We start from the raw sequence: 115,343 nt of genomic DNA, 5'->3' as shown, positions 1-115,343 counted from the left end.
CATCACTAAAGATGGTGTGTCTGTAGCCAAAGAAATCGAGTTAGAAGATCGCCTAGAGAACATGGGCGCGCAAATGGTTAAAGAAGTGGCGTCACGCGCTTCTGACGATGCCGGTGACGGTACTACCACCGCTACTGTATTGGCTCAGGCAATCGTAAACGAAGGCCTGAAATCAGTTGCAGCGGGCATGAACCCGATGGACATTAAGCGCGGTATCGACAAAGCTATTGCCGCTGCGGTTGAAGAAGTTAAGAAGCTGTCTAGCCCCTGCGCAGACACTAAAGCGATTGCTCAAGTTGGTACTATCTCTGCAAACAGCGATTCAAACATCGGCGACATCATTGCTGAAGCAATGGACAAAGTCGGTAAAGAAGGCGTTATCACCGTTGAAGAAGGCCAGGGCCTGCACAACGAACTAGACGTTGTTGAAGGTATGCAGTTTGACCGTGGTTACCTGTCTCCTTACTTCGTTAACAACACTGAGAACATGAGTGTTGAGCACGACAGTCCCTATATTCTGTTGGCTGACAAGAAAATCTCCAATATCCGTGAAATGCTGCCTTTGCTTGAGCAAGTCGCTAAGTCTAGCCGTCCGTTGATTATTGTTGCTGAAGACGTTGAAGGCGAAGCACTGGCTACGCTGGTCGTTAACACCATGCGCGGTATTGTTAAAGTTGCCGCTTGTAAGGCACCTGGCTTTGGCGATCGTCGCAAAGCAATGTTGCAAGACCTTGCGATTCTGACTGGCGGTACTGTGATTTCAGAAGAAGTTGGTCTGGATCTTGAACAAGCCACATTGGAGCACCTTGGTACTGCTAAGCGCGTAACCATGGACAAAGAGAACACCGTGATCGTTGACGGCGCTGGCGATGCTGCTGCTATTCAATCTCGCGTTGCTGAGATCCGCACGCAAATCGAAAACACCAGTTCAGATTACGACCGTGAGAAACTGCAAGAGCGCGTAGCGAAATTGGCTGGCGGTGTAGCGGTTATCAAGGTTGGTGCTGCCACTGAAATGGAAATGAAAGAGAAGAAAGCCCGCGTTGAAGATGCGCTGCACGCAACTCGCGCTGCGGTAGAAGAAGGCGTGGTTCCTGGTGGTGGTGTTGCGCTGGTTCGTGCAATTACTAATATTGGCACTATCGAAGGTGACAACGAAGACCAGACTGCTGGTATCAATGCTGCGCTGCGCGCACTGGAAGCACCTCTGCGTCAAATCGTGACCAACGCAGGTGATGAAGCGTCAGTGGTACTGGATAAAGTTCGCAATGGCACCGGTAACTTCGGTTACAACGCCGGTACTGGCGAATACGGCGATATGATGGAAATGGGTATTCTCGACCCTGCCAAAGTAACCCGTACTGCACTGCAGGCTGCTGGTTCGGTCGCTGGTCTGATCATCACTACCGAGTGCATGATTGCCGACGCACCAAAAGCTGAGTCTGGCGCTGGCGGCATGCCAGACATGGGCGGCATGGGTGGAATGGGCGGTATGGGTGGAATGGGCGGCATGATGTAAGCAGTCCCCTGCTCTAAAGTCCCACTTTGGTGGGGCTTTATCGCTTTTCAAACCCCGGCCTTGGTCGGGGTTTGTCGTTTTTGGGCCTTAGTCTTGTTGATTCGGCTTGAATAAAACCCGCAGCCAATTGCGCCAGCTATTATTCTCCATCGCCATCTTGGCGAGTCCGTCCTGAATTTCGTAGTAATGCTCAGAGTCCTGAAATAAGACTTCGCGTTTCAACATTCGTCGTTTGGGATTTATGGTCTTGATTACTCGGGCGGGATTGCCCGCCGCAATCACATTCGCAGGGATGTCTTTGGTGACAATGCTGCCAGCACCAATCACGCTGTTCTCGCCAATACGCACACCTTTATTGACGATGACGCGCTCGCCGAGCCAGACGTTGTCTTCTAATACCACTGGCTTTTCGCTGCGGAAGGGGCGGATGCGGTTGTAAATGCCGTGCCAGTCGCTGTCGCTGATATAAACATTGGCGGCAAACATGCAGTTGTCACCAATGCGGATGGATTTGGCTGCGGAAATTCGTACGCCAGGTGATATTAGGCAGTAATTGCCGATGCGAATTTCCGATTCGCCGAGTCGACTCGGCCAGCTGGTCAAACGAATAATATTGTCTGGCGAAGCGATAATGTGCGCGTGTTTACCCAAATGAATGTTGTCGCCAAAAATGGCCACGCTGCGCGGGTTCACTACGTCGGGTAGGCTGCCCAAGCTGTCGAACTGGGGTGCAATGTAGCGTCGGACATACCAGGTATTTATTGTTTTGCTCAGGCGGTGAAGCGCAAGAGGTGTGCTGCTGCGTCGCAATGTGGAATTCCTGAAGAGGGCGCTCAGTGGCGGGAATGGGTTTGGCGGGGGATTATTTCACGTTGCGTTGGCATATGCATGGGGGATTTTATCTAACGCTTTTGCTATGTTACATCTTGAGAATTCTGGGTAAAAATGTTTTAGTTGGGCCCTCGCGAATCTAAAACAGATATCTTGCGTAAGTATTAGCAATAATAAATTCAGGACACCATCATGTTAAATAGCCGCCTACTAATCATTTTAGTTACTCTCGTCGCCCTCTCTGCCTGCGGCGGCAGCTCTAGTTCGAGCTCTTCACGCAACCCAGGTTCTGGTGAGGTTAGTCAGCCCGCTGACAGTGATGGCGACGGAGTGGCTGATAGCAGTGATAATTGCCCCGCAGTAGCCAATAGCGACCAAGCCGATGCCGACAGCGATGGTGTTGGCGACGTTTGCGATGATGATGCCGACAATGATGGGGTTAGCGACGACCAAGATAATTGCCCCGCCGTGGCCAATGCCAATCAGCAAGACCTTGATGCCGATAGTATCGGTGATGCTTGTGACCCTGAAGACAACCGCGACAGTGACGGCGACGGCGTAGGTAATGAAGACGATCTTTGCGCGAATTCTGCTGCCCAGTCGACCGTCGATGCCCAGGGCTGTTCGGCGGCGCAAACTAATGCCTCCTGCGGCGACAGCTTTGCAACGGTTACGGCGAACCGCCATTACCAGGTAATTTTACCCTCAGCCAGTGGTGAAAATATCAGTTTTGAAGTATTTGAGCCTGCTGTTCTAGATTGCGGCAAGCGCGCTGCGGGTGCCCACCCCTTGGTGTTGCACGGCCACGGTTTTGGCGGCTCACGGGTTAGCGATCCGGCGGCCGGTGATTACAGTGGTAATGCCCTAGATCTGCTCGTTGCGGGCGGCTATCCGGTGATTAGTATCGATCAGCGCGGTTTTGGCGACAGCAGCGGCACCGTGCGGGTAATGGACCCAGACGTAGAAGGCTTGGATTTATTGCAAATACTGGATTGGGCTGAAGCCAACTTAGATTATTTGGCCTGGCGCGATGAGGCTACGGGCGAATTGGCCCGACGACCAGATCCGGCGGTAAGTGTTGCGGGCGGCGTAAACTTGCTGAGTGGCGCCGTGGGCTCTAGCTACGGTGGTGGCTACCAGTTGCTGATTCACGGCGTGGATGAAAAACAGCGTATGGACGCGATGGTGCCGGATATTACGTGGCATTACCTGCCCTTTAGTTTAAATCCGGGTGATGTGGTGAAATCAGGCTGGAGTTTGTTGCTGGTTGGCGGTGGTGAAGCGGGCAGCTATCAGCCCGGATTTGAGAATCAAGAGTCACCCTTGGCGCGAGGCCTCGACCCCTTTGTTAAAGAAACCTTATTGCGGGGTATTGCGACTAATGAGTTTCCGCGCGATGCCTTGGACTGGTTTGCCTACCACAGCCCGCAGTATTGGTGTGAACTGAATGGCCAAGCGACCATGCCCTACAGTTTTGCTGCTAGTCCGCTAAACAATAATATCAGTAGTGAGTTTAATGAAGCGCCGGGCAGCAATAGCTACACCGGGCAGCCGGGGGTGGATATCCTGTTAACTCAGGGTATTCGTGACACCCTGTTTAACTTTAATGACGCGTGGTGGAATTTTCAGTGCCTAAGTGAACGCGCCACCGGTAGCGGTCATGAGGTTCGCCTGTTGACCCATGAAAGCGGCCATATCATTCCTAATTTTGTGGGTGAAACGCCAGAGCCGATTTATTTTCAAGCCTTGGGCGGTAAGTTCGCCTGCGGCGAAAGGACTCAGCGCAGCGCGACAATTGATTGGTTTAATGCCAAATTGCGGGGCCAGACTGCCGCGGCGGATCTCAGTGGCGAGAATAAAATTTGCGTTTCTCTGGCAGATGACGATGCGGTGAATATTCCGGTCAGCAAGTTTAAGGCTCGCCGCTCGGCCAATGATACGACGGCGATTAGCTTCAGTGAGTTTAGTGATTTGGCAGTCGCCAATGTGCCCAACGGCGTTGCTGCGCAGACGGCCCATGTTCTCGCGCAAGATGTGAGTATTGCCCCGCTACTAACCGTTAGTGATAGCAAAGGTCTGATTATTGCCGGTATCCCGCAGCTCGATATTACGGTGTCTACCCCGCAAATGGTGAATGACGAAGCTTGTGCGCTGGGCGGGGTGCCTACTATTCGCACCGGCTGCGATAGCATCCTGTTTGTTGGTATCGCGATTCGGAATGTCGGGGGCGAGTGGCGTTTACTCGACGACCAGATCATGCCGGTGCGCGGCCTTGGTGATCATACTGATATCGACTTGGTGGGTATTGCTGAGCGTTTAGCGTCGGGTGATGAGTTGGGCTTGTGGGTCAGCGGTTACCACCCCCAGTATATTGAGTCATTTTCTCGGGACCTGACGATCCCCGTCGTGAATATTGCGGCCAGTGTGCGACTACCCTTGTTTGCCTTGGATGCCGCTGGTGAGCCGGATTTTGCTGTAGACCCGAGTACTGCGATTGCGGTGGCGGCGCCTTAGTTATACTTGTTGAGCCAGTAATGTGTGCTGGCTCAATTCTCCTTCTTTAGTTACTGACTCCAGAGCGTAATTTACGCGCCGTCGCTCGATAAGAATTTGTGTCGAAGCGCCTGTCGTCTCTATACTTAAACCCATTCTTTTATGAGGCGAGTGCGCCGTTTATTGGGTGAGGGTAATTTGGAGCTGTCGTCAATTGTTCCGTGGGGGCGTTCATACGCAGAGTATTGCCGTATGTTTGCCCTTAGCGAAAGGGATTTAGAGGGACATATTCTCGGCTGTGGCGATGGTCCGGCCAGCTTTAATGCTGAGCTGAGCCAAACTGGTGGGCGGGTTATGTCTGTTGATCCGATTTACCAATTCAGTAAAGCGGAAATCAATAGCCGTATTCAGCGCGTCTACCCGGGTATGATCGCTGAGCTTGCTCGCAACGCCGACAGCTATTATTGGAGTAGTTTCAAAGACCCTGGCCACCTTGGCTCGGTGCGGATGTCGGCGATGAACCGGTTTTTGGACGATTTTGATGCAGGCATCGAGGCAGGCCGCTATGTTGATGCCAGCTTACCTGAACTTCCTTTTTTTGATAATGAATTTGACCTTGGTCTGTGTTCGCATTTGTTGTTTTTATACAGCGAACAGATTGATGCCGCGCAGCATATAGAGGCGCTCACCGAAATGTGTCGGGTGGCCAAAGAGGTTCGTGTCTATCCCTTATTGAGTCTTGATGGTCGCTTGTCGCAGCATCTTCCCGGTGTGTTGCGGTATTTTAATGAGCGTGAATATCGAGCTGAGTTAAAGCCGGTGCCATATCAATTTCAAAAAGGCGCGAGTGAAATGCTCACTTTGCGGAAAATTATTTGCTAGATGCTAGATGCTAGATGCAACCAAGCTAGGATAAATCATGGTTTTAGACGCTCTCGAATTAGTCAGTGCTAAGGTTAATTTGCTTTCCGCCAGCTCGCTATTTGCGGGTGTTGGGGATTTGCCCATACTGGAATGCACTACCGCAAAATGTCGGGCATTGATTGCCCTACAGGGTGCTCAGGTTTTGTCTTTTTGCCCAGTCGGCGAAGATGACCTATTGTGGCTGAGCCCGCTTGAATCTTTTGAGCCGGGCAAAGCGATTCGCGGTGGAATTCCGCTGTGTTTGCCGTGGTTTGGTGTCAATCGTCGTGAACCTGAGTTGCCTAAGCACGGTTTTGCGCGGAATCAATCCTGGGCCTTAGATAATATTGCTGAGTCCGCTGACGGGGATCTGGAAATTAGTTTTCTGTTCCAGCCTAGCGAGGCTGATTTGCGCATTTTTCCTTGTTTTTTTTCTGCTCAACTTACTATTTTATTAGCTAATGACTTAACCCTGAGTTTGTCCGTGCGCAATAACAGTGACGACACTATGCCCCTCAGTTTTGCAATGCACAGCTATTTCGCGGTATCGGGCTTGTCTGCACTTGGACTAAATGGTGTCGAGGGTGCCGAATACCTCGATAACTGCCAGCAACTAGCCCGTTTTAAACAGGACGAAGCACTGCATTTTGCGGGCGAGATTGATCGGGTTTATGAGGGGCTCAGCGGTCGGCAGTGCATAAATGATACTCAGCGAAATATTGTGATTAATGGCCGGGGTTGTGACACCGTGGTGGTGTGGAATCCCGGTGAGGCCCTCGCTAAAGACATGGCGGATGTTGGGCCGCATTTTTCAGAGTATGTCTGTGTAGAGCGGGGCATGGCTTTTGCCGATGAGCTGCAATTGGCGCCGGGGCAGCAACATCTTGCGGTAATGACGGTGGCGCAAGCGTGTTGATGCTATTCTCGTGTGGTGTTTTCTAGCTGAGCTCCACTGCTGACGAAATCGCTTAATTTGGTGTCTTTCGGTATATTGGAATTCACCGTGGCGGACTCGCTCATGCACATAAAAATAATTCTGTTCAGTTTCAGTTAATCTCAATTAGGTATTATTACGTACACAAGTTAAACGTTACCGCTAATATTTCGGTGTTGGCGGTTAGTGGTAAATCAAGAGGGGAATAATATGCGTTTACATTTAGTATTAGTTGCATTGTTATCGACAGCGGTAGTGGCCTGTAGCAGTAGTGGCACCGTATATAAGCCGGCAGAAGAGCGCGGGGCTTATGGATACACCGAAACCGAGCTTGGCGCTGACCGTTACCGGGTAACGTTTACCGGTAATAGCCGGACTGATAAAGAGACTGTGAATGATTATGCAATGTTGCGGGCGGCAGAGCTGACCCTGCAGAATGGCTATAATTGGTTCCGTTTGGTCAATCGTGACACCGAAGGCAAGACCCGCACGACTGGCGGAGTTTCAGCCATTAATGACTTTGGTGGTCATACGGCGGTATATCAGCGCTGCGGCCTAGTAAGTTGCGATACTGTTGTCACGCAGACGCCGTCACGTATTAGCGGTGGTGTGTCGACTTCAACTACGCGTACTAACTACCAGGCTTCATTGGAAATTAAAATGGGTAAAAATCCTATGCCCGATGATGCTGAAGCCTATAACGCGCAAGAGTTAGCATCTACCTTGCGTCGCTGGATAGGCCAGAACGCGAAGTAAAACATTAGGTTTAGCTCCAACCGGGCGCTGGTCGCCCGGTTTTTTACGTTTGGGGTAATGTTTATGACCTTGTCAAAGACAGGCGAGACCGCGCTTGAAACTGTGGTGGTATTGGGCGCGAGCCCAAAGCCAGAGCGTTATTCTTATAAAGCGGTAAAGTTGCTTGCGGAGTATGGTCACCGGGTTTTACCAGTAAACCCTTACCACCGCGATGTGGCTGGGATCTCTTGTGTAGCAGATGTTGCGCAGCTGAAGGAAAAAGTAGATACCGTCAGTCTGTACGTTCGGCCTGAGCTCTTAGTAAAGGATCTTGCTCAACTTGTCGAATTAGCGCCGCGCAGAGTGATATTTAATCCTGGTACGGAGTCAGATGAGATGGCTGAGGTCTTTAGTGCGGCGGGGATCGCCACGGAAGAGGCCTGTACTTTGGTACTGTTGAGAACCGGTCAATTTTAGTTTTCGAGTATTAAAAAAGGGGAGCCACTGGCTCCCCTTTTTTAATCGTTCTGCTGCTATTTAAACAAACTGCAGCAGTGAAACCATGGCCACGGCAAGGGCGATACTGCAATGCACCACGCCTTTTACGGTAGTCATTGGGCCGGTTTTACCAAATATGGCGTTGAGCTGAATCAGCGCAATTAAGCCGATGCAAATCCATAGGCCCAAGCTAATAGACGTGCCTGCTTTGCTTATGGCGGTGGCACTTGCGGCGCCAGCGCCGTGGAAGGAGCCCATCATGCCGATTAGCATAGGGGCCGAGAACAGGGTGTTAGTCCGCGAGGCGAGGCCAGCTTTTGGCGCTGCTTTGGCCGCGTCACCAGGTACGATGCCACACACAATTTTTTGATTTGGCCAAATAATCAACCACACGTTGAGGAACATCAGGGTGCCCATAAGGGCGCCAATAATGATGTAGCCGTTTAAACCGCGAGCCATGGTGAAGTGCAGTAAGCCTAAGCCGGTGATGAAGGTGAACATGGCGCCCCAGCGGAACCACCATAGCGCGCGCGGTGCGAGCTTTTTAACCGCATCGGCCTTGGCAGCGGGTTCAGCTTCTTTAAAGTATTCTGTTTGCACAAAATTAAAATAATACAGCAAGCCAATCCAGGTAATACCAAATAAAACGTGCAGCCAGCGTAGTAGTAAGTCTGGGGAGATAAATGCGTCCATTAAAGAATCCTCGTTCGCGTTTTGTCGTTGTCTAATTTTTTTTGTGTGCACTGCAGCGTCGAGTCAATGTACAACCATCTGCCGCGCTGTGTTAGCGTAAAACCGTTGAAGTATAGCAAAGCCGCGGAACTTGGGTAGTAATTGCTGCTCAAATGCCGAATGTGGTGCTTTAAGCCCCGTTAGGTCAGTGTCATAATGGGTTTTTTTCTGCCCCTAATTAGAGTGAGTTATTAAGCGTGAGCACGGAAAGACAGGAACCAAAAATTTCACTCTCGATTGACGAGGACGATATTGTCCAGGCCCCGCCGCAGCGCAAGACTCCATCTGCGCCGCCGCCGCCACCGCCGAATAGTGGTGGCGGCAGTGGCTTCGTGACGTTTATGTTAGCGGTGCTGATATTGGCGCTGGCTGGCGCATCGTATTATTTATATGAGCAGCTGAGCAGTGCGCAAAAGCAATTGCAGTCTGGGCAGGGGCGGATCGATCTCTTGGAGCAGCGCTTGTCGGTTGCCGATGAAAGTATTAGTGAGACCAGCGCTTCAACTCAGGTAAGACTCCAAGAAATGGATTCGGAGGTGCGCAAGCTGTGGGACAATGTTTGGAAAAAGCAGAAAGAGGAACTCGCTCAGCATGACGCTAGTTTGACTACCCAAAAAGCCAATTTAGAAAAAGCTGAAAAGCGTATAGCCGCGCTTGAAGCGAAATTGCGGACCAGCGACGAGCAAGTTGCCAAAATTGTAAAGTCTTACAATGCTGAACGTGAATCGCTTACCTCAATGGCGAGCAAGCTAGATCGAGTTATTGCCCAAGCTGAAGTAAATCGCAAGCAGTTATTAGATATGGGTAAACAAGTCGCCTCTGGTGGCGCATTGGATGCGCGTGTTAAAGATCTTGAGCGCCGGGTTAGTCAAAATGACGATTGGCTGGATTCAATCAATGCCTTCCGCAAGCAGGTGAATCGCGATATCGAGTCTATGCGTCAGACAATGTCGCAATACCACTCGGGCAGTCCGTCCCCGAGATAAGCAAATAGCGGGAGCAGGGCGCTGGGTGATAAGGGTCATGGTGTACTACACCACGGCCCTTTAGCTAGTGTATACTCTGCCGCCATTCCGGCCGCTGTCGCCATCATTTCAGGAGTCCTCCGATGACCGTAATTCGTCAAGACGATCTCATTCAGAGTGTGGCCGACGCGCTGCAATACATTTCATACTACCACCCCGTCGATTTTATCCGCGCTATGGATGAAGCCTATCAGCGTGAAGAAAACCCCGCCGCCAAAGACGCCATGGCGCAAATTCTGATCAACTCGCGGATGTGCGCCGAGGGCAAGCGCCCGATTTGCCAAGATACCGGTATTGTTACTGTGTTCTTGACCGTGGGCATGGATGTGCAGTGGGAAGGCACCATGGGTGTCAGCGATATGGTCAACGAAGGTGTTCGCCGCGCCTATAATCTGCCAGATAATGTGTTGCGCGCCTCTATTCTGGATGACCCCGATGGCGCTCGCAGCAATACCAAAGACAATACCCCGGCAGTTATCCACTACCAGATCGTGCCCGGCAACACTGTAGACGTGCATGTTGCGGCCAAAGGCGGCGGCTCTGAAGCAAAATCCAAATTTGCCATGCTCAATCCGTCTGACTCAGTCGTCGATTGGGTGTTAAAAATGGTACCTACCATGGGTGCGGGCTGGTGCCCGCCGGGCATGCTGGGCATTGGTATTGGCGGCACTGCTGAAAAAGCGATGATTATCGCCAAAGAAGCGCTGCTCGACCCAATTGATATTCACGATCTGCAGAAGCGCGGTGCCAGCAACCGCGCTGAAGAACTGCGTTTAGAGCTATTCGATAAAGTGAATAAGCTCGGTATTGGCGCTCAGGGCCTGGGTGGTTTAACCACGGTTCTGGATGTGAAGGTAAAAGACTTCCCGACTCACGCCGCCAATAAAGCCGTTGCTATGATTCCTAACTGCGCGGCGACTCGCCACGCCCACTTCACGCTAGATGGCAGTGGCCCAGCGGCACTGACACCCCCGTCGTTGGATGAGTGGCCAGAAGTAACCCGCGAAGCAGGCGATGCCAAGCGTGTTAATTTAGACACCGTTACCCAGGAAGAAATGGCCGCTTGGAAGCCAGGCGACACCATTTTGCTGAGCGGTAAAATGCTGACTGGTCGCGATGCTGCCCACAAGAAAATGGTCGATATGCTGGCCAAGGGTGAAGAGCTTCCCGTAGACCTGAAAGGTCGCTTTATCTATTACGTTGGCCCCGTTGACCCAGTGCGCGACGAAGTTGTTGGCCCCGCAGGCCCAACCACCGCTACCCGTATGGATAAATTCACCCGCACCATGCTCGCCGAAACCGGCTTAATGGGCATGATCGGTAAATCCGAGCGCGGCGATGTGGCCATCGATGCCATCAAGGAATTTGGTGCTACCTATCTAATGGCCGTTGGCGGCGCGGCGTATTTGGTTGCCCAAGCGATCAAAAAATCCGAAGTTGTCGGCTTCCCCGAATTGGGTATGGAAGCGATCTACGAATTCACTATTGAAGACATGCCCGTTACCGTGGCGGTGGATGTTCGCGGTGAATCGGTGCACAAGATCGGGCCACAGATTTGGAAGGCGAAGATTGAAGAGCAGGCGATAGAAGTAGTCTGAGGTCGGGGGTCGGGCGCCTGACGCAGAGCGAGAGATGCCTGCTTGGACGTCCGACGCCAGACATCCGACGTCCGACGAGTAAGCGCTTTTCGCGTATAGGAGCACACCTTGGCAAATCAAACCTTCTACTGGCACGATTACGAAACCTGGGGCGCTAATCCCGCTCGTGATCGGCCGGTGCAGTTTGCCGGGGTGCGCACCGACGCAGATTTGAATATTATCGATGAGCCCCTAATGGTGTTCAGTCGGCCCAGTCCAGATTATCTTCCCCATCCCGAAGCCTGTTTAATTACCGGTATTACGCCCCAGCAAGCCCTGCAAGACGGTGTGTCTGAGGCAGAATTTATTGCTATTGTTCACGCCGAGCTGTCCCAGCCGGGTACCTGTGGTGTTGGCTATAACAGTATTCGTTTCGACGATGAAGTCACTCGCTATACTTTATACCGCAACTTTTTTGACCCCTATGCCCGAGAGTGGCAAAACGGCAATTCTCGCTGGGATCTTATCGATGTCGCGCGCTTGTGTCGGGCCCTGCGGCCAGAGGGTATTGAATGGCCGGTGCGGGAAGATGGCACCCCAAGCTTCCGCCTTGAGGAGCTGTCAGCAGCCAATGGCTTAAGCCACGAGTCGGCGCACGACGCCTTATCCGATGTCTACGCTACCATTGATCTGGCAAAATTACTTAAAGCCCGACAGCCTAAATTATTTGATTACGCACTGAGCTTGCGGGACAAACGCACTGTGGCAGCGATGCTGGATACAGTCACGCAAGTGCCGGTACTGCATGTCTCCGGTCGCCTGCCTGCGTCGAAGTTTTGCTCGGCATTGATGATGCCGCTGGCCCTGCACCCCGACAACAAAAACAGTGTGATTGTGTATGATCTCAGTGTTGATCCTCAGCCCTTAATTGATTTGTCGGTAGAAGAAATTTCGGCGCGGGTATTCAGTGCCACCGCCGATTTGCCCGAGGGCGCAGAGCGTATCCCCCTCAAAGAAATTCATATCAATCGCGCTCCTATTGTCGCGACAGCGAAATTGCTGGATGACGCCGTATGCGAGCGTTTACAGCTCGACATGGCCCAGTGTCGGCGCAATTGGCAGCGCATTCGTAAAAGCGGTGATCTTACGGCCAAGCTGCAAAAACTATTTGGTGGCCGCAAGTTCGCCGAAAGCAGTGATCCCGATGTGATGCTCTATGGCGGCGGTTTTTTCAGTGGCGAAGATCGTCATTTGATGGATTCGGTGCGCAGCAGTGACCCAGAGTCCTTGGCGGGGCAGTCTTTTCCCTTTCGGGATCAGCGTCTGCCTGAATTACTCTGGCGTTACCGCGCGCGTAATTACCCTGCGACCTTGACTGGGGCTGAGCGCCAGCAGTGGCTGGAGTTTTGCCGCCGACGCCTGCGTCAGCCCGAGCCGGGTCAGCTGGGTTTCGCTGAGTTTCGCCAGCGCTTAGGTGAATTGGCGCTGGAGCGCAATTCTTCTACAGACGCCATGATACTCAATGAATTAAGCGAATATGCCGATGCCCTGGAGCAGGAAGGTTTGTGAGCTCCCCGTGGTGGGTGTATATGGTGCGCAGCCGCAGCGGCAAACTGTATACCGGTATTAGCACCGACCCGGAACGTCGATTTCGAGAACATTGTGGCGAGGGTGGGCGAGGTGCACGGTTTTTTCGCGGTGATCCCGCCCAGGCAATCGTCTACCGTGAGACCGCACAAAATCGCTCTGAGGCATCTCAGCGTGAGGCGGCAATCAAAAAAATGACGCGTAGCGCCAAAGATGCTCTTGTTACTTCGCAGGCCTAAAAAAACGCTGAAAAACGCCGCTTTCCCGCAGGCTTGATACAGGCGATAATGCCCGCCGATAAACAGGGGAAGGTAATGTCAGATAGCGGTCCAGAGCGAGCAAAAAGCACAAACGTCGGCGTACTAAAGGCCATGATGCAGTTTTTGCGGCCTTATTACTGGCAAATGATTGGCGCCAGTATAGCCCTTGTGTGTACTGCGGCCATTACCCTTTCCATCGGGCAGGGGCTGCGGATGCTGGTTGATCAGGGCTTCTCTAGCAACGCGACTGAAGCCGCTTTGAATCAAGCCTTGTTGCTCTTTACCGCGATGATCCTGTTGCTGGCGGTGGGCACCTTTACTCGCTTTTATTTGGTGTCGTGGATAGGTGAACGCGTTAGTGCCGATTTGCGCAAGGCGGTATTTGCTCATGTGGTGCATCTGCATCCTGGCTATTTTGAAACCAATCTCAGCGGTGAAATTCAATCCCGTATCACCACCGACACCACCTTATTGCAAACTGTCATTGGTTCTTCAGTATCGATTGCGCTGCGCAATTTGCTGATGTTTATCGGCGGGGTGATATTGCTCTTTATCACCAATCCGAAATTAACGGCGCTGGTGATGCTCAGCGTGCCCTTGGTTGTGGTGCCGATTATTGTGTTTGGTCGCCGGGTCCGCAGCTTGTCGCGAACCAGCCAAGATAAGATCGCTGGTGTCGGTACCTTTGTCGGTGAATCGGTTAAAAATATTAAAATGGTGCAGGCCTTTAACCATCAAGAACTGGATCGCAATGCCTTTGATGGCCATGTTGAGTCGGCATTTCGGGTAGCGATTAGTCGTATTAATCAGCGTGCGTGGTTAACCACCATTGTCATAACCCTCGTGCTGGGCGCGGTGACCGCCATGTTATGGGTCGGTGGGTTGGATGTCTTGGCCGGAAAAATTAGCGGCGGTGAGTTGACGGCATTTATCTTTTACGCGGTGATGGTTGCCGCATCAGTAGGTGCTATCTCTGAGGTCTATGGCGATTTGCAGCGCGCTGCCGGTGCTACCGAGCGCTTATTGGAGTTACTCGCGGCCGAGAATTTAGTGCCTTCGTCAACCGCGCCGGTACCATTGCCAGCAAAGCCCAAAGGGCATTTGGAATTTGATCAGGTTTGCTTTAGTTATCCCTCGCGACCAGAGCAGCAGGCGATTGATAAACTTTGCCTCGATATCAAACCGGGCAGCAGCTTAGCACTGGTGGGGAGTTCGGGTGCAGGTAAGTCGACCTTGGTTGATTTAATATTGCGGTTTTACGATGTACAGGGCGGCGCAATTCGTTTTGACGGCATTGATATACGCGACCTGAGCCTAGATGATTTGCGCTCGCAAATTGCCATCGTACCCCAGCAGCCGGTTTTGTTTACCGGCAGTGTGGCCGACAATATTCGCTACGGTAAGCCCGGCGCGACAATGGCCGAGATTGAAGCGGCTGCCCGCAAAGCCTATGCTCACGAGTTTATTGAGCGCTTGAGCGACGGCTACGACAGCTTTGTGGGCGAGGGCGGTATTCGTCTGTCTGGCGGTCAACGTCAGCGGGTTGCCATTGCGCGGGCGATTCTGGCTGACCCAACCTTGCTGCTTCTCGATGAGGCCACCAGCGCGCTCGACGCCGAGAGCGAGTATCAGGTTCAGCAGGCCCTGGAATTGCTCATGAAAGGGCGCACTACCATTGTGATAGCCCATCGCCTAGCGACCGTGGTCGACGTGGATATTATTGCCGTGCTGGATCACGGTAAGTTAGTGGATGCCGGTAATCATGCCGAACTTTTACAAAGCTCGCCGCTCTATTCGCGCTGGGCGAGTTTGCAGTTTGATGAAGGCAGTAGCAGTGCCGAACAAATGGTAACAATGTAATTAACGCGGAGAGACCCTTTGAAATTTTCAGGTAGCCATATCCTCTCTATTAGTCAGTTCGACCGCGGCGATATCGAGCGGGTGTTTGAAGTTGCCGACCGCATGGAGCCCTATGCTCATCGCCAGCGGGTGACCAAGGTGCTCGACGGTGCCATTCTCGGCAATATGTTTTTTGAGCCTTCTACGCGAACTCGCGTGAGTTTTGGTTGCGCCTTTAATTTACTGGGCGGCGAAGTACGGGAAACTACCGGCTTTGAGACGTCGGCGATTGCTAAGGGTGAATCACTGTACGATACAGCGCGGGTTCTTAGTGGCTATAGCGATGTTATCGTTATGCGCCATCCGGTTTCCGGTTCGGTGGCGGAGTTTGCCGCTGCGAGTCGAGTGCCGGTAATGAACGGTGGTGACGGCGCTAACGAGCACCCCAGCCAGGCGCTATTAGACCTCTATACCATCCGCAAAGAACTACAGCATCAGGGTCGCAGTGATCTCGATGGCCTGCGTATTGCCATGATCGGTGATTTAAAATACGGCCGCACCGTGCACTCCCTGTGTAAATTGCTGTGTTTATACCGCAATGTCACCGTAGTGTTAATTTCGCCCACAGAGTTACAAATGCCGGGCGCCATTGTTGAGCAGCTGCGTAGTGCTGGTCATACCGTGCTTGAGTCCGATGTCATGGAGGGCAGTATCTCTAAAGTTGATATTGCCTATTCCACTCGAATTCAGGAAGAGCGCTTTGCCGATCGCGCTGAGGCCGATTTGTATCGTGGCCGCTACCGCCTGAATCAGGCAATTTACACCCGCAATTGCGAACCCAATACGGTCATAATGCATCCGCTGCCCCGGGACTCTCGCTCAGAGGCCAATGAGCTCGACAACGACCTCAATGACAATCCGAATTTGGCGATATTCCGGCAGGCGGATAACGGTGTCTTAGTGCGCATGGCGCTGTTTGCGCTGATTTTAGACGTGGTCGATCAAGTCGATAAAAATGCCCGCGATGTTAACTGGTATACCGAGCGGCGTTTCTGAGGTGGTGCAAATAGCGAATGGCTGATTTCAAGCGCAGTGATGTAGAAATAGATGAAGACCGCGCTGCTTGGCGCGGTTTTTTTCAAGTGCGGGCATACCGTTTGCGTCACCGTCTGTATAAAGGCGGCTGGGGGCGCTGGTTGAGCCGAGAGCTATTTGTGCGTGGCCCGGCGGTGGGCGTACTACCCTATGATCCCGCGCTGGATTGCATTTTGCAGGTTGAACAGTTTCGGGTTGGGGCAATGAACCGCTCGGCCAGTCCTTGGATTTCAGAGTTGGTGGCGGGCATTATCGATAAGCCTGACGAGAACCCCGAAGACGTAGCCCGTCGCGAAGCTTTAGAAGAAGCCGGTTTAGATATCACCGACATGGAATCTATTGCTGAATACTATTCCTCGCCGGGGGGCAGTGACGAGTATTTTTATCTGTTTTGCGGCCGCGCAGATTTAAGCGCCGCCGGTGGCTTTTACGGTTTGGCTGAGGAGGGCGAGGATATCCACGCCAAAGTGATTTCCTTTGCCGATGCCATGGCCATGTTAGATGCCGGTCAGATCGACAATGCTCATAGCTTAATTGCCCTGCAGTGGCTGCGCATACATCGCGATACATTGCGCCAACGGTGGCTGGCATGAGTGGTGCCGCTGGGGTGAAAGGCCCTGCCAAACAGCGCGGTTTGCTGCGCTCGAGCTTGTTGGTCAGTGTGATGACCTTGCTGTCGAGAGTCTTAGGCTTGATTCGCGATGTAGTAATTGCCAATTTTTTAGGCGCGAGTAGCAACGCTGACTGTTTTTTTGTCGCCTTTAAAATCCCCAATTTTCTGCGGCGTCTGTTTGCCGAAGGCGCGTTTTCACAGGCCTTTGTGCCGGTGCTATCTGAGTACCGTGAGAATGGCAGCAAGGAGTCGATCAAGCTATTAGTTGATCGCGTTGCTGGCGCCTTGGGCGGTGTTTTGCTATTGGTGACCTCAGTGGCGGTGTTGGCGTCGCCGATAGTGGCTACGGTGTTTGCGCCGGGTTTTAGGGCAGACCCCGCTAAATTTCAGCTCACCTCAGACATGATCCGTATCACCTTTCCTTATCTTTTCTTGATTTCCATGACCGGCTTTGCGGGTGGCATTCTCAACACCTTTGGCCGCTATGCCGTGCCGGCGTTCACCCCGGTGCTGCTAAATGTCTGCATGATTGTGGCTGCCGTGCATTTCTCGCAATACTTTGCGGAACCGGCGATGGCGCTAGCCTGGGGTGTGTTAATGGCGGGGGCGGTGCAAATGGTTTTTCAAATGCCATTTTTGCAGCGCATACAAATGTTGCCGCGGCCGCGCTGGGCATGGGAAGACCCTGGCGTGCAAAAGATTATTACCCTGATGATTCCCGCGCTATTTGGCGTGTCGATCAGCCAAATCAATTTGCTGCTCGACACCGTTCTGGCCTCGTTTTTACCCACAGGCAGTATTTCCTGGCTGTATTATTCCGACCGCTTGGTTGAGTTGCCTCTGGGGGTGTTTGCCATTGCCATTGCCACGGTGGTCTTGCCCAATTTGTCGCGGCTAAAGGCGGGTGGCAACGAGTTGGCGTTTGGCGCGACCTTAGATTGGGGTTTGCGCAGCGTGCTGTTGATGGCGGTGCCCGCCACGGCGGCGCTGCTGCTGCTGGCTGAGCCAATATTGGTTACCTTGTTTCAATACGGCGAAATGCAGCTTCGAGACGTGACCATGTCGGCATTGAGCTTGCGGGCGTATACCTTGGGTTTAATTCCGTTTATGTTGATTAAAGTCTTGGCCCCAGGCTTTTATGCGCGCCAAGACACCAAGACCCCAGTGCGGATCGGTATTATCGCCATGGTGGCGAATATGGTAATGAACCTTGCACTGGTTATTCCGCTTCACCATTACTGGCAGGTTGGTCACGCAGGTTTGGCCTTGGCCACGGCGGCATCTGCCTGGCTTAATGCCGCCTTATTGTTTCGCGGTCTTCGCCAAAAAGCGGGCTATACAATGCTGCCTGGCTGGGGGCGCTATTGTATGCAGTTGGGCTTGGCCGTGACAGCAATGGCGGCCTGTCTTTGGTATGGCTTGCTATGGTTTGATGGTTGGCAGCAGTGGAGCGCGATGCAGCGAGCCCTCCATTTGGGGGGATTATGTGTAGCGGGCAGTGGCGCTTATATTGCGGTAATGGTCACCTGTGGCTTGCGTCTTAAAGATCTGCGTGGCTCAGTGCCTCATGGCTAGGAGTGCTGCAGCGCGATTAGCGCAACACTGGCGTTTAGTCGAGCCCCTTCCTGAGTTATAATCAGCCGCTTTGTAAACTACAACGATGGTAGGCATGGAGTTAATCCGCGGATTTAAGCATTTTCGCCCCGAACATCGCGGCTGCGTAGCCACGATTGGTGCTTTTGATGGTGTCCATTTAGGTCATCAGGCGGTGTTACGCCAGTTAATTGCCAAGGGTAAAGAAATGGGGCTGCCGTCGACCGTGGTTTTGTTTGAGCCTCTGCCGAGAGAGTTCTTTTCACCGAATGATGCGCCAGCCCGCTTAATGAGTTTTCGCGAGAAATTTGATGCCCTGCGGGAGCTGGGTATTGATCGCGTTTTGCGGATTCGTTTTACCCCAGACTTTCGGGATCTTACCGCCAGCGAATTTATTCACACCTTGTTTGTTGCGGGTTTGGGTGTGAAATACATTGTGGTTGGCGACGACTTGCGTTTTGGCCGCAATCGCAGCGGTGATTTTGGCTTATTGCGTAAATTCGGCAATGTTAATGGCTTTGAAGTAGTCGATACCTCTACTTTGCAGTTTGCTGGGGAGCGGGTGAGCAGCACGCGTATTCGCGAAGTCTTGGCCGACGCAGACTTTGCGCTTGCGGAGCGTTTGCTGGGGCGGCGCTACAGCATATCTGGGCGAGTGATCGTTGGTCAGCAGCTAGGGCGCACTATTGGCACACCAACTGCGAATGTGGAGTTGCACCGACTGCGTTCACCCCTCTCCGGGGTGTTTGCCGTTGAAGTTTATGGCGCAGCAGAGGGTATGTGCCCCGGCGTTGCCAATGTTGGCGTGCGACCCACGATTGGCGATTTATCAAAAGCTATTTTAGAGGTCCATTTACTGGACTTTAACCAGAATATTTACGGCCGAAAAATTCGCGTGGTATTTCGCAAAAAATTGCGTGAAGAAGCGAAGTTTGACGGACTAGACGCCCTGCAGGCACAAATTTCCAACGATGTAGAGCAGGCGCGATCCTTTTTTGATCTTTAAACCTTTGGAATGTGTAAGAAGCCACTATGAGTGAATACAAGCACACCTTGAACCTGCCCGAGACCAGCTTTGCCATGAAGGCAAATTTGGCCCAACGTGAACCCGGTATGCTGAAGCGCTGGCAGGAAGAGGACGTTTACCAGCAAATTCGCGACGCCCGTGCGGGGCGGCAAAAGTTTGTACTTCACGACGGCCCGCCGTATGCCAATGGTGATATTCATATTGGTCACGCGGTCAATAAAATTCTTAAAGATATTATCGTTAAATCGAAAACCCTCAGCGGTTTCGACGCGCCCTATGTACCCGGTTGGGATTGTCACGGCCTGCCAATTGAACTCAATGTAGAGAAAAAAGTAGGCAAGGCTGGCCAAAAAGTTGACGCCGCCACGTTCCGAGAAAAATGCCGAGAATACGCCTATAAGCAGGTGAATGGTCAGCGCGAAGACTTTAAACGCTTGGGTGTTTTTGGTGACTGGGAAAAGCCCTACCTCACTATGGATTTTGGCTTTGAAGCCAATATCATTCGCGCCCTGGGCAAAATTGTCGACAATGGCCACTTGCACAAGGGCTTTAAGCCAGTGCACTGGTGTATGGATTGCGGTTCGGCCCTGGCCGAAGCCGAAGTGGAATACAAAGACAAAACCTCACCAGCGATTGACGTCGCTTTTGCCGCGGTAGATCGCGCTGCGATGCTCGCGGCGGGCGGCTTGCCTGCGGACACAGCAGGCGAGTTAAATTTGGTCATTTGGACCACCACGCCGTGGACTATTCCCGCCAATATGGCGGTGAGCCTGCACCCCGAGCTGGATTATGTGTGGGTGTCATACACCCGCAACAGTGGCGAGACTATTGTCGTGCTCCTTGCCGATGCGCTGCACGAGTCTGCTATGGCGCGCTATGGTGTTGAAGACTTTACGATTGTTGGGCGCTGCAAGGGCGCCGCGCTAGAAAATCTGCTGCTGCATCACCCGCTTTACAGCCGCCAGGTGCCGGTGATTCTCGGTGACCACGTGACGACCGATGCCGGCACCGGTGCCGTCCATACCGCGCCAGCTCATGGTCAAGACGACTTTGTGGTGGGGAAGGCTTACGGCCTAGAAGTGTATAACCCCGTTGCCGCCAACGGCACCTTCTTGCCAGACACCGAGTTATTTGCCGGTCAGCATGTGTTTAAGGCCAATGACAATGTGATTGAGGCTTTATCTGAGCGCGGCCGTTTACTGCTGCATAAGCCTTTGGAGCACAGCTACCCCCATTGCTGGCGCCATAAAAGCCCGATTATTTTCCGCGCCACACCTCAGTGGTTTGTCAGCATGACGCAAAACGGACTGCTGGATACCGCGATGAAGGAAGTGGATGCCGTTAACTGGATGCCCGGCTGGGGCCGTGCGCGTATTGAGTCGATGATGCAAGAGCGCCCCGATTGGTGTGTATCGCGTCAGCGTACTTGGGGCGCGCCAATTGCCCTGTTAGTTCACAAAGACACTGCCGAACTGCATCCCAATACGCCAGCGCTGATCGAAGAAATTGCTAAGCGGGTTGAGGGAGCTGGCATTCAAGCGTGGTTCGACCTTGAGGTCAGCGAGCTATTGGGTGACGACGCCAGCGACTACGTTAAAGTGAGCGATACCCTCGATGTGTGGTTCGACTCTGGCGTTACTCATTACGCGGTCTTAGCGCAGCGCGATAATTTGCAGTTCCCTGCTGATCTGTACTTAGAAGGCTCGGATCAGCATCGCGGCTGGTTCCAGTCGTCTATGCTGACCTCGGTGGCGACCAATGGCTGCGCACCCTACAAGAGCGTACTTACTCACGGTTTTGCCGTGGACGCCCAGGGCCGTAAAATGTCGAAGTCCGTCGGCAATGTGGTTGCGCCGCAAAAAGTCATGAACACCTTGGGCGCCGATATTTTACGCCTGTGGGTGGCGGCAACCGATTACCGCAATGAGATGACGGTTTCTGACGAAATCTTTAAGCGGACCGCTGACTCCTATCGTCGCATCCGCAACACCGCGCGTTTCTTGCTTGCCAATATGGCAGGTTTCGAACCGAAGGAGCATGCCGTTGAACTTGGCGAAATGCTGGCCATGGATCGTTGGATCATGCACCGCGCCGCCGAGTTGCAAGATGAAATCGTCGCCGCATACGAGGCGTATCAATTCCATTTGATCTATCAGAAGTTACATAATTTCTGCGTGTTGGAGCTGGGCGGCTTTTATCTGGATATTATTAAAGATCGTCAGTACACCACCAAGGCGAATAGCTTAGCCCGGCGGTCGGCGCAAACGGCGATGTACCATATTGCTGAGGCGCTGACCCGCTGGATTGCGCCAATACTGAGTTTTACTGCCGACGAACTGTGGGAACACCTACCAGGACAGCGCAGCGGCACCGTATTTGCTGCGGAGTGGTATCAGGGTTTGAGCCGTATGGATGCTGATGCAGAAATGGACAGCGATTTTTGGGAAACGGTGCAGTCGGTTAAGTCAGCGGTTAATAAAGTATTGGAAGGCGCCAAAAAAGAAGGCTTGGTTGGCGGCAGTCTGGCCACCGAGGTGACTTTATTCTGCGATGAGAGCCTGATGAACAGCTTGGTTAAATTGGGCGATGAGTTGCGCTTCGTCTTAATTAGTTCTGCTGCACGTTTAGCGCCGCTGTCCGCCGCCAATGAGGCAGTGGCTACCGATGTTGACGGTTTGCAGGTGCGCGTCGCCGCCAGTGACGGCGAGAAATGCAGTCGTTGTTGGCATCATCGTGAAGAAGTCGGTCAATCTTTAGAGCATCCTGAATTGTGCTTCCGCTGTATTGATAACGTCGACGGCAATGGCGAAGTGCGGTTTTATGCTTGAGTCGGGGGTGAGTTTCGAACAGGCCGCTGAACGGCGCAGCAGGGTGTTTTGGCTGTTGGTGGTGGTCGCGGTTATTGTCGTGGATCAGATCACGAAGTACCTTGCCAACAATACGCTGGGCTACGCCGAACCCCACCCGGTATTGCCGGTTTTAGATATCACTTTGCACTATAACCGTGGCGCGGCATTTAGCTTTTTGAGCGATGCAGGTGGTTGGCAGCGCTGGTTTTTTTCGGTCATAGCGCTGGCGGTAAGTATTTATATTGCGGTCTGGCTGCAGCGCCTCAAGCGTGAACAATGGCTATTGTCGCTGGCGCTGGCGCTGGTATTAGGCGGCGCATTGGGTAATTTGTGGGATCGTGTGTGGTTTGGCTATGTTATCGATTTTATTTCGGTACATTGGGATCACCACTATTTCCCCACCTTTAATATTGCCGATGCGGGCATTAGTGTTGGCGCAGTGCTGTTGCTGCTCGATATGTTTTTAAATCCCGAAACTGAAAAATCATCCTGAGGGATGTGTGGATTCTATTGAATGACTGATATGCAAATTGCTCCTGGCACTGAAATTACTCTGCACTTCGCTTTAGGTATTATTGATGGCGATGAAGTCGATTCTACCTTTGGCGGTAAGCCCGCTACGTTTAACTATGGCGACGGCAGCTTGCTCCCCGGTGTTGAGGCCAAGTTGCTTGGCTTGAGTGCGGGTGCGAGCGAAACCTTTACCCTGGCGCCAGAAGATGCCTTTGGTCAGCGCAATCCGGCTAATATTCAGCGCTTTCCCCGCAGTCAGTTTGCGGTCGACATGGTGCTTGAGGAGGGGGTGGTGATTTCCTTTGCCGATGCAGCGCGGGCGGAATTGCCCGGCGTGGTCAGTGAAGTGAGCGATGAATCGGTTATGGTTGATTTCAATCATCCCTTGGCTGGTCGTAGCCTCGCCTTTCGAGTTGAAATTCTGAAGGTAAGCGCGCAGGCTCAGGCTCCGGCCAATTAAGTGTAATTGAATAAGGTGAATGTAGTGGTAGGCACAAGCAATAAAATGCCGATTATGATGGCTAACCCCCGGGGGTTTTGCGCCGGGGTAGATCGCGCCATCGAAATTGTGAATCGGGCCTTAGACGTCTTTGGCGCGCCAATCTATGTTCGCCACGAGGTTGTTCATAATAAGTTTGTGGTTGAAAATCTTCGCCAACGCGGAGCGGTATTTGTCGACGAGCTTATTGAAGTACCCGACGATAAAATCGTGATCTTCAGTGCTCACGGCGTTTCGCAAGCGGTGCGCAAAGAAGCGCAAACGCGTGGTTTAAAAGTATTTGATGCCACCTGCCCCTTAGTAACCAAGGTTCATATGGAGGTGGTCCATTTTAGTGGCGAGGGCCGCGAGTGCGTGTTGATCGGCCACAAAGGTCACCCCGAAGTAGAGGGCACCATGGGCCAGTACAGCGGCGCTCAAGGTGGTGATATCTACTTGGTTGAGGACGTTGAGCAGGCTTTGGCGCTAGAGGTGCAAAACCCTGACCGCCTGTCTTTTGTTACTCAGACTACCCTGTCGATGGACGATACGGCTGCGGTGATCGACGCGCTGCGCAGTAAATTCCCTAATATTGAAGGCCCGCGTAAAGACGATATTTGCTACGCCACCCAAAATCGCCAAGACGCTGTCAAAACCTTGGCCGAGCAGGTTGATTTGGTCTTGGTGGTGGGCTCGCCAAATAGCTCTAATTCCAACCGGCTTCGCGAACTGGCTGAGCGCATAGGCTGCAAGGCCTATTTGATCGACAGTGAGACCGATATTCGCAGTGAGTGGCTGGCTGATAATCCCCGTATTGGCATTACCGCTGGGGCGTCTGCACCGGAAGTGCTGGTCCATGCGGTAGTGCAGCGGCTTTGTGAACTCGGCGCGCAAGCCCCCGTAGAGCTAGCGGGTCGCCCTGAAAATATCACGTTTTCACTGCCTAAAGAATTGCGTTTAATCGATATCTCGTAAAATATGCGATGGCTACCTATGGGCAGCTGTTACTTGGGGATTTTTGCAGTCGCAGCCGCCCACCAATGCTGATAACCAGCTGATATTTGTCATTTAAACCAGACTTGCACAGACTTATGGTGCCAGCTTGGAACGCGCCACTGGCAGTGGCTGCGCGGCCATTGGGCAGGTAAGAAACGTAGTTAGCTACCCAGCGGTTGCCACTAATATAAATATTTTCGTGGTCTGTTGCGGTATACAGGCTAGTCTCAGTATTCTCTCGTTGACCGTTGTCGTTGCTGTCGACAAACAGTTCGACGCCGCTGCGCCAGTCACCATTTTGATTCCAAACACTGACCCGCTGCTGCTGTGAAATGGCCGTGGCGCGGGCGTTTGTCAATAAATGATAAAGATTGTAGGCGGCGCTCCGCAGCTGCTGCTGTTGAATAAAATGACTCATGGCCGGAACCGCAATTAGGCCTAAAATAGCACTGATTGCCAAGGTGCTAATCAGTTCGATCAGGGTGACCCCTCGGTTTTCCATTATGGACTCCTTTCCATACTGGCTTAAACTGCATGTTATTGGCGAGAAAGTATATTAGGAACTATATTTCACGGGATATTGTTCATTCTTGATCCTATTTGGAGTCAAGCCCGTAGCAAATAACTTTACGTAAGATTAAATGAAAGTCAAGGATATCAAGGGATCTGGGATGTTGCGTCGGAATGCATTGGTGGCAGGCTATACCCTTATCGAGCTAATGGTGACTGTTGCGGTGGTTGCTGTGCTCGCGACGGTGGCCATTCCCAATTTTAGCACCTTTATTAGTAACTCTCGCGAGCGAGCGGATGTCCAGTCGATGTTAAAGGCACTTGTGGCGGCGCGTTCTGAAGCGGTAGTTAGGGCACGCCCGGTTATTTTAACCGCTAACGGTGGTGACTGGGCTAAAGGTTGGCAAACCTGGGTTGACCTGAATGACAACGGCAGCTTTGACGCCGGTGAGGCGTTCAAGGAAACGCCGCCAATAAAAACCAGCGCCAAAATCACGGCTAAAATTGGGACTTCCACGGTGAACAGTGTGACCTTTGATAATCAAGGCTTTATCCAGGATTCAAAAGCGGTGGTATTAAGCTATCGCAGTGAGCCGGAAAAATGCAGTCATGATCGCGATATCAATATCACCGCGAGTGGTCAGGTCACGATTACGGATCGGGTTTGCCCATGAGTCGTTATACGCAGCGCGGCGTTTCCTTAATTGAGGTGTTAATTGCAGTGCTTATTACGGCAACAGGGGTGCTAGGGGCCTCTGCATTGCAATTAAATTCGGTCAAGTTTAATCAAGTGGCCAATATCCGGTCTGCCGCAGTATTCCTGTCTAACGACATAACAGATCGAATGCGAGCAAATAGAACGCTTGCGCTGGCAGGGCGCTATGACTTAGCCGTTGACGATGATGCGCCAGAGGGCGACACCATTGTCGACATAGACTTGCAAGAATGGTTGGCTGAGTTAGCTCTGCGTTTGCCGGAAGGTGATGGTGCAATAAGTCGCGATGGCAATGTCATTACAGTCACTGTGCAATGGGATGAAGGACGTTTGAGTAAATCACGATTAGCCGGTGGCGGTAATATTCAGAGCTTTGTATTTGTGACGGAGTTCTGAGCATGAGATTAAAGCGTGTTAAACAGCTCGGCTTCGGGTTAGTTGAATTAATGATTGCAGTGACATTGGGCATTTTGCTCAGCACGGCGGTTATACAGGTATTTTTGGCGACCAGTACCAGCTCTAAAATGCTGGATTCAATGGCGCAAATTCAAGAGAACGCACGGTTTGCTATGCGCTTCTTGTCCCGCGAAATTCGGATGGCAGGCTATATGGGCTGCAGCTCGATTGGCGCCGCAGGCTTCAATAACATTGCTCTTCCGACAAGTCTTGCTATTTTCTCGCCAGGTACGGCGCTTGTTGGCGTGGATAATGTGGGTGCGAGTGATGCTATGTCAGCGGTGGTAGGTACCGATAGAGTGACAATAAAGCGGGCCTCGGACGAATTCATTACGCTCACTGGCAATTTGTCGCCTGATAATGCGAACGTCAAAATTGAAGACAACTCCGTTGGGTTTGTTAAAGAAGATTTTGTCATGGTCACCGACTGCTTAAATGGCGATATGTTTCGGATTACGAATACGCCAAAAAAGAAAGGCGAGGGGCAAACAACCTTGGCTCATGCCAATGGCAGTAACTCAGATAATAAGCTGAGTAAAATTTACACGGGCGAAGCCGAAGTGTTTGGCTTCCAAGTAATAGACTTTTTTATTGCCGATACTGGCCGAAAAAGCTCGGCGGGCAACCCGATTAATGCGCTGTATTTCCAGCAATTAACGTTAACATCTGGTGGCGTGGCGACCGCCCCGATCGAGTTGGTGGAAGGTATCGAAAATATGCAGCTGAGTTATGGTGTAGACACCAATGCTGATCGCGCGGTCGATGTATATCAGACTGCAGCAGAGGTAGCCGATTGGGCAACGGTATTGAGCGTGCGCATTGAGCTAATTATGTATGGCTCGCAAGACAATGTGGTGGGTAGAACGGGCGCAGCTGATGCGCAGCAACTCAGCGATGCCTCTGGCGATTTGGTCGCCAATAACGATGGCCGTCTGCGTCAGGTATTTACCAATGTATTTACTATCAGGAATCGGTTGCAATGAATGGCCTAGCTCGACGTACTTGGCGACCATACCGCTCGCAGCGCGGCGCGGCCTTGATTGTGAGCTTGGTATTTATGCTGATTTTGACCATTATCAGCATCGCCTCTATGCAAACTGCAACCTTGCAGGAGCGTATGGCGGGTAATATGAAGGAAAATACCATTGCCTTTCAGTCTGCCGAAGCCGCTTTGCGCACTGCCGAAGGGGTGCTGCGCAGTGGCGTGCTGCCAGGTTTTGACGGTACAGACGGCTTTTATCAATCTTGTCCAGATCCCGCGGATACTCGCGAAGCCTGCAAATATCCAGCATGGTCAGATTATGATTCTAAGGGCTGGTTAAGCCTGCAAAATAAAATACCTGATGCCGCTAAGCAGCCGGAATATATTATTCAGCAATTGAACCGAGCCGGTAATAAAAATGATGTGCTGGATTCCGATCGCCCGGTTTCTCGCGATGGTTTTTATCGAATCATTGCCCGTGGTTATGGGTATAGTGATCGCAGTATGGTGGTTCTCGCTACCACGTATAAACGACAAGAATTGTAAGAGCCATTGTCGGCTTTACACAAGGATCACAGCGCGCAATATGCGTAGGGGAAAGCTCATGCAACAGCAAAATAAATATGCAGCAAGCGTAGGCAAAAAAATAGGCTTGCTTGCGGTCGTGTTTGTGATGGCTGCGGGCTTTTCGCTACCCGCGTCAGCGCAAGTGTCTTGCACCGTGACAGAAACCTCTATTGTTGATATTGGGAAGAATAATAGTAACGACAGTTATGTTTACTCGACGCTTTCCAGTATTGACCGAGTCGTAAGTTATGTTTTAAAAAGCGGTAATGCGAGTAGCTGCCCAAGTTCAGCGTTTCGTACTAGCGGCAATATATTGACAGTCTTGAATAGTAATAGTAATTCTTATACATGCATTGCGACGGTAACTGTTGAAGGTAAAAAGTTGGGGTGCACCGATCCCGTGTCAACAAGCTTAGAGGGTATTGCACAAGCGCCACTGTTTTTGACTCAATCTATACCGCCCAATGTAATGTATGTGTTAGATGACTCTGGGTCTATGCAGTTTGAATTAATGCCTGATGATATCATCGCCGGGAGTAGTCGCTATATATTTCCTCGTGCAAATGGTATTTACGGTGGCAGTGATTATTCAAATTATGTGCCTACCGTTGACGATAACGATCCTTATAATGCGCGCTCGCGTTCACCGCAAATTAATAGTCTTTATTACAATCCATCCTCCACCTATTACCCATGGATAAAATCGAATAATAGTAGCTACCCAAATGCAAATCCGGTGTGCGCACTGCATAATCCAATGCGCACGACGCTGTTACCAAATGCCGCGTTTTGTCGAAATTTGACGGTAGATAATAGCAACTACAATAGTAATTATTGGTTTAGTTGCAAGAGTGATGATAGCTGCACCAGTACCAATAGTATTAAAACATTTTGGCCGGCAACCTATTTTTGGTACAAGGGCAGCGGCAGTTATTGGAATTGGGCGAGTTACGAGCGGAAGCAAATTAGATCGGGTCAAACCTTCACTGGTCACGGCCGGGAAAAGCGTGACGACTGCGCGGCGGCCTCATTGGGGGTGTGTACTTACGCTGAGGAAATTCAAAACTTCGCTAACTGGTATACCTATTATCGTTCGCGAGTGTCAATGGCGAGAGCGGGCTCCGGCTTTGCCTTTGTTAGCCAAAGCAGCGGTTTACGAATTGGCTTTGGTAGTATAAATCAGTCCAGTACTAGCGTAGATGGCGTGAACTCTGAGGTTGTTGTTAAAGGCGTGCGGAAGTTTGCTGGCAGTGATCGAGATGCGTTTTATGACGCACTATATGGTCGAGATATTCCCAGTGCAGGTACGCCTTTGCGGCGTGCTATTGATGCTGTCGGCACTTACTATAAACGTACCGATAATAAAGGGCCTTGGGGTGCTACCCCCGGCACGAATGACACCAGTACGCAGTTGTCTTGTCGCCGCAATTACACGGTATTAATGACGGACGGTTATTGGTCTGGAAGTTCCGTGTCTGGCGCTGGCGGTAATAATAACGACGGTACAGATAACCCGACCCATACCGGGTCTGCGGGGCAAAGCTATCAGTACAAAGCGGTTTCGCCGTTTAAAGACAGTCGCAGCGACACCCTTGCTGATGTGGCAATGTATTACTGGAAAAATGATTTACGCAACGATATGCCCAACACGCTTGCGGAGACGAAAGATAATCCGGCCTTCTGGCAGCATATGGTTACCTTTGGTGTCGGCTTGGGTGTGGCCGGTACGATTGATCCTGCGACGGCATTTGCCGCAATAAAGAGTGGCGCCAATATCGATTGGCCAAATCCAACCAGTGCCGACGCCCATAAAATTGATGATTTATTACATGCTGGAGTGAACAGTCGCGGCGGATTCTTTAGCGCGGCAGAGCCTGCTAAATTTGCCAACGACTTGTCTGGTGTACTGGACACCATTACTAGCCAAAGTAAATCGTCGGCGTCGTCAATAGCCTCTAACTCAACACGCTTGGATTCGGGCACGTTGGTGTATCAGGCGAGTTTTAATAGTTTGGATTGGGCTGGTCGAATTGTCGCCTACAATTTAAATTCTGACGGCAGTTTGAAAGGGGTCGCCTGGGATTCCAATAACAACAGTATTGCCAGTGCCGCCACTCGTAATATTGTTGTTGGCTTGGGCGCGCCGGGTACTCTAGTGACGTCGGCTATTAGCTTTACGGGAAGTAATTATAATGCGCTTTCCTTAAGTTTACAGACGGCGTTGCTTGCCGGTGGCTCGCCAACGACCGCATTAGATCGGCTGTCGTGGCTGCGTGGGGACAAGAGCAAGGAAGGCATTACCTTGCGTCAGCGCTCCACTCCATTGGGCGATATCATTAATTCAGATCCCTATTTTGTCGACAATTTAGCGGACTATGGTTTTGGGGTTTTGAGCGGCACTGAAGGCAGTAGTTATAAAACCTTTTTGAATGCGAAGAAGTCTCGCACATCAATGATTTATGTTGGTGCTAACGATGGCATGCTCCACGGCTTTGACGCGCTGACGGGCAAAGAAAAATTCGCCTACTTGCCGGTGGCAAGCTTTCCGAAATTAGCGGCGCTGACCGACCCTGCTTATGTGCACAGCTACACAGTAGACGGTTCGCCGCGGGCAAGCGATGCCTATATTAACGGTCAGTGGCGAACCGTATTGATTGGGTCCATGGGTGCGGGTGGCAAGTCGGTGTTTGCCATTGATGTTACCGATCCGGCCTCGTTAACCAAGAGCAATTTCCTGTGGGAGAAAGCGACATCGTTGTTAGACACCGACAAGCTTGGTGTTGCCATGAGCGAGCCAGTAATTGCGCGTTTGGACGCTGAAAATAAATGGGTTGCCATTTTTGGTAATGGCTACGCCTCTGGTGACAATGTGAAATTATTTGTCGTAGATCTGGCGACAGGCGCCGTATTAAAGGCAATCGATACCGGTGTTAGTGGCGTCGGTAATGGGCTGGGGACACCGGTCCCCGTCGATGTTGATAGCGACCGCATAACTGACTATGTTTATGCAGGCGATTTAAAAGGTAATCTGTGGAAGTTTGATTTTACTGGTAATTCAATTGCAACATGGGATGTTGCGTTTAAAGACGGCAGTGTTCCTAAACCACTCTTTCAGGCCGTGGATAATAATGGCCTTGCGCAGCCAATTACGGTGCGACCCACGGTTGGATCTCACAAAGAAAGCGGTTACATGGTGTATTTTGGAACGGGTAAATACTTTGAATACGCCGATGCCGTCGTGGGCAGCAGTCCACAAATACAAGATTTTTACGGCATAAGAGATGTCGGCGCTAGAGTGCTTAATCGTGGCGATTTAGTTACCCAAACCGTGGTTTACGAAAATACCGGGACGCTTACTGACGGCAGCAGTAGTGCCTTCCCGGTGCGCTTGGTTAGCAATAATAGTGCAACTAGCACACCGGTATACGGTTGGCATTTGCGGCTATTGGCGCCATCTGGGGTCGCAAATGGTGAACGCGCGGTATCAAAGCCAATACTGCGAAATGGCCGTATTATTTTTACTAGCATTATTCCGAATAGCGATGCCTGTGGTTACGGTGGCCGGAGCTGGTTAATGGAACTAGATGCGAACAATGGTGGGCGCTTGAGCAGCCCAGCCTTAGATGTAAATGCCGATGGCAAGGTTGATGAGCTAGATCAAATCTTGTTTGAAGGTAAGTACTACCCCATCAGCGGCCGTGGCAGTGACGAAATGATAAAAACGCCGGGCATTATTGGCGCTGGCGACCTTGAATATAAATATACCTCTGGCAGCAGCGGGACAATCGGTGTGGTCACTGAGTCTGCCGGTGAAGGTGAGCTATTAGGTAGACAGTCATGGCGGCAGTTTCAATGAGGAGTATATGTGTGAAACGGAATTTGGGTTTTACTTTAGTAGAGTTGATGATCACTGTTGCGATAATTGGGATACTGGCTTCAATTGCCTATCCCAGTTATCAAGAGCAAATTGCTAAGTCGCGGCGTAACGAAGCAACTAATGCGCTCTTTAGCAGTGCCCAGGCCCTAGAGCGCTATTACTCGGCTAATGGCCGCTATACAACAGCCTCTGGGGGCACCGCGCTTCCCGCTGTTTTTGTTAGCAGGGTGCCCGACAGTGGCACGGCGTTTTACACTATAGCGGCAACGGCTGCCGCAAATAATACCTTTACCCTTAAGGCAACCCGCAGCGGCCCCATGGTGGGCGACGCCTGCGGTAACTTTACGTTAAATGAAACTGGGCAATTGGCCTTGCTCGATAAGCCATCTGGTTCTAGTAAAACGGTTGCCGATTGCTGGCGGCGCTAAGAGAGCGTCTACGTCAGCGCTATTTCACCTAACGATACAAATTAGCCTTGCTGCCTGCCGCTGGTCGTTGAAAAACGACCAGTTGTCGGAATCAGCCTGACATTGCGCTGGCGGCGGTTTAGCCTGTAAACGCCCAATTTACAGGATGCTTTTTTCTCATGAATGTTTCTGCCCGGCAACGCGGCTTCACTTTGATTGAGCTAATGATTACCGTCGCGATAATTGCGATCATTTCTATGATCGCTATGCCTTCGTATCGCGATTATGTTGAGCGCGCGAATCGTTCGGCGGCAACGAGTTATCTCCTTGAAGTAGCGAATTTGCAAGAGCGCCGCTTTCTAGATGCCCGCGCCTACGCTGCAGATATGACGGCGCTAGGCGCAAGCCCGCCAAGCGAAGTTGCTACCAATTACACCGTTACGACGGCGGGCGATAACACAACCGCGCCGCCGAGTTACACCATCACGGCGACACCTAAATCTAGCGGCACACAAAGCGGCGATAGCTGCGGCACGCTGACCTTAAATAGTCAGGGTGAGAAAGGTCACGCCAGCGGAGCAAGCCGATGCTGGAATTGAATTTAAAGCGCGGTTATACACTGCTTGAGCTAATGGTCACCTTGGCAATTGTTGCGATATTGGCATCGATCGCCGCGCCGTCCTTTAATGTTTTTATGGAGAATCAGCGGGTACGCAGCGCCAGCAACGATTTAATTGGTGCAATAAATTTAGCGCGTAGTGAAGCGGTAACCCGAAATACCGACGTAACGGTAGCGCAAGCGGCTGGTGGCTGGTCCAATGGCTGGACAGTTAGCGCCGGTACTGCGGTATTGCGGACGGTCGATGGTGTTGGCGGAATTACGGTGAGCAGTGGGGTAACAAGCGTTATTTATGGCAGCAACGGTCGCGCCAGTGTCGCCGCCGAATTTACCTTAGCACCCAGCTCGGGAACCGCGAGTCGCAGCAAATGTGTGTCGATTTCCTTAAGCGGTAAGCCCAGCAGTGAATCGGGGAGCTGTTAATGAATAGCGTAGCGGCAGGGCGTAAGGCGCGTGGTTTTACGCTTATCGAGGTGCTGGTGGCGCTGGTGGTGCTGTTGGTGGGGGTAATGGGCGCCGCGGGTTTAATGGTGCGTACCGTCCAGCAAGAGGTCGAGGCCTATCAGCGCTTACAGGCACTGAACTTACTGCAAGATATGACCGACCGCATGAACGCGAATCGCGGGGTGGTCGAGTGCTATTCCTACGGCAGCACGGGGGCCACGTTAGGCTACGGGGTGTCGACGTTTACCGCCTGCACCAGTGGCTCTGCGACAGAAAAAGCCATGGTCACCGCGGATCTTACGGCATGGAATAATGCCCTGAATGGAGTGTCTGAGCAGTCGGGCAGTAATAACAGTGGTGCAATGGTCGGCGCCAGAGGTTGCATTGTGCAAGTGAGTGCCGCCGAGCGTACCTACCGCATCACCGTCGCGTGGCAGGGCATGAATAAAACGGTGGCCCCGCCCGCCGATAATACCTGTGGCCTTAATGCTTTTGGTGATGAAAAGCAGCGGCGAATAGTGAGTTCTATTGTGCGTATAGGGTGGCTGTCATGATGGCGAAACGCGCCAGGCTACTGGCTAAACAGCAGGGTATGTCCTTAGTCGAAATCATGATTTCGCTTGGCTTAGGCGCCTTCATGTTGCTGGGCATTATTAGTCTTATGGCGTCTGTGAGTTCAACACGCTCAGCCTTAGCCAATACCTCAGATCAAATTGAAAATGGTCGTTATGCCCTTCAGTTATTGAGCGAGGATATCGCTTTGGCCGGGTTTTACGGCATGTATCATCCTGGGGTGGGCGTGGCAACGTATACGCTGCCAGACCCTTGCGCTAATGCCACAAATATATCGGATCTTGGCTTTGCGGCGTCGCCGTTACAGATGCCTGCGCCCCTGGTGGGCTACCCAGCAACGAGCACCTTGCCAAGCTGCTTCGCAACTGAAGCGGTGAGCGATTCCGAAGCCTTGGTTGTGCATCGTGTCGAGCCCACGCAAATTGATGTCAGCACGATTACCAGCACCAATATTCCTTATTTACAAATTGCAGATTGTGACGCGGGCTTGCCCTTTGTGTTGTCTACTGCCAAGAACGATTTAAGCTTACAAATTAAAGACTGCGATACCTTAGCGGTAGCCTGGCCCTATGTGGTCCGCAGTTATTTTATTAGTCCCTGTGAAGACTGTAGTGGCGGTGGTAACGGTGATGGAAAGCCGACGTTAAAAATGCACGAATTCAGCGGCGGCGTTCTGAGCACCAAGGCGTTGGTGGCTGGAGTAGAAGATATTCATTTTTCCTACGGTATGGACCTTGATTTAAACGGTAGTCCAGATTGTTACGTCAGCGACCCTCGCGTAGACACTGCGCCGACGGCGTGCGCAGGCACCTGGCAGGTGGACGATTGGAAGAATTGGGCAAATGTTGTTTCAGTAAGAGTGAGCATGCTGGTGCGGGGGGCAACCGCCAGTGGCGGCGATGCCGCTAAAACCTACGATATGGGACGAAGCAGCCGCAGCGGGCCCTTTAGTGATGGCTTTAAGCGCCAAGTCTACTCCTCGGTGATTAGTGTGCCCAATGTTGGGGGAGTGCGTGAAAGTGAATAACACAATCGCTAGCGATAAAGCCCAGCGAGGTGTCGTGCTGATCGTGGTGCTGATAATGCTCGGGGTATTCAGCGTGATCGTCGTGAGCATGATTGGTGGCAGTAATATCAATTTCAAAATTGCCGGTAATCAGCAATATCGCATGGAGGCAAAATTAGCTGCTCGCCACGCGCTGGAAACCTACGTCAGCAATCCAAATAATTTCGCACTACCTTTACCCGTTGGGCCAAGTGTTATTGATATCGATTTTAATGGTGACGGACTTGCCGATATGGCGGGCACAGTGCCGCCGCCAACCTGTTTACGGTCGGCACCGGTAATGCGCTCGGAATTGAATGAGCGCAATGTCAAAGATCGTGATTGCTTTAAGTCAGTGCAAGTGGTCGGCGGCAATATTTTTAGTGATACCACCGGCACCGCAGCAATAAATAAGTCAGGTTGCGTAAAAATGACCTGGGACACGCTTGCTAGAGTAAATGACTCGGTGACGGGTGCCGCATTAGAAATGCATCAGGGCGTCTATTTACGAGCGGGCGAGGGCACAACATGCCGTTAAGCGACAAGCCACATTCAGCGCGTTTTGGAGTTGATTTATCATGAATATAAAGCCGATAAAATGGTGTAAAAATACCCTGGCCGCACTCGGCTGCGCGCTAGCTTCGGCAACATTAATGGCTGAAGACATTGACTTGTTTGTCGGCAGCAGTGCCTCGGTAGATCCTGCTACAGTAATGTTGACCTGGCATACCAGCGCGAATGTTAGCGCAAACGCCGTACATGGCTGCCGGTATATCGGCGCAAATGGTCTAGCCACCACGGTTGAGCCTTCTTTAGGGGGCGATACGGTGGGGGGCATGGAGCAGTGTGCAATAGTTAATGCGCTGCAAACCGTGCGGAATTCGCCAGATCTGGTGGGCACGTTGAAAGTAGGTGTAATGACGTTCTCCGACAGCCCAGGCGGTTGTGGCAACTTACTCATTCCGCCAACACTGCTCACCACGACTGGTATCGACTCGATGATCTCTACCTTAAAGGGGCTTACTAAACAGACCCTGCCGGGGAATCAGAGTCAATTAGGTGATGCCGTTGCCGAAACCTGGGCTGCGCTCAACGGGCTTCCCACCTCTTGTTCTGGCACTGACTATAGCGCAATAAAAGAAACCTCAACGAACTGCAGTAATGCGGTGATGATTTATATCGGCAATGCAGTGGCGGCAAATGCTAGCGTAAAAGATGGCAATGGGAACCCCGGCACTAAATTGAAAGAACAGTTGACCTCGGCCTTTGGTTATAGCGCTGGGTCAAGTAAATACAATGAGTTTGCCACAATTCGAAATGGCAACGGCTTTAATTTAACGCCCGCTGACAGCTACTGGGGCGACGAGTGGACTCGTTTCATGCGTTATGTAGACGTCGATGACAGCACTCAGATCGACCGTAACGTTACCACTTATAGCATTGCGGTATACGGCGAAAGTTTTGTTAATCAAGTCGCCGACGAGATCGCTTTTTACCAAGACATGGCGAAAGTGGGGGGCGGTGAAGCCTACCTTGTAAAAAGCACCGAAAGTGATGCTTTAACCCGCGTTTTACTGGAAATTTTCAACGAAGTACAAGACGTGAACAGCGTTTTTTCGTCTGCGACATTGCCGGTGAGTGCGAATACGCAAGGTACTTACGAGAACCAGATTTATATTGCGATGTTCCGCCCCGACCCGTCGGGTGGGCCGCGTTGGATTGGCAATGTTAAACAGTTTCAGTTTGGGGTGGATGACGCTGGTTCTATTGTATTGACCGATGCCGATGACTCTACCACTGGCTCAAATTCCATTGTTAACTCTGAAACCGGCGGTCTCGTTGATGATGCATTAAGTTTTTGGACGACCAACACGCCAAGTAACTCAGCGAACTGGCCAGCCCTACCTGATGGCTTTTGGAAGAATAGCCCTGAAGGCGATGGCGGTGCGCGTGATGCGCCAGACGGCGACTTAGTACAGAAAGGCGGCGCAGCACAAATGTTGCGGGTAGATTATTTAACAAATAGCGGTGCGAGGCGGGTTTACACCAATAAATGCCCCACAGGGAGTTGCGGCGCGAATGGTTTGGTAAATTTCGATACCAGTAATTCTGCCTTAACAGCTTATTTTACAACTACGCTATCCGCGTCGAGTAGAGATAGTATTTCTTCAATTACCGCAGGTGCGCGAGGTACTGTAAATGGTAGTGTTTCATGTACTAAAGATAAGGGTGTGTCAAGTTGTGTATACAGCTTAACCAATATCGTAATGACCAGCGGTAGTGCCTTTGATTTCAATGCAAGCAACGATGCGGTTTTGCTCGATAGCGATATCCCAGGTGGCGCAAGCTGCAGCTCAAGCCCCTGTAGTCTTACTGCTAGCGGTGCCAATAGCTTTACCTTGGCGTTTTCGGGTAGTAATAAGATTGAAGGAAATTTTACGTTTACCGCCAAGCCCATTACCAAAGTAAGTAAGTTGATTAAGGTTAATCAGAGTGACCACGGCATATCATCAGGCACAACAAATGCTCAAAAAACCTTAGATAACTGCCAAATCACAGGGAATACAGCCGGAGTGTACAACAGTGCTGGTGTCACTGGTTCAGTGGTGTTGAGTGGTGGAACCTACGTTGACAGCGATAATTTCACAGGAAGGTTGGAGACGTGGGTATTTACGTCGGGAGCTTCAGTAACTTGTGGCACTAGTGGCGATACCTTAACGGCAGAAAATTTAATTAACTGGGTTCGTGGCGACGATATTGCTGGTAATGAGGCCATGACTGGCCCGTGCCCGCAGGGTTCCCGAGATTCCAATTGCCCCATTTCTATTCGCGGGTCTGTGCATGGCGACGTTCTGCACTCCAGACCTGCCGTTGTTAACTACGGTAGTGGTACTGGCGTGGTGGTTTACTACGGTGCTAATGATGGTCATTTCCGCGCAATTAACGGTAATCAAACGGCGGTAATGAGCAATGGTGCGGGTGTGTCAGTTCGTCCTGGCGGCGAGCTGTGGAGTTTTGTTGCTAAGGATTTTTTAGATCAATTTCCCCGTTTATTTCGTGACGATCCGGCAATCCGCTTTCCCGATACCCCGTCAGGCTCACCAGCGGAGCGACGTAAATATTTCTTTGATGGTACTACCACGTTTTTCCAAGACGATAGGGCCACAAGTGCAACCTCGGGTCATAAATATTTGTATTTGAGCTCTCGTCGTGGCGGCCGATTTATGTATGCCATGAATGTGACCGACCCCTTTGCCCCGTCGTTAATGTGGAAGCTCGATAACACGATTATTAATGAACTTGGCTATACATGGTCGCAGCCCAAGGTCACGAAAATAGGTGGTCGCGATCGTCCGGTATTGATTTTTGGTGCAGGTTACTCGCCAGAACAAGATGCCGATCCTGTCGTTGCAGCAGACACGATGGGGCGCGGAGTGGTTATTCTCGACGGTATCACCGGTAAGATTATCTGGGCGTCGCTGTATAGCTGTGCAGGTATTGGTAGCAGCCATTACGCGAGCTTGACTACCGAGGGCGTGGCGGGAACGTGTGTGGCTAATACGGGCCTTACTAGCGCCTTTGCGGCAGATATAACCTTTCTCGATCGGCGCGGTGACGGCTATACCGATCGGCTGTATGCGAGTGATGTCGGCGGCAATATTTGGCGCATTGATTTAGATAAATCTGATTCCTATACCGCTACCGGAAACAGTGTGCCTGTCTCGGAAATTGCGATTAGTAAATTTGCCGAATTAGGCACTGCGGGTAACGGCAAGCGCAAGTTCTTATATGGCGTGGATATCATTCCCACCCGTAATCACGATTTGGTAGTTGCCGTTAGCGGTGACCGTGAACACCCCTTGTACACCAGTTCAACAACCGTGGGTACGGCGCAGAACGTGCAAAACCGCTTTTATATGCTGATAGATCGCAATACTGGTTCGTCGGCGGGTAGTACCACTGCGATCTACAACAGTAATTTACTGAATCAAACCGATGTCAGTGCCAATTGCTTTGATTCAGTTAATGGCGGCTACGAGGCCTCAGGTACAGATAATGCGGCTGTTGCTTGTTCTAGTACAAATACTAAACGCTATGTCTTTGACGGCCGCGATACAAACTACAAAGGCTATTACTTTGATTTGGCGGTGGGTGAAAAAGGTGTTAACGCACCGCTGACCGAAGCGGGTACCGTGTATTTTGCGACAAATCAGCCAGATACCCGAACTGATTCTACTAGCTGCAAAAGTGGATTAGGTCGCGCCTTTGCTTACAAAGTTGATCTGTTCACTGGCAGCCGCACTCGTACGGAGTACAGTGGCGGCGGTTTGCCGCCTAGTCCGATCTCCGGTCTTGTTAATTTGAACGACGAAATCCGCTTCTTTATTATGGGTGGCGATGGCGATTCTATTTATAAACCCAGTAACGGTAAGGTGATAAGTAGCGGCCGCAAGCGCATGTATTATTTTTATAAGTAATGAGTTGCCGGAGCGGCAAGAAACTATATCTTGCCGCTCCTAATAGGAGGTTTTAGCCCTTCTCATCGAGCTGATATTTTTTAAGCTTGTAACGAAATTGCCGGAAGGTGAGCCCGAGGTTTTTGGCGGACTCGGTTTTATTCCAGCGATTGGCTTCCAGCGCGTCGGCAATGATCTCTTTTTCAATACCGGCAATATACTCTTCGAGTTGCCCGCTGGCGGCGGCAAAGTGGCTGCCTTTATCGGGCGCGGACGCATTGCTATGCGCTTGTGGGGCAATACTTGGCAGCGATAAGTCGCTGGCGGTAATGGTATTGTTTTCGCAAAGGGTAGCGGCGCGCTCGATAATATTTTCTAATTCGCGAACATTGCCAGGAAAGCCGTATACGCACAAACTCGCTAATGCCGACTTGTCTAGGGTTGGCGGTGTGACGCCCCACTCGCGGCCAATTTTTTCTAGCAGGAATTTGGCCAGCAGCGGAATGTCGCTGGCGCGATCCCGCAGGCTGGGTACTTGCACTTCAATAACATTAATACGATAAAACAAATCGCTGCGAAAGTGCTCGGCGGCTACTGCCTTGGCAAGGTCTCTATGAGTGGCGCTAAGGATGCGCACATCAACCGGGATTTCTTGGGTAGAACCAATGCGGCGCACGGCTTTTTCTTGGATGGCGCGTAATAATTTAACCTGCATATTTAGCGGTAGGTCAGCGACTTCGTCGAGGAATAGCGTGCCGCCGTTGGCTGCTTCAAACAAACCCTCTTTGTGATCGTAGGCGCCGGTAAAGCTGCCTTTGCTGTGGCCAAAAAACTCGCTCTCAACTAACTCGCTCGGAATGGCGCCGCAGTTTACCGGTACAAACGGCGCGTCACTGCGCGGCCCATTGGCGTGAATGAGGCGGGCGACTACCTCTTTACCACTACCAGATTCACCGCTGATGTAAACCGGCGCCTGACTTCGAGAAAGTTTTAAAATTTGCTCCCGCAGATTGACAATGCTTTGGGTTTCGCCGAGCAAGCGGGTATTGCTGCTGCCGTCGACTTGGGTTTCGCGGCGGTCTAATTTTAAAGCGGTTTTTACTAGGCTGCGCAACTGCTCAACCGAGACGGGCTTGTTAATAAAGTCGAAGGCACCCGCTTTTAAGGCTTCTACTGCCAGCTCGGTACTGCCGTAGGCGGTGAGTACCGCCACGGCAGTACACATTGCGTTTTGCTGAATGTGACGAACAATTTCCAGCCCCGAGCCGTCTGGGAGCTTAATGTCGGTTAAGCAGAGATTAATGTTTTCATTTTGGCTCAGGGCCTGAATGGCATCGCGAACATTGCCTACCGCAATCGTGTGTAAGCCCATACGACTGATCGTGATCTCGAGTAATTCTCGTATATCTGGTTCGTCGTCAATAATGAGTACGGACTGCTGCATATTCGTTCGCTCTTTCAAATTACTTTCTCAATAATACGGTAATTAGTCCGGCAGAGTGCCGCGATCAGGGTGGGAGAATTGTAAGCGAAAACAACTTTGCTGATCTGCGGTGCGCCGATAATAAATATGAATTTGGTTGGCCAAACACAGCTCCCGGCACAAATAGAGCCCTAAGCCATTGCCCTGGGCTTGGGTGGTGAAAAATGGCTCAAATATTTTATCTACATCTTCAGGCTTAATGCCGTCGCCATTGTCAATGATATCTAAAATAACGGCGCCAGAGCGGGCTAAAGTGCTGCAACGAAAAATTAACGCGGCGCGTCCATCTTTTGCCGCGCCGTGCCGAACTGCGTTGTCGGCAATGTTAGAAACGATCTGGTTGAGCTGGCTGCGGTCGACATTGACAATGTCTGTCTCACCGAGGACTTCGACAGTAATGCTGTACTGGGTGTGTTCGGTTGGCCGCCAATCAGTGTTAAATGTCTGCAGCCAGTTGCCTAGTGCGAAACGCTCCGGTTGCGGCGTTCGGCCCCTTGAGAGCTCAAGAATGTTTTTAATAATATCATTCATTCTCATGGCATGGTTTTGGATGATTTCGGCGAAACGGGTGTCGCTGTCGTCGAGGTTTGGGCTTTCGGCGAGCAGTTGCGCGGCATGACTGATGGCGCTGAGGGGGTTGCGGATTTCATGGGCGATACTGGCGGTGAAACGGCCCAGCGATGCCAGTTTCAGGTTTTGCGCCCGCTGGGTGATTTTGCTGATGTTCTCAATGTATAGCAGGCAATCACTGTGATTGTGGGCCTCTAAGTTAGTCATATTTACGTGTAGATCAAGTCGGCGGGGTCCCACACTGATAATTTGCGAATCATTAATTGCGTTCTTGGCCATTTCAATGAGTACGGCGGGGGCATATTGATCTTGATCGCCACTGGCTGGGCGAATATCTAATAATTCTTGAGCAGCGTCATTTATGAGCTTAATTTGCCCAGTGCGTGACATCACGATGATGCCAGTTTGCATGCGCTGCACAATTCGTTGGTTGATTGCCGAGAGCGTTTCGATGTCGGTGCGCCGCCGTTCTGCTAATTGCTGGGTTTTGACAATGCGCGCACTGAGGTAACGGATGGCAATGGCGGCAGAGAAATACGCCATGCCGGTAATGCCGGCGACAATAAACTGTTGGGTGCTAACTCGCTCATAGAGGGTGTGGGCCGCGACTTCACTAAGCGCTGAGATGGTTGCCAGTGCGGCAATCGCTAAACTGAGTTGGCTGGGTAAAGTGATACTGGCGGCGCTAATTGACACGATGAGCAGCAGTGGCAGCCCGGAATCAGTGCTACCTGAGCAATAGCTCATGAACATGATCGCGCCAATGTCGATAAAAAACTCAAAGAACAGCTGGGTGGGGGTGTAGTGGCCTTTGATTAAGTAGTGGCGCAATAATAAGCTTAGCGCAAAAATAGCGTAAGCCGAGGCGACTCCCGCAAATAGCTGGGGCGCACTGGTGCCCAAGGTCGACTTGGCGGGGCCAAACATTAAGGCCACGAATAAGGCGCTAGCCAGCGCAAAACGGTAGGCGCTGTATACGCGCATGATCGCGCGTTGTTGGATATGATCTTGGGCGATGGCCATATTATTCCTATGTTAGGGGGACTCTACACAAATGCTAATACCCCAGCGGAATGGGTGGGGCGTAGCGGCGCCCTAATTCCGGTCTCAGTTTATACGTCCATAGTGGGGGATGCACTCCCGCTTATTTGATAGAATATCGCATCCCAATTGAGTGTTGAGGTCGGTCTGCCTCGAAAAGACCGAATTTAGCCCCGTTTTTGTAGATGGAAACCGTTTAATGACTTCACTGCGTATTGTGCTTGCTCAGATCAACCCCGTTGTAGGGGACATCGAAGGCAACACCAAGAAAATTATTGCCACTATTGAAACGGCGGTTTCTCGTCACGACCCGCAGTTAATCTTGTTTCCCGAACTCGTTGTTACGGGCTACCCGCCGGAGGATTTACTGCTGCGCGAGAGCCTTGTTCATCGTATTGAGCGGGCGCTGCATAAAATTGCCAGCCAAGCCCCCCGTTGCTACGTTGTGGTGGGTTATCCACGGTCTTTGGACGGTAGCTTATACAATGCCGCCGGCGTGTTTTTTGGCGGTAAATTGGTTAATGAATACCATAAACAGTGCCTGCCAAACTATCGGGTTTTTGATGAAAAACGCTATTTTAAAGAGGGTAAGCACACCTTAGTGATGGATATCTTTGGGGTGCCCACCGCAATCAGCATTTGTGAAGACGTTTGGGAAGACGCCCCCACCGCGGGTGCCAAAGCCGAAGGCGCAAAATTAATGCTCAACTTGAGCGCCTCGCCATTCCATGCCGGCAAGCAAATTGAGCGCGAGGCGCTGCTGGCTCAGCGCGCGTGGCAGGGCGGCATGCCAGTGGTGTACTGTAATTTGGTGGGTGGTCAGGACGAGCTGGTCTTTGATGGCGCGTCTATGGTCGTCTCGGCCGAGGGCGAATTGATTGCCCGCAGCCCGGCTTATATTGAGTATATTAATTGCGTTACCGCCAACTGGGATGGTCGCCGCCTGCGCTTTGACGAGGGCGAGATTAGTGATCTGCGCCCTGTTCTGGAAGACATATACGAAACCTTGGTGCTGGGCGTCCGAGATTACGTCAACAAAAACGGTTTTAAGAGTGTGGTCTTAGGCCTGTCTGGGGGGATTGATTCGGCGGTTACCTTGGCTATTGCAGTAGATGCCTTAGGCGCAGATCGAGTAGAGGCGGTCATGATGCCGTTTCGCTATACCGCGTCAATGAGCATGGAAGATGCTCAGGCCCAGGCGGCAATTCTAAAAGTGCGCTACCAGGTGATCTCTATTGAGTCGGTCTACGATGCCTTTATGCTCGCCCTGAGCGATGAATTTGACGGCTTAAGTGCAGACAAAACCGAAGAAAATTTACAGGCGCGTTGTCGTGGTGTGCTGCTGATGGCGATCTCAAACAAAAAGGGTTCGCTGGTACTCACTACTGGTAATAAGAGCGAAGTCGCGGTGGGCTACTCCACCTTATATGGCGACATGGCGGGTGGCTTTGACGTACTTAAAGACGTGTCTAAAATCCGAGTGTTTGAGCTGGCTCGCTACCGCAATAGCCTCTCGCCAGCAATTCCGCAGCGCGTTATTGATCGGCCGCCGTCTGCAGAGCTGGCACCAGACCAGAAAGATGAAGACAGTCTGCCGCCCTACGAAATTCTCGATCAGGTCATTGAGCGTTATATTGAGCACGATGAGAGTGCTGAGACCATTATTGCCGCGGGTTTTGAGCGCGAAATGGTCTACCGTATTTTGCGCTTAATCGATATCAATGAGTACAAACGCCGTCAGGCACCAATAGGCACGCGTATTACCGAGCGTGGCTTTGGCCGCGACCGTCGCTACCCGATTACCCAGAAGTGGCCCATCGGCGATTAAGGCGCGCTCATGTTGGTCTAGTGGCCGGTGGCGATTATCGCCGCCCGGTATCTTCTTATTTTGTGAACGGACTTAGGGCAGCATGGAATTACGGGCAAGCAATGTACGAAAGCTCCAGGGCGGAACTTTCGATGTTCTGATTCTTGGTGGCGGAATCAATGGCGCAGTGTCGGCTGCCGCGCTGGCAGCGAAAGGAGTGAAAGTTGCGCTAATTGACCGAGGCGACTTTGCGGGTTTAACCAGCTCTAACTCGTCGAATCTGGCGTGGGGTGGTATTAAATACTTAGAGAATCACGAGTATTTTCTGGTTAATAAGCTTTGCCGCAGCCGCAATCACCTGATGCGCAGCTACCCTTCAACGGTTAAAGAAATTCGTTTTCTCACTACTATTCAAAGAGGCTTTCGCTTTCCGGCGTTTTTAGTTTATTTGGGTACGATAGTTTACTGGCTCTTTGGCCGCTTTGTGACTCGCGCGCCGCGCTATATGAGCCGCAAGGCACTGGCCAATGCCGAGGCAGTGATCGATACCAGCAATGCCGAAGGCGGTTTTGAATACTCAGATTGTTATCTTTACGACAATGACGCGCGTTTTGTGTTTAATTTTGTGCGCACCAGCCTCAATTACGGCGGCATTGTCGCGAACTACGTAGAGTCGCTGGGCGCTGAACGGCGCGACGGCGTTTGGCATAGCCAAGTGCGAGATAATATCAGTGGCGAGCAATTTACTGTACGCGCTAAGGTGCTGATAAACGCCTGTGGCCCCTACGTCGACAAACATAATCAGCTGAGCGGACAACACACTGCACACCGTCATTTATTCTCAAAAGGCATTCACTTGGTTGTTGATCGGATCACCGAGAATCAGCGCATACTGACTTTTTTTGCGAGCGATGGTCGTCTGTTTTTTGTTATTCCCATGGGACCTAAAACCTGTATCGGCACCACCGATACCCAAGTTGAGAGCCCCGAGGTGGTCGTGACCGACGCAGATCGGCATTTTGTTTTGGACAATGTTAACGCTTTGCTCAAACTAGAAAAGCCGCTGACCCTCGCCGACATTATTTCTGAGCGCTGTGGTGTGCGACCCCTGGCACTTAAAGGCGAGGACGGCGTAGCCGATTGGGTGAAGTTGTCTCGTAAACACGCTATTGATGTCGACAAGCAAGATCAACACCTGAGCATATTTGGCGGCAAACTCACTGATTGCATCAATGTTGGTGATGAAGTCGCTGAATTAGTGGCAGACCTAGGCATCAAAGTGCCTTACGCCAATAAGCGCTGGTACGGCGAACCGGGGCGCAGCGTAAAGCGGGAATACCTGCATCAAGCCATGCTAATGAATTTAGACGCTTTAACCGACCCCAGCTCCTCTGAACCACTGACCCAGCGCCTGTGGCGGCGCTACGGCCGCAGTGCTATCGAAATGCTGGAGATGATCCGCGAAGACCCCAGTAGCGCGGAATTACTCATCGAAAATGCCGAATACCTGCGCTGTGAGATCGAACACGCGGCGCGCCGAGAAATGATTACCAAACTAGACGACTTCCTGCGCCGCCGCTCAAAAATAGCTCTAGTGGTGCGTAGAGAAGACATAATCAGCGCACCTGGCCTGCGTGAGGCGTGTGAAATTTTGTTTGGTGACGAGGCTGAGGCCAAGTTGGCAGAGTATGTGGCGGAGACGGCTGGGTGATTCGCTGGATGCTGGGCGGGGGGCGCAAAACCCCGTCAGACGTCTGGAATCGGACGTCTGGCGCAAAACCGGTCTTGGTGCCTTGCTATGGCCAACCACCGCGCAATACCCGCTTCGTAGATAAATGTATCCCTGCCTCCGCAGGGACGGTGCTCGGCCTCCGCAGGAGTGACTAATGTATATAGGGAGGCCTAACCCCCAGTCATACCTACGTAGGCCGTTATCTATGCGAGCAAAGCGGGAATGCTGGACGGGAGACGGGAGACGCAAAAGCGAAGCAGAGCCTAAGTTTCCACTGTGATTGTTAATCTGACCATCTTAAGGTAAGCCACTTCGTTGCTGGGATAGGCCCCTGCCTTCGCAGGGGCGACGCTGTAGCTTCACTGGGTATTTTACTTGTCGAGTCATACCTGCGCAGGCAGGTATCCATATGAGCGAAGCGAATGCCCTTAAGCGTCAGACATCCGATTTAACCCCACCGTGAGCGCAGCGAATAAAAGCGTCTCCCGTCTCCCGTCCAGCGTTTTGTGAGACCAAGGCGGCACCCATAAAAAAAGGCCGCACTCGGCGACCTTTTGGCAAATCATCTTAAACTCCAGCGGTCGGGCTTAACGCCAAAAAAGCGTCTCCCATCTCCCGTCAAGCGTCTGACTTCAGACGCCCGACATCCGACTTTCCCTCAATCCGTCTCTTCCCGATTATCAAACTTTGGTGGCTCATAGCGGTCCAGCAAGCCCAAGGTCGCCTTGTTGAGCAACGAGCCTTCTTGATCTTTGCCGACTTGGCTCACAAAGTTGCCATTTTTATCTAGCGAGGGGTGATTTGGGTAGTTTTTGCGCAGTACCATCAGTGACTGATCGGCCAAATCATTCATTTCCAGTAGCAAGTATGCCTGTACCATAACCGCTAAAGCGTCTGGTATGGCTGGGGTTTGCGGCAGATTTTCAATGACGTAGCGGCCACGGTTGGCGGCGGCAAGGTAGGCCTTACGCTTGAAGTAGTAATTGGCGACGTTGATTTCGTAGCGCGCCAGACGGTTGCGCAGCTGCACCATGCGGGCTTTTGCGTCGGGGGCGTATTCGCTGTCTGGGAAGCGTTGCAGTAGCTGACGGAAGTCGTCAAACGACTGAATAGTTGAGCCCGGATCGCGTTGTGTCATATCCGTGGGGATAAAACGCTCTAAAAAGCCTTCACCTTCGGTGTAATTGGCGAGTCCGCGCATATAATAGGCGTAGTCCACTTTCGGGTGTTGGGGGTGCAGGCGAACAAAGCGATCAGCCGCAGCCACTGCCGCCTCGTTGTCGCCACCGCGATAGTAGGCGTAAATGATCTCTAACTGGGCTTGTTCGGCGTACGGGCCGAAGGGGTAGCGGCTTTCTAAGAGCTGTAAATTGTCCACGGCCAATGAAAAGTTTTTGCTTTTCAGGTAGCCTTGCGCAGCTTCGTAGATTTCTCGCTCCGACATTTCGGGCCGATCTGGGCCGCTGGCACAGCCAGCAACCAATATGCTTATAAAGAGAAGTGCAAAGACCTTAACGACAGCTTTCATGTAATTTTTCCAAATAGCGGAATATCCCCGATGACCCCCTACCGTAGCAAGGGCCTGCTATTTAAACACAGCACGCAGATGGTATAAAGAATCAGCTATGACCGAAATTATAGAACGACAGGAAATTGTTCCTGCAGGCTTCAATGGCGACCGTTTTGACCAAGTGGCCGCCCAGTTGTTCCCAGAGTACTCGCGCTCGCGCCTCCAGACCTGGATAAAAAGCGGCGAACTCACCGTCAACGGTGAGGTTCAGCGTACTCGCGACAAAGTTTACGAGGACGATAAGCTGGCATTGCACGCCGAATTACAGTCGGAAGTACGCTGGGAAGCCGAAAAAATTGAGCTTGATATCGTCTATGAAGATGACCATGTCATGGTAATAAATAAACCCTCAGGTTTAGTGGTACACCCCGGCGCTGGTAATCCCGATGGCACATTATTAAATGCACTGTTAAATCACTTCCCCGACATCGCTACCGTTCCGCGCGCGGGTATTGTTCACCGTCTCGACCGGGATACGACTGGCTTGATGATCGCCGCTAAAACGCTAGAGGCGCATACCAGCCTTGTCGCCCAGCTTCAGGCGCGAGAAGTGCACCGGGAATACGATGCCGTGGTCTTTGGCACCATGACTGGTGGCGGCACGGTAGATGAACCGATGGGCCGGCACCCGCGTCAGCGCACTAAAATGGCGGTGAGCCAAATTGGTGGTAAAGAAGCAATTACCCATTATCGTGTTACCCGCCGGTTTTTAAATCACACCCATATTCGCTGTTTTCTGGAAACTGGCCGTACCCACCAAATACGGGTTCATATGGCGCATATTAAATACCCGCTAATTGGCGATCCGCTTTACGCTGGGCGGCCGCGCTTGCCTAAGGGCGCCAGTGAGGTGTTGATTACCCAGTTGCGCGGCTTTGGCCGTCAGGCGCTGCACGCGCGCCGCTTGGAGCTAGAACACCCCATTTCCGGTGACACCATGTCTTGGGAAGTGCCGCTGCCAGAAGATATGAAAGCCTTGCTCGCCGTGCTGTCTACCGAGGATGTACGCTGAGTGTGGCTGACGCCTGATTGGCCTGCACCGGCGTCGGTGGTCGCGCTGTCGACCACCCGAAGTGGTTTTGCGGGGTTTAAGGGCGCGAGTACGGGTCCGTATGAAGGCTTTAATCTTGGCGACCACGTTGCCGACAGCCCAGCAGCCGTGGCGGAAAATCGTCGCCAGTTAGTCGCGCAATGCCAAGGTTTAGACCATATTGGCTGGTTGAATCAAGTGCACGGCACCGACGTTGCCACCCTAACATCGCAATCGCCGTTAGACGCAGTGAACGCGGACGCCAGTATTGCTAGCCGTCCCGGCTTAGGCTGTGGGGTGTTAACCGCCGATTGCGTGCCAGTGCTGTTTTGCCGCCGCGACGGCAGTCAGGTCGCCGCGGCTCACGCCGGCTGGCGAGGGCTGTGTGCGGGGGTGTTGGCAAATACCGTCAGCGCTTTTCATTGTCCAAGCTCGGAACTGCTGGCATGGATTGGCCCTGCCATATCCCAAACTCACTTTGAAGTGGGCGGCGAGGTCTATGAGGCCTTTCAGGCTGGTTTTGCTGGGCCAGCACCGGCGGAGATTCATGCCGCGTTTTGTCCCGCAGCCAACAAGGCTGGCCATTACCATGCCGACTTGTACGCGTTGACCAAGGCGCAATTACACGCCCTCGGCGTGGGCTGGGTGGGTGGCGCGCAACGCTGTACCTTTGCTGAAACCGACGCGTTTTATTCCTTTCGTCGCGACGGCGTCACTGGCCGTCAGTTAAGCCTAGTCTACATCAAGTCTTAGGCTCCGAAACTAGGGGATTACCCTTAGCCATCTTGAAATATGCTCCCTGCTCCCCCATTTATACATCATGGTTAGTGAGGGCTTTGCCTTCTCGTCACTGTTGTCGGAGAGCTTAAAATGCGAATAGATCGTTTTACTACTTCTTTGCAAACTGCGCTTGCAGATGCTCAGTCGCTGGCACTGGGCAAAGACCATCAATACATTGAAGCCGTGCATTTACTCAGTGCCTTGCTCAAGCAGCAGGGGGGGAGCGCTAAACCTTTGCTAAGCCAAGCGGGTGCGAATGTTCCCGTTTTGGAACAGAGTATTGCGGCGGCGTTGGAGCGCATGCCTACGGTGCAAGGCGCGGGTGGGGACGTGCATATCTCACCGGCTCTGGCGCGTATTTTTAATGTCACTGACAAACTCTCGCAGCAGCGTAAAGACAGTTATATTTCCAGTGAGTTAGTGCTGCTGGCAATGCTGGAGTCCAACGACGAAGCCGCTAAGCTCCTTGCCGATAGTGGGGTTAAAAAAGGCGCACTCAATGCTGCGATTGATAAAGTGCGTGGCGGTCAATCCGTCGATGATGCCTCGGCTGAAGAGTCGCGCCAGGCCTTGGATAAATACACTATCGATTTAACTGAGCGGGCCGAGTCAGGCAAGCTCGATCCCGTTATTGGCCGCGACGATGAGATTCGTCGTACCATTCAAGTTTTGCAGCGTCGGACCAAAAATAACCCGGTGCTAATAGGCGAGCCCGGTGTGGGTAAAACCGCCATCGTTGAAGGTCTGGCGCAACGCATTATCAATGGCGAAGTGCCGGAGGGCCTGAAAAACAAACGAGTTCTTTCGTTGGATTTGGGCGCCTTGCTGGCTGGCGCAAAATTCCGTGGTGATTTTGAGGAGCGCTTAAAAGCGGTGCTCAATGAATTGTCCAAGGAAGAGGGGCGGGTGATTTTGTTCATAGACGAACTGCACACCATGGTTGGCGCCGGTAAAGCCGAGGGTGCAATGGACGCGGGCAATATGCTCAAACCGGCCTTGGCGCGGGGTGAGCTGCACTGCGTGGGCGCCACCACTTTAAATGAGTATCGCCAATCTATTGAGAAAGACGCAGCGCTGGAGCGGCGCTTCCAAAAAGTTTTGGTGGAAGAACCCTCCGAAGAAGACACTATCGCGATTTTGCGCGGCCTTAAAGAGCGCTACGAAGTCCATCACGGCGTGGACATCACCGACTCAGCGATTATCGCTGCGACTAAACTATCCCAGCGCTATATTACCGACCGCCAGCTGCCGGATAAGGCCATTGATTTAATCGACGAGGCGGCCAGCCGTATTCGTATGGAGATCGACTCCAAGCCAGAGGTGATGGACAAGCTTGAACGGCGTTTGATTCAGTTGAAAATTCAGCGCGAGGCCGTGAAAAAAGACGATGATCTTGCCGCAAAAAAACAGCTGGAAATACTGAATGCCGACATCAGCAAGGTCGAAAAAGAGTTTTCTGATCTTAATGAAATTTGGAAGGGTGAAAAAGCTGCACTGCAGGGTTCTGCGCAAATTAAGGTGGATTTAGAACAGGCTAAACTCGAGCTGGAAACCGCCCGTCGCGCCGGTGATTTAACTCGCATGTCTGAGCTGCAATACGGCAAAATTCCCGAGTTAGAAAAGCAGTTGGCCACTGCCGATGCAGTGGATCATGGCGCCATGCAATTGCTGCGCAACAAAGTTTCTGAAGAAGAAGTCGCGGAGGTGGTGTCGCGCTGGACCGGGATTCCCATCAGCAAAATGTTGGAAGGAGAGCGGGATAAATTACTGCGCATGGAAGATGAATTACACCAGCGGGTAATTGGTCAGAGCGAAGCGGTAGACGCGGTCTCAAATGCCGTGCGCCGGAGCCGCGCGGGCTTAAGTGACCCCAATCGGCCGAACGGTTCCTTCTTGTTCTTGGGGCCAACTGGGGTCGGTAAAACCGAACTGTGCAAAGCCTTATCGATGTTCCTCTATGACAGCGAAGACGCCATGGTGCGCATTGATATGTCGGAATTTATGGAAAAGCATTCGGTGGCGCGTTTGATTGGCGCGCCTCCGGGCTATGTTGGTTATGAAGAGGGTGGCTATCTCACCGAGGCAGTGCGCCGTCGTCCTTACTCATTGCTGTTATTAGATGAGGTTGAGAAGGCTCACCCTGACGTGTTCAATATTTTATTGCAGGTCTTGGATGACGGGCGTCTTACCGACGGCCAAGGCCGCACGGTCGATTTTCGCAATACGGTGATTGTGATGACCTCGAACCTCGGTTCCGACGTTATTCAAGAAATGACTGTTGCAGGCAGTGAATACCCGAAAATTCGCGACGCCGTACTCAATGTGGTGTCTGGCCATTTCCGTCCAGAGTTTATTAACCGCATCGACGAGTTGGTGGTCTTTGAACCGCTGGACCGCACCCAAGTACAGGCTATTGCCGGTATTCAACTGGGCATTTTAAACAGCCGTTTGGCGGAGCGGGAGCTGCGTTTAGAGGTGAGTGAGGAAGTTTTAGATCGCCTTGCAGATATTGGCTTTGACCCCGTCTACGGCGCGCGGCCATTAAAACGGGCGATTCAGCAGCAGTTTGAAAACCCCTTGGCGCAAAGTTTATTAAAAGGTGAATTTATTGCTGGGCAGGTGATCAATGCCACGGTGGCGGAGGGCAAAATAGTGTTCAAAGCGCCGCGCTTACAGTGATTTACTCGAGGCTTTAAGCCTTGGCATTAAACGCGTCTAGGTAGTATTTCGTATTGATTTGGCATTTCGGGTGATCTGGGTGTGTGTCCGCGTCGTAAAGACCGGGCACAACCACTAATAACCGAGGTGCCATAATGAAATACATTACTCAGCGATCCTCACAGCGAGGGCTACTGGCTCTATCTGTGCTTAGCGCAGCCATTCTCAGTCAGTATGCGATGGCATCCAGCCACCGCGAAGCGCCTTTTATTGCCGGTTCGCCGAAAGTAGACGGCACCGACTTTTACATGTTCCGTAGTTATGAAGCGAATCGTGGTGATTACGTCACCCTGATTGCGAATTACCAGCCCCTGCAAGACGCCTACGGCGGCCCCAATTACTTCACTATGGACCCCACCGCGCTTTACGAAATACATATCGACAATAATGGCGACGCGGTTGAAGACCTTACTTTTCAATTTAAATTTAACAATGCCTATGGTCAGGCCAACGCGGCGGGTTTAATCACTAATGGCGAAATTGAAACGGGCAATGGCGGCGTGCAAGTGCCCTTGTCAGCAGTGGGCGGCGGTAGTGGTAGCACCCCTGGCTTTTTGAATGTAGTCGAAACCTATTCGGTTAACGTGGTCAGCGGTGATCGCCGCAGCGGAACGAGCAGTGCGGTAAGTATGGCGGGCGGTGGGACTACGTTCACCAAGCCAGTTGATAATATTGGTAATAAAACGATTCCAGATTATGCCGGTTATGCCGCGCAGTATGTCTACGATATTGCTGTGCCTGGCTGTACCGGCCAAGGCCGCTTGTTTGTTGGTCAGCGTCGTGAAGGCTTTGTGGTGAATTTGGGTGAGATTTTCGACCAAGTAAACCTGAATCCGCTGGGCGCGCGGGACTCCCGCAGCAATACCATTGCCGATAAAAACGTGACGTCGCTGGCATTGGAACTACCTATTAGCTGTGTGACCGCCGGTAGCGATCCGGTTATTGGCGCGTGGACAACGGCAAGCAAGCGTCAAGGTCGTATCCTCAATCCTGATCCCGCAGGTCCGGTAGCCAATGACGCTGGTCAGGGCCCGAGCATTGAAGGTGGCGCATGGACTCAGGTATCGCGTTTGGGCAGTCCACTGGTGAACGAAGTGGTTATCGGTATTACGGATAAAGACAAATTTAATGCTAGCGAGCCGAAAGACGATGTGGCGAATTTTGCCAGCTACGTGCTTTACCCAACCCTGCCAACATTAGTTGAGGTGTTGTTTGGCGTGCCCGCGCCAATGCCAGAGGGCGGCCGTACCGACCTGCTTGCGGCATTTGTAACTGGCGTGACCACTGGCGCTAATGACACCCCAGCAAACTTCAAATTTACCTCACCGGCAAATTTGACCACGCCGGGTGAAATGCTGCGTATGAACACGGCAATTGCGCCGGTTGTTCCTGGTGCAGAAGGCTATAGCGATCTGGGCTTTTTGGGTTGCGATTTGGCAGGTTTCCCCAATGGTCGTCGGGTAAGCGATGATGTGGTCGATATTGCGCTCACTGTAGCGGAAGGGGCATTACTCGGTGCGAATGGTCTGCAAACCTGTGATCTAAGCGGTAGCTCGCCAGTGGTGGCTAATCCTGGTCAGGTGGTTAATGACGGCGCACTTCCTGATCCGGCTGAGTACTCCACTAGCTTCCCGTATTTAGCTACGCCAATTGCTGGCGCAGTATCTGCCAACTAAAAGGAGTTAGCGATGAATACGATGCTGAAATGCAGCTTGATCCTCGCAGTTATTGTCGGCGTATCTGCTTGTAATGACAGCGATGGTAAATACGATGGTAAGGCGCAAATGAATCCCAATGCCGAACAGAGCTTCAGTCAATTGCTGACCTCGGTGTTTGTGCGTGGTGCCAATGCTGAACCGGTTGCGATCAATGGCGTCAATGTCACCGAGAGCTTCGATGCTCAGGCCATTGCCGACTTGTCAGCGGCCAATTAAGACCGTGGCGCGGGTTGCTACTTTGCGAGTTGGGAATAGCACTCGCGCCATACTTCCTCTGTTATGGGGGCTTATTTTTGGGTCCGGTTTTACCTCAGTAGTGCATGCGTTGACGGGGCCTGTAGTCGTTCATCCCAATAGCGATGAGCAGATAGTATTTACGTTTAGCAAACAAAATGCCGCCGATACAGCGGTGATTAATTCTTTTGAAAGCACCGCCGCGGAGCAGCATATTGCTCGTGCCAAACAAGCACTGCTCGGCTTTCAGGCTAGTGCGAACCCACGGTTTTTAGGCGATGCTCAGCGCGAACTGGCAGGGGTTGCGGAAGTAGATTACAGCGCTGATTTTTATCTGTATCGCGCCTCCTTGCGACAAAGCCTGCATCAATTTTCCCAAGCAAGCGCCGATCTTGACCTTGTAGCTCAAATGCAGCCGGATAATTTTCAGGCGCAAATGATGCGTTTCACGATAGCTTTTGTCATTGGCGATTATTCGGCCGCTGAGCTTGCCTGTGAGAAATTGCAAGGCTTGAATAATGACCTCTATGTCGCGGCGTGCCGCCAGCACGTCCGGGCGGCTCAGCGCCCTAGTGAGGCTGAGTCCGCTTACCTCGACCTGAAAAGTGCCATGGCGAGCGCCGGTGCTTTGGCCGACCGACAGGCGCTTGCATGGGCTGCGGGCAGCCTGGCGGATATTGCCGAGCGCGCTGGGCGTGATGATGCTGCCCAGCTGTGGCAGTGGGTGCTTAGTATGAATGCCAATGATGCATATGCGCGAGCGCGCTTGGCGGCATTGAAGTTAGCCGCTGAAGACTATGCCGCTGTCATCGCATTAACCGCTGATCACCTCACAGTCGATTCCCTCGCTGTATTAAACGCCATTGCTGCGCGGCATCAGGGCGATGGCGAAGCGCTGATAAGTCAATTGCGCGAGCGTTTCAGCGAGGCGCTGTGGCGGGGCGAAGTACTGCACAAGCGCGCCTATGCTCAGTTTTTATTGGATATTGACGACAGGCCTCGTGCCGCCTTGACCTGGGCAGAACGTAATTGGCAGGATCAACGAGAGTGGCCGGATGCCCAGTTATTGGCGCGGGCGCAGCGCGCAGCGGGTGCAGACCTGTGATGCGCCTAATTCTTCTGCTGTTAAGCGTTTGCTTTTCAGTGTCCGCGCTGGCGCATAAGGCCAGTGACAGTTTTATTTATGTGCACGCAGATCAAATTCGGCTGGATATTGCATTGCAAGATATACAGCGCCTGCACAATGTTGACCTAAATCGCGACCAATCGCTGAGTTGGGGTGAGCTGCAGGCCAGCGCATCGCCGCTGCGCGCACTGTTGCGCAGCAATATTAGTTTGACGCAGGGTGATGCAGATTGCCCTTTATTATTTCGTTTAGACGGACTGAGCCAGCACAGTGATGGCGCTTACGCGGTATGGATGCTGGATTCACCTTGTTTGCACAAAAATGGCCCCCTGCAACTTTCCTACACTTTGCTTTTTGAACTTGATCCTCTGCATCGCGCGCTATTAGCGGCGAACGTAGGATCAGCTGGAAATTTGCTGCCGATGGCTAGCGATGCCCCCGACGATCACGTGCAATTAAGTGTGCTGTCGCCGGCGCACAATAGTGCGGTACTGGGTGAGGTAAATGCCTTAGATACCGCCTTGAAATTTGGCTGGGAAGGGGTGGTACATCTGTTGATCGGCTACGATCACCTCATGTTTCTCTTGGCCTTATTGCTCCCGGCAACGCGTCGTCATGGACAGAGCACCTTGCGAGGCGCGTTTACTGATGTGGCGTGGGTGGTCACTATGTTTACCTTGGCACACAGCCTCACTTTGGTGTGTGCGAGCTTGGGCTGGCTTAGTTTACCGTCCAAGCCCGTCGAGATTGGCATTGCGCTGTCAATTAGTCTTGCCGCTGCACTGTTGTTGCTGGATGTAAACAGTCGTATTCAGCGGCGCTTGGCGATGGCAGTTGGTTTGTTACACGGCTTGGGTTTTGCAGGGGTGTTGGCGGGAATGTTGTCGACCAGCCCAATGAAACTAGTGGCGCTGGGGAGCTTTAATCTTGGTATTGAGTTCGCGCAGCTGGTGCTGGTATTGCTGGTTTTGCCCCTACTCTACAGCTTGGCTGCGAGCCGTATTTATCAGCGCTACCTACTGCCATTTGCGGCCTTAGGTTTAGCGCTTAGCGGCTTATTTATGGCATGGCAGCGCCTATAACTCGCGGGTGGGTGTGCGCTAGTTGCAGTGAATCTTGATAACCTCTTGGGCGCGATTCTTCTGCTCGTTTATTTCTTCGCTATTCAAAAACCGGCTGCTACCGTCGGCATTGCTGATGCGAATGCGGGCGCCGTTGGCGGCAAGCGACTGCATATTAGCCTTGGCTTTAGTGCACAACTCTGGGTTTTTGGGCGGCAGCACTTCCATTTTTTCAGGTATCGTCTCGTCGCCATTGTCTGCAAGCTCAGCACTGCTCTCGCTGGTGCTAACATCGCTGTCTAAGCTGGTCCCGCTCGAGGTTTTAATGAAAACCGATGCCCGGCCATTTGGCGGCTGTTGGGTAAAGTGGATTTTGCCCTCGTCATCGCTCCAGCGGTAGTAGCCGCTCTTGTCCGCATAGCTGCTTAAGCTCACCACGGCGAGGGTACTAAATAGGCTGACGATCAATAGTGTCTTATTCATAGTGAGGCGTTGCCGTAAAGATAAGTTGCCTAGATTATGGCAGATAATCTCCACGGAAGAAAAATCGCGAGTCTATTCTGTGGCCGACTACGCTGAATTGAACGGAATACTTGCTGATCCCGTGAATTTACGGGAAATTTGGTATTGACATGAGGGGCCATAGGTTAAAAAATACGGGGTCTACCTTTTAGGTAGCAAATGGCTGTTTTCCGCGCCGCTTACCTGCGGCCAAAGTACAGAGTGCGACTCATCGTGTTGCACGGCTACAACAGTAGTTCCATTCACTCTGCAGACACATGACCTGTGTTGCGAGATTGCCCGCACCGCGTTATCCCGCGTTGCATATAAGCGCTGCTCAGCAGCATTTTGGCGTTTCGCCCGGATTTCAGCCGTGTCGCTGGGACCGGTGGTAATGTGTTTCGACATCTTTGTTCTTGTTAATCGAGTTTCGGGCTTGTCGCTCGGGCTATTTTTTTACAAGTTTTTGCGTATTCAAACTGAATCGAGGGTATTTCAGTGGAATTGTTATCTGGCGGCGAAATGATCGCACGTGCCATGGAAGACGAGGGTGTTGAATTCATCTTTGGCTATCCAGGTGGTGCCGTACTGCATATTTACGATGCTTTATTTAAAAGCTGCAAGGTGCCGCATATTTTGGTGCGTCACGAACAAGCGGCGACGCATGCGGCTGACGGCTATGCCCGCGCTACCGGTAAGCCCGGTGTGGTGCTGGTCACTTCTGGCCCCGGTGCTACCAATGCCATTACGGGTATCGCTACGGCGTATATGGACTCCATTCCAATGGTGGTCTTGTCAGGTCAGGTCGCCACGCACCTAATTGGTGAAGACGCCTTCCAAGAAACGGATATGGTGGGGATCTCTCGGCCTATCGTTAAGCACAGTTTTCAGGTCACGCGCACCGAAGATATTCCTGAGATCATTAAAAAGGCATTTTATATCGCCACTACCGGTCGTCCCGGTCCGGTGGTTGTCGATTTGCCTAAGGATTTAACGAATCCCCACGACAAGTTTGAATACAACTACCCCAAAAAGGTCAAGCTGCGTTCTTACACGCCAGCCACCCGGGGGCACTCTGGGCAGATTAAAAAGGCGGCGAGTTTGCTGTTGTCTGCCAAGCGCCCAATCATTTATGCCGGTGGCGGTGTTGTGCAGGGCAATGCCTCTGAGCAATTGCGGGTCTTGGCGCGGGAATTGAACTTCCCGGTAACCCATACCCTGATGGGGTTGGGTGCGTATCCTGCGAGTGACCGCCAGTTTGTTGGTATGTTGGGTATGCATGGCTTTTACGAGGCCAATAACGCCATGCATCACAGCGATGTGATTTTGGCGGTTGGCGCGCGGTTTGACGACCGGGTCACCAATACTACTGGCAAGTTCTGCCCCGGTGCCAAAATCGTTCATATTGACATTGACCCTGCGGCGATCTCTAAAACCATTGCCGCCGACGTGCCAATTGTTGGTCCCGTCGATTCAGTGTTGAACGATTTGCTGGCCGTTATTCACGAAATGCGTGCGGCCGATAAAACCCTGCCAGACAAAGAAGCCCTTAAACACTGGTGGAATCAAATCGACGAGTGGCGTGACACCCACGGCCTGTGGGTTCGCCCCCAGTACGACATCACTACGCCGTTTATTAAGCCTCAGCAGGTTATTGAAACTCTGTGCAAGGTCACTCACGGAAAGGCATACGTCGCGTCAGACGTTGGTCAGCACCAGATGTTTGCCGCCCAGTACTACAAATTCGATGAGCCGCGCCGCTGGTTGAACTCCGGTGGTCTCGGCACCATGGGCTTTGGTTTGCCTGCGGCGATGGGTGCCAAACTGGCGTTCCCAGATGCAGACGTTGCCTGCGTGACCGGTGAAGGCAGTATTCAGATGAATATTCAGGAGCTGTCGACCTGCGCCCAATACAAGATACCGGTGAAAATCATTAGCTTGTATAACGGCTACTTAGGCATGGTAAAGCAGTGGCAAGACATGCAATACGACGGTCGCTACTCCGAGAGCGTTTACGAAAATTCACTGCCTGACTTTATTAAACTAGCCGAAGCCTATGGTCATGTTGGCATTAAAGTTACCCAGTTAAGCGATTTGGAAGAGGCAATGAAAGAAGCCTTTGCCCGTAAAAATGATCTGGTGTTTATGGATATTCACGTAGACCCCCACGAGCACGTATACCCAATGCATGTCGCTCCTAATGGCAGCATGCGTGATATGTGGCTGAGCAAAACGGAGCGGACATGATGCGACACATAATTTCGGTATTGTTGGAAAATGAGCCGGGTGCCCTGTCGCGGGTAGTGGGTTTGTTCTCTCAGCGTGGTTACAACATTGAGACCCTCAACGTTGCGCCCACAGAAGACCCAACCCTGTCGCGGTTAACCTTAACCACGATCGGTGACGACCACAAAATTGAACAGATCACCAAACACCTCAATCGCCTAATTGATGTTGTTAAGTTGGTCGATCTGTCTGAAGGTGCTCACATTGAGCGTGAACTGATGTTGGTTAAAGTGCGTGCCACCGGTGCCCAGCGCGCCGAAATCAAACGCTGCACTGACATCTTTCGCGGCCAAATCGTCGACGTTGGCCCCAGTGTGTACACCATTCAGGTGACTGGCGCAGCTGACAAACTCGACTCCTTCCTAGAAGCCGTTGGCGAAGCGGCGATCATGGAAGTGGTGCGCAGCGGTGTCTCCGGTATTGCTCGCGGTGAGAAAATATTGAGTTTGTAATTAGGCTTGAATTATTGATGAGGCGCCTTCGGGCGCCTTTTTTTTGCCGGTTTGTGGTGTTTTAACTGATTAAATAATGCACTTGGGTTTATTTTTCTTTTTATATTAGTTACGTTAATTAGCGATGATTATTGAGCTTTAGAAATTAACAGGCCAGCAATTGAGGCATAAGTTCTAGATTTCGATATCGTTTTAATTGAAGTGGGATATTAATCTAGTTGGCGGTTTCTCGCTGTGATGACCTTGTATTCTAAAGCGAATTTCAAAATGAAAAGGAAGGGAAATGGATCTTCAAATGAAGGATGTGCATAATTTTCGGCTTAAATTACTTGCTGTTGGCCTTGTGTCGGCCAGCATACTACCGGGGTGTTTTAATGACCGCAAAGCGAAATCACCCGCAGCATCAGAAATCAGCACGTTTAGAGTGCAGATGGTTGATCAAAGCGGTGCTCGTTTAAACACAGGTAGCATTAGTATCGTCGATGCAGTGGGTGGGGAAGGCGATGCCTCGCGTTTCTCGCTCGCCTCAGACGATAATTCTAAAACGAGTTACAGCGTTATTGATGACGCTGTAACTGGGACTGGGGGGGTAATCGATTTAAATCTGCTGTCTACTTCGCCACGTATTAGCGATAACCCATTAGATGTTGTTTTTGTCGGTTCAGCGCCAAATTTTGTATCTAGCAGCTCGTTGCAAAGTATTACTGCTACCGGCGACTACCTTATAACCATTACCTTAACCGCGATAAACTCTCCAGCGTCTGTTCCTGTTGCAAGTCAATCTGTTACTGGAGCCGCAACGTCTGCTGGCGGCGTCACGAATACCGTAGCGGATATTTCCAGTAGTACGACTACCCGAGCCGCAGACAGTGTTAGCAATACTGCAGCTGTAAAAGGCACGACCTCGGTCACGATTCCCGCGGGAACTCAGTTGAAAACAAGTACTGGAGCGCCGGCTGCTCCTGGTGAGCTCAAGTTAACGGTGGTGCATTTTGACAATGATACCGGTGCAGATGTTGATCCAGATTTTGTGCCGTCGAACGGCTCATTGGCGCTTTTTCCTGGTGGCTTGGATACGACGATAGAGGATGATGACCCGAGTACCCCTGAGTCAGGTTCATTTTCATCGGCAGGTTTTGCGGCGATTGAGTTGCGGGACGCTAACGATGATTTAATTACCGACTTCAGCGGTAACCCCGTTTCAATTGAAATAACTATACCTGCAGGTACGCCATTCCCTGGGGGAGCAACTGGAGCTGGATTGATTGATACAGCGCCCATTGGCACTGTGAATGCCGGCGATACAGTGCCCGTATGGACCTACAATGAGTTGACTGGGAAATGGAAGCCGCAGTTAGATCCAGACACGGGTTTGCCGATCATCGCGACAGTGGAAAGCAAGCCCGACAGTACTTTGTTTGTTTCTTTTAAAACAGATCACCTCACTTATTTTAACTTGGACTACTGGTATAACTACTGTAATTCTAGTGTTAGTGCTCCTGCGAGTTTTAATGTCATTGACGCTGCTGGTCAGCCTAATAAACGGCAGTTCTCATTGTCGTATTATCAACGCAGCGGTGGCTGGGCGCGGACAAAGCGCGCATATTCTTTAGATACCTTCTCGTCGGTTGATGTGTACCGAGCACCAAATTTTCCGGTGGTTTTTGAGCTTAAAGAAGGTGCTGAGAGCCTAATAGCGACGTTTGAGCCTGCGGCTGGCAACCCTATTCTATCTCAAAATGGTAAAATTGCTTTGAGTAATATCTGCGAGTTGGACGGTGGAACAATAAAGTTAAACAAATCTAACCCAGGTACTCCGACAAATATTCCCGTTGATTTTACGGTAGTTAATGTGTGTAGTGATATTCCTGGCGAATTCACAGAAGTTACCGATGCCACAGCATTTGTAACAGGTGGTGATAGTAGCGTAGTAAATGTTCCTTTGGGTGCGTCGACAGGTATAGGCACCGCAAACTTAAGCTCTAATGTCTCCTTTATTTTTTCTGCGGCGGCAGACGGTATTACAAATTCAACGCCGACCTTTACGCCTGCGCAAGTGGGTTCGGCTGGTGTTCGTTTAGTACTCGGCAGCCAGACTTGTAAAACCACTACCGGTGGAACCGGCGGAACTGGTGGCAGTGGTGGTCAGCTTTAATCGCTAGCGTTAGTGCCAAAATAGGGCAGCGTTTAGCCACTGCCCTACATTTTGACAATCATAAGACTAGCTTCATTCGAGGCTAGTCTTTTTTTGATTTAGCGGCGGACTTGGATTTAAGATTCCTACCGGCGCTTTTCTCTCAAATAAATTCAGCTACAAGACTCTCAGCATACGGTGGACGGTCCTTTCAGCCTTCGCACGGTAAGGTAAAATGCAGCTAGTAGATTGGAATTCCCCGAGTAATGTCGATAACTCAGCGCTATTCTTTGGGCTACCCAGGCTAACACAGGCACTTAGCGCTAATAATTCAGTATGTGCGCCACAGCTGACCTACTTAAGAGTGCGTAGATTCAAGTCAGTGCAATGTTAAACCGCTGCGGCGATATATGGCTTTTCAATGCCGCGTGCATTACGTAGCGTTTTGCTAGCCACGGGTTTGTTATGATTGGCAATGCCAAGTAATTCACAAATAGACCCACAGAGTTCAGTTTGCTTAGGCGCTGCGTCTGGCTGGTGGGAGAAGCCATCGCCGATCACAAATAAAGGGATGTCACGCTCCTCTGGGAGAATGCCGCCGTGGCTCTTATCACCGTTCATGCCGTGGTCAGAGGTGATCAATACTTGATAGCCTTCGGCGATCCATGTCGGGAGGTATTTAGATATCTCGCCGTCTGAAATGCGCACTGTATTGCGGTAATGAGCGCTGTCAGCGCCCGCGCTATGGCCGGCGTTGTCGATATTCATCGGGTGTATCAGTAAAAAATCAGGGTCGTGCCGAATTCTCATGGATTCCGCATCAAGGTAAACATAGTTGTCCGGATAATGATCGCCGTGATAAAAGCAGCCGTGCTGAATTAATAATGCCAAATCGTCGGTATGGCGGTCTCGTATAGGGTCATAGGGGCTATGGTTGTACAGTTCGCTAAACCAGTGGAATGCCGCTGCAGCGGTGCTGAGACCTGACTCGCGCGCTAAGCTAAAGACGCTTTCTTGGTTAGAGTTGCGGGTGACGTCATTATGTACAATGCCGCTAAGTACCGGGGGCACACCCGTTAGAATTGTTTCATACAGCGGCCGCGACTTAGACGGCAGTTCGCACTGGAGTTTATATAATGTTGTTGCGCCCTGTGCCTTTAAGCCCTGAAGATAACCCATGCATTGCTCGGCCGCGTTATAGGCTAGGCCGTCAAGCACGATTAGTATCACCTTTTTAGTCATATTCTCCTATTAAGATCATGGCCGATTTAGCATCGGTCGTTAATTCAAATTCACTGCGCCGAGAGTAGCGGGTTTATAAGAAAGAAATGTGACAGCGGAAATAGGGTGTAGGTCTATGAGGGGATCATAACCGCATACCTATTTAATGGGTAATTATTTCAGCTGATGAAGCGAAACTACTGCTAGTGGCGCTCTGGAATAGTGCGCCTTATTTATTGCTAATTTGGGTGTTAATACAGTGACGCGTCGGTATTGCTTTCAGAAATACAGCACCTATCGGGCGGTTTTAGCCTGCAACGACCGCTTTACCGTATCGACAAATTGCACTTACAGATTGGCCGCTATGGCCATTCGCCATTTGCGCGATACTTCAATAATTTCAAGCTGTGTTGAGCGATGGTGTAGTAATAGCGACTCAATCTCGGCGTCAACTCGCGCGGATAAGCGCTATTCCTAGTGCCGCACATGCCTAATATATTGCTTGTCGTGAATTAACAGTGAAGTCGTCGTGCGCCGCTATTTTAATTATTGCTGGTCGGCGTAGCTTATGGGGAGCTAATAAAACCATAAGATGAGGCCATTATGACAACTGTAACAAGGGAGCCCATACCATTTTGGGCGCGATTTTTTCTAGCATTTGCAGACATCAGTATTTTTAATGCGCCAGGGCGTCCTTTTATGAAGGTCGCGTGGGCGGTGAATTTACACAAGATTTTCACGCTTTTTATCATTTACGCGATGATGAGCTATTACGCAAATTTTAGCGTGGGCGCTTGGGTCTTTTTGGGTCTACACGGCATCTACGGCTATTGCTGGCTCATCAAGGACTTGGGCTTTCGAGACCATCAATTAGAAAATAAGCTGAGTTTTCTTGGCTTTATAAATCTGTATCTATTGTTGATCGCATGGTATTGGTTGATGCCCTGGTTGTTTATTGCGCGGGGAATTGAACCGTCAGGTTTTATGTTGTTTTTCGCGATCGCAATCCATACTCTTGGGGTGGTTACCATGATAGCGGGTGATGGCCAGCGCCACTGGATACTGAAGTATCGGAATCAGCCAGGACTCATTCAAGAGGGCATGTACCGCTATACCCGAAATCCAAATTATCTCGGTGAGCTTATGTTGTATGCCGCATACGCGCTACTGGCGAGCCACTGGATTGCCTGGGTGATCTACGTGTATATGGCGATTTACTTTCTTGCGCGGATGAAAGGTAAAGATAACGCGATTTCTCGTCATTCTGGATGGGCAGAGTATAAGGCACAATCTGGCTTGGTTATTCCGTGGGCACTTCTTAATGGTCGGGCAATAATGGATCGGATCAGTAAAAATCATAAAAAAGCGGCGGGGGCTCAATTACATGAAAAATAGTAGTGCGTGGCGGAGATTTTTCCAATTCTCCGCACTGTTTAATTTTTCTGCGGCGTTCGCCCTGCTGTTTGCGCCACAGTTATTATTTAATATTTTAATGATGAGTGACTCACTAAGCGCTGAAGCCTTGCCGTGGTTGCATCAGTTTGCCGGTCTGGTATTGGTGTTTGGTATTGGCTATTGGGTCATCTCAACGAATCCATCGCTGCATAAAGATATTGTATGGATGGGCTGCATCGGGAAGTTAGTGGTTTTCTCAATTGCTTGGATCGATATTATGCTATTTAACGCGCCGGTCGGATTTGGCGTGCTGGTTATTGCCGATCTTATTTTTGCAATGTTCTTTGCGGTGGTATGGCGTTCATTTGAATAGTCATTAATGACTGTGGGTGTCGCGACTTAGTGGCGCTGACCATAATTCTAGCGACGCTAGCTTGGCCCTCAAACCAAGCTAGCTCTTTATTTAAACCGATTTAGCTGTGTTTAAAGCCAGGGATTGTTCATATATCCAAGCTTATGGAATTTCTCAATAAGTTCCCGGTGGCCAAATGCCCCGGCAGCGGATTGAAAACCAACTGCTTTGATCTCACCATTAAGTAAGCGCTCGGTCGCCTCTGTACATATTTCGCCAGTAAAGGTGTATGGCGCGTTTAATGACAGAGGGAAAACGGTTGTCACCTGTCGACCTTGGCCGATACAGGTAATAACGGTACGGTGAATGTCCGGGCTATCTTTGGGTGGCTCAGCCGGCGTCATTTCGTCGCCAAATTGGTTCGTTAGTATTTCTTTTTGCTCCTGATTCATGCCAACCGATTCCTTGTTGAAGCGATGAATGAGGGCGACGACGTTTTCAATGATTTCGTCTCCGAAGGCAGTTAACACCTTGCAGTTCATTACGCGGTCATCATGCTCGTACCATACTGGCTCACAGCCGCCACTCCAAGGTAGGGCCAGTGCGGGTTGCGACATGTGTGGCACATTGATTGTAAAATGGCGGTCGCCTTGCCAAGTAATCATTTCGTTGTTTTTCAATAAATATTGCGGGTTGTTCACCATGCGCAGAAATGACTTGGTCGAGGCCTGTGAGGGCAGTGCGTCATTAATTTGGTAGGTTAGGTCGAGGCTGTCGACGCCCTCGGTTTCTAATACCACTTCGGCGGCCAATGCCCCAGCACACCACATATAGCTATTGGCTGGACTAAGTAATAAGTTTTTCTCGGCGAAGGCTTTGCCGTATTGGTCGCGAACGGCAATAACGAAGTCTTGTTCGCCGGTGGTGTCTAGGTAGTGACAGTTTGTTTCTAGGCAGGTCTCTACTACTGGCCAGGCGAGCTGCATAAAGGGCCCAGCAACATTAATGACCACCTCGACTTTATTGAATAGCGGTAGCAATTCTTCGCGAGTATTAGCGGCCTGAACAATTGTTGCGGGTGCTTTGCGGCCAAGGCGCTCTTCGACGATGGCTAAAGACGCTTCCAGCTTTTCTTTGCTTCTACCCACAAAATAGAAGGGCATATTTCGTATAGCCATGCATTCAGCAATCAGTTTTCCAGTGTAGCCACTGGCGCCGTATATGAGTACGCGTGGTGAATCAGACATGATTATTCTCCATTATTTTATTGTTGGACAAGTTTTGTAAACTGACAGCAATAGCCGTAAGTCGTAATTTAAGGTAACGAATATGGCAGAATCTAAGAATGCGAAATACGGACAAGGTCTTGCGAAAAACGGACATCAGTGCTAGCTTGAAAAGAAAAGAGTTTGAGATGAAGCCAAAATACCATTCCGCAAAAACCATTCTCGCTCCGCTCAATAAATTGCGGGAAGAGGGTATTTCAGTTGGCCAGGCTTTAACCGGTACAGGGCTGTCTTTGTCGATTCTAAATAAGCCAGAGCAGCATGTCAGTTTGAGTCAGGAGCTAATGTTTCTAAGAAATCTCCGCAAGGCGACGGCGAACCCTGCCATAGGTCTTAAGGTGGGGGCGTGTTATCCGCTGAGTTTGTTTGGAATTTATGGCTATGCATTGATGAGTGCGGCTACGGTTCGTGATGCGCTTAAACTGGCTTACGAATATGTGGAATTGAGTTTTGCATTTTTTGAGCACAGCCACTCCTTTCATGGCAGTCACGTAGTCATGAACATGAGTTCAAATGACTACGGTAGTGACGATATTGCGATGCTCAACGAGCGTGAAATGCTTGCCACACTCATGATCCTTCGTGGCCTTATGGGTGACGATTTTCGTCTTCATTCAGCGACTTTACGTAGCGCCGCGTCGGCGCCGGTGTCTGAATACGAGAAATATTTTCAATGCCCAGTGAGTTTTAATGCCGAAGATAATGCCTTGATATTTCCTGCAGAATTGCTGGATATTCCCGTTCTGCAGTGCGATAGCGATACCGCGAGTCTCTGTATTGAACGGTGCGAGCGCTTAAAAGCGCGATTGACCGAAGAATATAATATTGTTGATGAAGTGCGCGAGCTAATCCTTTTACGACCGGGATATTTTCCGAGTATTGAGGAGATATCCAGTAAATTTAATATGTCTGGACGTACCTTGCGCCGTAAGCTCACTATGCAGGGCGTTGGCTATCAAAAAATACTAGATGATTTGCGCTTTGAGCTGTCCCGCGAGTATTTGTATACGACCAATATTAGCGTCGAGCAAATGTCGATATTGTTGGGTTACAGTGATTCCGCGCATTTCTCTCATGCTTTTCGGCGCTGGGCGGGCACCTCGCCGTCTGATTTCCGTTCGGCCTTCATCGCTGAATCTCGATGACGTAAATCACTGGGGTTGACGCCGGTCCAGCGCTTGTAGGCGTGGCAGAAACTGGAGGAGTCTGAATAGCCTAATCGCACTGCAATCTCTTCTATCGTGAAGGTGGTGCTTTGTAAATATTCTATTGCGAGGTTGCGGCGCACATCTTCAAGTATGTCTTTGTAGCTAGTGCTTTCCGCGCTGAGCTTGCGCTGTACAGTGCGCGCCGTCATGTTCAAACGGTCTGCAATAGTTTCTAGGGTGAAAATTTCCCGTGGCGACGACAATATTTGATTGCGCACAATATCGGAAAAAGTGCTGTTTCGGGAGAGTTGCGAGCAAATTTTTTCGCATTGCTTGCCATATATTCTGGCTGTTTCCGGCTCGGACTGAGCTAAGGGCTGGTATAGCAATTTACTGCCAAACGCGTAGTAATTCTCTGAAGAATTAAAGTGCACTGGGCACTTGAAATACGCGGTGTAGGCGTCTGCATATGAGGGCTTAGACTGCTTTAAATGCACTTCTAGAACCGGTAAGTCTTGCCCTAGGGCTTCTTTGAATATCATGTGGGAGGCAACGAGGCCGCGGTCAATCATATATTGATAGCTGCCGCCGAGGTCGCGAAGCTTCTCTAGGCTAACATAGGCGCGGTCACCGCGAACCGTGGTGTTCCAAAACATATAAGTCCATGTCATTAATATGTTTTTATACAGCACCGTCATGCCTGCAAGTAGGTTTTCGCTGGTCATCACGGCGAGGCCTAATAAGCCATAGGCGGATAAGTGATAGCGCCCCCCAACGATTAAGCCAATTTCCGGAATATTAATCCCCCGAATTACCTCTGTGGTAAAACTTAATTCTTGGTGCGGTGTGAGTTCATACGTCGGGTCTTCAAGTGCCTGTGCTGGGATGCCCGCAATATCTAACATTGGAGCTGGGTCGAGCTTGTATTCCTTTAATAGCGATATCAATGGGTTGAGCCCATAGCTGAGGTGCCTGGCAGGGGGGGTGCTTAACGATGACCTTAGCTCCATGGTTGGAATCTCTTTTTTATGATTTTTAAGGGCTGTCGTAAATTAACAATCATATTGTCCTCTGTAAACATCTAACTTCTCAACTTGCGCCGATAGTATGGTCACCTGATTTTGAATATTGATAAAAACCATAAGAATAGAGGTGAACCATGTCTACTCAATCAGCCCAAGAACTTAATCTTTCGTCAACCACTGATTATAGAAACTTAGCGGCGCCGATCTATCAATGGGATGCCACGCCAAAGGGGAAGTTGACCATTACTGGCGCTGAGGCAACCTTGCCTGAACATATTGCAGAGTTTCAGCAAACCTTGCGGAGCTTCGCTATGAATGTGATGCGGCCTATTGGAATAAAGCTTGATCGTATGACACCTGAAGAAGTTATTGCGAAAGATTCGCCCTATTGGGAGTTTCGCAAGAAATATTTGGAGCTAGGTGTGACGGTAGAGGGGCTAGGCGAAATGGAACCGCAGGAAGCCGCTCTGTTGTTCTCCATTTTATTTGAGGAGCTGGGCTACGGAGATGCCGGTTTGGCGATATCAGTTGGCGCCGGAATACTGCCCCAATGGCTGTGCGCCAAATTTGGCCGCACAGATTTATTAGAGGAATTTCCCGATGCGGTATTGGGCTGCTGGGGCATTACTGAGCCCGATCACGGCACTGACATGCTCGATCCAAGTCGGCAGATTGTTTACCCCGGCAGTTCCTACGGTCGTCCTAACTTAGTTGCAGATTTAACCGGCGACGACATTATATTGCATGGTCAGAAATCGGCTTGGGTATCCAATGGCATTATTGCTGATGTATGCATTATTTACTGCGCGGCAGATTCAGGTAATGGCCCATCTGCGACCGAAGGTTGTGCCTTGGTGTTTCCTATGAATCTTCCGGGAATTAGCCGTGGTAAACCTTTGGACAAGCTGGGTCAACGGGCCCTAAATCAAGGTGAAATATTTTTTGATAATGTGCGGATTCCCCGCAAATATTTGCTCGCTGGCCCCGAGGATTATCAGCGCGCTGTGTATTGTATTCACGCTGAGGCAAACGCGTTGATGGGGGCAACATTTACCGGACTTTCTCAGGCGGCGGCGGACTTGGCCCTCGATTATGCCCACGAAAGAGTTGCCGGTGGTGTGCCAATCATTCAGCACCAATCTGTGCGTAGTCGCTTGTTTCATATGTACAGAAAGGTCGAAGTGTCGCGCTCGTTAACCCGCAGGGGCTTAAATTTTAATAATGACCCTCAGCTCGCTACCCCATCTCTGTGTGCGGCGATGTTCTCTAAAACCACCTGCACTCAAAACTGCTTTGAAGTTACCAGTGATGCCCTGCAAATATTTGGCGGCAATGGACTGACGAAAGAATACCCTCTTGAAAAAATGATGCGCGATGCTCGTGCCTCTCTTATTGAAGATGGCTGTAATGAAGTGTTGGCCATTAAGGGCGGTAGCTACCTAATAGATAGCGAAAAACTTTCATAAGAGGGTAACTCAGTGAAGCAAACAGCTTATGTTGCCGGCGTCGGTATGACGCCGTTTGGCAACGCTATGGATAAAACGCTTAGCGAATTAGCCTGCGAATCTATTGCCGAGGCGTTAAAAGATGCAGGTATAAAAAAGGAAGATCTTAATGCCGCGTATATGGGTAATGCCGCCGGTGCAGTAATTACCGGCCAGGTTTGCGTGCCGGGGCAGATCGCCTTACGCAGTATGGGAATAAGTAAAATTCCGGTGATCAATGTAGAGAATGCCTGTGCAACCTCCGCTACGGCATTTCAACAAGCTTGCACCATGGTTACCTTGGGTGTCTATGATGTGGTTTTGGTCTGCGGCTATGAAAAGCTCTACCACGAAGATAAGAACAAAACCTTCTCAGTATTTACTGGATCTATTGATGTCACCCAAACCGATGCGATTACCGCGCGCTTGCAAGCTCGGAACGACGCTATTGGTCAGTCCTTGGATATGTCCGGCGCGGGGAGTAGCCGGTCTATTTTTATCGATATATACGCGACATGGGCGCGTGAACACATGCATCAATACGGCACTACTCAAGCGCAATTGGCCGCGGTGTCGGCAAAGAACTCAGTGCATGGGAGTTTAAATCCAAAGTCTCAGTTTCAAAACGTCATTACCATCGATGAGGTGTTGTCAGCCCGTGAAATAGTGGCGCCGCTTACCTTGCCAATGTGTGCTCCGATTGGCGACGGTGCCGCCGCAGTGATTGTCGTCAGTGAAGCTTTTGCCAAGAAAATTGGCAAGAGACGGTGCATTCGGGTAAATGCATCTAGCTTACACAGCGGTTGGGAGCCAGCTGCTGGCGAACAAGCTATGGTGTCGAGCGCCGTTACTGAGCTGTATGAGCAGGCCGGTGTTGGCGCCGAGGACCTACATTGCGTTGAGCTACATGACGCGTCGGCTATTTCTGAAATTAAATACTACGAATACCTCGGTTTGTGTGCAACCGGCCTAGGTGGTGAATATGTCGCCAGCGGCGCGTCATCGCTGGGTGGTCGTGTCCCGGTAAATACGTCTGGGGGACTAATGCGAAAAGGCCATCCGATAGGTGCAACCGGGGCCGCCCAAATTGTGGAACTGGTCATGCAGCTGCGCGGCGAGGCTGGGGCGCGCCAAGTAAGTGGGGCTAGGCTTGCGCTCGCCGAAAATGGAGGGGGCTATATTGGTACAGATGCAGCTGCCTTGGTACTCAGCATCTTGTCAAAAGAATAAAAAGGGGTTGTATATGAAAGACCTAAGAATTTTATCGAACTTGATCGAAGATAAAAAAAATTCCCATCCAAACTTAGATGTTCTGACTTTTGTTAACGTTCTGCCAAGCGGGGATTTCGAGCATGAAATCAGGACCTACAAAATGCTGTGGGAACAGGGCCAGCGGGTTTTTGCCGGCCTAAAAAATGAGGGAATGGCGCCCGGCGATAGCTTTGCAATGGTCATGCAGAATCACCCTGAGTTTGTTGACTGCATGGTGGGCAGCGCGCTAGCTGCGACGGTGTTTGTGCCTATTGATCCGCGAACAAATGGGGAGCGCCTGGAGTACATGTTGAGCTGGGCCGATTGTAAGGGAGTGATCTGCGCCGATTATTGCTTAAACAATGTTTTGGCCGCATGCAAAAACTTACCTCAAATTCGTTGGGTTTGGGTTGTTCAGAGTGGCGAGCTAATAAAGTTGGCGGCTGAGGATACTCGCTTAAAGAAGTGGGCAGAGATCGCGAACGCGCCGTTTACAGAGGCTGAGGGGCGGGTGCACAGTGCCGACGAAACCATGCAAATGTTATATACCTCAGGTACTACGGGAGACCCTAAGGCGATTAGGGCGCCTTACACCCGCTATGACGCCGTTTCGTCAATTGGCCCGATGATTGGTCTTACCGAGAATGACCGCCCCTATACTGGTTTATCGTTTACCCATGCAAATGCGCAACTAATTAGTTTGGGCAATATCCTCAAAATGGGTTTACGAGGCGTTATTAGCCGAAAATTCACTAAGTCTCGATTGTGGGATATTTGCCGCGCTTATAACTGCACTACCTTTAACTTACTCGGTGGTATGACCACTGCCATATACAGTGAGCCAGTTCGCGCTAATGATGCAAAGAACCCCGTGCGTTTCATACTAAGTGCGGGTATGCCTGCCGCCATCTGGACGGACTTTAGCAAGCGCTTTGACGTTGAGTTATTTGAGTTTTACGGCGCAGCAGAAGGCGGCATGATGTTCAATCCGCCTGGCGTAGGTCCAATAGGCAGTATTGGTAAGCCACCCGCGAGTTTGACGGCAAGAATTATCGATGAGCAGGGCAAACCGTGTCCAGCGGGTGTGCGGGGTGAAATAGTATTCGAGGCGGTGACCGGCGAGCCGCTTAGGGTTGAGTATTATAAAAACCCTGAAGCGTCTGATAAGAAAACCCATGGTGGCGTTTTATACATGGGCGATATCGGTCATCAGGATGAAGAGGGTTGGTACTATTTTGATAGCCGAAAGGGCGATGAAATACGTCGTAACGGCGAGTTTGTTGACGTTGCCAAAATAGAAAAAATAATCGCCGAATTTGATGATGTTGAAGATGTTTTTGTATACGGCATACCGTCGTTAAACGGGGCGCCCGGCGAAAAAGATGTTATAGCGGCGGTGGTACCGGTTGAAGCAAAATTGTTCGATCCCGATGTGCTGGTTAAGCATTGTCGTGAGGTGCTCGGACGTAATGATCTCCCTAGTTATATTCAAGTTATGTCAGAAATTCCAAAAACGGCTTCCGAGAAACCGCAGGCACGATTTTGCTACGAATATTTTTTGGAGCAAAAAAATCATGTCTATGATGTCGCCTCATAAAATAATCGAAAAAGTATGATGTCGTAAATTAACAGTTAAAGGGTCGGTAATAAGCATTACCGACGCTGCGATTCAAGACTAATATCGATTTCAAGATCGATTAATTATGACTCCGACAGAACGATATAATAATTTGTGAAATAAATTTTTATGATTTTTTTCACGTCTAATGGGGTAGTGAAAAATAAATGAATACGATTAGAAACAGGATAGCAATGGCTGTTCTGGAAAACAGAAAAACAGCCTGGTTTTTGTTTACTGCTGTAACACTCTTTTTTGCGATGGGCTTAAAGAATGTTGAGCTTAAGACAATTTTCTCTGACTTGCTTCCTAAAGACGACCCGTTTATACAGGTATTTAAAGATCATCCAAATTTTGGTAATCCATTGACTTTTACCTTGATGGTAAAAACCAAAAAGGGTGACATCTACAATGCCCAAACGCTGGATAAAGTCTGGCAGCTTACCCGTGATATCGATTTGTCGCCCGGCGTAGATCACGACCAAATACTGTCGATTGCCTCCGCAAAGGCGCGTTATGCCGAAGCCACGCCGTTTGGTATCGATGCCCAGCCCTTGATGGGAGATTCGGTGCCGGTCACGCCGCAAGAAATAGCCAGGTTTAAGGAGAATGTGCGTAAATCCCCGAATGCGCAGCAGTTTCTGATTTCTGGTGACGAAACCGCAACCCTAATATCGGCTACCTTTATAGAGCAGCGCTTAGATTACGGTGAGGCATTCACCTTTGTTAAGGCTTTGGCAGATAACGCCCGCGATGCAAATCACGAGGTCTATATGGCGGGTCAGCCAGCCTTGACGGGGTGGGTGTATGAATACCAACATCAGATGATTGGCATTTTTGGTATTACCCTTGGTGCCTTAATTATTGCGCTTGTGCTGTACACCCAAAATATTGCCGGGGTAGTTACACCCATATTTGCCAGTATCGTTGCCGCGATTTGGGGCTTTGGCTTTGCAGGTTGGATGCGCTTACCGATTGAACCCCTGTTAATGATTGTGCCGCTGCTATTGATTGCGAGATCGTTTAGTCATTGTGTTCAGTTCACTGAACGCTTCTACGAAGTGTTTGCTCAGGTGGGCGACAAGGTGAGAGCCGCAGGGATCACTACGGGCCTTATGTTGGCACCGTCGATACTGGGAATTATCACTGACGCGGCCGGTATCTTCCTGATTTCTATTGCGCCTATTCCGGCAATGGAACGCTTCTCGCTGTTCTGTGGGTTTTGGGCAATGATGCTCGCACCGACAGGGGTGTTTCTTGCGCCGTTGCTGTTGTCTGTTCTGCCTGCCCCTAAAAATCTCGACAAGATTATTTCCGATGAATCTGGTGGTGTGCATGGCCGGGTGAAATCGGTGTTGGCGTGGATAGCGACTTTCTCTCAGGGTAAACGCGCCCGCTACACCACGTTCGTTGTGGTAATCATTGCGCTATTTTCGTTCTATCACTCTATGCGTATTCAAATTGGTAATCCCGTTGAGGGCAGTAATTTGCTCTGGGAAGATTCTGAATACAATGTTTCGGTGGCTGAAATAAACTCCCATTTTCCCGGCGTGAATACCTTAGAGGTTATTCTCGAGGCGAAAGACTCAAATAATCCCAATCGCGTCGCGCGGCAAGCGGAAACAGTGGCAACCATGTTGCAGCTCCAGGCCATTATGGAGGGCGGGGAAGACGCGCCACGGGCGACACTTTCGTTTGGCGATTTCTTGATGGATGCGAATCGGCTGATTTCGGGTGGGCATCCGAAATGGCTGCCACTGGACGACACCGATGCTGCGGTTAATGCGGCAACCTCCGCGGTGCTCATGGGCACAAGTCCTAAGGCCTACTCCCATGTTGTCGACTTTGAACTGCAAAACTCAACGGTTTCATTTTGGTACCCAGACAATAAGCAGAATACGGTCGACCACGCGCTTGCTTCAGCGGAAGCGGCTATTGCCAAGGTTGGTATAGATCATCCCGATTTCACCGTGCGCCTTGGTAGCGGCACTATTGCGATTCAGCAAGCGATAAACCACGTTGTAGAGCGTTATCACTGGTTGATTATGGGCTTGCTCAACCTAGTTATTCTATTGGTTTCAAGCTACGCCTACCGCTCCTTGGTTGCCGGTGTGGTGCTACTAATCCCCGTTAACCTTTCCAATATGATCCTCACCACATGCATGTCGTTCATGGGCATTGGTTTAGATATTAACTCACTAATGGTTGCGGCGATTGGTGTTGGGGTTGGTATTGATTACGGGATTTATTTGCTCAGTAGAATGTGTGAAGAGTATCAGGAACGTGAGGATTATGGCGCGTCGATTACCGCTGCACTGACGACTACGGGCAAAGCCATTATGTTTACCGCCAGTATTATGCTAATCGGTATTCTCCCTTGGTACTTCTTATCAGGTCTTAAGTTTTTAGCAGATATGGGTTTGCTGCTGGTGCTTGTCATGTTGATCAATATGGTGATCGCGCTGGTCGTTTTACCCCTGCTGGTGTGGCTAATCAAACCTAAGTTTGTGTCTAGTAAAGACATTATGGTACTGGGCGAGGGCGTCGATATCGCTAAGCTAATGGCAGAAGATGCTGAAAAAAAACAAGCCGAAAATCACCGTAGTTTAAAAGCCGAGGCAGTGTAGCAACGCAAATTTGTTACGCCGCTTTCACAATACGCAAGATGACAACAATAAAAGGGTTTATCCCGGAGGATTATTATGCATATCAAGAAATATGACACCAACTATAGTCGTCGCCGCTTTATGGAGAACACGGTTAAAGGAATTGGTGCCGGTGGTGTGCTAGCGCCACTGTGGCCGCTCATTGCGAATGCTGGTGATGTCAGTAAAGCATATCCCGATGAACTGCTTTCCATCGATATGTACACCAAGGGAAAGATTAAAGCTGGCGATGTTATTACCGCAGAGAATGTTGAGCATGTGAAGGAATTATTAGACCCAATAGCGTATATGCACGTAAAGGAAATGGGGCGACGCATTCATATTGTTGAACCAGTGAAAGACATTACTCGCATCTTTCCCACCGAGTACTTAGAGGCAACCCTTAAAAACCAGGGTAAGGCCGTTATTGGTCAAGACGGTAATGTGTATACCAAAGGTGGCGAGCCTTGGATTGGTGGTACGCCGTTTCCGGAGCCAAAAAATGGTATTGAAGCACAATATAATTTGACCTTGAGCTGGGGACGTCACGATTACTCGCAGTATGCAGTGCGCGACTGGGATATCGATTCTTCTGGTGAGCTTTCGTATCAATACGATTTTGTGTGGACAGAACTGAATACCACTGCACGGACCGACGGAACCGTATGGAAAGGTAAGAAAGATTTATTGCGCTACCAGTCGGTGTTTTTTACCGCACCCAATGACAGTGCCGGTACTTCTTTCTTAAACATATGGGATTACGATCAGCGCAAATTCCCTGAGTTGCACGGCTATATTCCTGCGTTTCGGCGTGTACGGCAGTTCCCCACTAACCAGCGTTTCGAACCCTTGGTTCCCGGTATTACGCTGTTTTTGTCTGATGCATGGGCGGCGGGCGACCCTTTGCAAACCTGGGGCAATTACAAAATTATTGGTCGTCAGCCGATGTTAGGTGCTATCGGCTCTAGAAACTTCCATGGCGGTTATCACGACAACTGGGAAAAGCCGGTTCACGGCGGGCCAAAGGATCAAACCTTCTTCGATACCTATATGGAGCTGGTGCCAGAGTGCATCGTGCTTGAAGCGGAGCCAACGGGATACGCTCGTGCGCCGGTTGGTAAAAAGCGAGTGTGGATTGATGTGCGAAACCAAATGTACGTTGCCTATGTTATTTATGACCGTCGTGGCGAAATTTGGAAGTCGTTTGAACCGCATTACGCAATGCAAGACAACGACAAGATGACCCGCAACGACGGTGCCTTCCCCGCGTGGTCCTGGTCTAGCGTACACAGTCACGACATTCAATCTAATCGCATGAGTCGCTTTGTTCAGGCTAAGTCGGTGACTGGTGGTTATCAAAGTAACTATGATCCGGGTGATGTGGATGTCTTTAATAAATTCCTCACCATTCAGGCTATGCAGCGGCTTGGGGGTTGATGTGAATACCACAGCGAAGATCGCGAAATATGCCGCGCCGCTGCTATTAAGTCTTGCAATGTGTGCTGCGAATGCAGCGCCCTTGCAAGGCGAAATGGTAAGCCAAGGGCATGCTCATGAAGCCTTGTTTGGTGTTAACGCTAGTGCTCAGGGGCTCATTGCGGTTGGCGGCGCGGGCCAGATAAGTACCAGTAAAGACGGCAGTACCTGGCAGCGGATCAACCTCGACCTGGGGGGGCGATCTCTGTTGGCGGTATCTGACGTCGGCGGCAATGCGATTGCCGTAGGTCAGCAGGGCGTGATCGTGCGCCGTGATACCAACACGTGGCAGGAACAGCAGTCCCCGACCAGCGAACGTCTATTTTCGGTTGCGCAGGATGGTGCTGGCTTTGTGATTGCTTCCGGCGGCTTTGGCACCATTTTACGTTCGCTTGACGGCGGTAAGCACTGGGAGAAGCTCCAAATTGATTGGCAGGCGCTGATCGGTCAGTCCTACGAGCCCCATGTCTACAACGTTACTGTCGACGATCAAGGGCGTGCCTATATGGCCGGTGAATTTGGCATGATCGCGCGCTCCGATGATCGAGGCACAACGTGGCATACCTTGCACACCGGTGACGAGTCCTTATTCGGTTTAGCCTTCGGTCAGCGCGGTTTAGCTTATGCAGTAGGGCAAAGTGGCACTATTTTACGGAGCCAAGATGGCGGCGAAAGCTGGGCCAAAATCGAATCGGGCAGCGATGCGATTCTGCTCGATGTGTCCATTCGTGATGATGATCGAGCAGTGATCACCGGCATTCGAGAAGCGCTTTCTATTGAGGCGGGTGGTCAGCGCGTAGAACGTCTAAATAATGCGCAGTTATTAGATTCTTGGTATTGCGATGTTGGTGTTTATAACGGCAATTTTTATGTGGTTGGTCAAAAAGCCAATGTTCTAAAGCTCTCTATCTAAAATATTTTCTGGAGATATACGGGTATGAAAAATAATAATCAGCTGGCGGCAGCTATTACCCTTGCAACACTCGGCGTATGCAACTCTGCGTGGTCGGCAAACGGTGACTTTTTGGGTATTGACTACAGTTCCAGTGGCTTTATCCGGCTAGAAGCGGCGGCCAAAACAGTGAGTGAAGAAAACCCTTATAACCAGCGCGGTAATGTATTTAATGGCGAAACCATAAATCGCTATGGCGGCGTAAATGCGGGGACCTTACTGGGCTTGAATTTACCGATTGCGGTTGGCGTACCAATCAGTGATACGGCAACGCGCAATGGTGAACCGGCGAATAATGATTTTAATTTTACCCAGATTCGCTTAGAGAATACCGTGCAATTGCGGTTTAGCGACAATTGGTCTGCTACGGCTAAAATCCGCGGCATTTTTGACGCTGCGCAATATGACGAATTTGATCCCGACAGCGTAAACAGTAATGCGGCAGGTTATCTTTATGGTAAGCCAAATTACTTTGAATACGATGACTATGAAACTGGTGGTGAACAGAATCGTTTAGAAGTCGCTGGCGAAAACTATATGGTTGATTTTCCATCACTGTATGTGGATTACCAAAACGGGCCAATTTTGGTGCGGGCGGGTAATCAGCAAATTGCCTGGGGTCAAGCCTTGTTCTTCCGGGTAATGGACGTTGCCAATGGCTTAGACTTGCGTCGCCATTTAATTCTGGATTTTGCCTCAGAAGAGTATGCAGATGAGCGTATAGCGTCTCCTGCCGTTCGGGTGTCTTATCAATTAAATGCGAGCTGGGAATTGGATATGTTTGCGCAAGCATTCCAGCCGACCATTTACGCCAACCCAAATACACCCTACAACGTTATACCGAGCCAGTTCACTGTGCATGATCGCTACAGCGACGCTAATGAAAAAATTAACAGTGGCTTTCGTCTAAAGGGCAATATTGGTGATTTCGGTTTGCAGTTTATGTACACCAATCGTTACAACCCCGACGGCGTTATTCGCTGGACGGCATCAGGTGTTAATCGCGACGCACCGGGCTTGGTTGGTACAGGCGCTATTCTTGCGCAGACGCCTTTAGAAGTTGACCCCACCGGTGTGTGGACCGCGGAAGAATGGTTTACCTACGCGGGTATGGCGAGGCTAGATGGTGTGGAAGGTTTGAATAAGCTGATTACCGATTTCCCCGCCTCTCAGCTGTTATTGGCAAGGCCGGTAGATGGCATTGATGCGGCGAAGGAGGAGCTGGATCTGTTCTTTATTCTCACGGGCGGTGTCGGTGGCAGCCTGACCACTGGGCAAGGCATGGGCGGTTTGCGCGGACATATTGAGCGTGAGTACAAACGCGAAGATATTTTTGGTACCGGCTTTAGTTATATCTTTAGCGGTGAACCGGGCAGTTGGTTAGACCAGCTCATTCTTAACTTTGAGGTGTCGTTTACCCCTGACCGCGTGTTTACCTCCCCTGACCTAGGTCAGGAATATTTAGTTGAAGATGAATATATTTCTGCTTTGGTACTGGAAAAGTATCAGCGCTTTAGTCGGAACTTTCCCGCAACGTACTTTGTATTTCAGTGGATGCACCGCACTGAGAGTGATTTGTTTGGGCGGCATTTGAGTGGTATGGGCGGCACGGCTAATAATGCGCCATTGGGTGTCGATGGCTGGGACGGTTTGGTGTTGGCGCTCCAACAGCCGTTTCCTGGTTTGGTATGGCGCGCGGATCTGTCGGTGCTGTATGACACTAGAGGTGGTGTTTTCGTGCAGCCTGCGCTCAAGTGGAAACCAAGCGGCAATTGGAATATTGAGGCCTTCTATACCTATATAGACGATGATATTAGCTCCGATGCCAACGTCAATATAATGCAAACCTTTGACTGGGCCGAAGAATTTGGTCTGAGGGTTGCCTACCAATTTTAATACACCCTATCGAGGTTTCGGCCTCGGTTGGCTGGCGACAGTTATGGGACCTTTCCGGCGGATTCTTCCGCCGGCTTTTTGCTCAGTAGGTAGGTCATGGTATTTCATATAAAACAATATGATCGGAATTACGCCAGGCGCCAATTTTTGAAAAAAACGGCGGGGCTCGCATTGGGTGGCGTGTTGATGCCAGTGTGGAAAGCCATGGCAAACAACGGCGACTTTACGGCGGCGTATCCCGATGAGTTGATGTCGATTGATGAATACAGTAACGGAAAATTAAAGGCCGGTGACTATATAGATGCAAGTAATGTCGAGTTGGTTAAAGATTTGCTCGAGCCGGTTAAGTATTACCAAGTTAAAGAAATGGGCCGCCGTTTGCGGCTGCGAGAAACGACTCGCGACATAATGAAATTAAGTCCATGGGAATACCTGGAAGCCAGCTTTAAGAATCGTGGGCAGGCAAAATTTGATGATAAGGGCAATGTCGTCACTCTTGACGGTAAACCGTGGATTGGCGGCCTGCCGTTTCCAGAAGCAAAAAATGGTTTGGAATTGTTTGCCGGTTTGACGATGAGTTGGGGTCGCCATGACGCGTCTTTTTATGCTATTCGCGAATACGATTTGAGTCGGGAAGGCAAAGTAAATTATCAATATGAAAATGGTTGGGCGGAATACGCACCTACCGGCCGAGTGGTATTGCCTAGTGTGTATTGGAAGGGGCATGAAGATAAACTGCGCTACCAGAGTGTGTTTTTCTCAGAGCCCGACAGTGTACGTGGCACTTCATATTTAAATATATGGCATTACGATCAAAATAAATTCCCTGAACTTTACGGCTACATACCTGATTTTAAGCGCATTCGTCGCTTCCCTACCGACCAGCGCTTTGAGCCATTAGTACCGGGTTCGAGTTTGTACTTGTCTGACGCTTGGGCGGCGGGCGATCCACTGCATACCTGGGGGAATTATAAAATCGTGTCGCGTGGCCCCATGTTGGCAGCGGTGAGTGGCGGTTGGAATTCTGCCAGCGACAGCTGGGCACACACCACCCACGGTGGCCCCAAGGGCGAGACCTTTTGGGATACCGAGGTAGAGTTGGTGCCCGAAGCCATCGCGGTGGACGCAGAGCCAACTGGCTTCCCGCGCGCGCCGGTCGGTAAAAAACGGGTGTGGTTTGACGCCCGCACTCAGTTGCCTTTGGCCATGGTGTCGTTTGATCGGCGCGGTGAGATATTCCGCTCCTTTGATGGTGCTTACGGACTGTATGAAGACGGCGACAAGCGGGTAATGGACGGCAAACACCCCTATTGGTCGTGGGGGCATGTCCACGCCTTCGACGTTCAAACAGGGCAAATGACTCGTCTCGAACAAATGGCCAGCATGAGCGGCGGCCACAAAATGATGGTCAATGATCAAGATATTTACGACCGCTATTTAACCAACGGTGCGCTGCGCCGCTTAGGTAATTAATAACTAATCTAATGATGAGGTAAATAACATGACACAGACATACAAGGCCTTGGTTGCAAGCCGTCAGGATGGAAAATTGGCGGTTGGTTTTGAGCAACTGAGTGCCGCCGAAATTGGCGAAGGCGATGTTGAAATTGCCGTTGAATATTCAACCCTGAATTACAAAGACGGTTTGGCGATGAGTGACGCCGTGCCAATTGTGCAAAAAGAGAAGTTAATACTCGGCATTGATATGGCGGGAACGGTGGTCAGTTCTGATAATTCACTGTTTAGTGTTGGCGACAAAGTTGTACTGAACGGCTATGGCGCCTCAGAAACGCACAATGGGGGTTACACCCAGCGTTTGCGCACCAAGGGCGAATACTTAGTGAAATTACCGGCTGGTATCAGTACGCGGCAGGCCATGGCAATTGGTACAGCCGGTTACACTGCCATGTTGTCGGTTATGCGCCTAGAGCGTTTTGGCGTGGTGCCGGAGTCTGGCGTTGTGCTGGTTACCGGCGCCTCAGGTGGTGTTGGAACCGTGGCGATATCCCTGCTGTCGGCGTTGGGATATAGGGTTACGGCATCAACTGGTCGTGTCGAAGAGACTGAATTCTTGAAAGGCCTTGGTGCCACCGATGTTATCAATCGCGCCGAGCTTTCTGAGCCCGGCGAAATGATGCAGTCCACTCGCTGGGCTGCGGCGGTCGATTCTTGCGGAAGCCACACTTTGGCAAACGTTATCGCGCAGCTTAGTTATAGCGGCGTTGTCACTGCTTGTGGTTTGGCGCAGGGCCTTGATTTGCCGGGAAATATGATGCCCTTCGCGCTGCGTAATGTGTCGTTATTAGGGGTGGATTCTGTTCACGCGCCCATGCCTCTACGCGAAGAAGCGTGGCGCCGATTGGCTAAGGATTTAGACATGGCCAAGCTCGAAGCGTTGACGATGGATATACCGTTTGACGACGTGCCCGCTGCTGCAGGTAAAATTTTGCAGGGTCAAATTCGCGGACGTGCGGTAGTGAAAATCGCCGATTAATTAGCGCATTTTTACCGGTAAATATCTGCAAGCATAAATGTAAAAATAGAATAATAGGGACACAGTTATGAGTAACAAGCTTGGTGTGTTTGGCTTAGAGGGCAAGGTCGCGGTTGTCACTGGCGCGGGCGCAGGGATTGGCGAGGCTTGTGCGCGAATGTTTGCACAGGCCGGTGCGGCGGTAATGCTCAGCGATATTAATGTAGAGGCCTGCGAGCGCATTGCCGCCGACCTCAACGCACAAGGCTTGCAAGCCAAAGCGATACGCTTAGACGTGACCAATGAAGATGACTGGGCAGCGCTAAAGTTGGCGCTGCAAGCGTGGCAAAACCGCTGGGATGTACTGCTTAACAATGCCGGTATTTATATTGGCGGTATGTTGGAGGATAACACCGGCGCGCAGGTGAGTAAGATCAATCAAATCAATATCGAATCGGTATTTTTGGGTACCCGCGCAGCGGTGGAGTGCATGAAGCCTGGTGCCATGTTTGGCAGTGGCGGCTCTATTATTAATTTATCGTCTATTGCGGGTTTGGTGGGGGTGACTGGCCACAGTATTTATGGCGCTACCAAAGGCGCGGTGCGCTCATTAAGCAAACACAGCGCGGTGGAGTTTGCCAAATTTGGCTATGGCGTTCGTGTTAATTCTTTGCATCCGGGTTTGATTGAAACAGCAATGGGTGATCAGGCCCTACAAGACTTTGTCGACATTGGCGTTGTGGCCAACGTCGAGGAGGCGGCCGCGCTGCTCAAGTCTGCCATGATCCCCATGGGCCGCTTGGGTAATGTACAAGACATTGCCAACGCCGCGTTGTTTTTAGCGTCGGACGCCAGTGCCTATGTAACGGGAATTGAGCTAACCGTTGATGGCGGTTTTTGCGCGGCATAAGGAGTAGAGGTTGTATGAACTGTAAAGATAAAGTGGCCTTAGTGACTGGCGCCGGGGTCGGCATTGGCGAAGCAACATCTAAAAGTTTGGCTGCTGCTGGCGCGATTGTGGTGGTGAGTGATATCGATGAAGTTGCGGGCAATCGCGTAGCAAATGAATTGAATGCAGCGGGTTATCAAGCCGTATTTATGCACCTCGATGTTTGCGACGAGGCCCAGTGGGCTGGGGTTATTAACGACATAGTTGAGCGCTTTGGGCGCTTGCAGATTTTGATCAATAACGCCGGTATCGCCAATATCTGCGGCATAGAAGACGAAACCCTCGAAGGCTGGCGTAAAACCAATACCATCAATAACGACGCAGTATTCCTCGGGACCCGCGAAGCAATTCGGGTAATGAAAGCATCGGGCGGCAGCATCGTTAATATTTCATCAATAGAAGGTATCGTCGGCGACCCAATGCTACCAGCTTACAATGCCAGCAAAGGTGCGGTGCGCGCATTCACTAAATCGGTGGCATTGTACTGTGCAGACAAAGGCTACGGCATACGCGTCAATTCTGTGCATCCTGGTTACGTGGCAACGCCATTGGTGAGCGGCGCACTGTCGCGTCTAAGCACAGGCGACGCTGATGCGTTTGCTCAGCGCGTGGTTGCCAGTATTCCCATGGGCCGTATGGCGGAAGCTGCAGAGATTGCCAAAGGCATTGTGTTTTTGGCGTCGGATGATGCCAGCTATATGACGGGCTCGGAATTGATTATGGATGGCGGTTATACCGCGCGTTGATGTTATTCGCGTCGCGCCGCTTGGCACGGTATACGGCGGCAAAGGGCTAAAATCTAAAAGCCATTTGCCGTTTCTCAATACATTGCAGAGCGTGTAAATCAGCGGTGTTCTAGAGAAAGCGAGGGCGTGATTCTGCGCCTCTCACCCCCCCGCCAAGCGTCGCCCGCTAAATCAGTGCGCGTTAAATGCCTGCACACAATAACCTTTGGCTAGCGCTTCAAGAATTTGTGGGTCTTTCGCGAGTGCGGGGTTATCTGGAATATGGGCATTGTCGATGAGTTTACGCTTTTCAATCTCAACCTTGGTAAAGCCTTCGGCCATGACAAATAACTTGGCCAGATTCTCTGCGCCGAACATGTCTTTAAAGTCGATGTACACAATAAACGGCGCCGATTCGCCAGCGGTGAATTCACCGTGGCTAGTTTTGGCGATGGCATTAATAGAAAACAAATACATATTTTCTCCAGCGTTAAATAAGCGTGCGTTTATTGGCTAACAATAGCAAGGCGCAGTGCCGACATATTGAGTTGCATATTGCCTAGGGCATCTTTGCCTAGCCCTGTTTCTGCGTCAAAGCTTTCTAGCTCTGCGTGGCTGATGTGCGGGTTGCGGCTCATCAGTGCTTGCAGGCGTTGACGCTCGGCGCTGCGATCTTTGTTGTAATTGTCTAGGGCGGTGCTGATCCACTCTTTGGCGGCGGCTTCGGCCAGTGCTTCAACATTCGGCAGCATGGCGGTAAGGCTGGGGCGCACTTCTCGGAGCAAGGCGGGCATGACCGTTTTTTTAATGCCTTGGGCAAGTTGGTTTAATTTTTTATGAGCAACGCTGGCGGTGAGGTTGCGCTGCTGGTGGTCGACCACCAGGCGGAAACTCTGGGCTGGTAAGTAGCGGGCGAGTTGTAACCACGGCGGCGCTTGTAGGGCCGGGCTGTACAGCGCTTCTAATAATAGGGTACCGGCCTTCAAGCCTTTAACGGCGATGGTGCAAACGGTGGCGCTGCCAAAGTCGCTGGACATAATGAGATCCATACCACCGCTAATCAGCGGATGTTCCCAGCTGAAGTAGGCCATGTCTTCGCGGCTTAGTGCGCGGTCGCGGTCGAAGGTGCCGGTAATGCCGTCTTCTGGCAAATGCGGGAATGCCTCGGTAATCATGTGATCGCCGGGGCGCAAAATCACGGCATTGTCGCTGTGGTCTTCGTGCACTAAACCAAATTGGTCAGAGAGAATGTTCACATACTCGGCGAGACTGTCGCTACGCTGTTCAGCTTCTAAGGAGCTAATTAATTCGGCGGCGCGGGTGGGATTGCAGGAGTTAAGTTCCAGCAAGCGGTTGCGGCCGTTGCGCAGGCTAATCTGCAGTTCTTCTGACTTGTTCGCGGCGCGACTAATTAGCTCAGCGAAGGCGTCACTGCTAGCAGTGCCAGCAAGAGCGGAGAGGAGTTCGCTGCCAAACTCTAACATTAGGGCGTTGCCGACGGTGCAGGGCTGGCTGAAGATCGCCAGTGCGTCGCGATACCAGCTCAGTAATTTGTCTTGGGCGCTGTCTTGGTAATAGGGGACATGCAGATTCACATCGCCGAGTTGGCCGATGCGATCTAAGCGGCCAATGCGCTGTTCTAGCAAGTCTGGATTAAGCGGCAGATCGAATAAGATCAAATGCTGGGCGAATTGGAAGTTGCGGCCTTCGCTGCCAATTTCTGAACAGATCAGCACTTGGGCGCCGTCTTCTGGGTCGGCAAAATAGGCGGCGGCGCGGTCGCGCTCAATGAGGCTAAGATCTTCAATGAAGAGCGCGCTGGCGATGCCACGGCGAACTCGCAGTTGTAATTCCAGGTCTTGGGCGGTGTTCTTGCCGCTGCAAATCAGTAAGACTTTGTCGTCGGGGTGTTGCAGCAAGAATTTCTCTACCCAGCTGACGCGGGGGTCGAGTTTGATCCATGCGTCGCCTAGCAATAGTTCCGGGTGCAGCGCCGACTCTTCGTCGACGAGGCCGAGTGCGGCTTGGTATTCCGCCGGGGCGTCGAGGGGGTGTTCGTGCAATACCCGCTGCGGAAAGCCTCCGACTGAGGCACGGGTATTGCGGAATAGCATGCGGCCAGTGCCGAAGCGGTCGAGGAGATCGCGCACGACTTTTTCGATAATATCGGTGTCGGCATTGCTGGCTAGGGCCGCAAGTTGCGCTGGCTCGAGCAGTTCGCTGAGTTTCGCGGTGAAGCTGGCGTCGGCGAGGGATTCGGCAGGCTGGTCAAGCAAGCCTTGAATCAGTTCGCTAATGCCCTCGTATTGGTTTTGCTCAGCGCGAAACGCCTCTAAACTTGGGTAGCGCGCCGGGTCGAGCAAGCGCAAACGGGCGAAGTGGCCGTCGATACCGGCATTTTCTGGGGTTGCCGTCAGCAGCAGTACGCTGGGTATCTCGGCGCTGAGACGTTCAACCAATTGGTATTCGGCGGAGCTGCTGCCGTCTTCCTGCCAGTGCAGGTGGTGGGCTTCGTCAACCACGAGTACGTCCCAACCGGCTTCCATGAGCTGGCCTTGGCGGCGCTCGTGGGAGCTGATCCAGCTCAGCGGGCAAATGACCAGCTGGGCGTCTTCAAAGGGGTTCTCTTCTTTTTCTTTGGACTCTTCTTCGTCAAAGAATATGCTGCTTGGGTCGTCTTCGTACTGGTCAATTTGCTGGCAGCGGGCTTCATTGAAAATGCTGAATTTTAGGTTAAAGCGGCGCAGCATCTCGACCAGCCACTGGTGTACCAGACTGTCTGGTAGCAGTATCAGTACGCGCTTGGCGCGCTCCAACAGCAGAAGCTGGTGAATGATGAGACCCGCTTCGATGGTTTTACCCAAACCTACTTCATCGGCGAGCAATACCCGCGGGGCGGCGCGGCTGGCAACCTCGGCGGCGATATATAGCTGATGCGGTAGCAGTTGAACCCGGGGACCGAGCAAGCCCAAGGTGCTGGCGGCTTTGCAGGTGTTTTGCTGTTCTAACGTAGCCGCGCGAAGTTCAAAGCGGCGGTGGTGTTCAACTTGACCCGCCAGTAGGCGCTCTTTGGCATTGCTGAGTTTGATGTTGGCACTCAGAATTTGCTCGGGCACGGGATGAATATCGCCGCTCTCGTCTTCGGCAAAATACACGATACAGCCGCTGTGTTCTTGCAGCTCCGTGACGACTAAGCGGCCTTGGCCAGGTACGTCGATCTCATCGCCAATCTGGAATAGCACTCTGGACAGCGGCGCCGCGGCAGCCGCGTAGGTGCGCTCTTCTTCTGCCGCAGGGAAGGCAATAACAACACGACGATTTTGCGCTTCAAGAATAATGCCCAAACCTAGGTCGGGTTCCGGGTTGCTAATCCAGCGTTGGCCAGCGAGAAAAATAGTAGACATATATTTTGGGTACGGCTTGATGTATTGAGTGTGTTCAGGGGGCTTGCACAGGTGCAATGGCCCTGATTTCTGGAGTGCGAATGTTACGCATCAGTGGCAATAAGGGAAAGGTTTAATACTGTAAATCTCACCAAGTGGGGGTCTTGCTCCGCGCTGGTAGGGGTGAAAATGCGGTGCTTTTTCGCCTTTGTGGCATTGAATGTCGACTATTGTCCAATACTGCTGCCGCCGCGCTAGGCTAGACTGTGGGGATTCGCAAACATATCGTCGCTTTCCGGCGTAGAGAGGGCAGGTGCTGGCAAACCAGTGGGTTGTGTTACTGGCGTTTAGTTACGTTGGTTGTTTGTTTTTAATTGCGTGGTGGGCCGATCGGCATACCCAGCGCTCATCGCTGCTGCGTGCCCTGGTGTATAGCTTGTCGCTGGCGGTGTACTGCAGTTCTTGGACCTTTTTTGGTGCGGTTGGCCAGGCAGTTAATGACGGCTGGTCCTTTGTCCCCATCTATCTTGGCCCCATTTTGCTGTTTGTTTTGGCCTGGCCGTTTATTCGCCGCCTGTCGGTAGTGAGTACTCGCAATAGAGTAACCTCGATTGCCGACTTCATTGGTTCGCGCTATGGCAAACACCAGTTTCTTGCCGCCTTGGTGACATTTATTGCGGTGGTTGGCAGCTTGCCCTATATCGCCCTGCAATTAAAAGCCGTGACTCAAGCCTGGTTAACAGTTCAGCGCCTGTGGCAACCCAATTTAATTGAAAATCACAGCAGCACCAGTTTTATAGCCGCCTTAATTTTAGTGGTTTTTACGGTGGCCTTTGGCACCCGGGTGGTGGATAAGCGTCACCGCCACCGAGGTTTGATGGCTGCGATAGCGGTCGAGTCGGTGGTTAAACTCATTGCTTTTCTTGCGGTTGGGGTGTTCGCGATCAGCTTGGTATTTGGCGCAGAGGCGAAGGACCTTGTCCTTGATTACGGCCAATTAGGGGGCTGGCCAGAGCCGATTAATTTTATCACACAGCTGGTGTTGGCGGCGGCAGCGATTGTGTGTTTGCCAAGGCAGTTTCACGTAATGGTGGTTGAACACCATAGCCGTCGGGATATGCGCCTTGCGCGGTGGATATTCCCAGCCTACCTTGCGCTGTTTTGTATCATGATCGCGCCAATAGCGGTACTCGGGCAATCGCTCTTAGGAGGTGGCTTGTCGCCTTATAGTGGCAGCGCCGATATGTTTGTGGTGACCGCGCCGCTGGCAGCAGGCAGCAATAGCTTGGCTGTCGTGGCAATGCTGGGTGGTTTGTCAGCCGCGACGGGCATGGTGATAGTGGCCTGTGTGACCTTGTCGGTGATGATTTGTAATGAATGGATGGTGCCACTTTGGCAGTTTTTTAATCGCGCCCACAGTATTAATGCTAAGTGGCTGCAAAAGGCGCGTCGCGCCGCAATAGCAGCGGTGTTGCTCGCGGCGTGGTTTTTGGAGCAGCAGCTGAATAATCGCGCGGGCTTGGCGTCACTCGGGCTATTGTCATTTGCCGCGGCAGCGCAATTGTTGCCGGCTATCATTGCAGCCTTGTATTGGCCGAGGGCGCATTCCCGTGGCGTGATCATTGGCTTGTTTGTGGGCGGCGCGCTGTGGTTTTACTGCTTGTTGCTACCTGCCTTGTTGGGGCCCTTACACCCCTTGTTGGCGCAGGGCTTATTGGGTTCGCAGTGGTTGCGCCCGGAGGCGTTATTTGGGGTAGATTTTCTGGACCCACTGAGTCACGGTGTGTTTTGGAGCTTACTGCTTAACTGTCTGAGTTTGGCGCTGGTGTCGGGGTTTAGTCGGTTTCGGGCAATTGAATTGCGTCAGGCGCGGGCCTTTACCCAATTGCAGCGGGATTGGGCCTACCAAAAAGCCGATTTTGCCCTGACTAAAATTGAAAGCTGGCAATTGCAACGCATGCTAACGCCGCTATTAGGGCGCGAGCGCAGTCAGCAATTATGGCAGCGTTTTGAGCATCGCCTGGGGCAGCGTTTATTGCCGAATGATCCGGTGCCGAGCTTTGTTGTGAAGGAAGTTGAGTCGGCCCTGGCGGCGATTGTGGGTGCCGTGTCAGCACACCGCACCTTGGATTTGTTACAACGTAAGAAGCCTTTAGAGCTAGATGAGTTTGTGCTTCTCATTGGTGATAGCTCTAAACAATTGCAGTTTGGTCAGGATTTGCTGCAAATTACCCTCGAAACCGTTCCTCAGGGCATTAGTGTGGTTGACGCTAATTTGGACTTGGTGGCGTGGAATAGCCGCTATATGGAGTTATTTGGGTTTCCGGAACGCTTACTGTATATCGGTTGCCCCATTGCGCGGGTTTATCAATTCAATGCTGAGCGGGGCTATTTGCAAAATGCCGATACCGATGTGGATGCGGCGATTGCGCGGCGCTTGGCGCTACTCAGCGACGGCAAATCCTATCGGCTAGAGCGGAGCTTGCCCAATGGCTTAGTGATTGAAATATGCGGAACGCCAATGGCCAACGGCGGCTATGTAACGACCTACACCGATATTAGTGAATATCGCCGTATGTTCAATGAACTGGATGAAACCAAAAACCAGTTAGAGCGCCGTGTAATTGAGCGCACCGCCGCATTGAGCGCTGCGAATGACTCACTGGCCCATGAAAATCAGGCGCGGGCCAAAATTGAACGGGAATTAAATACCGTTTACGCCAGTAAAAGCCGTTTTCTGGCGGCGGCCAGTCACGATTTATTGCAGCCGATTAGTGCGGCACGCTTGTTTACTGCGGCATTGGCTCACCGCACCGCAGCGACTGAGTTGGCTGCAGAGGTGGGGCATATTGACGCGGCATTGACCGGCGCCGAAAGCCTGATTACCTCCTTGCGGGAAGTCGCCCGTTTAGACTCGGGAAATATACGGCTAGATCGCCGCGACTTTTGTTTAAGCGACCTGCTTGAGCCATTGGCGCGGGAGTGCGGCTTGCTTGCCGAGCAAAATGGTTTGGCTCTGCATTTTAGACCGAGCAATGTGTGGGTATACAGCGACCAGCAATTATTGCGGCGGGTTGTGCAAAACTTTCTGTCTAACGCCCTGCGCTATACCCGAACTGGCGGTGTGTTGCTGGGCTGTCGGCGTCGAGGCGATAGCGTCTTAATTCAGGTATGGGATACCGGGCCAGGTATATCGCTGCTGGATCAGCAGCGGGTGTTTGATGAGTTTGAACGCGGTCAGCGGCTTGATCACAATGATGCTGAAAAGGGCCTTGGTCTCGGGCTTTCTATTGTGCAACGAATTAGTCGCTTGCTGGGCCATGAAGTGTCGCTGCATTCCATTGAAGGCCGCGGTAGTGTCTTTGCTATCCGAGTGCCACTGGGTCAGCGGCAGGAGCGCCGATTTATTGCTGATACTCCTCGTTTGCAATCGGAATTGGCGGGAATCAGTGTGCTGTGTATCGACAATGAGGTCGCTATTCGCGCGGGTATGCATGCCTTGCTCAGTCAGTGGGGGTGCAAGGTGTTTACCGGCGCCAATCTCGGTGAAGTTTTGGCGCAGTGGCGCTTAGATACGGCGCCGGATATTGTTTTGGCGGACTTTCATTTGGATGGCGGTGAAACCGGCTTAGAGCTGTTGCAGGCACTGAATTATCACTGGCATACCCGTTTGCCCGCGGTGGTGATCAGCGCAGATAACAGTGCAGAAATACGTGGCCAAGTGGAGGATAGTGGCTATCAGTTTTTGGCGAAACCAGTAAAGCCTGCGGCACTGCGTGGGCTAATTCGGCAACTGGTATTGCGCGCATAGCTCGTTTAGGGAAGGTCTGGCGGGCTGACATCTAATTGGCTGAATGCCAGCGCCGCTTGGGTGCGGGAATGAACGCCGAGCTTGCGAAAAATTTCAGTGACGTGGGCTTTTATGGTCGCTTCGGTGATGTCGAGTTCATAGGCAATTTGCTTGTTGAGCAGGCCTTGTACTAACAGGCTGGCTACGCGAAATTGCTGAGGTGTGAGACTGGCAATATCGCTGGCCATTTTTTGCTCTTTGCTATTTTGCCCAGTTTGAAATTGAATCCCTTCAGGTAGCCAGCGGTCGCCACTAAGCACGGCTTTAATAGCGAGGCTGATTGTTTCTGCTTGACTGCTTTTGGGCAAAAAACCGGCGGCGCCGTGGTCAATGGCACGGCACATGACCTCAGGGCTCTCGCTGGCCGAGACCACTAATACGGGGATTTCAGGGTAGTGGGCTTGCAGGTGTATGAGACCGCTAAAGCCCTGCGCGTCTGGCATATGTAAATCGAGTAAGATTAGATCGCTATTCGTGTCAGTCGCTAAAACACTTTGTAACTCTGCAATAGATGCTACTTCAACAACAAGGCAGTTCTCAAAACTAATGCTGAGGCTTGCTTTAAGTGCCGCGCGAAACAAGGGGTGATCGTCGGCAATGATAAATCGCAGTGTGTCCATCTGATGCCTTTTTTATTTAATTACTGTGGCACAGTGTATAGAAAAATGCCCCGCATTGCAGGGCAAAGACCCGTAGGAATAGCCCCACTATCTCAGTAATAACGCGCCGCTAAAATTAGACCTTGGTCTAGGGTCTAGGGTCTGGGGTCACGGCGAATGGAGTCATGCTTAGACTTTGGTCTAGGCATGACTAAAGGCTAATACCCCTTGGGTATCCGAGAGCCTATAAATTTCGTGTCATTTCCGATACGAGACGGCTCACTATGATAATGAATAAAAAATGGACTCTGGCTAACTTGACTGGCCAAGCGTCGCCGTCAAGCTTGATTGCGTGCTTGGCTTTTGCCGTGCTACCCCTGCCGGTTGTTGCAGACGCTGCGGCTTCCGCGACACCGTATTTAGAGACGCTAGAGCAGCGAGTTGCAGATTTAGAGAAAGTACTTGCTGAAAAAGACGCAACATCCAAGACACAGCAAGTTAAAGGCGCTACTGAATATGCCTTCGGCGGGTATATAAAACTGGATGTCATTGCCAGCCAATATAGCGATGGCGAGCGGGCCTTGGCGGGGGTGGGAGATGATTTTCTCGTCGCCTCAGTGATTCCGGTGGGGGGGGAGTCTGGCGACACCCATCTTGATATGCATGCCAAGCATTCGCGCATTTGGTTTAAAACCACTACTGCTACCGAGCTTGGTACCGTGGGCAGTTATATTGAGATGGATTTTGGCGTGAATCAAATTGGCGATGAGCGTATCAGCAACTCCGCCGCATCGCGTATTCGACACGCGTATTTAAACTGGCAGTACGATGCCGACAGTTCAATACTGGCTGGTCAGACGTGGAGCACGTTTTTTAATGTGGGCAGCTTACCCGATATCCTCGACTTTGTTGGCCCCGTGGGTACCTTGTTTGAGCGTCAGGCGCAATTGCGCTGGACCCGTGCGTTGAGTGCGACAAGTTCGCTGATGCTGGCAGTGGAAAACCCCTCGAGTGGCTTATACGGTGAAGATGGCTCTGCCGCAGGAGCTAGCGCTTACGATAATAATGCCCTGCCCGATACGGTGCTACGCTATAACGCAAAGTCAGGTGATTTTAGTTATAGCTTTGCGGCGTTGCTACGGGAGCTTGCCTATAAGCAAAATTTTACTAACAGTCAGGCACAGGCGATACGCGGTGACGACAGTGTGTATGGCTACGGCTTGAGCTTTGCAGGTATTTGGCAATTCGGCGCAGATGATGTTCGGCTGCAGATCAGTGCCGGTAATGCCCTAGGGCGTTATCTTGGTTTGCAAACTTATCGGGACGGCGTTATTGCCGACAATGGCGATATCGACTTAATTGATACCGTGGGAGGCTATATTGCCTACCGGCATTTTTGGGCGCCAAAATGGCGTAGTAGTTTGGTGTTGTCGGCCAGCTCTGCCGATAACCCTAATACGGTTGCAGCCACTACGGCGGCCTCTTATCAAAGTGCCCACGCCAATCTCATTTACGCGCCAATCGCAGGGCTCAATTTTGGCGTTGAATATATTCGCGCGACTAAAAATAACGAGCGACCGGTGAATAGTGACGATAGCGGCGATGTTGATCGTCTACAATTTAGTGCGAAATACACGTTTTAACGGCTGCTCGACTAAGGTCGAATGGTGAGTGAGCGAATTAACTGCAATGCTTTGGCTATAAGACGAAATAAAACAGGAGAACACAATAATGGCATTTCATTCGAAAGAACTGGCGAAAGCCTATTGGCGAGAAAACGTGAAGCTCTTACTCAGCTTGCTCTTTGTATGGGCGCTAGTGTCGTTTGGCTTTGGAATTGTGTTTGTTGATGCGCTTAACCAAATCCAGTTTTTTGGTTTTAAGCTGGGGTTTTGGTTTGCTCAGCAGGGCTCGATATACACCTTTGTGGTACTGATTTTTGTGTATGTATACAAAATGAATCGCCTCGACGAAAAATACGATGTCCAAGAAGACTAGGGGTGAATGATGGATATTAGAATCTGGACGTTTTTAATTGTTGGTTTGAGTTTTGTATTGTATATCGCCATAGCGATTTACTGTCGGGCCGGTACCACCAAAGAATTTTACGTGGCCGGGGGCGGTGTTCACCCCGTTGTTAACGGCATGGCGACGGCAGCAGACTGGATGAGTGCGGCCTCGTTTATCTCAATGGCCGGTCTTATTTCCTTTATGGGCTACGACGGCGCAGTCTATTTAATGGGCTGGACTGGGGGCTATGTTTTGCTAGCGCTCTGCTTGGCGCCTTACTTGCGTAAGTTTGGCAAATTTACCGTGCCGGACTTTATTGGTGACCGCTACTACTCGCAAACGGCGCGAACTGTGGCTGTGGTCTGCGCGATTTTTGTGTCCTTCACCTATGTGGCTGGGCAAATGCGAGGGGTCGGGGTCGTGTTCAGTCGCTTTCTGGAGGTAGATATTACCACCGGGGTGATATTGGGTATGGCCATTGTATTCTTCTACGCCGTATTGGGCGGCATGAAGGGTATCACCTATACACAGGTTGCTCAGTACTGCGTACTAATGATGGCTTATTTAGTGCCCGCGATCTTTATCTCGATCATGATCACTGGGCATGTGATTCCCCAATTCGGCTTTGGTGCAACCTTGGCAGACGGCTCGGGGATAAGTTTGCTTGATAAGCTCGATGGCTTGTCGGCGGAGCTCGGTTTTGCCGCCTATACCAGTGGCACTAAGTCGACGATGGATGTCTTGTTTATTACTGCTGCCTTAATGGTTGGCACGGCGGGCTTGCCCCATGTAATTGTGCGTTTCTTCACGGTTCCTAAGGTAAAAGACGCACGTAAATCTGCGGGCTGGGCGCTGATTTTTATCGCGGTTCTGTATACCACTGCACCTGCGGTTGCTGGTTTTGCTCGCCTGAATATGATCAATACCATCAACGGCGCTGATAGTCAGGGTACTGAGTACAGCAAAGCGCCGACGTGGGTAACCAACTGGGAACAAACTGGCTTGATTGGCTGGGAAGATAAAAACGACGATGGTCGTATGTTCTACTCAGGTGACGAGCGCAATGAAATGCACATAGATCGCGACATTATGGTCTTGGCCAATCCTGAAATTGCCAATCTGCCAGCCTGGGTTATTGCCCTTGTTGCAGCGGGTGGTGTAGCCGCAGCGCTGTCTACTTCGGCAGGCTTGCTACTGGTTATATCAACGTCGATCTCTCACGATTTGCTGAAGCGTAATTTAATGCCGAATATCTCGGATAAGTTAGAGCTACGCTACGCTCGTGGGGCTGCAGCCGTTGCAGTGTGCATCGCTGGGTATTTAGGCATTAATCCGCCGGGCTTTGTGGCGCAGGTGGTGGCCTTTGCCTTTGGTTTGGCGGCATCGAGTTTCTTCCCGGCGATTATCCTTGGCATCTTCTATAAGCGCATGAATAAATACGGCGCAATTTCAGGCATGGTTAGTGGCATTGTGTTTACCGCTACATATATCGTGTACTTCAAATTTATCAACCCTGCGGCAAGCGTGCCTGCCAACTGGTGGTTTGGTGTGTCACCAGAAGGCATTGGCACCCTGGGCATGCTGGTGAACTTTGTGGTTGCCGGTGTGGTTTGTCACTTTACGCCAGCACCTCCACAAGACGTGCAGGATATGGTAGAGAGTATTCGCTACCCACAGGGATCGGGTGAAGCTCAGGTTCATTAAGTTATTTGAGTAAGACGCCAAAGCCGCTAGCAATTTTTGTTAGCGGCTTTTTTATGGATTGAAAACTTAATTTTTTAAATACTGAATGGTTGTTGAAATTTTTTAATACGTTGTCGTTAAACTGGCATTTACTTAGCTGTGTCGGTCTCTGCTGGCCTAATAGTGTCGCCGTTAGGTAACAGTTATTAATAAAAATAAATATTTTTTATTAATTATAATAAAAAAATTAAATTAGCACTTGATCGATTAGTTTCTAGGCCTTAGTGTTTCACGCATTGCAGATGGAGCTGCGGAATCATATGTAAATAAACTTCTCCGTCTTGTTGATTCTCAAATTTCATGTTCTCGACATTGCAATTTACTGTTATGCGTTTGAGTGAAAAATAATGGGCAACGCAGACATGTATTTGAATCGAGGTCCGTGACACAATGTTTAAACAAGCGTTATTGTTTGTTCTGATTTTTCTGTCGCCTAGCATGCTCTTGGCGGCGCCGCTCAATAATTTGAAATCCTTTCAGATTGAGTCTGTTGTCGCGGGAGACGACGGCCCTATTGGCCGATATTACTCCCTGCGCGCCTATAATAGCGGTGCACATGATAGGGTTCAGGATATTGCACCAGATCAGCGTGGCGGTAGCAAAGTGTTGTCTGCTTACTTTAAAGATACTGGTCGCCGCTGGGTGTATTTGGCTACCCGAAAAAGCGGTGTGATTCACCGTAGTTATTTTGATTTGCTAAGTGGCAATATTGGACAGGCGAGTGCAGAACATAATCCCGAAGTGATGCCGATTGGTGACGGTTGGTATCGTATTAGCATTGGCTATAACGCCGAAAATGTCACCAGCGTGCACTTAGGTATTGCAGGGCAAAATGGCAGTCCGTATTTTAGCGGGCAAACGAATTTGGATAGAGTGTATTTTTCTGCACCAGATATTAGTGATAGACCGGCGAGTGGCGCTAGCCCCAGTGCGATAATACCGCAAAAAGGGCTGTGGGTTTGGCGGGCTGATCCAGTGCTAGACATAGAAAAACGCACTGAATTACTGAGCTTTATGCTTAATAAGGGGCTGAATACCGCCTATATCGACGCCAGAATACCCGTCCTCAATAATCATTATATGCTCTCGGAGTTTATTCGAACTTTTCAGTCCCGGGGTATTGCCGTTGAGCTTATGTTTGGCAAGCCGGAATGGGCGCTGCGTGACCATCACCACGAGCTGTTGAGTTTGGTCGATCAGGCGGTTGAATACAGTCGCCGCTACCCAGATGCACGACCGACGGCGATTCACCTAGACATAGAAGCGCACTTGGTTTCACAGTGGCAAGATCAGCGCGACTGGGTCGCTAATCAATTATTAGACTTGCTGGCCGAGGCGCGCAGTCGTGCGGCAGTCGTTGGCTTGCCACTGGTTGCCGATATGCCAGTGTGGTGGGATAGCTTTGCGGTGAGTCGTTACGGGGCTTCTAGACCATTGCACCAGTGGTTTATTGACGCGACTGATCGGGTAGCGCTGATGGATTATCGTGACACCGAGCAGCGGATTATTAATGATGCTGATGAGGAGTTGCGCTATGCATCAACACAAAATAAGCAGGTAGTGCTTGGCGTTGAGACCATGTGTATTCCCCCAACGTTGATTACCTTTTGTGAAGAGGGGAGCGCAAATATGGAATATGTATTACAAAGAGTACACAGCCAATTGCCTGCTAATAATCGAAGCTACAATGGCTTCGCAGTTCATCATTACGAGGCTTATCGTACGATGCGGCGCTAGCCGCCAACACGTAACTTGGGCGAAGCTTTTCCTGCAAGGCGTTTTAGCCTTCGGGTTTAGCCGCAGGCCACTAAAAAATACCTAGGCCTATTTAAACGCTGCCGATTTTGGTGGCGGTTTTTTTTGTGTGGGTTGCGCGGAATCCTACCTTTTTGTAGGTGAGCTGGTTAATATGAGGACGATTAGCGTTTTATGATGCGTAACTGAGTTATATCGAGGTAAGTAATGGCATTGGATTTAGAAGAGCTACATCGCTTTGTTAATACTGTGCTGAAAGCGAATGACGGTGATCATTTTACGACATTAGGAATTCGTTCAGAATATGTTGAGTTGCACCGAGTTGGCATGTCGATGCCATACAGCGACGCGCTGATTGGCGACCCAGACACTGGGGTTATTCACGGTGGAGCAATCACCGCTTTGTTGGATAGCTGTTGTGGCTTTGCTGCGGCGACCGCATTAGATGATTTGGCCATGGTGCCGACTATCGATTTGCGTATTGATTATATGCGCGCTGCGACGCCAAGCCTTACGGTATATGCCGACGCTGAGGTGTATCGCGTATCTGAAAGTGTAATTTTCACCAGAGCCATTGCTCACCACGGGGATGCTGGTCAGGCAATTGCAGCCGCTGTTGGTAATTTCTTCCGAATGGAGCTCGCGTTGTTTACCGATATGCGTCGTGAGTTTCGTGCAGCGCAAAAATTGAAACAATCAGGGCAGAAGTCCCGTGGTAGCGACAATGAATGATTTGGAATTGCATCAACTTATTAACCGAGTTCCTTATGCGCAAACGCTTGGTATACAAGTGGGAGGGGAGAACGATTGCTTTTTGTTACCGACCAAAAAGAGCAATATCGGCAACCCGACACTGCCAGCGTTACATGGTGGGGCAATTGCTGGTTTTATGGAGTTGTCGGCAATGATGTATGTCTTGCGGCATAGCAACAGTGAAAAATTTCCCAAGGTGGTCGATTTCGCGGTGGACTATGTGCGTGCAGGCAAGTATGTGGCTACACATTCGCGCTGCAAGTTGATCTATCTCGGTAGGCGAATGATTAACGTGAGTATAAGTGCGTGGCAGGAAGATGAAGCTGCGCCTATAGCAATGGCTAGGGCGCAGTTTTTGGTTAAAGAGTGAAACTTTAATTTAGCCTAAGGTTTGCTTTGCAAATATTGTTTTGGCGTCATATTAAACCAGCGTTTAAACGCTCTATTAAATGAGCTTTGTTCGTTGTACCCCAATAAACCCGCTATTTGTGACATGGGTATGGCGTCGTGCGCAAGAAGTTTTTTAGCTTCGGTAATTCTAACTTCGTCAACAAGTGCTTCAAAGGTGTATCCCTCTGATTGCAATTTCCGGTGCAGCGCACGTTCATGAAGCTTCATGTTTTCTGCAATTACCGGGCGTGACAGTTGGCCGGTCGGTAGCAGTTTTTGAATTAAATGACGAGCTTGCTTGCTGGTCGATAAATTCGGTTTACTTGTGGAATTGGAATCTATTTCTACCATAGAGAGATAGCTGGATACCAAACCGTGAAGCTGAGGGTTGTGGGAGCTCAATTCGATATCTAAAAAGTCGGTGTCGAGCTCTATTGAATCATATTTTTGATTAAATACCGTTGGGCAATTGAACGCGCTTTGATAATGCCTTTCTGGACCGATTTTTGAATGACGGAAATGAACGGCCCGCGCCTTAAATTTTCCTTCGGTAAGCAAGTGAATAATGTGAAGCGTGCAAGCGACAGCGTGCTCAACTGCCTGTCGACTGTGATTGGCGTTGACATTAATGAGATCTAAGCAGACATGGCTTGGTTGGTCCTCACTCTCTCTCAATGTGAGTGAAATGGCGGGGGTGAAATGGTACAGAAATTTTCCTACACTTGTTAATGCTGACCTGACATCGTGCGCAGATAGTGCTAAAAAAGCAACTGGACCAAGAATAGAGTGATCCTGTCGCATAGCAAGTTGTAAGCCAATATTGGGTAGATTTAGGCTTGTGGCACTTAACTCAAGTAGGTCGATAAAGCTTTGATATGGGAAAAAATAGTCTTCCTGATCTAGTTGACTGTAATCTATACCTGCTTTGAGGCATAAATCCTCAGCATTACCTTGTAGCTCCTCAATTAGGGATACAAAATTATTTAGGCAGCTGGCCCGTACGCGTGCAGTCATTGAGTCTCACAGGTATATAGGTATTGTTATCGTTGTGGGTACGTTTTTGATCTGCTCGGAGCATAGCAAGAATATGCAGAGTTTCCTACTCAGGGAATGAGTGGCACTTCGGTGTAGGCGGGGGAGCTACCCATTGTCTGCACGGCTGCTTTGGTGCTGTTTGTTTATATTGGTTTCGGGGGGCTACTGTATGACGAACTAAATATAGCGCGGGAACACTCGCCCGCATTTAAGGGCGAGCGGTGAAAGGTGTTTTAAAGTTGTGAATTAATCAGCCCATCGATTAGGGGAAGGGTTGGAATAAATGGCTTTAAATTTTCACTGTAAGTCGCCTGTATTACATCGCCACCAGGTAATCCGGAGAGAACGTTATTTATGATTAGGTTGCCCTGTAGTAGATCGCTGATAACGGTAGTATTTTCCGGCCCTTTTAATAGAACATCATAAGTGATTAGTAATGGATTATTTGGCAGTATATTGAATAGCGGTGACGAATTTAACCCAATGGCTGCGGTGGTTGCTTGGAGTGGGTCAACTAGCGTCACCACTAATCCCCCGCTTAGGCTCCCCAATGTGTCGGTAATACCCTGAAGCGGACCTAAGCTTTGGGCGTTGACAAGTGATGGGCCAGTCATTAATGCTGCGGTTAAAGTTGAGTACGGAAGTAGTTTTTTTAACATTATTTTCTCCGGTATATAAAAGTGACGGGGTTATACGAGCGTCCATGCTCTTTGAGTAAGCTAATACATCCAGTATTACGCTGCTTTAATTCGCTCCTCTCAGCATACCGCTTGAACAATTTTAGCCATCGCTGCAGGGGGTATATTGTAAAACATTGCGGCAGGGTCAGATGCAATCGCATGGTAAATAGCATCTTGCTTATCTTGGTTGACCTCCCAGCGTTTAAAGTTGGTTGTACAGCCTATGCGCTGTTGGAAGTCTATTAAGAATTTAATGCAATTGCCCAATAGTTCTTGGTCACTACCATTTTGAGAAAGATTGAGTGCTTTGGCGAGCCGCTGCCCTTTGCCTGCATAAAATTCAGGGCATGCTTCCATCACGACGGGAAGGAGCGCGGCATTGGCGTCGCCGTGGGGGATGTGGAACATGCCGCCGAATGCGTGGGCGCAGTTGTGAATGGGGATTGCGTTTAGGCTACCGCCGAAGGCGTCGATTGCTAGGCTGCTCGCTTGTAACATATTTGAGCGCGCGACAACGTCCTTGCCATTATCGATCACCTTGGGCAAATTTTCGACAATCATTTGTGCGGCATGAAATGCGTGAGCGTCCGTCATGGCATTCGCAGTTGGCGAGGCGACAGCCTCCAGTGCGTGTGTTAGAGCATCCATTCCTGTTGCAGCGGTGAGGAAGTCCGGTAGTCCTAAGCACAGATTCCCGTCTAGTACCGCCATGTCGGGCTCTAGAAAAGGCGCGACAAGGTTGGTTTTAATACCTAAGGCTTCATTGTAGAACACCGCTACTGGTGAAACCTCTGCTCCTGTGCCAGCAGTGGTAGGTACGCCGATATGAGGGATCCCCGAGTGCTGGCAGCTTGGCCAGGCATCAATTTTAATCCCACTCTGAAGTAAGTCGGCGATATCTGTTGCCCCGTGTTGAAGGGAGTATTTGACACCTTTTGAGGCATCTAGAACACTGCCGCCACCCACTGCCAGAATGGCATCGGCCGCCACGGACCTAGCATAAGCAGTTGCAGCGTTTACGGATTGGCAGGCTGCGTCTTGGCTTATGCCGGTATAAACGCCTACTAGCACGGCTTTATTGCTAGAGCAGCTGGCGAATACTGCCTTTATTTGGTCTACGATGCCGGCCTGTTCGAGACCAATATCGCTAAATAGCACCACTCTTTTGGCACCCATGCCTTCAAATAGCGCGGGTATGCGAATAACTGAGCCTGCGGCGCAATGAATCGTGCTGCGCATATTGTACTGATAGTAATGTGAGCTAGACATGCTGGTATCCTATTAATAATTAGCGTTCAATTAGCTGGGTCGCGAACCTTAAAACGTATGGACCAAGTGGTAAGTTGATTTTTTACTTGGGTCGCGTTCAAACGCTGTCGAAATCGATTTCAATTCTGTATACGAGTTTAGGCTGTTATGACTCATCTCCCGACCATAGCCGCTTTGCTTCATTCCGCCAAAGGGTGCGTCTGTACGCATCATGTGCCAGTCATTTATCCAAACTGAGCCAGCTTCGAGTTGGCGAGCAACGGCTTGGGCGCCAATGATGTCCTCGGTCCAGATGCCGGCCGACAGTCCGTATATTGAATCGTTTACGATGTTTATGGCTTCGTCTAGCTCGGTAAATTTTATAATAGACACAACTGGGCCGAATATTTCTTCGCAGGTGTGTTTCATATCATTCTGGCAATTGGTGATAATAGTCGGTTCGAGGAAATAGCCATTTTCGAAGCCTGACACAATCTTGCGTTTTCCTCCGGTAACGATGTGGGCGCCTTGCTCTTGAGCCGATTTAAGATAGGCCTCAATCCGATTAAACTGCTGCTCCGAAACAATAGGGCCCATGCCAGTTGCAGGATCGAGTGGATTACCTACGACTATTTTTTCTGCCAAGGTCTTCATTTTGGCGATGAGTTCATCGTGGATATCGACATGGACAATTAATCGACTAGCTGATTCACAAGCCTGCCCAGAGTTCATCATGATGCCGAACAGTGCGCCATGCGCGACCAAGTCGATATTGGCGTCAGGCATTACGATAGCCGCGCCTTTGCCACCGAGCTCTAGCGTGACTCGCTTTAGCGTGGCAGCTGCAGCAACTTGAATATTTCTACCTGTTTGAGTGGAACCTGTAAAAGATATTTTATTTACTTTGGGGTGTTTGACTAGGGCGTCACCCACTTTTACCCCCGTACCACTTACTAGATTCAATACACCAGCCGGTAAAAATTGATTAATTAGCTCAATTAAGCGAAATGTCGATGTTGGCGTTAATTCTGATGCTTTTACGACCACGGTGTTACCTGCAGCTAAGGCTGGGGCTATTTTCCAAGAAAGTAAAAGAAGCGGAAAGTTCCACGCGGTAATAATGCCGCAGACGCCAACAGGTTCTTTGACGACCATGGTGTGAACTTGTTCTGGCAAAATCTTTGGTGAAAGGTTTTCGATAAATGGGTAGTTTTTGATGGACTCGGCAAGAGTGAAAAATAAATCGGCGATGGCCAAGATATCTAGTCCCATTACCCGCTTGATCGTTCCGCCGGAGGCTTGAACCTCTAGAATAGCTAGCTCTTGGGCATTCGCTAATACCGTGTTACCGATTTGATACAGCAATTTGGAACGCGCGGTTACGCTAATATTGCGCCAATCTGTACTTTTCAATGCACGGCTGGCTGCGTTTACCGCGAGGTCTACATCGGTCGCATCGCCATCGGCGGTTTTCGCTATTAGATTGCCTGTGGCAGGACAATGCACGTCAATATAGTGACCAGAGTTTGGCTTTACTATATCGCCGTTAATGATGTGATGATAAAGCGGTAATTCATGGGCGTTGTTCATTTAATGTCCTTGATGTTGGTCTGTATGGATATAAATGTTTTATTTATTTATTTATTTATTTGTTTATTTGTTTATTTGTTTATTTGTTTATTTGTTTGAACTGATTATTGATGTTTAGTGTTGATTGGTATTGGCTTTTTAGGACGTTTTTTTGTCATTTGAGCATTGCCAATGCGGCTGTCCTAATTTGCCAAAAAGTTGTCCGCATCGGAAAAGACGTGAGATTGCTTTTGGTGGATTATGTGCACTTAATCGATAGTGTTAGAGGGGATAATAATTAAATGCGCATATCTCAGAGTTACTTAAAAAAGATCACGTTAGGTGCATCTTTAGCTAGTCTAAGTTATATACCAATGACTTCGTTGGCCGCGCCAATGCTCGAGGAAGTGATTGTTACGGGGCAGAAGCGCTCGGAGAGTACGCAGGATACTCCTGTTGCGATTACCGGTATGACTTCTGATTCGTTAGAAAAATTCGGTTTCGCGAGTGCAAATGATATTTCTGCACAAGTACCGAATATGCAGGTTAGCGGGCCTTTTGGTGAAGTACAACCGATCTTCGCTATTCGCGGAGTCAGTATGTCTGACTACAGCTCTAATCAGGCTAGCCCAATTGGTGTCTACTCCGACGAGTCGTATATGGGCGCCGTGTATACCCATGGTATGAACTTTTTTGATGTTGAGCGTCTTGAGGTATTGCGCGGCCCCCAAGGCACCCTATACGGCAAAAACACTACGGGTGGAGCTATAAACATCATAACAAAAACCCCAATGATTGATGACGGAACGCATGTAAATCTTAAGTTGGGCGCGGGAAATTATGATTCTCGAGTGGGCGATTTAGGTGTCGAGGGAACGCTAATTGACGAGACCTTGGCTGCTCGCCTTGCATATTCCTTCTCCCGAAATAGTGGTTATACAGAGAATCGGTTAGGCGGTCCAAATTTATCCTCTATTGATTTTCAGGCCTTGCGTTTAACGCTAAATTGGCAGATATCTGAGAATTTAAATAACGTTCTTAAATTAACCCATGGGCAAAATGATTCACTAGCCAATGCATCGAGAAACGAACCACGTGGAAATCTTGATGGTGGTGATGGCTTACTTGGCGTAGGCGGTATTGTGACGGGCTCTCTGGCCCAAGGTGACGACAGTAGTGGTTATATGGATAACACGGGTTATTCGGCGTCGTCGCAAAACCTCGGGCATCATGAGGTTGAAGATAACTTTACCGGTCCGTTAATAGTTAATTCGGATATGTTGGTAAACAAACTAGAGTTTATTGGCGATAGCCACACCCTCACAAGTATCTCGTCAATTAGCATTTCTGACTACGCTCAGCAGCAGAATACTGACGGCTCACCCGAAGAGCTGCTTGAGATACGTTGGGCGGTAGACACTACGGCGTTTAGTCAGGACTTGCGAATTTCGAGTAATTACGACGGCATGTTCAATTTCATTGGCGGTTTATATTACGCCGAAGAAGAAATGGATATGCATAATGAATACGCAATTTACGGCACACCGCCCGATGTTCGGGTTGCGGTAACGTATCCCGGTGCGACCGGGTTCTATCCATACCTGCTTGATTTTGGTCAGCTAGACCAGAAAATGATCACCGATAAAACAAGTTACGCCGCTTATACGCAGCTTCGTTTTGACGTAACCGCAGACTTTGGAATCGACTTTGGTATTCGCTATACCGTCGACGAAATTGACCTTGCCTACCTTAATATATCTAGAGAAGGTTACGATGGTAGCCCGCGCGGTACATATGTTCCTGGTAATACTAGTCGATATGACGAGCCCTTTGTACCGCTGAACCTTGGTGGCGATGCCGGTATTGCTGAAATCGATGTGTTTCTAGAAAATTTACTTAGTGGAGAAACAACGGTCGAGGATTTAGTTGCAACGGGTGAGGTTGGTTATACCCACGGACCGTATACCACAGACTCCTCGACGCCAATGTCGGCAAAGGAACAAGAATTTACCGGTAAGCTTGGTTTAGATTATCGTTTCAATGACGACTTCATGATGTACGCAAGTTATAGCAAGGGCTTCCGTTCCGGTAATTTTAATGGCGGTGTTTATTATCGTGAGCGCGATTTCGAAGATGCCTATGCGAGACCTGAGTACATAGATGCTTATGAAGTAGGTTTTAAATCTGATTTTTATGATCAGCGTGCTCGTGTTAATGCCGCAGCCTTTTTATACGATTATAAAGATCAGCAGTTTATCAACGTTGTTGGTGTATCCAACTTTTTGGAAAATGCCGGTGGCTCTACTATTGCAGGCTTAGAAGCTGAGATTATGTTTGCCGCTACAGAAAAGTTAATGTTGATGATGGGGCTTGGCTATCTTGATACCGAGTATACCGAGCTGACCTTGTCAGACACCCAAACCCTTAACAACCCAGATGACGAAGTTGACTTAGCTGGTAATGAGCTGATTTCGGCTCCTAAAGTCAGCGGTAATATCTCAATTGATTACGAGCTTTACAATGGCGATCGCGGCTATCTCAGTTGGAATGTTAATGCTAATTATCAGGATAAGCAGTGGTATAGCGCTTATAACGATAAAGGCGGATATGAAAATATCAAACAAGATGCCTATGCATTGGTGAATACTCGTATGACCTGGCGAGGAATTAATGAAGATTACTCGGTTTCAATCTGGGCGAAAAACCTTACAGACGAAGAGTATGATGGTTATGCGATCAATCTTCAGGCTGGGTTTGGGTTCGACTATTTCCAGGCAGGTCCGCCGCGTACCTTTGGTGTGGATGCGACCTATAAATTTTAATGAGCAATTTCGTTATAAATAATTATTTTACGGTCACATTATTTAATAAAATTTAAGTCGTAAATATTGCTTGGGGCATTTTCTACTTGTGCGACAAGGTTGGGGTACAAGTGGTTAATGCGGCCAAACAGCTTTACGAAGGAGAACGCTATGGGAAGTATTACTTTTATTGAGCACAATGGCACTGAACACATAGTAGATTTTGAGGCTGGGAAGTCCTTGATGCAAATTGCCTTGGATAATGGAATTCCAGGTATTGACGCTGATTGCGGTGGCGTGTGCGCCTGCGGTACCTGTCATGTAATTATTGAAGGTGGTGCTGTCAATATTACCGGCGGCGCGACCGAGGATGAATTACAAATGTTAGATCTGACTCCCGAGCGTAGTGAAACCTCCAGGCTTGCTTGCCAGATTATCACCACTGACGGGATGGATGGCATGGTTGCTCGCTTGCCTGAATTTCAGATGTAAAAAAGTACAAGAATAATACTCAACGAATAATGCGAAAAGGTGGAAAGACTATGAAAATTGTTGATTTGGTTGCTGAAAAGGGCGCCGCAAGCGTCCCGATGCACTTACAAATTAAAGCCGGTCATATGCTGTACAAGGCTAAAAATAAGCTAGGTATGTACACTAAATTCCCGGAGTTTGTAGAAGCACCTGTTCCTGAAGTGTCAACGCTGGCGATCGACGATATTGACGTTAGTAATCCATTTCTGTTTAAGCAAAATCGTTGGGAGTCGTATTTCAAGCGGTTGCGCGATGAATGCCCCGTTCATTATCAGAAAAAAAGTCCATTCGGTCCGTTCTGGTCAATTACGCGCTATGAAGACATTGTCTACGTAGATAAACATCACGACCTCTTTTCTGCCGAACCGTTTATCATTATTGGCGCTACGCCGAAAGAGCTCGCACTTGAGATGTTTATCGCGATGGATCCACCTAAGCACGATGTGCAGCGTCAAGCTGTGCAGGGTGTTGTGGCACCGAAGAATCTCAAAGAAATGGAGGGTCTGATTCGCAGTCGTACTCAAGAGGTCCTAGATCAGCTGCCGCTAGATACGCCGTTTGACTGGGTAGAGGATGTCTCTATCGAGCTGACTGCCAGAATGCTAGCAACACTGCTGGACTTCCCTTACGAGGAGCGTCGAAAACTTGTTTATTGGTCAGATTTGGCTGGCGGCGGTGCCGAGATGACTGGCGGCTCGACCAATACCGACGAGCTGTTCGAGGGCATGAGGGATATGGCCAAGCATTTTTCTCAACTTTGGCGCGTTAAAGAGGAAAAGATTGCTGCTGGTGGCGAAGTAGGTTTTGATCTGATCGGTATGTTACAGAATAATCCAGATACTAAGGATCTGATTAATAAGCCGATGGAGTTCCTTGGTAATTTAGTTCTCTTAATTGTTGGTGGTAATGACACCACCCGTAACTCGATGTCCGGTGGTGTTCTTGCCTTGAATCGCTTCCCTGACGAGTTTGCTAAGCTGAAGAGCGATCCTAGCTTGATTCCGAACATGGTGTCAGAAATTATCCGCTGGCAAACGCCGCTGGCGTATATGCGTCGTATCGCGAAGCAGGATGTGGAGCTAAATGGCAAAACCATCAAAAAGGGTGACAAGGTCGTAATGTGGTATGCCTCTGGCAACAGAGACGAGCGCGCGATTGAGCGGCCTGATGAGTTTATCGTGGATCGTAAAGGCGCGCGTAACCACCTTTCCTTTGGCTTTGGCGTGCATCGCTGTATGGGCAATCGTCTTGCTGAGTTGCAGTTGCGTATACTGTGGGAAGAATTGTTAGCGAGATTCGATAAAATCGAAGTAGTTGGCGAGCCCGAGTATGTGCAGTCTAACTTTGTAAAAGGCTATTCGAAGATGATGGTTAAACTTACATCGAAGTAGTTTAGAGTAGTGTTAGTAATACGGGTGAGCTTGGTGCCAATGTGTATTAGCTTTCCCTTGTACTGTATTTAAATTAAATTTATTAGAATTAATATTCTGGTTTTCTCGGCGTTTATAGCTGAGTAATTGACGATGCCCTTGCCCCTTCGGGGGCCTTTTTATGAAATAATTTTACGTATATAGTACATATATAGTTAAATAATCGTCTATTTTGTAGTGCTTATCCTCGTTTATTCATGTTCTTAATTGTAGCTAGCGCCGACTTTCTAGGTTGCCGTCAATTGCGTTAAACGTCTGCGGCAGAATTTCCTTGAAGGCGATATTTTGTTCATTAACCGACAATGAGATATTCTGGATGATCGCGATACTTTTCCTTGATAACGCTGAATGCTATTTTCCCAATGCTTGTCGTGCCATCTTCAAGCTAATAGGGGCGGTATAATTTATGTGGCGCGGAAAAACAGAAGAAAAATATGTTGATGTTCCGGGTGGAAGTATTTATGTCCGGGTTTGGCATCCAGTAGAGCCGTCACTGTCACCTCCAATCGTCCTGTTGCACGATTCGTTAGGCTGCGTAGCTCTGTGGCGAGAGTTCCCGGCTCAGCTTTCCCTTAGCCTTGGTCGCACAGTTGTCGCCTATGACCGGTTGGGGCTTGGCAGGTCCAGCGAACGCCTAGAACGACCGTCGCGCAGATTCATTGACGAAGAAGCGGAAATTGTTTTCCCATCACTTTGTGCGTCTCTAGGCTTGGAGGCGGTGGTTCCATTTGGTCATAGTGTCGGCGGTGGTTCCATTTGGTCATAGTGTCGGCGGTGGTATGGCGATAGCAGTTGCTGCTATTCACTCCCGAGCGAAGCTCTGCTCTAGTCTTATTGCCGAGTCTGCGCAGCCATTTATTGAAGAACAAACAATAAGCGGGATCGAAGCTGCGAAGCAGTACTTCCGTAATCCGATCAATATGGAAAAACTTACCAAATACCATGGTAATAAAGCTCGCTGGGTCTTGGCTGCGTGGACTGAAACTTGGCTTGATCCTGAGTTTAGAGGTTGGAATCTGGTTTGCCATCTAAAGGAGGTGCAGTGTCCGGTGTTGGCAATTCACGGAGACAATGATGAATACGGATCAGTCGCGTTTCCCAATTTCATTGCCGGCTCTGTGTCAGGACACTCTTTGGCCGTTATTATGGACGGAGTAGCTCATGTCCCGCACCATGAAGACCCGAGAAAGGTTATGGAAATAGTCATTGCTGTCCCATAAATCTGACATAAAAAGGGCTTGAATCCCAACAAGTTGTTACAATGGATGTGCGACCAAACACTGTAAAAACAGGGAGATTCAAGCCTTGGCACATCATAACACGGTATTTTCTCAATTGTTAAAACTCGTATCGAGACATGAATTTGAGAATCTCGCCAAACAGCATCACGAGGGTCAAAAACTGCGCAAAATGTCGCGCTGGTCTCAGTTCGTCGCGCTGAGTTTGGCGCAATTTTCTGGCCGATCCAGCTTACGCGATATCGTCAGCAATCTGTCTGCCCAAGCGGCCAGGCTTTACCACCTCGGTACCGGTAATGTGTCGAGAAGCACTCTTTCCCGCGTGAATGAAAGTCAGCCCTATACGCTTTACGAAGCGCTGTTTCATAAACTGCTTTCTCGCTGCCAAGGCGTCGCGCCCAAACATGGATTTCGCTTTGGGAACAAACTGTATTCTCTCGATTCCACAACTATTGACCTGTGTCTTTCCGTGTTCCCTTGGGCAAAATTCCGTCGTGCCAAAGGAGCAGTAAAAGTGCATATTGGCCTAGATCATGACGGACTACTTCCCAGCTTTGTCAGCATTAGCGATGGCAAAAAGCACGATGTCACTGTCGGTCGCGTCCTTGAATTCCCTGCTGATAGCATTGTGGTAATGGATCGTGCCTATACCGATTACACATGGTTTAAGGCCCTGAATGACAAAGGAATATTTTTCGTTACTCGACAAAAACGTAATGCCACGTACCGTATTATCGAACGCCGCGAGGTCATTAAATCCAAAGGCCTGACATGTGATCAGACCATACTGATCACCGGGGCAAAGGCAAAGACTTGCCCAATTCCTTTGCGCCGGATCGGCTTCCGTGATGCTGAAACCGGCAAGCACTATGTGTTTCTGACCAACAACTTCCATCTTGCCGCCAAGACCATTGCTGATATCTACAAATCCCGCTGGAAAATTGAATTGTTCTTCAAATGCATCAAGCAAAACCTGAAAATCAAATCCTTTGTCGGCACGTCCAAGAACGCGGTCATGACCCAGATTTGGATTGCTATGTGCGCCTATCTACTGCTGGCTTGGATTAAGTTCAGTAGCCAAATTGATCGCAGCCTGCAGCAAATGATTCGCCTTTTGCAGCTCAATTTATTTGAGCGCAGAGAGTTGCTGCCTTTGCTAAGAGGTGATCCACCGGAGCCAATCGACAACAACATTCATCCGCAACTATGCTTGATGTGAATATTTATGGGACAGCAATGGGAAATAGTTAAAAGCTTCCTAACAAAGGGTGATGAGCATAACGTTGTTACAGTCAGCTCTTAGTGTAGGCTTTTTTGCTACTTACCCACCGTTTTGGGTCTGTCGGTAATCTCTCGGCGAGCAGTCGCTCCAGCGTCGAAAGGCTCGAGTAAAACTACTTGTGTCGGTGTAGCCTAAATGCGCAGCCAATTCATCTATTTTCATGTCGCTACTTACTAGAAGTTGGAACGCCATTTGTTTTCGCTCCTCCTCTACCAGAGCGCGAAAACTAGTGTTTTCATGATCTAATCTGCGCCGGAGTGTGCGGCTAGATAAGTTTATTGCCGACGCAACATCGTCTAGCGATGCCATTAGCCCTAAGTCGCCTAAAATTTGATTCCTAACGCTATCGCGAATTCCGCCAGTTTGTCGCTGGCGCAATTGCCTTGTGCATTGATCGCTTAATAGTCTCGCTAGGTTGGCATCGTAAGTAGGCTGTAGTTTATCAATATATTTAATAGGAACGCGAATGGCGTTGCGCCTGCTTTGATAAAGTGGTTTAACCCCGCAGACCGACTCTATGTAGGCTGAGTTTGTGGTATCCAAGGTATTAAATTCGGTCTGCATAGTCTGAATTTCATTTAGGCTAAGCTCCTTGATGATTATTATGCTGGCGGCCATATCTCGTTCTAACAAGAAAGCACGGAGATGGCTGGGTATGGACTGTGGGTTCATGAGCAAACCAAAATAGCCGCCTTCCTCAAAGGCGTTAATCTCGCAATAAGCGGTGCTTAAAGGTAGAAAACGCAGTGCGGTGTTGAGGGCGTCCCTGAGGGTTCGACAGGTTCGCAATGAGAAACCCCAAATCCCGAAAGTGGCGATGTTGTAGCAAAGGCCAATTTTAAAGCCTAGTGCGGGTATATTGGGTAGTGCGAGCATGATGTTTTCAATGAGCCGCATTTCCTGTTCACGCTCTATGAGTACCGCGCCGTCGTTAAGGCTGTGCTCTGAAATGTCGGTCCCAAATAAGCAGGTTTCCGTATCTACACCGTGATTTTTCGCAAAATTTATCATCACTTTGCTTATAGCGACGGGACGACGGGTGCTCTGGGTATTTCCCATGTGAAAAGCCTGAGTTGGGTGGCGCTAATTTGTGGCCATAAGTACCGCGCGAAAGGACATAAGTGTCATGTTACTTTTAAAGGCGCCGCTGTACATTGAGTACTGTTAAATAATTCAATTTTCAATTATTACATGGTAATGACAATGCAGGAAGAGCTAAAGGACTTAAATAAGAAGGCTTTAGGTGCCGCGATAAGTTATATGGGTAAAGTTGCTTGGCCGACGATAGCGCTTACATTTCTTGTATGTAGTCTATTCGTACTATGTATAGTGCTTTTTGCAAATGATGTGATAACCGTTTGGTTGGCTACACCGCTTGTTAGTGTCCTAACCTATATGGCGTATACGCCCTTGCACGAAGCTGTCCACGGAAATATTCATGGTAGTAGGTCGAGGATGCGGTGGGTGAACGATGTTTGTGGCTATCTGGTTGCGCCCATTATCGGTGTTCCGTTTGCCTCCCATCGTCACGAGCATTTTACTCATCACCGTTATACCAACATTAAAGGAAAGGACCCGGATTATTTGATTAGCGAGATGGGTAAGGGGCCTTTTAGTGTGTTGCTGACGACCCTAAAGTTCTTCTATGCTCAGAATAGTTTCTTCGCGGAAAATAATTGGCACTCTGCCGATTTAAAAGAGCGTGTTGTTTACAGTGCTGAACTGTGTTTCTCGCTGGGGTGGCGTCTACTTGCTATCTTGCTTATTGATCAGCCTGGCATCTCTATTGTTGTTTTGGTGGGGTATTTCTTTGGCGGTCTCTTTACGGCTTATTGGTTTGCGTATCGGCCGCATTATCCGTATGACAATACTGAGCGCTACCAGAATACGAGTAGCCTCATTATGCCCCCGTGGATGCGTCCGTTGGAATGGTTTTGGTTAGGCCAAAATATTCACTCAGTTCACCACCTATTTCCTCGGGTTCCCTTCTATCGCTATCACGCGCTGCATCGCGAAATTGAGCCGATACTCCGCGCGCATGGTACGCCAATCATAGGGATTTGGAGCCGGGCGCCAGTGACCTAGTATTAGCTTAGTGAAACGCCGCCATCACAACTTCAAAGCCAATCAGCAGGATGACGATCCATTCGAGAAAAGCACTGTGACTGTGGTTTTGCTCGTCGGCCAGTATTTCTAAAAGCTCGTGTATGGTGCCCAGCTTTTGGGATAAGACGTCAACCCGCGGCTTAATGTCGAGGTAGCGAGCAAGCTGCATATAGGTTGATTCTAGGTTTGGATGCTCCCAGAAAAACTCTGGGGTATCGAGCAAGCCATAATGCAAAATAATATCGCTTTTGGCCGCGAACAGGCGGCCGCGAATTTTGGCCAGTTCTTTGCGCCGCAGGGGAATTTTACCCTTTTCTGCCAAGGTTGCCGGTATATGCGCGGTGGCTTTGATATTGTCCAAGACCATGGTTTCAAACACGATCAGCTGGGTAGATTGTGCCAGTGCGTGAGATACCGCCAGTCTAAGCAGATGGTCGTCGCCAGGTAGCGATATTTGGTCGCCGCGAACGCTGAGCTGCTCGGCGTTCAAGGTGAACTGAAATAGCTCGCGGCCGCGTTTGGTTGATTCCAGCAGAATATAAGGTGTCACGCGTTTTATGAGTAGCTGTTGGTCGTCGTCAGACACGGCCCAAAATACCACTATACCGTATTGAAACAGCCAAGCTTCGCCAGACACGGTGGGTACATGATAGGCGTCGCGATAGCGGGTGAACTCATAGGGCGCAAGGGCGGCACTTTCAAGCTCTGGTATTTGGAATGCGTCACCTAGGTTGATAACGCTGATTGTTGAATTGCAAAATGGCATATTGCCACCTCGTGCGGGGCGCGCCGGCCGGTCGGAAAGTGGCAGGATGCCACTGGGCGCGCATCATATTCGCAGTCTATTTGTTAGGCAATATCTATTGGTCGATTTTTGAACAAAATTAGGCATAAAAAAAGGGGCCCTTGTGAGGCCCCTTCGCTGTGCTGAAAATGCGTTTTTTAAACGATTTTCTTCATTGCAGTCATGTAACCGCGCAGTCTGCGGCCAACAACTTCAACTGGGTGGTTGCGAATCGCCGCGTTAACGGTGATCAGCTCTTGGTTGTCTACACCGAGGTCTTTGGTGTTCAGGCCTTTACCGATGATGTCGGTAGACACCTTGCTCATGAAGTCTGCTAGCAGTGGACGACAAGCGTGATCGAACAGGTAGCAGCCGTATTCAGCGGTGTCTGAAATAACCACGTTCATTTCATACAGCTTGCGACGGGCAATGGTGTTAGCGATCAGTGGCGTTTCGTGCAGCGACTCGTAGTAAGCAGACTCTGGCTCCATACCGGCAGCAACCATGCACTCAAACGCGAGTTCTACACCAGCTTTACACATAGCAACCAGCAAAATACCGTGGTCGTAGTACTCTTGCTCGCTGATTTTAACATCGCCGGCAGGGGTCTTTTCAAAGGCTGTTTCTGCGGTGGCAGCGCGCCAAGCGTGCAGGTTTTTGTCGTCGTTCGCCCAGTCTTCCATCATGGTCTTAGAGAAGTGGCCGCTGATGATGTCGTCTTGGTGCTTTTCGTACAGCGGGCGCATGATGTCTTTCAGCTCTTCGGCCAAATCAAAGGCTTTGATTTTGGCAGGGTTGCTAAGACGGTCCATCATATTGGTGATGCCGCCGTGCTTTAGGCCTTCTGTTACTGTTTCCCAGCCGTACTGAATGAGTTTAGACGCGTAGCCTGCGTCGATGCCTTGCTCAACCATTTTGTCGAAGCACAGAATGGCGCCAGTTTGCAGCATGCCGCAAAGAATGGTCTGTTCGCCCATGAGGTCAGACTTAACTTCAGCAATTGGTGAAGATTCCAGAACACCGGCGCGGTCGCCGCCAGTACCAGAGGCCAGTGCCTTGGCAATTGCCATGCCTTCGCCTTTAGGATCGTTTTCACGGTGAACAGCGATCAGTGTTGGTACACCAAAGCCGCGCTTATATTCTTCGCGCACTTCAGTGCCGGGGCATTTTGGGCACATCATCACAACGGTGATGTCTTTACGGATTTGCATGCCTTCTTCAACCAAGTTGAAGCCGTGGGCGTAATCTAAGCAAGCGCCTTCTTTCATTAACGGCATAACGGCGTTAACAACAGGAGTGTGCTGCTTGTCTGGTGTAAGGTTCATCACCACGTCAGCAGTGGGGATCAGTTCTTCGTAAGTGCCAACGGCAAAACCATTCTCAGTCGCGTTTTTCCAGCTTTGACGCTTCTCGGCAATGGCTTCAGCGCGGAGTGTGTAAGACACATCTAAGCCAGAGTCGCGCAGGTTCAAGCCCTGGTTAAGACCCTGTGAACCACAACCGATAATGACAATTTTCTTGCCTTTCAGGTATTCGCAGCCATCTGCGAACTCACTGCGATCCATAAAACGGCATTTGCCGAGCTCTTGCAGCTGAAGACGCAGCGGCAGGCTATTGAAGTAATTCTGGCCCATGATTCTCTCCTAATAGGTATGTAAAATTGGTCTGCGGGCAGGTGCGATCCCACAATGGCGGCCACTTTAGCACTGCTTGTTTGTTGCGTAAAATGATATATAGTTGATGTAGTGTTGCGTTTTTAGCATTTAGTCGGAGGTCTGGTGTCGGACGTCGGACGCGCAGGCTTGCTCATGTCGGTTTTGCATCCGACGCCCGACATCCGACGTCAGACTTGCTTCTATGAATCTCAAAGAACTCCAAACCTTCATCCACCTCAGCCAATCCCTGCACTTTGGCCGCACCGGCGACGCTATGCATCTTAGTGCTTCGGCGGTAAGCCGCTCGGTGATGCGTTTAGAGGAACAGGTTGGCGTGTCCTTATTTGAGCGCGATAATCGCCGCGTACAGTTGACCGCCGCAGGGCGAGAATTTCTGCGCTATGCTGAACAGGCGGTGGTGAATTGGCAGTCGATTATTCAGCGCCTGCACGTGCACAGTGAAGCCCTGCAGGGAGAGTTGGGCTTATTTTGTTCGGTTACGGCTTCTTATAGTGTGCTTAGTAATATTCTTGAGGTGTTTCGGCAACGGTATCCTGCTATAGAATTGAAACTGCATACAGGTGACCAAGCAGATGCTATAGAGCGAATTGCCGAGGGTGGCGAGGATCTGGGTATTACCGCCAAGCCAAAGCAGTTGTCGCCGCGTTTGCAGTATCAAGAGTTAACGCGCTCGCCACTGCGTTTGTTAGTGCCTAATATTCCCTGCGCGGTAAATGAGCAGATCGCTGCGGCGGGTGAGGTGTTGTCGCCGCAGATCTTGGCGACGCTGCCCTTTATACTGCCGGAGCGCGGGGTGGCGCGGACTTTAATCGAGCAGTGGTTTCGGCAGATGCAAATTAAACCCAGTGTTTACGCTCAGGTCAGCGGCCATGAGGCGATAGTAAGTACTGTGGCGCTCGGGCTGGGGATTGGTGTGGTGCCAGAACTGGTTTTGGCAACGAGCTTTTTACGGGAGCGGGTGCGGGTGATTCCAGTGGAGCCAGCTTTGCCAATGATGGAAATTGGGGTGGTGGTCTTGCAGCAACGATTGTCCAATCCGCTGGTCAAAGCGTTTTGGGATTGCGCTAGGTCATCGTACAGTTAGCGCATTTAATTTATGATGCCTCTTTTATAGACATATTTAACTAATCGGGAATGCTATGACAGAACAACAGGGCAACGACAAGCCGAAATCGCCGTTTGACACGGAAGCCTTGCTGCTGATTGACGACCATGAGGAAGAGGTCTCGGTGAATGGTAAGACCGAGCGTAAGCGTGGTATTTACTTGCTGCCCAATCTTTTTACCACCGCGGCACTGTTTGCCGGGTTCTTCGCGATCATCTCTGGCATGCACGGCAATTTTGAAAATGCCGCTATCGCTATTTTTGCCGCCATGATATTTGACGGTTTGGATGGCCGGGTCGCGCGACTGATGAACGCGCAAAGTAAATTTGGCGCAGAATACGACAGTCTGTCTGATATGGTGTCCTTTGGTGTGGCGCCGGCGTTGGTGGTGTTTAGCTGGGCGCTGGTCGATTTAGGTAAATTCGGTTGGGCTGTGGCCTTTATCTATGTGGCCTGCGCGGCTTTACGTCTGGCGCGCTTTAATACG

Annotated in this window: 93 protein-coding genes (2 of these 93 cut by a window edge); 73 read left to right on the top strand and 20 right to left on the bottom strand. The window is 50.4% G+C overall.

Translation table 11 applies throughout. The annotated features are described in order from the left end of the window. Positions 1–1,519 carry the 3' portion of a chaperonin GroEL gene (groL, locus tag AZF00_RS14340; RefSeq protein ID WP_008251499.1) on the top strand. The gene continues 140 nt to the left of window position 1, outside the view, so the window shows 1,519 of its 1,659 coding nt (coding positions 141–1,659); the start codon falls outside the window, past its left edge; its stop codon occupies positions 1,517–1,519. An 87-nt stretch (positions 1,520–1,606) separates the two neighbouring features. On the opposite strand, the gene AZF00_RS14335 is transcribed toward groL, so the two are convergent. After that, complete coding sequence (locus AZF00_RS14335; RefSeq protein ID WP_008251498.1) at positions 1,607–2,329, bottom strand: acyltransferase; 723 nt, start codon at positions 2,327–2,329, stop codon at positions 1,607–1,609. 213 nt (positions 2,330–2,542) lie between these two features. Here AZF00_RS14335 and AZF00_RS14330 point away from each other — a divergent pair, with 213 nt between their 5' ends. The 5 genes from AZF00_RS14330 to AZF00_RS14310 all read left to right on the top strand — a co-directional run bounded on the left by AZF00_RS14330 (position 2,543) and on the right by AZF00_RS14310 (position 7,892). After that, positions 2,543–4,864, top strand: coding sequence for a thrombospondin type 3 repeat-containing protein (locus tag AZF00_RS14330; RefSeq protein ID WP_008251497.1), 2,322 nt, complete (start codon positions 2,543–2,545; stop codon positions 4,862–4,864). A gap of 150 nt (positions 4,865–5,014) precedes the next feature. After that, positions 5,015–5,725: a class I SAM-dependent methyltransferase gene (locus AZF00_RS14325; RefSeq protein ID WP_197465663.1), complete on the top strand. Its 711-nt coding sequence runs from the start codon at positions 5,015–5,017 to the stop codon at positions 5,723–5,725. A 37-nt stretch (positions 5,726–5,762) separates the two neighbouring features. Next, positions 5,763–6,662 carry a D-hexose-6-phosphate mutarotase gene (locus AZF00_RS14320; RefSeq protein WP_008251494.1) on the top strand — a complete coding sequence of 300 codons (900 nt, stop codon included), beginning with the start codon at positions 5,763–5,765 and terminating at the stop codon, positions 6,660–6,662. Positions 6,663–6,890: 228 nt separating this feature from the next. Beyond that, complete coding sequence (locus AZF00_RS14315) at positions 6,891–7,436, top strand: CC0125/CC1285 family lipoprotein (RefSeq protein WP_008251493.1); 546 nt, start codon at positions 6,891–6,893, stop codon at positions 7,434–7,436. A 63-nt stretch (positions 7,437–7,499) separates the two neighbouring features. Further along, positions 7,500–7,892: a CoA-binding protein gene (locus AZF00_RS14310; protein WP_008251492.1), complete on the top strand. Its 393-nt coding sequence runs from the start codon at positions 7,500–7,502 to the stop codon at positions 7,890–7,892. A gap of 60 nt (positions 7,893–7,952) precedes the next feature. Here AZF00_RS14310 and AZF00_RS14305 read toward each other — a convergent pair whose 3' ends face one another. Continuing rightward, a complete protein-coding gene (locus AZF00_RS14305; protein ID WP_008251491.1) occupies positions 7,953–8,606 on the bottom strand; it encodes a urate hydroxylase PuuD in 654 nt (217 codons plus the stop codon). A 236-nt stretch (positions 8,607–8,842) separates the two neighbouring features. On the opposite strand from AZF00_RS14305, the gene AZF00_RS14300 reads away from it, so the two are divergent. From AZF00_RS14300 to ispH, 13 genes are all read left to right on the top strand, one after another. After that, positions 8,843–9,631, top strand: coding sequence for a hypothetical protein (locus tag AZF00_RS14300; protein ID WP_008251490.1), 789 nt, complete (start codon positions 8,843–8,845; stop codon positions 9,629–9,631). Between the two features lie 122 nt (positions 9,632–9,753). After that, positions 9,754–11,268 (top strand): fumarate hydratase, encoded by a 1,515-nt coding sequence (locus AZF00_RS14295; RefSeq protein ID WP_008251489.1) that lies wholly within the window; start codon positions 9,754–9,756, stop codon positions 11,266–11,268. Between the two features lie 108 nt (positions 11,269–11,376). Then, positions 11,377–12,816, top strand: coding sequence for an exodeoxyribonuclease I (sbcB, locus tag AZF00_RS14290; RefSeq protein ID WP_008251488.1), 1,440 nt, complete (start codon positions 11,377–11,379; stop codon positions 12,814–12,816). Further along, on the top strand, positions 12,813–13,073 hold the full coding sequence (locus AZF00_RS14285) for a GIY-YIG nuclease family protein (RefSeq protein ID WP_231856161.1): 261 nt from the start codon (positions 12,813–12,815) through the stop codon (positions 13,071–13,073). The genes sbcB and AZF00_RS14285 overlap by 4 nt, the downstream gene beginning before the upstream one ends. Positions 13,074–13,148: 75 nt before the next feature. Then, entirely contained in the window at positions 13,149–14,954 is a 1,806-nt protein-coding gene (locus AZF00_RS14280) for an ABC transporter transmembrane domain-containing protein (protein ID WP_008251486.1), read from the top strand. 18 nt (positions 14,955–14,972) lie between these two features. Further along, complete coding sequence (locus AZF00_RS14275) at positions 14,973–15,989, top strand: aspartate carbamoyltransferase (protein WP_008251485.1); 1,017 nt, start codon at positions 14,973–14,975, stop codon at positions 15,987–15,989. Between the two features lie 17 nt (positions 15,990–16,006). Next, positions 16,007–16,621 (top strand): NUDIX domain-containing protein, encoded by a 615-nt coding sequence (locus AZF00_RS14270; RefSeq protein WP_008251484.1) that lies wholly within the window; start codon positions 16,007–16,009, stop codon positions 16,619–16,621. Beyond that, a complete protein-coding gene (gene murJ / locus AZF00_RS14265) occupies positions 16,618–18,216 on the top strand; it encodes a murein biosynthesis integral membrane protein MurJ (protein WP_008251483.1) in 1,599 nt (532 codons plus the stop codon). Before AZF00_RS14270 ends, murJ begins: the two co-directional genes overlap by 4 nt. Positions 18,217–18,310: 94 nt before the next feature. After that, positions 18,311–19,240 carry a bifunctional riboflavin kinase/FAD synthetase gene (gene ribF / locus AZF00_RS14260; protein WP_008251482.1) on the top strand — a complete coding sequence of 310 codons (930 nt, stop codon included), beginning with the start codon at positions 18,311–18,313 and terminating at the stop codon, positions 19,238–19,240. 26 nt (positions 19,241–19,266) lie between these two features. Continuing rightward, on the top strand, positions 19,267–22,089 hold the full coding sequence (gene ileS, locus AZF00_RS14255; protein WP_008251481.1) for an isoleucine--tRNA ligase: 2,823 nt from the start codon (positions 19,267–19,269) through the stop codon (positions 22,087–22,089). Further along, positions 22,082–22,603, top strand: coding sequence for a signal peptidase II (gene lspA, locus AZF00_RS14250; protein WP_008251480.1), 522 nt, complete (start codon positions 22,082–22,084; stop codon positions 22,601–22,603). The genes ileS and lspA overlap by 8 nt, the downstream gene beginning before the upstream one ends. A 21-nt stretch (positions 22,604–22,624) precedes the next feature. Continuing rightward, entirely contained in the window at positions 22,625–23,083 is a 459-nt protein-coding gene (gene fkpB, locus AZF00_RS14245) for an FKBP-type peptidyl-prolyl cis-trans isomerase (protein ID WP_008251479.1), read from the top strand. Between the two features lie 45 nt (positions 23,084–23,128). Continuing rightward, positions 23,129–24,076, top strand: coding sequence for a 4-hydroxy-3-methylbut-2-enyl diphosphate reductase (ispH, locus tag AZF00_RS14240; protein WP_008251478.1), 948 nt, complete (start codon positions 23,129–23,131; stop codon positions 24,074–24,076). 16 nt (positions 24,077–24,092) lie between these two features. On the opposite strand, the gene AZF00_RS14235 is transcribed toward ispH, so the two are convergent. Then, positions 24,093–24,599, bottom strand: a complete 507-nt coding sequence (locus AZF00_RS14235) for a GspH/FimT family pseudopilin (protein WP_008251477.1) — start codon at positions 24,597–24,599, stop codon at positions 24,093–24,095. Between the two features lie 169 nt (positions 24,600–24,768). On the opposite strand from AZF00_RS14235, the gene AZF00_RS14230 reads away from it, so the two are divergent. From AZF00_RS14230 to AZF00_RS14175, 12 genes are all read left to right on the top strand, one after another. After that, entirely contained in the window at positions 24,769–25,281 is a 513-nt protein-coding gene (locus AZF00_RS14230; RefSeq protein WP_008251475.1) for a GspH/FimT family pseudopilin, read from the top strand. Beyond that, positions 25,278–25,718, top strand: coding sequence for a type IV pilus modification protein PilV (gene pilV, locus AZF00_RS14225; RefSeq protein WP_008251473.1), 441 nt, complete (start codon positions 25,278–25,280; stop codon positions 25,716–25,718). Before AZF00_RS14230 ends, pilV (AZF00_RS14225) begins: the two co-directional genes overlap by 4 nt. 2 nt (positions 25,719–25,720) lie before the next feature. Then, a complete protein-coding gene (locus AZF00_RS14220) occupies positions 25,721–26,761 on the top strand; it encodes a PilW family protein (protein ID WP_008251472.1) in 1,041 nt (346 codons plus the stop codon). After that, positions 26,758–27,306, top strand: a complete 549-nt coding sequence (locus tag AZF00_RS14215; protein ID WP_008251470.1) for a pilus assembly PilX family protein — start codon at positions 26,758–26,760, stop codon at positions 27,304–27,306. The genes AZF00_RS14220 and AZF00_RS14215 overlap by 4 nt, the downstream gene beginning before the upstream one ends. Positions 27,307–27,364: 58 nt before the next feature. Next, positions 27,365–31,183, top strand: coding sequence for a pilus assembly protein (locus AZF00_RS14210; protein WP_008251468.1), 3,819 nt, complete (start codon positions 27,365–27,367; stop codon positions 31,181–31,183). Positions 31,184–31,194: 11 nt separating this feature from the next. Then, entirely contained in the window at positions 31,195–31,632 is a 438-nt protein-coding gene (locus AZF00_RS14205; RefSeq protein ID WP_008251466.1) for a type IV pilin protein, read from the top strand. A gap of 158 nt (positions 31,633–31,790) precedes the next feature. Further along, the gene (locus tag AZF00_RS19735) at positions 31,791–32,210 is read left to right on the top strand and encodes a type IV pilin protein (protein ID WP_008251464.1); all 420 of its coding nucleotides are present in this window, start codon (positions 31,791–31,793) and stop codon (positions 32,208–32,210) included. Continuing rightward, positions 32,198–32,653 carry a GspH/FimT family pseudopilin gene (locus tag AZF00_RS14195; protein ID WP_008251462.1) on the top strand — a complete coding sequence of 152 codons (456 nt, stop codon included), beginning with the start codon at positions 32,198–32,200 and terminating at the stop codon, positions 32,651–32,653. Before AZF00_RS19735 ends, AZF00_RS14195 begins: the two co-directional genes overlap by 13 nt. Further along, positions 32,653–33,228: a type IV pilus modification protein PilV gene (gene pilV, locus AZF00_RS14190; RefSeq protein ID WP_008251460.1), complete on the top strand. Its 576-nt coding sequence runs from the start codon at positions 32,653–32,655 to the stop codon at positions 33,226–33,228. Before AZF00_RS14195 ends, pilV (AZF00_RS14190) begins: the two co-directional genes overlap by 1 nt. Further along, on the top strand, positions 33,225–34,274 hold the full coding sequence (locus AZF00_RS14185) for a PilW family protein (protein WP_008251458.1): 1,050 nt from the start codon (positions 33,225–33,227) through the stop codon (positions 34,272–34,274). Before pilV (AZF00_RS14190) ends, AZF00_RS14185 begins: the two co-directional genes overlap by 4 nt. Next, complete coding sequence (locus AZF00_RS14180) at positions 34,267–34,830, top strand: pilus assembly PilX family protein (RefSeq protein ID WP_008251456.1); 564 nt, start codon at positions 34,267–34,269, stop codon at positions 34,828–34,830. The genes AZF00_RS14185 and AZF00_RS14180 overlap by 8 nt, the downstream gene beginning before the upstream one ends. A 40-nt stretch (positions 34,831–34,870) precedes the next feature. Beyond that, entirely contained in the window at positions 34,871–38,770 is a 3,900-nt protein-coding gene (locus AZF00_RS14175) for a pilus assembly protein (protein WP_008251455.1), read from the top strand. A gap of 52 nt (positions 38,771–38,822) precedes the next feature. Here the strand turns inward: AZF00_RS14175 and AZF00_RS14170 are convergent, their stop codons facing one another. Together AZF00_RS14170 and AZF00_RS14165 are read right to left on the bottom strand one after the other, a co-directional pair. After that, the gene (locus tag AZF00_RS14170; protein WP_008251454.1) at positions 38,823–40,193 is read right to left on the bottom strand and encodes a sigma-54-dependent transcriptional regulator; all 1,371 of its coding nucleotides are present in this window, start codon (positions 40,191–40,193) and stop codon (positions 38,823–38,825) included. 42 nt (positions 40,194–40,235) lie between these two features. After that, positions 40,236–41,825, bottom strand: a complete 1,590-nt coding sequence (locus AZF00_RS14165; RefSeq protein ID WP_008251453.1) for a sensor histidine kinase — start codon at positions 41,823–41,825, stop codon at positions 40,236–40,238. Positions 41,826–42,042: 217 nt separating this feature from the next. Here AZF00_RS14165 and AZF00_RS14160 point away from each other — a divergent pair, with 217 nt between their 5' ends. Then, a complete protein-coding gene (locus AZF00_RS14160; RefSeq protein ID WP_008251452.1) occupies positions 42,043–43,671 on the top strand; it encodes an NAD+ synthase in 1,629 nt (542 codons plus the stop codon). 82 nt (positions 43,672–43,753) lie between these two features. Beyond that, the gene (locus AZF00_RS14155; protein ID WP_008251451.1) at positions 43,754–45,361 is read left to right on the top strand and encodes a glycerol-3-phosphate dehydrogenase/oxidase; all 1,608 of its coding nucleotides are present in this window, start codon (positions 43,754–43,756) and stop codon (positions 45,359–45,361) included. Positions 45,362–46,040: 679 nt separating this feature from the next. Here the strand turns inward: AZF00_RS14155 and AZF00_RS14150 are convergent. Then, positions 46,041–46,910, bottom strand: a complete 870-nt coding sequence (locus AZF00_RS14150) for an outer membrane protein assembly factor BamD (protein ID WP_008251450.1) — start codon at positions 46,908–46,910, stop codon at positions 46,041–46,043. A gap of 97 nt (positions 46,911–47,007) precedes the next feature. Between AZF00_RS14150 and rluD the strand changes: the two genes are divergently transcribed. From rluD to AZF00_RS14115, 7 genes are all read left to right on the top strand, one after another. Beyond that, positions 47,008–47,964 carry a 23S rRNA pseudouridine(1911/1915/1917) synthase RluD gene (gene rluD, locus AZF00_RS14145; protein WP_008251449.1) on the top strand — a complete coding sequence of 319 codons (957 nt, stop codon included), beginning with the start codon at positions 47,008–47,010 and terminating at the stop codon, positions 47,962–47,964. Next, positions 47,965–48,735: a peptidoglycan editing factor PgeF gene (gene pgeF, locus AZF00_RS14140; RefSeq protein ID WP_008251448.1), complete on the top strand. Its 771-nt coding sequence runs from the start codon at positions 47,965–47,967 to the stop codon at positions 48,733–48,735. It begins immediately after the preceding gene. Between the two features lie 117 nt (positions 48,736–48,852). After that, the gene (gene clpB / locus AZF00_RS14135; protein WP_062384094.1) at positions 48,853–51,441 is read left to right on the top strand and encodes an ATP-dependent chaperone ClpB; all 2,589 of its coding nucleotides are present in this window, start codon (positions 48,853–48,855) and stop codon (positions 51,439–51,441) included. Between the two features lie 134 nt (positions 51,442–51,575). After that, positions 51,576–53,156 carry a DUF4331 domain-containing protein gene (locus tag AZF00_RS14130; RefSeq protein ID WP_008251446.1) on the top strand — a complete coding sequence of 527 codons (1,581 nt, stop codon included), beginning with the start codon at positions 51,576–51,578 and terminating at the stop codon, positions 53,154–53,156. A gap of 12 nt (positions 53,157–53,168) precedes the next feature. Beyond that, positions 53,169–53,414, top strand: a complete 246-nt coding sequence (locus tag AZF00_RS14125) for a hypothetical protein (RefSeq protein WP_008251445.1) — start codon at positions 53,169–53,171, stop codon at positions 53,412–53,414. Between the two features lie 109 nt (positions 53,415–53,523). Continuing rightward, positions 53,524–54,537, top strand: coding sequence for a hypothetical protein (locus tag AZF00_RS14120; RefSeq protein WP_008251442.1), 1,014 nt, complete (start codon positions 53,524–53,526; stop codon positions 54,535–54,537). Then, positions 54,537–55,640, top strand: a complete 1,104-nt coding sequence (locus tag AZF00_RS14115) for a HupE/UreJ family protein (protein WP_008251440.1) — start codon at positions 54,537–54,539, stop codon at positions 55,638–55,640. The genes AZF00_RS14120 and AZF00_RS14115 overlap by 1 nt, the downstream gene beginning before the upstream one ends. Before the next feature lie 18 nt (positions 55,641–55,658). On the opposite strand, the gene AZF00_RS14110 is transcribed toward AZF00_RS14115, so the two are convergent. Next, positions 55,659–56,102: a DUF4124 domain-containing protein gene (locus tag AZF00_RS14110; RefSeq protein ID WP_008251437.1), complete on the bottom strand. Its 444-nt coding sequence runs from the start codon at positions 56,100–56,102 to the stop codon at positions 55,659–55,661. A 516-nt stretch (positions 56,103–56,618) separates the two neighbouring features. Between AZF00_RS14110 and AZF00_RS14105 the strand changes: the two genes are divergently transcribed. The 3 genes from AZF00_RS14105 (at position 56,619) to AZF00_RS14095 (ending at position 61,013) form a co-directional block, all read left to right on the top strand. Beyond that, on the top strand, positions 56,619–58,367 hold the full coding sequence (locus AZF00_RS14105; protein WP_008251434.1) for an acetolactate synthase 3 large subunit: 1,749 nt from the start codon (positions 56,619–56,621) through the stop codon (positions 58,365–58,367). Beyond that, positions 58,367–58,858: an acetolactate synthase small subunit gene (gene ilvN / locus AZF00_RS14100; protein WP_008251432.1), complete on the top strand. Its 492-nt coding sequence runs from the start codon at positions 58,367–58,369 to the stop codon at positions 58,856–58,858. The genes AZF00_RS14105 and ilvN overlap by 1 nt, the downstream gene beginning before the upstream one ends. A gap of 283 nt (positions 58,859–59,141) precedes the next feature. After that, positions 59,142–61,013: a hypothetical protein gene (locus AZF00_RS14095; RefSeq protein ID WP_008251431.1), complete on the top strand. Its 1,872-nt coding sequence runs from the start codon at positions 59,142–59,144 to the stop codon at positions 61,011–61,013. Between the two features lie 369 nt (positions 61,014–61,382). Here the strand turns inward: AZF00_RS14095 and AZF00_RS14090 are convergent, their stop codons facing one another. Continuing rightward, a complete protein-coding gene (locus AZF00_RS14090) occupies positions 61,383–62,234 on the bottom strand; it encodes an alkaline phosphatase family protein (protein WP_008251419.1) in 852 nt (283 codons plus the stop codon). A 678-nt stretch (positions 62,235–62,912) separates the two neighbouring features. On the opposite strand from AZF00_RS14090, the gene AZF00_RS14085 reads away from it, so the two are divergent. Together AZF00_RS14085 and AZF00_RS14080 are read left to right on the top strand one after the other, a co-directional pair. Then, entirely contained in the window at positions 62,913–63,608 is a 696-nt protein-coding gene (locus tag AZF00_RS14085) for a methyltransferase family protein (protein WP_008251399.1), read from the top strand. Beyond that, positions 63,598–63,981, top strand: coding sequence for a hypothetical protein (locus AZF00_RS14080; RefSeq protein WP_008251397.1), 384 nt, complete (start codon positions 63,598–63,600; stop codon positions 63,979–63,981). Before AZF00_RS14085 ends, AZF00_RS14080 begins: the two co-directional genes overlap by 11 nt. Positions 63,982–64,091: 110 nt before the next feature. On the opposite strand, the gene AZF00_RS14075 is transcribed toward AZF00_RS14080, so the two are convergent. Next, a complete protein-coding gene (locus AZF00_RS14075; RefSeq protein WP_008251396.1) occupies positions 64,092–65,207 on the bottom strand; it encodes a saccharopine dehydrogenase family protein in 1,116 nt (371 codons plus the stop codon). 167 nt (positions 65,208–65,374) lie between these two features. Between AZF00_RS14075 and AZF00_RS14070 the strand changes: the two genes are divergently transcribed. Beyond that, the gene (locus AZF00_RS14070) at positions 65,375–66,391 is read left to right on the top strand and encodes an AraC family transcriptional regulator (protein ID WP_008251395.1); all 1,017 of its coding nucleotides are present in this window, start codon (positions 65,375–65,377) and stop codon (positions 66,389–66,391) included. Here the strand turns inward: AZF00_RS14070 and AZF00_RS14065 are convergent. Continuing rightward, complete coding sequence (locus AZF00_RS14065) at positions 66,319–67,341, bottom strand: AraC family transcriptional regulator (protein ID WP_197465662.1); 1,023 nt, start codon at positions 67,339–67,341, stop codon at positions 66,319–66,321. The two genes, AZF00_RS14070 and AZF00_RS14065, sit on opposite strands and share 73 nt — an antisense overlap. Positions 67,342–67,553: 212 nt before the next feature. On the opposite strand from AZF00_RS14065, the gene AZF00_RS14060 reads away from it, so the two are divergent. The 11 genes from AZF00_RS14060 to AZF00_RS14010 all read left to right on the top strand — a co-directional run bounded on the left by AZF00_RS14060 (position 67,554) and on the right by AZF00_RS14010 (position 82,909). Further along, complete coding sequence (locus tag AZF00_RS14060; RefSeq protein ID WP_008251393.1) at positions 67,554–68,885, top strand: acyl-CoA dehydrogenase family protein; 1,332 nt, start codon at positions 67,554–67,556, stop codon at positions 68,883–68,885. A gap of 12 nt (positions 68,886–68,897) precedes the next feature. Beyond that, on the top strand, positions 68,898–70,133 hold the full coding sequence (locus tag AZF00_RS14055) for a thiolase family protein (RefSeq protein ID WP_008251386.1): 1,236 nt from the start codon (positions 68,898–68,900) through the stop codon (positions 70,131–70,133). A gap of 13 nt (positions 70,134–70,146) precedes the next feature. Beyond that, the gene (locus AZF00_RS14050; RefSeq protein WP_008251380.1) at positions 70,147–71,751 is read left to right on the top strand and encodes an AMP-binding protein; all 1,605 of its coding nucleotides are present in this window, start codon (positions 70,147–70,149) and stop codon (positions 71,749–71,751) included. Between the two features lie 215 nt (positions 71,752–71,966). Next, positions 71,967–74,399 carry an efflux RND transporter permease subunit gene (locus AZF00_RS14045; RefSeq protein ID WP_008251379.1) on the top strand — a complete coding sequence of 811 codons (2,433 nt, stop codon included), beginning with the start codon at positions 71,967–71,969 and terminating at the stop codon, positions 74,397–74,399. Between the two features lie 75 nt (positions 74,400–74,474). Next, complete coding sequence (locus tag AZF00_RS14040; protein WP_008251378.1) at positions 74,475–75,854, top strand: DUF1329 domain-containing protein; 1,380 nt, start codon at positions 74,475–74,477, stop codon at positions 75,852–75,854. Between the two features lies 1 nt (position 75,855). Continuing rightward, entirely contained in the window at positions 75,856–76,806 is a 951-nt protein-coding gene (locus AZF00_RS14035; protein ID WP_050985216.1) for a WD40/YVTN/BNR-like repeat-containing protein, read from the top strand. Positions 76,807–76,830: 24 nt separating this feature from the next. Then, positions 76,831–78,741 (top strand): DUF1302 family protein, encoded by a 1,911-nt coding sequence (locus AZF00_RS14030; protein ID WP_008251376.1) that lies wholly within the window; start codon positions 76,831–76,833, stop codon positions 78,739–78,741. Between the two features lie 147 nt (positions 78,742–78,888). Next, positions 78,889–80,214: a DUF1329 domain-containing protein gene (locus tag AZF00_RS14025; protein WP_231856160.1), complete on the top strand. Its 1,326-nt coding sequence runs from the start codon at positions 78,889–78,891 to the stop codon at positions 80,212–80,214. Positions 80,215–80,242: 28 nt separating this feature from the next. Further along, entirely contained in the window at positions 80,243–81,235 is a 993-nt protein-coding gene (locus AZF00_RS14020; RefSeq protein WP_008251374.1) for an MDR family oxidoreductase, read from the top strand. Positions 81,236–81,302: 67 nt separating this feature from the next. Continuing rightward, a complete protein-coding gene (locus AZF00_RS14015; protein WP_008251373.1) occupies positions 81,303–82,124 on the top strand; it encodes an SDR family NAD(P)-dependent oxidoreductase in 822 nt (273 codons plus the stop codon). A gap of 14 nt (positions 82,125–82,138) precedes the next feature. Further along, positions 82,139–82,909 (top strand): glucose 1-dehydrogenase, encoded by a 771-nt coding sequence (locus tag AZF00_RS14010; protein ID WP_008251372.1) that lies wholly within the window; start codon positions 82,139–82,141, stop codon positions 82,907–82,909. A gap of 171 nt (positions 82,910–83,080) precedes the next feature. On the opposite strand, the gene AZF00_RS14005 is transcribed toward AZF00_RS14010, so the two are convergent. Both AZF00_RS14005 and rapA read right to left on the bottom strand, forming a co-directional pair. Continuing rightward, positions 83,081–83,365: a hypothetical protein gene (locus AZF00_RS14005; protein ID WP_008251371.1), complete on the bottom strand. Its 285-nt coding sequence runs from the start codon at positions 83,363–83,365 to the stop codon at positions 83,081–83,083. A gap of 29 nt (positions 83,366–83,394) precedes the next feature. Further along, complete coding sequence (rapA, locus tag AZF00_RS14000; RefSeq protein ID WP_008251370.1) at positions 83,395–86,292, bottom strand: RNA polymerase-associated protein RapA; 2,898 nt, start codon at positions 86,290–86,292, stop codon at positions 83,395–83,397. Between the two features lie 292 nt (positions 86,293–86,584). Here rapA and AZF00_RS13995 point away from each other — a divergent pair, with 292 nt between their 5' ends. Further along, the gene (locus tag AZF00_RS13995; RefSeq protein WP_008251368.1) at positions 86,585–90,082 is read left to right on the top strand and encodes a hybrid sensor histidine kinase/response regulator; all 3,498 of its coding nucleotides are present in this window, start codon (positions 86,585–86,587) and stop codon (positions 90,080–90,082) included. A 5-nt stretch (positions 90,083–90,087) separates the two neighbouring features. On the opposite strand, the gene AZF00_RS13990 is transcribed toward AZF00_RS13995, so the two are convergent. After that, positions 90,088–90,741, bottom strand: a complete 654-nt coding sequence (locus tag AZF00_RS13990; RefSeq protein ID WP_008251366.1) for a response regulator — start codon at positions 90,739–90,741, stop codon at positions 90,088–90,090. Between the two features lie 269 nt (positions 90,742–91,010). Here AZF00_RS13990 and AZF00_RS13985 point away from each other — a divergent pair, with 269 nt between their 5' ends. The 6 genes from AZF00_RS13985 (at position 91,011) to AZF00_RS13960 (ending at position 97,351) form a co-directional block, all read left to right on the top strand. Further along, the gene (locus AZF00_RS13985) at positions 91,011–92,363 is read left to right on the top strand and encodes a DcaP family trimeric outer membrane transporter (RefSeq protein WP_197465661.1); all 1,353 of its coding nucleotides are present in this window, start codon (positions 91,011–91,013) and stop codon (positions 92,361–92,363) included. 88 nt (positions 92,364–92,451) lie between these two features. Next, complete coding sequence (locus AZF00_RS13980) at positions 92,452–92,718, top strand: DUF4212 domain-containing protein (RefSeq protein WP_008251362.1); 267 nt, start codon at positions 92,452–92,454, stop codon at positions 92,716–92,718. Between the two features lie 9 nt (positions 92,719–92,727). Next, a complete protein-coding gene (locus tag AZF00_RS13975; RefSeq protein ID WP_008251359.1) occupies positions 92,728–94,434 on the top strand; it encodes a sodium:solute symporter family protein in 1,707 nt (568 codons plus the stop codon). Between the two features lie 429 nt (positions 94,435–94,863). After that, the gene (locus AZF00_RS13970; RefSeq protein ID WP_008251358.1) at positions 94,864–96,210 is read left to right on the top strand and encodes a phage head spike fiber domain-containing protein; all 1,347 of its coding nucleotides are present in this window, start codon (positions 94,864–94,866) and stop codon (positions 96,208–96,210) included. Positions 96,211–96,435: 225 nt separating this feature from the next. Further along, entirely contained in the window at positions 96,436–96,960 is a 525-nt protein-coding gene (locus AZF00_RS13965) for a PaaI family thioesterase (protein WP_008251357.1), read from the top strand. Beyond that, positions 96,953–97,351, top strand: a complete 399-nt coding sequence (locus tag AZF00_RS13960; protein WP_008251356.1) for a PaaI family thioesterase — start codon at positions 96,953–96,955, stop codon at positions 97,349–97,351. Before AZF00_RS13965 ends, AZF00_RS13960 begins: the two co-directional genes overlap by 8 nt. 14 nt (positions 97,352–97,365) lie before the next feature. Here the strand turns inward: AZF00_RS13960 and AZF00_RS13955 are convergent, their stop codons facing one another. The 4 genes from AZF00_RS13955 to AZF00_RS13940 all read right to left on the bottom strand — a co-directional run bounded on the left by AZF00_RS13955 (position 97,366) and on the right by AZF00_RS13940 (position 101,924). Beyond that, on the bottom strand, positions 97,366–98,385 hold the full coding sequence (locus AZF00_RS13955) for an AraC family transcriptional regulator (protein WP_008251355.1): 1,020 nt from the start codon (positions 98,383–98,385) through the stop codon (positions 97,366–97,368). A gap of 254 nt (positions 98,386–98,639) precedes the next feature. Continuing rightward, complete coding sequence (locus tag AZF00_RS13950; RefSeq protein WP_008251354.1) at positions 98,640–99,065, bottom strand: hypothetical protein; 426 nt, start codon at positions 99,063–99,065, stop codon at positions 98,640–98,642. A gap of 99 nt (positions 99,066–99,164) precedes the next feature. Next, positions 99,165–100,355, bottom strand: coding sequence for an iron-containing alcohol dehydrogenase (locus tag AZF00_RS13945; protein ID WP_008251353.1), 1,191 nt, complete (start codon positions 100,353–100,355; stop codon positions 99,165–99,167). A 48-nt stretch (positions 100,356–100,403) separates the two neighbouring features. After that, a complete protein-coding gene (locus AZF00_RS13940) occupies positions 100,404–101,924 on the bottom strand; it encodes an aldehyde dehydrogenase family protein (RefSeq protein ID WP_008251352.1) in 1,521 nt (506 codons plus the stop codon). A gap of 353 nt (positions 101,925–102,277) precedes the next feature. Between AZF00_RS13940 and AZF00_RS13935 the strand changes: the two genes are divergently transcribed. From AZF00_RS13935 to AZF00_RS13915, 6 genes are all read left to right on the top strand, one after another. Continuing rightward, the gene (locus AZF00_RS13935) at positions 102,278–104,725 is read left to right on the top strand and encodes a TonB-dependent receptor (protein ID WP_008251348.1); all 2,448 of its coding nucleotides are present in this window, start codon (positions 102,278–102,280) and stop codon (positions 104,723–104,725) included. Between the two features lie 150 nt (positions 104,726–104,875). Next, on the top strand, positions 104,876–105,196 hold the full coding sequence (locus AZF00_RS13930; RefSeq protein WP_008251347.1) for a 2Fe-2S iron-sulfur cluster-binding protein: 321 nt from the start codon (positions 104,876–104,878) through the stop codon (positions 105,194–105,196). 50 nt (positions 105,197–105,246) lie between these two features. Beyond that, positions 105,247–106,626 (top strand): cytochrome P450, encoded by a 1,380-nt coding sequence (locus AZF00_RS13925; protein ID WP_008251345.1) that lies wholly within the window; start codon positions 105,247–105,249, stop codon positions 106,624–106,626. Positions 106,627–107,071: 445 nt separating this feature from the next. Next, positions 107,072–107,431 carry an alpha/beta fold hydrolase gene (locus AZF00_RS19810; protein ID WP_197465660.1) on the top strand — a complete coding sequence of 120 codons (360 nt, stop codon included), beginning with the start codon at positions 107,072–107,074 and terminating at the stop codon, positions 107,429–107,431. A 13-nt stretch (positions 107,432–107,444) separates the two neighbouring features. After that, entirely contained in the window at positions 107,445–107,885 is a 441-nt protein-coding gene (locus AZF00_RS19485; protein ID WP_062384088.1) for an alpha/beta fold hydrolase, read from the top strand. An 85-nt stretch (positions 107,886–107,970) separates the two neighbouring features. Beyond that, on the top strand, positions 107,971–109,122 hold the full coding sequence (locus AZF00_RS13915; protein ID WP_062383042.1) for an IS4 family transposase: 1,152 nt from the start codon (positions 107,971–107,973) through the stop codon (positions 109,120–109,122). 102 nt (positions 109,123–109,224) lie between these two features. Here AZF00_RS13915 and AZF00_RS13910 read toward each other — a convergent pair whose 3' ends face one another. Continuing rightward, positions 109,225–110,244 (bottom strand): AraC family transcriptional regulator, encoded by a 1,020-nt coding sequence (locus AZF00_RS13910; protein WP_008251341.1) that lies wholly within the window; start codon positions 110,242–110,244, stop codon positions 109,225–109,227. 132 nt (positions 110,245–110,376) lie between these two features. Between AZF00_RS13910 and AZF00_RS13905 the strand changes: the two genes are divergently transcribed. Then, on the top strand, positions 110,377–111,270 hold the full coding sequence (locus AZF00_RS13905) for a fatty acid desaturase family protein (RefSeq protein ID WP_335338870.1): 894 nt from the start codon (positions 110,377–110,379) through the stop codon (positions 111,268–111,270). Between the two features lie 7 nt (positions 111,271–111,277). Here the strand turns inward: AZF00_RS13905 and AZF00_RS13900 are convergent, their stop codons facing one another. Both AZF00_RS13900 and ilvC read right to left on the bottom strand, forming a co-directional pair. After that, positions 111,278–112,057 (bottom strand): RMD1 family protein, encoded by a 780-nt coding sequence (locus AZF00_RS13900; RefSeq protein ID WP_008251338.1) that lies wholly within the window; start codon positions 112,055–112,057, stop codon positions 111,278–111,280. A 176-nt stretch (positions 112,058–112,233) separates the two neighbouring features. Further along, positions 112,234–113,709, bottom strand: coding sequence for a ketol-acid reductoisomerase (gene ilvC, locus AZF00_RS13895; RefSeq protein WP_008251337.1), 1,476 nt, complete (start codon positions 113,707–113,709; stop codon positions 112,234–112,236). A 223-nt stretch (positions 113,710–113,932) separates the two neighbouring features. Here ilvC and ilvY point away from each other — a divergent pair, with 223 nt between their 5' ends. Together ilvY and pssA are read left to right on the top strand one after the other, a co-directional pair. Further along, complete coding sequence (ilvY, locus tag AZF00_RS13890; RefSeq protein ID WP_008251336.1) at positions 113,933–114,835, top strand: HTH-type transcriptional activator IlvY; 903 nt, start codon at positions 113,933–113,935, stop codon at positions 114,833–114,835. Positions 114,836–114,890: 55 nt separating this feature from the next. Beyond that, positions 114,891–115,343: the 5' portion of a CDP-diacylglycerol--serine O-phosphatidyltransferase gene (gene pssA, locus AZF00_RS13885; RefSeq protein WP_008251335.1), read on the top strand. It continues 363 nt past the right edge of the window; only the first 453 of its 816 coding nucleotides appear in the window; the start codon lies at positions 114,891–114,893; the stop codon falls past the right edge of the window.

This window comes from Zhongshania aliphaticivorans, from assembly GCF_001586255.1.
GTDB lineage: Bacteria > Pseudomonadota > Gammaproteobacteria > Pseudomonadales > Spongiibacteraceae > Spongiibacter > Spongiibacter aliphaticivorans.
The sequence above is the reverse complement of the archived record's forward strand: the minus strand, read 5'-3'. Positions and strand labels throughout refer to the sequence as shown.

Excerpts from the sequence above, each read along its gene's own strand:
- AZF00_RS14070 (WP_008251395.1), top strand. The coding sequence starts at position 65,375 with ATGAAGCCAAAATACCATTCCGCAAAAACCATTCTCGCTCCGCTCAAT.
- ilvN (WP_008251432.1), top strand. The coding sequence starts at position 58,367 with ATGCGACACATAATTTCGGTATTGTTGGAAAATGAGCCGGGTGCCCTG.
- AZF00_RS14150 (WP_008251450.1), bottom strand. The coding sequence starts at position 46,910 with ATGAAAGCTGTCGTTAAGGTCTTTGCACTTCTCTTTATAAGCATATTG.
- AZF00_RS14075 (WP_008251396.1), bottom strand. The coding sequence starts at position 65,207 with ATGTCTGATTCACCACGCGTACTCATATACGGCGCCAGTGGCTACACT.
- ilvC (WP_008251337.1), bottom strand. The coding sequence starts at position 113,709 with ATGGGCCAGAATTACTTCAATAGCCTGCCGCTGCGTCTTCAGCTGCAA.
- AZF00_RS14040 (WP_008251378.1), top strand. The coding sequence starts at position 74,475 with ATGCATATCAAGAAATATGACACCAACTATAGTCGTCGCCGCTTTATG.
- AZF00_RS13980 (WP_008251362.1), top strand. The coding sequence starts at position 92,452 with ATGGCATTTCATTCGAAAGAACTGGCGAAAGCCTATTGGCGAGAAAAC.
- ispH (WP_008251478.1), top strand. The coding sequence starts at position 23,129 with ATGCCGATTATGATGGCTAACCCCCGGGGGTTTTGCGCCGGGGTAGAT.
- AZF00_RS14215 (WP_008251470.1), top strand. The coding sequence starts at position 26,758 with ATGAATGGCCTAGCTCGACGTACTTGGCGACCATACCGCTCGCAGCGC.
- AZF00_RS14185 (WP_008251458.1), top strand. The coding sequence starts at position 33,225 with ATGATGGCGAAACGCGCCAGGCTACTGGCTAAACAGCAGGGTATGTCC.
- AZF00_RS19485 (WP_062384088.1), top strand. The coding sequence starts at position 107,445 with ATGGCGATAGCAGTTGCTGCTATTCACTCCCGAGCGAAGCTCTGCTCT.
- AZF00_RS13935 (WP_008251348.1), top strand. The coding sequence starts at position 102,278 with ATGACTTCGTTGGCCGCGCCAATGCTCGAGGAAGTGATTGTTACGGGG.
- AZF00_RS14160 (WP_008251452.1), top strand. The coding sequence starts at position 42,043 with ATGACTTCACTGCGTATTGTGCTTGCTCAGATCAACCCCGTTGTAGGG.
- AZF00_RS13905 (WP_335338870.1), top strand. The coding sequence starts at position 110,377 with ATGGTAATGACAATGCAGGAAGAGCTAAAGGACTTAAATAAGAAGGCT.
- AZF00_RS14060 (WP_008251393.1), top strand. The coding sequence starts at position 67,554 with ATGTCTACTCAATCAGCCCAAGAACTTAATCTTTCGTCAACCACTGAT.
- AZF00_RS14330 (WP_008251497.1), top strand. The coding sequence starts at position 2,543 with ATGTTAAATAGCCGCCTACTAATCATTTTAGTTACTCTCGTCGCCCTC.
- lspA (WP_008251480.1), top strand. The coding sequence starts at position 22,082 with ATGCTTGAGTCGGGGGTGAGTTTCGAACAGGCCGCTGAACGGCGCAGC.
- AZF00_RS14210 (WP_008251468.1), top strand. The coding sequence starts at position 27,365 with ATGCAACAGCAAAATAAATATGCAGCAAGCGTAGGCAAAAAAATAGGC.
- AZF00_RS14320 (WP_008251494.1), top strand. The coding sequence starts at position 5,763 with ATGGTTTTAGACGCTCTCGAATTAGTCAGTGCTAAGGTTAATTTGCTT.
- rluD (WP_008251449.1), top strand. The coding sequence starts at position 47,008 with ATGACCGAAATTATAGAACGACAGGAAATTGTTCCTGCAGGCTTCAAT.
- AZF00_RS14115 (WP_008251440.1), top strand. The coding sequence starts at position 54,537 with ATGCGCCTAATTCTTCTGCTGTTAAGCGTTTGCTTTTCAGTGTCCGCG.
- pilV (WP_008251460.1), top strand. The coding sequence starts at position 32,653 with ATGAATAGCGTAGCGGCAGGGCGTAAGGCGCGTGGTTTTACGCTTATC.
- AZF00_RS14280 (WP_008251486.1), top strand. The coding sequence starts at position 13,149 with ATGTCAGATAGCGGTCCAGAGCGAGCAAAAAGCACAAACGTCGGCGTA.
- AZF00_RS14315 (WP_008251493.1), top strand. The coding sequence starts at position 6,891 with ATGCGTTTACATTTAGTATTAGTTGCATTGTTATCGACAGCGGTAGTG.
- AZF00_RS14085 (WP_008251399.1), top strand. The coding sequence starts at position 62,913 with ATGAAGGTCGCGTGGGCGGTGAATTTACACAAGATTTTCACGCTTTTT.
- AZF00_RS14015 (WP_008251373.1), top strand. The coding sequence starts at position 81,303 with ATGAGTAACAAGCTTGGTGTGTTTGGCTTAGAGGGCAAGGTCGCGGTT.
- AZF00_RS14020 (WP_008251374.1), top strand. The coding sequence starts at position 80,243 with ATGACACAGACATACAAGGCCTTGGTTGCAAGCCGTCAGGATGGAAAA.
- AZF00_RS14095 (WP_008251431.1), top strand. The coding sequence starts at position 59,142 with ATGGATCTTCAAATGAAGGATGTGCATAATTTTCGGCTTAAATTACTT.
- AZF00_RS14310 (WP_008251492.1), top strand. The coding sequence starts at position 7,500 with ATGACCTTGTCAAAGACAGGCGAGACCGCGCTTGAAACTGTGGTGGTA.
- AZF00_RS13900 (WP_008251338.1), bottom strand. The coding sequence starts at position 112,057 with ATGCCATTTTGCAATTCAACAATCAGCGTTATCAACCTAGGTGACGCA.
- ilvY (WP_008251336.1), top strand. The coding sequence starts at position 113,933 with ATGAATCTCAAAGAACTCCAAACCTTCATCCACCTCAGCCAATCCCTG.
- AZF00_RS14270 (WP_008251484.1), top strand. The coding sequence starts at position 16,007 with ATGGCTGATTTCAAGCGCAGTGATGTAGAAATAGATGAAGACCGCGCT.
- AZF00_RS14230 (WP_008251475.1), top strand. The coding sequence starts at position 24,769 with ATGTTGCGTCGGAATGCATTGGTGGCAGGCTATACCCTTATCGAGCTA.
- rapA (WP_008251370.1), bottom strand. The coding sequence starts at position 86,292 with ATGTCTACTATTTTTCTCGCTGGCCAACGCTGGATTAGCAACCCGGAA.
- AZF00_RS13955 (WP_008251355.1), bottom strand. The coding sequence starts at position 98,385 with ATGACTGCACGCGTACGGGCCAGCTGCCTAAATAATTTTGTATCCCTA.
- AZF00_RS13985 (WP_197465661.1), top strand. The coding sequence starts at position 91,011 with ATGAATAAAAAATGGACTCTGGCTAACTTGACTGGCCAAGCGTCGCCG.
- AZF00_RS19810 (WP_197465660.1), top strand. The coding sequence starts at position 107,072 with ATGTGGCGCGGAAAAACAGAAGAAAAATATGTTGATGTTCCGGGTGGA.
- AZF00_RS14235 (WP_008251477.1), bottom strand. The coding sequence starts at position 24,599 with ATGGAAAACCGAGGGGTCACCCTGATCGAACTGATTAGCACCTTGGCA.
- ileS (WP_008251481.1), top strand. The coding sequence starts at position 19,267 with ATGAGTGAATACAAGCACACCTTGAACCTGCCCGAGACCAGCTTTGCC.
- AZF00_RS13930 (WP_008251347.1), top strand. The coding sequence starts at position 104,876 with ATGGGAAGTATTACTTTTATTGAGCACAATGGCACTGAACACATAGTA.
- AZF00_RS14125 (WP_008251445.1), top strand. The coding sequence starts at position 53,169 with ATGAATACGATGCTGAAATGCAGCTTGATCCTCGCAGTTATTGTCGGC.
- AZF00_RS13945 (WP_008251353.1), bottom strand. The coding sequence starts at position 100,355 with ATGTCTAGCTCACATTACTATCAGTACAATATGCGCAGCACGATTCAT.
- AZF00_RS14045 (WP_008251379.1), top strand. The coding sequence starts at position 71,967 with ATGGCTGTTCTGGAAAACAGAAAAACAGCCTGGTTTTTGTTTACTGCT.
- AZF00_RS13910 (WP_008251341.1), bottom strand. The coding sequence starts at position 110,244 with ATGGGAAATACCCAGAGCACCCGTCGTCCCGTCGCTATAAGCAAAGTG.
- AZF00_RS14005 (WP_008251371.1), bottom strand. The coding sequence starts at position 83,365 with ATGTATTTGTTTTCTATTAATGCCATCGCCAAAACTAGCCACGGTGAA.
- AZF00_RS19735 (WP_008251464.1), top strand. The coding sequence starts at position 31,791 with ATGAATGTTTCTGCCCGGCAACGCGGCTTCACTTTGATTGAGCTAATG.
- AZF00_RS14010 (WP_008251372.1), top strand. The coding sequence starts at position 82,139 with ATGAACTGTAAAGATAAAGTGGCCTTAGTGACTGGCGCCGGGGTCGGC.
- AZF00_RS13965 (WP_008251357.1), top strand. The coding sequence starts at position 96,436 with ATGGCATTGGATTTAGAAGAGCTACATCGCTTTGTTAATACTGTGCTG.
- AZF00_RS13940 (WP_008251352.1), bottom strand. The coding sequence starts at position 101,924 with ATGAACAACGCCCATGAATTACCGCTTTATCATCACATCATTAACGGC.
- AZF00_RS14170 (WP_008251454.1), bottom strand. The coding sequence starts at position 40,193 with ATGCAGCAGTCCGTACTCATTATTGACGACGAACCAGATATACGAGAA.
- AZF00_RS14195 (WP_008251462.1), top strand. The coding sequence starts at position 32,198 with ATGCTGGAATTGAATTTAAAGCGCGGTTATACACTGCTTGAGCTAATG.
- AZF00_RS14130 (WP_008251446.1), top strand. The coding sequence starts at position 51,576 with ATGAAATACATTACTCAGCGATCCTCACAGCGAGGGCTACTGGCTCTA.
- AZF00_RS14110 (WP_008251437.1), bottom strand. The coding sequence starts at position 56,102 with ATGAATAAGACACTATTGATCGTCAGCCTATTTAGTACCCTCGCCGTG.
- AZF00_RS14050 (WP_008251380.1), top strand. The coding sequence starts at position 70,147 with ATGAAAGACCTAAGAATTTTATCGAACTTGATCGAAGATAAAAAAAAT.
- AZF00_RS14220 (WP_008251472.1), top strand. The coding sequence starts at position 25,721 with ATGAGATTAAAGCGTGTTAAACAGCTCGGCTTCGGGTTAGTTGAATTA.
- ribF (WP_008251482.1), top strand. The coding sequence starts at position 18,311 with ATGGAGTTAATCCGCGGATTTAAGCATTTTCGCCCCGAACATCGCGGC.
- AZF00_RS14155 (WP_008251451.1), top strand. The coding sequence starts at position 43,754 with ATGGAATTACGGGCAAGCAATGTACGAAAGCTCCAGGGCGGAACTTTC.
- AZF00_RS13970 (WP_008251358.1), top strand. The coding sequence starts at position 94,864 with ATGTTTAAACAAGCGTTATTGTTTGTTCTGATTTTTCTGTCGCCTAGC.
- clpB (WP_062384094.1), top strand. The coding sequence starts at position 48,853 with ATGCGAATAGATCGTTTTACTACTTCTTTGCAAACTGCGCTTGCAGAT.
- AZF00_RS13960 (WP_008251356.1), top strand. The coding sequence starts at position 96,953 with ATGAATGATTTGGAATTGCATCAACTTATTAACCGAGTTCCTTATGCG.
- AZF00_RS14030 (WP_008251376.1), top strand. The coding sequence starts at position 76,831 with ATGAAAAATAATAATCAGCTGGCGGCAGCTATTACCCTTGCAACACTC.
- pilV (WP_008251473.1), top strand. The coding sequence starts at position 25,278 with ATGAGTCGTTATACGCAGCGCGGCGTTTCCTTAATTGAGGTGTTAATT.
- AZF00_RS14165 (WP_008251453.1), bottom strand. The coding sequence starts at position 41,825 with ATGGCCATCGCCCAAGATCATATCCAACAACGCGCGATCATGCGCGTA.
- AZF00_RS14090 (WP_008251419.1), bottom strand. The coding sequence starts at position 62,234 with ATGACTAAAAAGGTGATACTAATCGTGCTTGACGGCCTAGCCTATAAC.
- AZF00_RS14295 (WP_008251489.1), top strand. The coding sequence starts at position 9,754 with ATGACCGTAATTCGTCAAGACGATCTCATTCAGAGTGTGGCCGACGCG.
- AZF00_RS13990 (WP_008251366.1), bottom strand. The coding sequence starts at position 90,741 with ATGGACACACTGCGATTTATCATTGCCGACGATCACCCCTTGTTTCGC.
- AZF00_RS13925 (WP_008251345.1), top strand. The coding sequence starts at position 105,247 with ATGAAAATTGTTGATTTGGTTGCTGAAAAGGGCGCCGCAAGCGTCCCG.
- AZF00_RS14080 (WP_008251397.1), top strand. The coding sequence starts at position 63,598 with ATGAAAAATAGTAGTGCGTGGCGGAGATTTTTCCAATTCTCCGCACTG.
- AZF00_RS14305 (WP_008251491.1), bottom strand. The coding sequence starts at position 8,606 with ATGGACGCATTTATCTCCCCAGACTTACTACTACGCTGGCTGCACGTT.
- AZF00_RS14175 (WP_008251455.1), top strand. The coding sequence starts at position 34,871 with ATGAATATAAAGCCGATAAAATGGTGTAAAAATACCCTGGCCGCACTC.
- AZF00_RS13975 (WP_008251359.1), top strand. The coding sequence starts at position 92,728 with ATGGATATTAGAATCTGGACGTTTTTAATTGTTGGTTTGAGTTTTGTA.
- murJ (WP_008251483.1), top strand. The coding sequence starts at position 16,618 with ATGAGTGGTGCCGCTGGGGTGAAAGGCCCTGCCAAACAGCGCGGTTTG.
- fkpB (WP_008251479.1), top strand. The coding sequence starts at position 22,625 with ATGACTGATATGCAAATTGCTCCTGGCACTGAAATTACTCTGCACTTC.
- AZF00_RS13950 (WP_008251354.1), bottom strand. The coding sequence starts at position 99,065 with ATGTTAAAAAAACTACTTCCGTACTCAACTTTAACCGCAGCATTAATG.